This is a genomic window from Hoyosella rhizosphaerae (assembly GCF_014643175.1).
GTDB classification, from domain to species: domain Bacteria; phylum Actinomycetota; class Actinomycetes; order Mycobacteriales; family Mycobacteriaceae; genus Lolliginicoccus; species Lolliginicoccus rhizosphaerae.
The window spans coordinates 1,038,088-1,153,430 of record NZ_BMJH01000001.1; the positions used below are offsets into that span (position 1 = coordinate 1,038,088).

Consider the following 115,343-nt stretch of genomic DNA (forward strand, 5'->3'; position numbering starts at 1 on the left):
TCAAGTCCGAGCAGGAACTGTTGCAAAATTTCCCGATACTCCGGACGACAAGTGCTATCACCAAGAGATGTGATGTCTAGCCGAAAACCACTCAAACCTAGCGAGCGGAACCCAGCGTCCGCCACAGCGATAACCTCGGCATCGAGCGCAGGATCATCAATACCGATCGCCTCGACACCTACCTGCTGCAACTGACGGTACCGACCAGCCTGCGGACGTTCATACCGAAAAAACGGACCCGAGTACCGCAACTTCACGGGGAGTTGCCCCCGGTCGAGGCCGTTCTCGATCACAGAACGCATCACCCCGGCAGTGCCCTCCGGGCGCAACGTGACAGATCGTCCCCCTCGATCCGCGAAGGTGTACATCTCCTTCGACACCACATCGGTCGATTCACCGACGCCCCGAGCAAACAGGCCTGTGTCCTCAAATATTGGAAGTTCAATATGCCCATATCCGGCCAAATCCGCGGCACGCAAAAGTGCGTCGCGGACTGCAACAAACTGGGCCGACTGAGGCGGCACATAGTCAGGGACGCCCTTTGGCGCCGAAAACTTCGTGTTCACGGTGTGGTGTCACACTTTCTCGCGGTAGAGCCGACAGGTAACGGAGACGAGCTGAGGTTGTCAGCGGAGGAACGGATTACTTCTCCGCTCCTGACCAACGGTCGTGACCTCTCCGTGCCCCGGCAAAATCATCGTGTCATCAGCAAGCGGCATGAGTCTATCGACGATTGACTTAATAAGTTGATCCGCATCGCCACCAGGAAGATCGGAACGTCCAATAGATCCGGCGAACAACGTGTCACCGCTGAACACAATGTCACGGTCAGCGTCGTCCGACGCCACTCGGGTGCGCAACGTCACCGAACCCCGAGTGTGTCCAGGAGTGTGATCGATCACGAACTCGATCCCAGCAAGTTCCACAACGTCACCGTCGTTGAGTTCCTTCACCGTGCCTGGTTCGACAAACTCGATCCCCTGAATAAACCCACTCAGAGTCGGGCCGATACCTGACGCGGGGTCAGTCAACATGGGTCGGTCATCGGGATGAATGAATAGCGGAATCCCAAATTCGTCACACAGGGGTTGCGCCGTCCACATGTGGTCGAGGTGACCATGGGTCAACAGCACGGCCACAGGTTCCAACCCGTGCTCACCCAAAAGCTGCTTGACCGCAGGAAGCGCATCTTGACCAGGATCAATAACAACGCATTCTGGCCGATCATCGTGTGCGATCAGGTAACAGTTAGTTTGGAACATCCCAGCGGGGAATCCCATTACACGCACGCGCATACTCCCTAATCCATGCTTCGCCCCGTCACTCCGTGTGGGCAACACAGCATGTGTTGAGCTATCAATTGTCTGTCTTCTCAGGGTATGCGGATAACCTGACAACCGGTAATCGTCGACACAAACACAAGGAGGATCGGCTACGGTGCCGTCCAACCAGCAGCGGCGCGAGGTCGCGAAAAACAAACTTGAGCAACAATTAAAGGCCCGGGCGAAGCAAGACCGGCGACGGAACATCCTGACCATTGTTGGTGCCGTTGTAGCTGCGCTCGTCGTAGCGGCCGCAGCTGTGGGTGTATACAAGCTCACCGCGGGCAGTCAGAACAACGACTCTACGCAGGCATCGAACGACACTAACGACGAATCATTCGACGAAATATTCGACAGTCAGTTCGAAGAACCAGATTTCGCCGCGCTACCAGAAAGCCGGAGCGAACCTCTGCCGCCCACAGTCGACTGTGAATACTTCGACAGTCGGATGCCCGGCGTCCGCGATGTCGACCGGCCCCAGGGCGAAAACGTGCCAACCGAAGGAACCGTCGCTGTCACCATCGACATGAGCGAAGGACCTGTCGAACTGACACTCGACCGGGCGAAATCACCCTGCACGGTCAATAGTTTCGTCAGCCTCGCAGAACAAGGCTACTTCAACGACACTGAATGCCACCGCCTCGTCACAGGCGGAATTTTCGTCTTGCAGTGCGGTGACCCTTCCGCAACCGGCACCGGTGGACCAGGGTACGAGTTCCACGACGAATTCCCGCACGATCAGTTCGATAGCCCGAGGTCTGAAATGACGATCTACCCGCGCGGTACCGTCGCCATGGCAAACGCTGGTGAGAGCACAAATGGAAGCCAGTTCTTCCTCGTGTACGATGATTCTCCGCTTCCTCCTCTATACAACGTATTTGGGGAAATCAGCGACGACGGCCTCAATGTGATTGACGCCATCGCCGAAGGTGGAGCACCAGGAAACGAGGGTGTCCCGAACATCCCAGCGGACATCAAAACGATCACTGTAGGGGGCTAGCGGTTTGCACAGGCAGTTAGATCGACCTCTCCGTCGCGTCGCAATCGTCGCCGCAGTGGGAGCAGCCACACTGCTCCTCACTGGCTGCACCACCGATGAAAACCAAGCAACGCCGGACGCCGATCACACTGCCATTCCCGAAGTAGCGTTGTCAGCCCCCACACGAGCTGACGCAGCCGAGGTCCCGCCCATCGATGTCGCGGGACCTCGGCAAACACCGCTCGCCGATACCGTCTCGTGTGACTACGACCCGAACGGCCACTCAGCCCGCCCGGTCGCCAAACCGCCGACACAATCCGTGCCCGCCACAGGTTCCGTGGACGCCCAGATCGAACTGCGCGGAAGCCAACTCGACGTCATTCTCGATCGCGCAAAGTCGCCATGCGCAGTCAACAGTTTCGTCAGCCTCGCAAACCAGGGTTACTTTGACAGCACGGTGTGCCACGGAATCACTACCCGCGGAATCCACACGTTGCAGTGTGGCGACCCCACAGGAACAGGCACAGGCGGACCTGGGTACTCGTTCAGTGCAGAATTCCCCACCGACCAGCTGAATAACAACACCCTCGAACGCAGCGCCCCGGTCAGCGGCACCACCATCTACCCCCGTGGAACAATCGCGATGGACAACTCCGGGACCGGAACAAACGGCAGCCGCTTCTTCATCGTCTACGCCGACTCCCCCCTCCCGCCCCTCTACACGGTATTAGGTGAAGTCAGCGACGACAGCATGCACAGTGTTGACCTCATTGCCGACGCGGGTACCAACTCGGCCCACAGTGGAGCACCGCGCTACACCGTTCAAATCCTGTCGGTCCGCATCGAACGCTGACCTTCGGCGTCCGCACAGCTGGGATCCCACAGCGGGCATCACACAGCGGGCATCACACAGCTGATGTGATCCGATACACGTCATACACACCTTCGACGTTTCGCACCACATTGAGCACATGCCCGAGATGCTTCGGATCACCCATTTCAAACGTAAACCGACTGATCGCCACACGATCACCTGAGGTCGTCACAGACGCAGACAGAATGTTCACCTTTTCGTCCGCAAGTGCCTTAGTGACATCGGACAACAAGCGGTGCCGGTCGAGCGCTTCAATCTGAATCGCAACAAGGAACATCGAATTCGGTGAAGGCGCCCAGCGAACCTCAATCAGACGCTCAGGCTGCTCCCGAAGCGCGGAAGCATTTGTGCAATCCGTTCGATGCACACTCACCCCACCGCCGCGAGTGACAAAACCCATGATGTCGTCCCCCGGAACCGGAGTGCAACATTTTGCCAGCTTGACCAGAATCCCCGGTGTGCCAGCAACTTCGACACCAACATCATCAGCGGTGCGGCGGCCACTGCGCCGCGGCATCGACGACGGCGTAGCGCGTTCGGCGATTTCTTCCTCGGCGTCCTCGACCCCACCAAGTTGGGCAACGAGTCGTTGCACCACGTGTTGAGCGGAAACGTGGTGCTCCCCCACCGCGGTATACAAAGCGTCAACGTCTTGGTAGCGGAGTTCGCGGGCCGTCGCGGCCATCAAATCCCCGCTCAGGATGCGTTGCAGCGGTAGGCCAGTTCGGCGAACTTCCTTCGCTATGGCATCCTTGCCGGTGTCGAGGGCTTCCTCTCGACGTTCCTTCGCAAACCACTGACGGATCTTGGTTTTAGCACGTGGTGAGACGACGAATTTTTGCCAGTCGCGACTCGGACCTGCGCCCTCATCCTTTGAGGTGAAGATTTCAATAACTTCACCGTTCTCGAGAGTGCGTTCCAACGGCACTAGCCGCCCATTAACGCGCGCTCCGATACATCGGTGCCCAACCTCCGTGTGCACCGCGTAAGCAAAATCCACAGCAGTCGACCCCGTCGGCAACGTCAATACGTCGCCTTTCGGCGTGAACACAAAGATCTCCTTGAGCGCGAGGTCATACCTCAACGATTCGAGGAACTCCCCTGGGTCAGCAGCTTCTCGTTGCCAGTCAAGCAACTGCCGCATCCACGCGATGTCGTCTACTTCAGAACTGTCACCGGCATGCTTGCCTTTAGTTTCCTTGTAGCGCCAATGCGCGGCGATCCCGTACTCAGCGTTTTGGTGCATGTCATGCGTACGAATCTGCACCTCAAGCGGCTTGCCCTCAGGCCCTACGACTGTTGTATGCAACGACTGGTACACGCCATACCGCGGCTGGGCGATGTAATCCTTGAACCGCCCCGCCATGGGTTGCCACAGGGAATGGACAACCCCCACTGCTGCATAGCACTCGCGGACGTGATCACATAAAATTCGCATCCCAACCAGGTCGTGAATCTCGTCAAAGTCTTTTCCTTTGACGATCATTTTTTGGTAAATCGACCAGTAATGTTTGGGCCTGCCCTCCACGGCCGCGTTGAGTTTCGCGGCGTTGAGGGCATTGTCGATCAGCCCACGCACTTTTTCCAGGTAGATGTCACGGGATGGGGCTCGATCGGCCACAAGTCGCACGATCTCGTCGTACCTTTTGGGATGCAGGATCGCGAACGCGAGGTCCTCCAGCTCCCATTTGACTGTGGCCATTCCAAGCCGGTGAGCAAGCGGTGCGATCACTTCTAACGTCTCACGTGCCTTGCTTGCTTGTTTCTCTGGCGGTAAGAAACGCATCGTTCGCATGTTGTGCAGTCGATCCGCCACTTTGATCACCAAGACGCGTGGATCCCGCGCCATGGCGATAATCATCTTGCGGATCGTTTCCGCCTCCGCAGCGGAACCAAGCACCACTTTGTCGAGTTTGGTCACACCGTCCACGAGGTGCGCTACCTCGTCACCAAACTCCTCCCGGAGTTGGTCCAAGGTGTAACCCGTGTCCTCCACTGTGTCGTGCAGAAGGGCCGCGATGAGCGTCGTGGTATCCATACCCAGCTCGGCGAGAATCGTCGCGACGGCCAATGGGTGCGTGATGTAAGGGTCGCCGGATTTCCGGATCTGTTCAGCGTGGCGTTCTTCAGCGACGTCGTACGCCCGCTGCAGCGTCGTCAGAGTCGCTTTTGGGTAAAACTCCCGGTGAATCGACACTAGGGGTTCAAGAACAGCCTTCACCGAAGCTGCTCTTCCTGAAGTCATGCGGCGCGCCAGTCTCGCTCGAACTCTTCGAGAAGCCGACCCTGGCGCGGTGACCATCGACGTCAGTGGCCGCGACTGCGCTTCCCCAGACTCCCGCTGAGGTTCACTCACAGTGGGGCTGGAATCGCGCGAAATTCCCGAATCGTGACTCACACGACCACCTCCCTTGTTCGACAGAAAGTTGAACCTCTATCAGCAACTGTAATCCTCAGCGCACAGTCAACGCCGTCAAGGGGATGTCTTTTACTTTTGTGCGCCCACCCAAGTCGGCTATCTCCAACACCACTGCGGCGGCGACCACCGAGGCACCAGCGGCACTGAGGAGGCCAATAGCTGCCTCCAAGGTGCCTCCTGTGGCGAGAACATCGTCAATCACGAGTACTCTGCGTCCAGCAACAGATAGCCCGGATGCAGGAATCTCAAGGGCAGCTTCGCCATACTCAAGGGAGTAACTCCGCGACAAAACCGGGGGCGGTAGTTTGCCAGCTTTCCGCACTGGCAACATCCCGGTATTCAGATGCATCGCGACCCCTGCACCAAGCAAAAACCCGCGGGAATCAATTCCCGCAACGAGATCCACATCTCGTAGTCCGTCACGCATACCGGCCCTAGCTAGCGCCTCTACTGTGAGGCGTAAGCCGTGGGCATCGGTGAATAGCGGGGACAGGTCAGCGAAGGTCACCCCTCGGCGCGGAAAATCATGCACCGTCCGAGTAAGCGCTTCGACGGTAGCGGCGATATCTAGCGGTTCGTCTCCACTAGCGTTTCTCGCTGTCAATCCCGGACCCACTTGTCCATGTTCCACCCCGCACCAGCACGGGAATTATTGGGAACGACCCCCACGACCGCGCCGCTATGTGCTGTCAGCCGAGGCTGAACAAACAACGGCACTGTCGGAACTTCGTTCCACAGGATTGCTTCTGCCTCAGCAAATCGCTCAAGCCGTGCGTCGGCATTGGAGATCACAGCAAGTTCGGCGACAAGTCCATCGATTCGACCGTTGGAGAAAGCACCGATGTTGAGCCCATTTCGAGAATGCAGAGTGACAAGGTTGGTACCCTCCGAGGCCAATCCGCCGGGTCCTTGCACTCCGCCAATACCGCCGAGCACGATGTCGACATCGTCATTCGCCAGTGCTCGTCGCGGATCGAAGTCGCGTGAACTGACATTCTGGACGACAATTCCGGCGTCTTTGCAGGCTCGCGCGATAAATGACACGGTTTCTTCGCGTCGCTTGTCGGATCCGAGGTATCCGATACGAACGCGCATGTCGGCCGACTCTGTAAACCTGCTCGCTGCTTCAATATCGGGCTGGAGGTAGTTTTCCTGGGCCGGTCCAGCTATAAACGAGTACCCGGAGGAACCTGGTTGTGTTGTCCGTGAACTCGCAACACCACGGCGCGGCGAATCGTCAGCAAAGTAGTCACTGACAACGTCGTCCGCTACGCGAAGCCTCGGGACGCACGCAGTGAAAGCTCGCCGTGCCTCAACATCGTCGAACACCCCAGTGTTATTGAAAACCAACTGTTCGGTGTTCAGCGATTCGACCTGGTGTTCGGTGTAACCCGCGAGATCGAGCCCCGCAACAGAACCCGCTCCTACGTCAATGACCTGGGCTTCACCTCGTGCAACAATGTCGCGAGTATCCATCCCTGGCCACACAACGATGCGAGGGGTGCGAGGCGGATCGCCCCACCAACTGTCGTTTTTGACTAGGAGGAGGCCACCCTCGTCGGTGAAGGAATCAATCTTGTACGGACCTGACGACGGGAAAAGGTCCAAGTCGAGGTCCCCGGGTGTAAGGGTCCACCCGGTGTTCCAGAAGTCCGCAAGTCGCGACAACGCATCAATATCGCCTTCATTGACGGCAGCGACAACATCCGGGACATTCGCCTCACGCCCCGCTACGTGGGACGGCATCACCGTCGTCGCAGAAAAGAGAGACTCCCAGTCGGTAAACGACCGCCCCTCCCGGAATTGGAGTTGGGCTCGCTTTGTTCCGGGTTCGCAGTCAATTCTGTCGATGTCGGCGTAGCCCCAGTCAGTGGCGGTATCAAACAACTGCCTGGGCTCACCAGAATCAGGATCTGGGGCTGTGAAACGGCCGCTGCCCGCCGCCCAAGCGAACACAAGATCATCACAGGTAACTGCGTTTCCGTCGGAGAAAACAGCCGATTCGTTGAGATTGATTTCGTAGCTGTCCGCTTCGCCAGGAACCGGCGATATTGTTCCGAAGTCGCGATCCATAATCGGACTACCGTCAGGACCGATATAACTGAGCCCCGTAAGGACGCGACCGAACACTGACGGCGCGGCACTGTACGCGCCGTCGATTGTGTTGGCGTTGTAGGTGGTGACAGGAACATCCACTGCATAGCCGAGGGTGAACTCGTCGAGCGTGTCAGTGACTCCGCACCCCGCGAGCACGCTGGCCACCGTTGCCATTGAGACAACACCAACCGCTCGCGCAGCTGTGTTTCGGTTCCTGCGCCGAGGCGACTCGAGTCTGGTGCGGGCGTCAGTCATGTGTGGACATCCTTCCCCGATGTATGGCTCAAAAAGGAGTTACCGCCGACGCTTACCGGTAGGGCGTGCACCTGGCGATGGTGCAGTTCCACGTCGTTGTGACGGAACGACACGTCGCTCCGATTCTGCAGGCGATGCTGCGGCAACGCCAGCAGCAGTTGTAACGCCAACTGATGCGGTAGCTACTTCACGCCTGTCGAGGACATTCTGGGTGTGAGTAGCGATCGCTTCCGTGCGTTCCTTAATAGCTACGAGCAGCGGTGTGGCGAAGAAAATGGACGAGTACGTTCCAATTGCGATACCAACCAACTGAACAAGCGCGAGGTCCTTCAAAGTACCAACACCCAACATCCACACCGCCACGATCATCAAGGAGGCGATGGGTAGGACGCTGATCAGTGAGGTGTTAAACGATCGCATGAGTGTTTGGTTCACACCGAGGTTTGCTTGTTCTGCGTACGTTCGGCGCAGCGTATGCGTTACCCCGGTGGTGTTCTCTTGAACTTTGTCGAACACCACCACCGTGTCGTACAGGGAGTAACCAAGAATGGTGAGTAGGCCAATAATTGTGGCCGGGCTGACTTCGAATCCGACGAGGGCGTACACACCTGCCGTGACTGTTAGGTCAAGAATGACTGCGGCGATCGCTGCGAGTGCCATATGCCACTCAAACCGCAACGAAATATAGACACACACCAGTACCAGGAACACGACGAGCGCCAGCACTGCTTTTTGAGTGACCTGGCCGCCCCAAGTCTCACTGACTTTCGCGATACTGATGGCGTTTATGTTGGGTTCGCCCGCTTGATCAACAGGTTGGAAGGCATTGAATAGCGCCCGTTGGACTTCTTGGATTTGCGGCTCGTCGAGGGATTCCGAACGAATCTGGATCGAAGCCGTCGCGCCAGTGCCCACAACTTGCACGACCGTGGGTGAAATACCAAGGGTGTCAGTGAATACTTCTTCAGCTTCAGAGACAGAAACTTGCCCTGCGGGCATTTCTACTCGAGTACCGCCAGCAAAATCAATGCCGAAGGTGAACCCACGAATCCCGATTCCGAGCAGCGAAATGATGATGAGCGCCGCTGCGATGTAGAAGAACATCTTCCGTTTCGCAATGATCTGAAACGATCCGGTGCCTGTGTAAAGTCCGTGGAAGAAGCCATGTTTTGGCATTTGGGCAGGCTCAGTTGTCGTCACATCGGGTCCTGTCATGATTGTGTGCCCTTCACCTGTGAACCATCGGGAGACATCTCCGCTTCCGCGGAAATCTCACCTGTGTTTCCCCGCGGTTGTGCTTCCGCTTTGGCTGCCCTAGCTGCAAGTTCCGCTCGCTCGCGAGCAACTTCCGTGATCGCGCCAAGACCATTCAGCTTGGGGTTCGACAGCCACTTAGATTTGGTCGCCAAGCTCAGCACCGGGTAGGTGAACAGGAAGACGACGAGCAGGTCGAGCACCGTCGTCAAACCGAGCGCGAATGCGAAGCCCTTCACTTGACCCACTGCGAGCAAGTACAAAATTGCGGCGGCGAGGAAGCTGACAGCGTTACCAGTCATGATCGTGCGCCGCGCGCGCTGCCAACCTCGTTCCACAGCGGACCGGAAACTTCGACCTTCGCGCATCTCGTCTTTAATTCGTTCGAAGAACACGATGAACGAGTCAGCGGTCATACCGATACCAATGATGAAACCGGCTATGGCGGCCAGGTCGAGGGTGAAGTTGATGTATCGGCCTAGCAGCACAAGGATGCCGTAGACCAGCATGCCCGCGAACCCTAAGGACAACGCAGCAACGATGCCGAGCAACCGGTAGTACACGAGCGAATATGCCAATACGGCGAGCATACCGATCGCGCCGGCGATGAGACCGGCTTGCAGCGACGCGATACCTAATGTTGCTGAGACCGTTTGAGCCTGTGACGACTCGAACGACAATGGCAGTGCGCCATAACGCAATTGATTAGCGAGATCGCGGGCTTCGTCCTGGGTGAAGTTACCCGAGATTGATGTGGCACTACCAGCAGGAGTTGGGTCTCGAATAACCGGAGCGCTCACGACCGCGGTATCGAGAACAAACGCTGACTGCTGGCCAATGCTTTGCCGAGTGAAGGTTGCCCACGTCTGGCTGGCCTCACCGCGGAACCGGAACGACACTTCCCAACGGGACTGCTGCTGATTGAAGCCGTCACTTACGCTGCCACTGTCAATGTCCTCGCCTTCCAGCAGGACAGGACCGAGCAGGTAAACCATCACGCCATCAGTACTGCACGTGACGAGCGGTCGATCAGGTAGGTCGTTGCCTGCGAGTGGATCAAGGCCTTGGCATGTGTGTTCGGCGATCGCGCGAGCTTGCGTCTCGGGATCGTCACTTTGACGGAATGCGCGAGCTTCTTCGATTAGCTCGGCAGCCTCATCTGGGTCCGATGCGAGTGCACTTGTGGGAGTTTCCTCGGGTTCGAGCAGTTCGCCTGCTTCGTCGAACTCAGCATCGGAGGCGATCTGCGCATCGAGCACCGGACGGACAAACATCCGCGCGGTGGTTCCCAAAGTTCGCGCTTGTGCACCATCCTGGCCGGGAACTGTGATGACGAGGCTGTCACCGTCAACCAACACTTCCGACCCGGCAACGCCAAGACCATCGATACGAGTACCGATGATTTGTTGGGCCTGAGACAGTGCCTCTTCACTTGGCCGCGATCCATCTGGGGTGATAGCCGTCAACACCACGCGGGTGCCGCCTTGCAGGTCCACACCTAGGCGCGGTGTTGTACCCCGGTCGCCTGTGAAAAAAACCAGGGTGTAGCACAGTGCAAAAAGCACAAAGAATGCGCTGAGCACCCGCAGCGGAATTCTCCGCTGACTGGAAGAGGCCACGAAAGTTCTCCTTGACGGTAGTGGCGCTGCGGCCTACTACTAGGTGCTTGTGTTTACTGGCGTCCGGATTCGTTACCGCGCTGGTCAAACCCATCGTTTGGGTCAAACGTGGCTTCGGTGGTCCAGTCCTGCTCAGTTGCTGGCGAGTTTGGGTCTTCGGTGACGATGTCACGAACAGCCATGCGGAGCCAGGTAGCTGCTACCCCTGGTGCGATCTCTAGGTCGATGGTGGTGTCTTGCAAGCCTAGAACAGTGCCGTATAGACCTGACGTGGTCATGATTCGGTCACCGACTTTGAGGGAGTCTTGCAGCGCAGTCTGGCGATCCATTTCTCTCTTCTGCCGCCGAACCGACAGGAAAAGTGGAACGAGCAGAAGCAGGATGAGAAGCGGCAACAACCATTCCATCAGAGTCTAAATCCTCAATTCGAAGTACGCGTGGGCGATCAGCAGCGTTGCGCCAACCAGTACACCAGTGTGCCACTATCCCGGCGCGATGCCGAGTCAAGCGCACGATCAGGTTATGTGGCGCGTCTGTACGGCGCCAATCCTAGCCGTGCTCGAACTCATCGTGACCATCTAGCGACTGTGTGGAGCGTTCGCGCACCGTGATTCCATTCGCCACGGTATCAGCGGGCGGCACTAATCCGAGATGTTGCCACGCGGCAGCCGTTGCGATTCGCCCGCGCGGGGTTCGAGCCAACATCCCTGCTCGAACAAGAAACGGTTCGCACACTTCTTCAACGGTGGCGGGTTCTTCTCCTACGGCGACAGCGAGCGTTGCCGCTCCGACGGGCCCACCGTTGAAGCTTTTCACCAGCGCTTGCAGCACGGCGCGGTCTAGGCGATCGAGCCCTAGGTCGTCGACGTCGTAGACGAGAAGTGCTGCTTGCGCGACGGCAAGCGTGACAACACCGTCCGCACGTACGTCCGCGTAGTCTCGGACTCTGCGGAGCAACCGGTTTGCGATGCGGGGTGTACCGCGGGATCGTCGCGCGATCTCGGTAGCGGCGTCATGGTGGATCTGGACCCCGAGGATGCGTGCCGACCTCATCAGGATGTACTGCAACTCATCTGGTTCGTAAAACTCCATATGCCCGGTGAACCCGAAACGGTCACGCAACGGACCAGTCAACGCTCCTGATCGCGTAGTGGCACCGACGAGGGTGAATGGCGCGACCTCAAGTGGAATTGACGTTGCACCGGGCCCTTTCCCTACGACAACATCGACCCGAAAGTCTTCCATTGCCAGGTACAACATCTCTTCTGCGGGCCGGGAAATGCGATGAATTTCGTCGATGAACAGCACATCGCCTTCGACCAAGTTGCTCAGCATGGCAGCCAGGTCGCCCGCCCGTTCTAGCGCAGGGCCAGAGGTTAGTCGTAGTGACGTGCCCATTTCTGAGGCAATGATCATCGAGAGGCTTGTTTTTCCTAGCCCGGGTGGACCAGAAAGCAAGATGTGATCGGGCGCCGTTCCTCGTTGCTTCGCACCGGTTAGGACCAGTTCGAGTTGCTCCCGCACCTTGGGTTGGCCAACAAAATCGGCCAGGCTCTTAGGCCTTAGGCTTCCTTCGATGTCATGGTCACTGTCGACGATGTCCGCAGTCATGGGCGCGTCAGCCCTGGACGTCTCAGTAATGGGGGTCGCAAACGGTTCGTTCATCGCGATCCACCCAACATTGTGAGCGCTGTCCGCAGCAATTCTGACGATGTCGCGTGCGGTTTCCCTTCGACGGCAACGGCTGTCGCTTCTTCCGCCTGCGTTGAACTAAACCCAAGCCCAACCAACGCTTCGACAACATTCGCCGCTAACGCCTCAGTCCCGTTAACGCTAGGAGGCGAGTCGGTGGCCGCACTGACGGTTGTTGGCGATCCCACTTTGTCACGAAGGTCCACGATCAACCTCTCAGCCACGCGCTTCCCGACGCCCGGGACCTTCATCAGCGCCTTGGTATCTCCCCCACTGAGGGCAGATCTCAATGCATTCGGCTCCAGAACGGCAAGTACCGCCATCGCTAGGCGCGGCCCAACGCCCGTGACTGTCTGCAAGAGGGTGAAAAGTTCGCGCGAGTCGTCATCGGGAAAGCCAAACAGGGTCATCGAGTCTTCACGTACAACCATTGTTGTCAGTAAGACTGACTCGCTGCCTCTGCTGAGCTGGGCGAGCGTACTTGGCGTCGCGTTGATGCGATACCCAACCCCGGCAGCTTCAACCACGGCATGGTCAAGTCCAATTGACAGTACCGGGCCACGTATCGATGCAATCATTTTTTGCGACCTGCTGCTTTCTGGACACCTGCGGGTTCGCTCGCGCGCTTCGCGGCGGCATTCTGAGCCCGACGAATTGCCGCGAGCCGAGTCTTGTACTTTTGCTGCGCGACCTTTGCTGCGGCTTCCGCGTCAGCCATTCGGGCCATCATGGGGGCGCGCCAGCTATGACAAATTGCCAGAGCCAATGCGTCTGCCGCATCCGCTGGACGCGGCGCTTCTTTGAGGTTAAGAATTTTCGTGACCATGGACGTCACTTGCTCCTTGCCTGCGGCACCATCGCCCGTCACAGCAGATTTCACCTGGCTCGGAGTGTGAAAACACACCGGGATTCCGCGCCGCGCCGCCGCGAGTGCAATCACTCCACCAGCCTGCGCAGTACCCATCACGGACCGCACATTCTGTTGCGAAAACACTCGCTCAATAGCGACAACTTCAGGGCGATAGGTGTCCATCCACTGCTCAGCCGCAGTCGCAATTCGCAACAGGCGGGCTGACAATTCCAGGTCCGGCGGGGTTCGCACGACATCGACGGCAACGGAGGTGACCGTGCGCCCAACCCCTGAATCAACGATCCCGAGCCCGCATCGCGTTAGCCCTGGGTCCACACCCATGACTCTCATGAACACCTCCACGCGGTACGAACAACTGTTCGATAGCGTAACGGACCCGCGCCTATCGTGGGAAGACGCACAGCCAGTCGGCGAGTCTCACCGGAACCTATGCCTCAGAAGCTAGGCGTCGAGTTCCGCAATGACCTCATCAGAAATGTCCACGTTGGAATACACGTTCTGAACATCATCACAGTCTTCGAGCGCATCAATAAGCTTGATGACTTTGCGAGCGCCGTCGACATCCACGGCCACGCTCATCGACGGTTGGAAGCTCAGCTCAGCAGAATCGTAGTCAATTTCATTTTCCTGCAATGCGGAGCGGACGGCGACTAGGTCCGAAGGATCTGACACCACTTCAAAGCTCTCGCCGAGGTCATTAACTTCCTCCGCGCCTGCATCGAGCACCGCCATGAGCACATCGTCTTCGCTGCGCCCAGATTTCTCCAGAATCACCACTCCCTTGCGGGAGAACAGGTAAGCCACCGAACCGGGGTCGGCCATATTTCCACCATTGCGACTCATCGCGGTTCGCACTTCACCCGCAGCGCGATTGCGATTGTCGGTCAAACACTCGATCAGCAACGCGACACCATTGGGGCCATACCCCTCGTACATGATCGTCTGCCAGTCAGCGCCGCCGGCTTCCTCGCCGGAACCACGCTTGCGTGCACGTTCAATGTTGTCGTTCGGAACCGACGCCTTTTTTGCCTTTTGGATAGCATCAAAAAGCGTGGGGTTGCCCGCCGGATCACCACCACCGGTGCGTGCCGCAACTTCCACATTCTTCACAAGCTTGGCGAAAAGTTTGCCCCGCTTAGCGTCGATTGCGGCTTTTTTATGCTTGGTGGTGGCCCATTTGGAGTGGCCGCTCATAAGGTTTGGTTCCTTCCGACGTCACCAATCGTTCACTACGAGGCGTTATACAGCGTGGGGAATGTTACCGCGCCTGGCCGTGTTTATTACGCACGCCATCCACAAACAGGCGATGAATACGGTGATCGCCTGTGACCTCAGGGTGGAATGATGTCGCCATCACAGCCCCCTGGCGCACAGCCACAACCCGACCCGTCGCAGGTCCAGTCTCTACCTTCGCGAGCACTTCCACGCCTGCCCCATGCTCTTCAACCCACGGTGCCCGGATGAAAACTGCACGAACAGGTCCATCGTCAATTCCCGCAACAGTCAGGTCTTCCTCAAACGAGTCAACCTGTCGTCCGAACGCATTTCGCCGGACTGAAATATCTAGGGCGCCCAAACTCACCGCATCAGGACGAGTGTTCATCACCGTACGCGCAAGCATGATCATTCCAGCGCACGACCCATAGGCGGGCAGACCATCATCCAACGCCGCCTTCAGCGGAGAAAAAAGATCGAAGGTGGTGAGAAGACGACTCATTGTCGTCGACTCACCCCCAGGAATAACCAATCCATCCACCGAAAGGATCTCCGATACGCGACGTACCCGCACCGGCGAAGCCCCTACAGCTTCAAGCGCATGCATGTGCTCGCGCACGTCACCCTGAAGGGCGAGGACACCTATGACAAGTCGTGATTCCACTCGCGACAGGATAGGCGGAGTTAAACCAGATGTCGAAACAGGATCACTCCTGCGGCAGGCGGGTCAACCCTTCCTGAACAACAGCTGCCACCAAATCGCCGTCTGCGTTGTAGATTCGCCCCTGAGTAAGCGCCCGGCCATGCCCTGCTGAAGGTGACGTCTGATCATAAAGAAGCCACTCGTCAGCACGGAAAGGCCGCATAAACCACATTGCATGGTCCAACGAAGCAAGTTGCACGCGGGACCGTTGCTCAGGGTGCGGCAACAGCGAGGACCCCAAGAGCAACATGTCACTCATGTAGGCCAACGCACACACATGTGATGTCGGGTCATCCGAAATCGAGTCACGGTAGCGCATCCACACCCGCTGCTGCGCCGCAATACCAGGAATGCGCTGGGACTTTTCCAAAGGAACGATTCGCAAATCCCAGTTCGACCATTCTTTGAGCTCCCACCGATCTTTCAGCTCAGGAATAGTCGTTGGATCGGGCAGTTCATCAGCACGAGGAACTGCTGGGATCGCATCCATGTGTTCGATTCCGGGATCGCCCACATGGAACGAAGCCGACATCACGAAGATTGCTTCGCCATTCTGCATCGCCTGTACACGCCGAGTGCAGAACGAGCGCCCTTCGCGAATCCGGTCCACCAAGTACACCGTCGGGATCTTGGGTTTACCGGGGCGCAGGAAGTACGCATGCATCGAATGCACAGTAAATTTCGGCTCAACTGTACGAACCGCGGCAATAAGCGACTGGCATGCCACTTGCCCACCGAAAGTCCGTTGCAAAAGCGTCTCTACCGGCTGGCCTCGGAAAATATCTTTGTCGATCTGCTCGACTTCTAGGACTTCCTCAATGGTGGCCATAACGCCCTCTCATGTTGTATTACCAACCGCGATCTGCCAAGCGGTGCGAAACCGGGATGTCGTCAACATTAATGCCGACCATTGCTTCACCAAGACCACGTGACACTGAGGCCAACATATCCGGGTCGTCGAAGTAAGTGGTCGCTTTAACGATCGCTGCAGCACGCTTGACGGGATCGCCCGACTTGAAGATTCCCGAGCCAACAAAAACGCCCTCGGCACCAAGCTGCATCATCATCGCTGCGTCAGCGGGCGTAGCGATTCCGCCAGCAGTAAACATCACCACGGGAAGCTTCCCTGATGCCGCAACCTCAGCCACAAGCTCATACGGCGCCTGTAGTTCTTTCGCCGCCACAAACAGTTCGTCTTCGCTCAAGGAACTGAGCCGACGGATTGCGCCGCCGATCTCACGCATGTGCGTAGTTGCGTTGGAAACGTCGCCAGTTCCGGCTTCGCCTTTCGAGCGGATCATCGCAGCACCTTCAGTGATGCGTCGAAGTGCTTCCCCAAGGTTTGTGGCGCCACAAACGAACGGCACAGTGAACTTCCACTTATCGATGTGGTTGGCGTAGTCAGCCGGAGTGAGAACCTCAGACTCGTCGATGTAGTCCACGCCGAGACTCTGCAGAATCTGGGCCTCCACGAAGTGACCGATTCGCGCCTTTGCCATGACGGGGATCGACACGGCATCGATGATGCCCTGAATCATGTCCGGGTCACTCATCCGAACCACGCCACCTTGCGCGCGAATGTCCGCAGGTACGCGTTCGAGAGCCATTACGGCGACAGCGCCAGCGTCTTCGGCGATCTTGGCTTGGTCAGGGGTGACAACATCCATAATCACCCCGCCTTTGAGCATCTCCGCCATGCCGCGCTTCACGCGGGCCGTGCCGGTGACGGGCTCAGCGGAGTTTGTGGGAGATGTTGGGGTTGCGGTCACGAAAGTCACTCCTGCATATGGGGCTATCTTGAAGTCGTCGGTTGACTTAACCATCCTAGGAGGTGGCACGCGCAACGGCGAAGTCCCCCTCCTCGCTTCTACGTGATTACCCGCGGAGATGTCGGCACTTGGGCGCCGTTTGCGATCCGGGCGGCTTCGCTGAGCAGGGACGGAAGCTCACGCGGATACACTTGTTCGCCGTCAGCACAAAGTTGTTGGATATCGACCGAGTCGCACCATCGGTACTCACTAACCATCGAAACCTCAAGCTCAGTGAACTGATCTGTCACAGGTTCGAATTCGCGGGTCTTGTAGACATAGAAAAACTCTTCGCTGCGCATTTCTGCGCCGTTGAAGCGGAAATCTTCACGCCGTTTCCACACAGGACCGCGCAGTTCCTTTGCCGTAACTTCCACGCCAGTTTCTTCACGCATTTCCCGCACTGCGGCATCGAGCAACGACTCATCACCTTCGACACCGCCTCCTGGCGTAAACCAGAATGCTGAACCAGGTTCCTGCGGGTCTGTACCGCGCATCAGCAACACTTTGCCGGAATCATCAAGTACGACAATCCGCGCCGACCTGCGCAATTCGCCACCTGATGCACCCAGATCGCCAGAACTTCGCGCAACAGTTTCGCGCAGCAATTCCACTGGTGGATCGTAGTGGCGTTCGACGATCTCGAAATGGTGTGGTGCAGGCGCAGTGCCCGCAAGTTTGAGCAAACGCACGGGCCGACGCCGACGCAACGCCAGTGTGTCGCCCACTGCGTCGTTGTGGAAACGCCGGGCAATGAGCACCCGTGCTTCCGCATCGGCAAGTTCACTAACCAGTTGAGGCGATACATCTGCAAGGCGAATTCGCGACAGCGCCGCCGACAACCGGTTTTCGGCGTCCTCTCGGTGGTCACGATCAGCTCGTTCCGCTCGACCTGCAAGCGATGCGAGTTGTTCCGCCTCCGAACGCATACGAGACGAACCAGCATCATCCTGCGCGATGGATCGAAGCATGAGATCCGCAACAGACCGCGCCACCACTGCTCGCCGCGCCAGTGCCGCATCTAACGCATGCCAGGCCTTGTCATAACGAATATGGAGACGATCCAATCGGCTTGCGGTGCTGAGCACCCATGTCACGCACAGCACCACCACCGCCACTAGGACAGCGGTGAGGACAAGAACCCACAGTGGAAGCACGTTGATCGCTACTCCTTCTTCGTCAACGACCGCCGCCACAACGCAGGCGGTGGAACAACTGTTCCCGACTCGACCATGACTGCCTCATAGACCCTCATGACTTGACGCGATACGACGCTCCAGTCATAGTGCAGTACCGCTACGCTCGCCTCGTTGACAATAGTGGCGCGGTACTCAGTGTCAGTCAGCACACGATCGATGCCACGAGCGAGGTCCTCTCCATCGCCTAGCTCCGTGAGACACCCCGCACGGCCATCACGTAGCACTCGACGGAACGCATCGAGTTCACTAGCCACCACGGGGGTACCCGCTGCCATTGCTTCCACAAGGACAATTCCGAAGCTTTCACCGCCAAGATTCGGGGCGCAGTAGACATCCGCACTGCGCAGCGCTGCGGCTTTCTCTTCGTCGGAGACTTGACCGAGGAACCGAAAATGATGCGCCAGTGGACCAAGCTCAGCGCGCAACGCTTCTTCATCGCCACGGCCAACGACGAGAACTTGCAGGTCTGGATGCTTGTCAACCAAAAATGGGAGCGCCTCTTTCAGGACGGACATGCCCTTACGTGGTTCGTCGTAACGTCCCAGGAATAGCAGTGTCTTGCCTTTGCGCGGATAGTCAGGCAACGGTCGTGCGGTGGCGAAAAACCCAACCCGGACACCGTTGGGAATTTCCACCGCGTCGGACCCTAAAGACTCGATCTGCCAACGACGTGCAAGTTCCGAGACGGCGATCTTTCCGTTGATTTTCTCCAATAGCGGCTTCAGCACCGGCTGCACGGTACTGAGCGTCAACGATTTCGTGGTGGAGGTGTGAAAAGTCGCAACGATCGGGACTTCCGCGATACTGAGAGCCAACATCGACAAACTTGGGGCATTGGGTTCATGCAGGTGCACCACGTCGAATTCATTATCCGTCAGCCACTTTCGCACCCGTTGGTACGTGACAGGCCCAAAACGCAACCGAGCTACGGAGCCGTTATACGGAATCGGCACAGCCTTGCCCGCAGAAACGACGTATGGCGGCAACTCGACATCCTGGGATGCTGGCGCTAGAACACTGACATCGTGCCCCATGTCGATAAAGACGCTCGCCAACTCCACCACATGCGCCTGGACACCACCAGGAACGTCAAAAGAATAGGGACACACCATCCCAATTCTCACGTTGAACCACCCCCGTGCCCCGAATCGGCAACGCCCATCCGTTCGAGCCGACGCTGTGAGAGATCACTCCACCACAACGGTTGAAGCATGTGCCAATCCGCTGGGTAGCGGACAATGTTCAACGAAAAGGCGTCGGCGAGGCTTTGCGTAGCTGCCTCCACACCCGCGCTAACGTCGATTTCTTCGCCAACCCGAAAACCCCACCCGGTTTTGGTGAACCAGCAGTGAGCAGGAAGTAGGGCGGCCCCAGTTTCTGCCGCCAGCTTTGCTGGGCCTGCGGGAAAACTTGTCGTTTCGCCAAAAAAGTCGACCGGAATACCTGACGCCGTAAGATCCCGGTCAGCGACCAAACACACCACGCCGCCTGCGCGCAATCGGTCTTTCAGGATGACGGACGGCGGTTGGTCACCACCGGTTGCCGGAATGATTTCAAACCCCAAGGACTCGCGGTACGAAACAAATCGTTCAAACAAAGATTCTGGTTTGAGCCGTTCAGCGACCGTCGTGAAAGTTCCGTTGTAGTTAACCAACCACACTCCCGCGAGGTCCCAATTTCCAGAGTGCGGCAGGGCAGCAACAACGCCGCGGCCACGGGCCAGAGCCGCATCAAGGTGCTCGCGGCCCTCAACGCAATTATCAATTGATTGGGCAGTCGCGGCTAAGTTCATGGAGGGCAACCGAAACGCTTCGCGCCAGTATCGCGCATATGAACGCATCGACGCCCGCATCAGCACGTCGGGCACCTCGCTGTCGCGTACGCCTAGGACGCGCGCCAGGTTGCGCCGTAACTGCGCGGGGCCACCATCACGCGCCGCGAAATCAGCGCCCACGTTGAACAAGCCGGACGCCACCGGACCCGGCATCGACCGAACCATGCGCCACCCTGCGGCGTAGGTGTATTCAGATAGTTTCTCCGAGATACTCACTGGGTTTCTCCCTCGGACTCACCCTGAGGTGACGATATCGGAATGATTGTGCGCGCACCCGGTGAACTCCTCACCGCAAGCAGTCGCTGAGCAATCGTTATTGCACTACCCACCGCAAGAACCCACATCGCGATATGAATGGCCACCCCGACACCGATACCTGTGAAACCTGCTCCGAGAAGAACAATGACAAGTCGGTCCGAGCGCTCAATCAGCCCGCCGTCCGCCGATAGCCCACTCGCTTCCGCGCGCGCTTTCACGTACGAGATCACTTGCGACGCAACAAGTACAAACAACGTCAAGACGACTAGCACTGTTGAATCAGTGTGAAATGCGGCCCAGAAAGCTAAGGCGCCGAAGATGGCGCCGTCAGCAATGCGGTCACCAGTTGCATCCAGCACTGCGCCAAACGGGGTGCCACCACCGCGAGCCCGCGCCATCGCTCCATCGATAAGGTCGAGGAGCACAAAGGCTGAAATGAGGATGGCTCCCCAAAACAGGTAACCGCGTGGGAAAAGCGCGACCGCGGTAACCACCGTAACGGCCGTGCCAAAAATAGTCACCGCGTCGGGACTAATACCAGCCCGTATGAGGGCGCGCCCGATCGGTGCTGTAACTTTCGAGACCGACGGTCGGCCGAACACACTCAGCATGCTTGCCCTTTTCCACGTTGCTTGTGCGAGTCGTCATCGATGAGCCTATAGGTGATTTCTCAGATGGCACGCCAAAGTAGACGTGCGCAATAGCAAGTCGGGCTACCGCGCAGAAGAATTCACTTCCATGCCTCGGACAACAGTGCCCGCGTTTGGCTTAGCAACTGCGGCAAAACTTTGGTTCCGCCTGTGATGGTGATGAAGTTCGCATCACCAACCCACCGCGGTACTACATGCTGATGAATGTGTGCAGACAGTGAACCACCGGCAGCTGACCCAAGGTTGAGCCCAACATTGAAGCCATGCGGATTTGACACACCCCGGATGGTCGTCAGCGCCGACTGCGTGAACTGAGTGAGTTCCGTTGACTCTTCAGTCGTAAGTTCGGTGAGATCAGCCACATGCCGATACGGCACGACCATCAAGTGACCCGGATTATAGGGAAACAGATTCAGGACTGCGTAGACGCTGTCGCCCCGCGCGACAACCAATCCTTCTTCATCCGTCTTACGCGGGATCGCACACAGCGGACAGCCCTCGTCCTTCGGCGACTGCGAACTGTCCGCTATGTACGCCATGCGGTGCGGCGTCCAGATGCGCTCTAGGTGGTCGCTCTCCCCCACCCCTGTGTCCGCAATGCGTTGCTTATCCGCCGTCAGGTTGTGTCACCACCCCGTACCGACTCCGCGCTTGGCGCAGTGTTTATTCGCTTGCGCACCCACGACGTGATGGTGTCGATCGCGTCGTCGACGGGCACGCTGTTGAGCTGTGTGCCGTCGTAGAAACGGAAGCTCACTGCGTTCGCCTCTACGTCCCGCTCCCCTGCGAGCAGCATAAACGGAACTTTCTGAGTCGTATGATTGCGGATCTTCTTCTGCATACGATCATCGCTGGTGTCCACGTGCGCTCGAATGCCCATTTGTTGCAGTCGCTGCGTCACCGTAAACAGGTGCGCCTCGTGTTTGTCCGCGACGGGGATGCCTACGACCTGTTCTGGAGCCAGCCACGCAGGGAACGCCCCGGCATAGTGTTCCGTGAGAACGCCAAAGAAACGCTCTATCGAACCGAACAGTGCACGGTGAATCATTACGGGACGCTGCCGACTGCCGTCAGGTGCGGTGAAGGTTAGGTCGAACCGCTCCGGCAAGTTGAAGTCAAGCTGGATTGTCGACATCTGCCAGGTTCGGCCTAGCGCATCTTTTGCTTGCACCGAAATCTTCGGGCCATAGAACGCAGCACCCCCTGGGTCTGGGACTAGATGCAACCCTGATGCTTCCGCAACTTCCTGCAAAGTACGGGTTGCTTCATCCCATGCGTCATCGCTACCGACGTACTTTTCTTCGTTTCGTGTTGATAGTTCGAGATAGAAATCGTCGAGACCGTAGTCTTTCAGCAAATCCAACACAAATTTCAAAACATTGGTCAACTCATCGTGCATTTGTTCGCGAGCACAATAAATATGCGCGTCGTCTTGAGTCATTCCGCGGACGCGTGTCAAACCATGCACTACACCGGAGCGTTCATAGCGATACACGGATCCGAATTCGAATAGCCGCAAAGGCAATTCCCGGTAAGACCGATTCCGATGCCGGAAGATCAAGTTGTGCATCGGGCAGTTCATCGGCTTAAGGAAATAGTCCTGACCTGGTTTCCGAATCGTGCCATCTTCATTGTGTTCAGCATCAATGTGCATCGGGGGAAACATGCCGTCGCGGTACCAATCAAGGTGGCCTGACACCTCAAACAGGTCGCCCTTTGTGATGTGCGGGGTGTAGACAAACTCGTAGCCCGCTTCCACATGCCGCTGCCGGGAGTAATCTTCGAGTTCCTTACGCACCACCCCGCCTTTGGGGTGGAACACTGGCAGGCCTGACCCCAGCTCGTTCGGAAAACTAAAGAGGTCTAGCTCGTTTCCGAGCCGCCGATGGTCACGGCGTTCGGCCTCTGCGACGAGTTCGAGATGAGCTTCCAGTGCCTCCTGCGACTCCCAGGCAGTTCCATAGATTCGCTGCAAGTCTTCACGATTTTGGTCACCACGCCAGTAGGCGGCCGACGATCGGGTGAGCCGGAAAGCCGGGATGTGCTTGGTTGTCGGAACATGCGGCCCACGACACAGGTCGCCCCACACCTTGTCACCACTGCGGGGATCAAGGTTGTCGTACATGGTGAGTTCGTTGCCGCCGATTTCCATAATCTCGGGGTCATCGATACCGGACTTGTCGTTGACAAGCTCCAACTTGAATGGCTCAGTACCAAGTTCTTCCCGCACAGCATCAATGTCTTCCACGACCCTGCGGGAGAACCGCTGCGACGACTTGATGATTTTCTTCATCCGCGATTCGAGCTTAGTCAGATCCTCGGGCGTAAACGGCCGCCCTACCTGGAAGTCGTAGTAGAACCCGTCATTAATAGGGGGGCCAATGCCGAGCTTCGCTTCAGGAAACTCAAGTTGGACAGCCTGAGCAAGGACGTGCGCGCACGAATGACGAATCACGTTTCGACCATCATCTGTGTTGGCGGCTACAGCCTCGACCTCAGTGTCGCGATCCGGAGTCCACGCTAGATCCCGCAGTTGGCCGTCAGCGTCGCGAACAACAACGACGCCGTCGATGCCTTTAGTCGGCAGACCTGCGTCGAAAACTGCACGCCCCGCCGTCGTTCCAGCCGGCACTGTGACGCGCGGGCTGAGGACTTGAGAAGCGGACGTGGTCACGACGGAACTCTCCTTGGATTCGAGGGGCAGCGCACAAGTGTGCAGCGTGCTCTTGAGGCACGTGTGTACCTCAAGCGTGTCTACACTACCGCTAGCTACATTAAAACGCCTTGCAGCCATGACCAATGGACACCGAACCACCCGGCGAAGAGCCCCAAGGCCCCCACGAACCACAGAGTGCCGAGGGTGATCGCACCGGTGAGCGCGATTCCTGCCCATCGAACGACACCGTGCTGACGGGAATACCACGCCATGACCATCCGATAGCGCTCCAAAGCCCAACGCAAGATCCGTCGGGCCCATTCGAATTCCGTAGCAAGAATTCCCAGACCAGTGAAGACAATGAGCCAGCCCGGGCCTGGGTAGGGAATTGCGATAATGCCCACAACGAGCACTAATCCGCCCACTAGGCCGACCGCAATACGATAGGACAAGGCGAGCAGCGGATGCCGTCGCAGTTGCGCTCGCACGGCCCGCAAGCGACCGACCACTCCATGGAAAAACCGCCCACGGGGTGAAGCAACGGCATCATGCGCATCAAGTTCGTCTGATGAGAGGTGTTCGCGCACCCCGCCAGCCGATGACCTGTCGACCATCACCGCATACTCCCCGCCTTTAGGAACACGCACTGTAAGGACGCGCGCAGCGACGCCCGAGACGGTCGCGGTCGACAATGCATGAACACATTGTGCCGTGCCAAGCCACGTTTGTGCTAGCTCAGCTCACGTCACAATCACCAACCTTAGAAATGTTTGAGAAAACTCCGCACAATTCGGTCAATGCAACCAAAATGCCTAGCCCCGAAACTACTAATGCGGCACAATAAGTGGTGGCGCACAACAGGCGCCATGATGCAAAACGATCGGAAGGATTCCGAAATGGGTTTCGCTGACAAGTTTAAGAATAAAGCAGAAGAAATTGCGGGCAAGGCCAAGGAAGCAGCTGGCTCCGCAACAGACAACGAGAAGTTGAAGACAGAGGGTCAGGCTGATCAGGCCGAGTCCAAAGTAAAACAAGGCGTTGAGTCAGCCAAAGACAAAGCAAGTGAAGTCAAGGAAAAACTGACCGACAATTAAGTCGCACAAAACTTAGAGTTCACCGCCCCACCTACTTAGGTGGGGCGGTTTTACTTTGTCGAACCAACGACGTGCCGCATATTGCCGAGACGTGGCCCTGGCCTCAACAGGCAGGACGACGAACCAACTACCGAAAAATCGTGACGGTATCCCGTGTAATTACCGACCTGCAGGGTATCCACCACTATGCAATCGCCCGTAGCCGAATACCTTGAGACCATCGTGAACCGGTGCAAATCTGATCGAACCGGTGAAATTAGCCCAGCCAGCGCAAAAAACACCGGAATAGATGCCGATCAACTGGCGCTCGCCATCACAACTGTCGACGGCGCAACATATGCCGTTGGTGACGCCGATGTGCATTTCCCGATCGAGTCCATGGCAAAGCCGCTGACATATGCCCTAGCGATACATGACGCTGGACCCACCGAAGTTCATAAAAAGATCGGCGTGGAACCGTCCGGCGATAATTTCAACGAAATCGCACTTGAGGAGTCAACAGGTAGACCGTTCAACGCCATGATCAATGCAGGCGCAATAGCTGCTCACACCTATGTTGACGGAGATGGGGAGAACGATCGTACTGAACGCATAAGGCAACATTTCAGCAAGTTGGCCGACAAGGCCCTTCAGTTCGCAGACACCGAAGACGACACAACGCATCGCAACTTAGCTATCGGCCACATGCTCAAAGCAGCCGACGTTCTGGAAATTGACCCCCAAGAAGCAGTCCGTGGATACACACGACAATGCGCTGTTTCTGTGTCCACACGTGATCTCGCGATCATCGCATCCGTTTACGCGAACCGAGGCGTTCACCCTTTGACTGGTGAACGCCTGCTCGAACCAGACATTGTGCGTCATGTGCTCAGCGTGATGGCAACCTGCGGGATGTACAACGCTACGGGCGACTGGATCACCTCCGTCGGAATACCCGCAAAAAGTGGAATCTCAGGTGGCATCTTCGGCGTCCTTCCCGGACAACTGGGGATCGCTGTCTACTCACCCCTCGTAGATAGCCGCGGCAACAGCGTTCGTGGCGTGGAACTTTTCGAACACCTATCACGAGACGTGGGTCTGCATTTGATGGAAGCCTCGCCAATTGGACGGTCCGTGTTGCGCAGCGCTGAGGAACGGCACGGCGCGATGCACTTCCAGATGCAGGGCACACTGCTGTTCACGCAAGCCGAACTCATCGCACGCGAAATTGAACGCCGCGAATGTGCTGATCTGCCCGTGATACTAGATTTTGAAGCAACCATCGCCGTGAGTGTGGTGGCGAAGAAAATACTTGCCGAGATGGTGGACCGCCTGAGAAGGCACGATCATGTTCAGACTGTCGTTGTCGATCCGGGCGGGTTTTTCTCTGACGCCTGGGGCTCGGAGTCTCGCACGCCTACCGTGGTCGGGAGCGTTGAGGCCGCCCGTTCCGCGCTCGGCACTTAATTGAATTGCCGACCTGTTAACTATCAGGGGACTTGGCCGGTATCAGGGGACTTGGCTGGTATCAGGGGACTGGGCCGGAGTTGATTAGCTGCCCCGATTTTAGGCATGAAAAGTGGTCCCGGCTGGGATCGAACCAGCGACCTTTCCGGTGTGAACGGAACGCTCTCCCACTGAGCTACGGGACCATAAGGGACGCGCGCTAATGGAAGCGCGACGAGCACGAACATTAGCACGCTGTGACCCCTCAAACAACCTACTTGCAGCGCACTTCTGGTGTGTCCCTCAGCGACGGCACCTCCACGCATGTGAACCAATCGAGGTCGGCGTCGACCGCCAATCGCCACCCAACGGAGGGTGAATTTTCGGCGACACACTGTGTTCGCCGTTGCGATTTGTCACAGCGGCCCGCATCGGCTAATGTTCTCAACCGCACCGGCAAACGGGACTGCAAGGTTCTCGGGAGCAGCGGAGCGTGCGGATGTAGCGCAGTTGGTAGCGCATCACCTTGCCAAGGTGAGGGTCGCGGGTTCGAATCCCGTCATCCGCTCAAGAGGTTGGGCTTGACCCCCCTGCGGTGGAGTGGCCGAGTGGCGAGGCAACGGCCTGCAAAGCCGTGTACACGGGTTCGATTCCCGTCTCCACCTCTTTAGTTAGAGGTTTCCTGCGCGATTAGCTCAGCGGGAGAGCGCTTCCCTGACACGGAAGAGGTCACTGGTTCAATCCCAGTATCGCGCACCATGTTTAACGACCACGCACGAGTTGAACTAGCTTCACTCGTCGACGCATGCGAACTTTCGCGAGTCGCTGCGATCACGTTTCCACTTGCATGCCCTCCACGTCTGCCCAAGAGCGACGTGGAGGCTTTTATCGATTCGTCTCTATCGCGGAGTCAGTTCGAAACCTACATCGCTAGTCATGGGTACCTCGTCTTCGTTCTTCGTGAGTCCTCGAATATCGTTGGGTACTCGCTGCTGCAACTTAGGTGCGCGCCACCTTTGCCTCAGTGTGATGCTGATGAACGAACCTCTGCGGCTCTCAGCAAGTTCTATTTGCTCCCCAATCAACATGGGACCGGTCGAGCAACGGAACTCATGACACACACGCTCACGGCGGCTGCCGTCGCTGACGTCCGCCAAGTCTGGCTCGGAGTGAACCAACTCAATCATCGGGCGCGCTCGTTTTATTTACGGCACCAGTTTGTCCCCATCGGGGCGCGAACATTTCCCGTTGGGGACAGCCTGGAACACGATTTTCTACTGCAACGAACACTGCGCAGCCACAGCGTTAGTGACTAGTGTTTGCCTGCTCCGCAAACCTAGACAACGCCAATAAGCGGGATGTGGCGCGGAGGTATTTCTTGCGGTAGCCGCCCGCAAGCATTTCCTCTGTGAAGATTTCATCGAGCCGTGCGCCTGACACCACGACAGGAATGCTTGCGTCATAAAGCCTGTCCGCCAGAACCACGAACCGCAGCGCCACCGCCTGATCCGTTGCGGGATGAACATCCTGCAGGAACACTGACGTCACCCCGTCAACAAGCTTGCCGTAGCGCGATGGGTGCAGTTTGCCCAAGTGCGCGCACAAGTCATCGAATGAGTCGAGCGTTGCACCTGGGGTTGATTCTGCCCGCTCAGTGAGTTCTGCATCATCAATTGGTGTGGGCGCGGGGGGAAGGTCGCGGTGCCGGTAGTCCGGCCCGTCAACACGAACTGTGTCAAATACGGAGGCAAGTTTGCGAATTTCCCTCAGAAAATCCTGCGCCGCGAAGCGCCCCTCTCCCAATTGCCCCGGAAGAGTGTTCGAGGTTGCCGCGACGGACACACCGCGAGCTGATAGTTCGGCGAGAAGCCGTGACACGAGCATGGTGTCACCTGGATCATCGAGTTCAAACTCATCGATACACAGGACTGAGTGCTGTGAAAGTTCTTCGACAGCCTTCATGAATCCGAGGGCACCAACAACGTGTGTGAGCTCTACGAACGTGCCAAACGCTTTCGGTTCGGGCACTGAATGAAAGATTGACGCAAGGAGGTGAGTCTTGCCGACACCGAATCCGCCGTCGAGATACAGGCCTATTCCGGTGGAGTTCGACTTACGGCCGAACAGGCGCTTCTTACCACCGTTGGCCTTCTTTGTGACATTGCGGGCAAATTCGCGGGCCGAGTCCACTGCGGCTGCCTGGCTTGGTTCGTTTGGGTCCGGGATGTAGGAGTCAAAACTCACCTCGTTGAACATAGCGGGCGGCACCATTTGGGCTACCAGCTGATCAGCGGGGATCACCGGATTTCGGTCAATCAGGCGTGCGGTCATTGCTAAATGGTAACGACGTGGTCAGATTAATATTGTGGCCTACCTAAAATCTGCGACCCAGTTCACACAAACACTGTCTGCCGACGAACTGCGGGAGATCTATTCGTACCCCCACAGTCGTTGGCTACGAGTGAATTTCGTGTCGAGCATCGATGGCGCCGCCACGACTGGTGGGCTTTCGGGCGGATTGTCCGGTAAAGAAGACAAGCGCATATTTGGGATCTTGAGGGGCCTATGCGATGTTGTGCTTGTCGGGGCCGGGACTGTTCGCTCCGAGAATTACGGTGGTGTGCAGGTCTCAAGCGCGTCATCCACGCTGCGCAAAGACCGCGGCCAAAGCCCGATCCCGCCAATTGCCATGGTGTCTGCAAGCGGGAATATTGACCCCACATCTCGAGTGTTCACAGAAACCGAAGTAAATCCGATAGTGCTGACGCGGGAAGATATCGACAGCACGACGCACAGCCGACTGCACGATGCAGGCGCGGACGTTGTTCTACTTCCATCTGGCGGCGCCTCGGGTGTGGACCTCAATGCCGCGCGTCATGCGTTGGCCGATCGAGGACTGACTCGAATCCTGTGTGAAGGCGGCCCGTCCCTGTTTGGCGAACTCCTCGCGATTGATCTCGTCGACGAGCTTTGCCTTACAACTGCACCCTTCCTCACCGCTGGTACGGCCGTGCGAATTGCAAGCCACGCGCATTCCTTGCGGCACAGAATGACACTGGCACATACCCTGGCAGGTGACGACGGTTCAGTGTTCACTCGTTGGGTCCGTGATCGGACGAACGACCAGGCTCAAATAAGTTGAGCGACCACGGCAAGGGAGTTGTAGTGCAACAACGCACCGGCATCGGGCTGGCTTTTGCGACAGCGTGCAGTGTTCTCATTGCGGGCTGTGGTGCGCTCCCCGCAGATCGGCCCGAGTACGCCGTTGACGTCGAGCGTTCAGTTGGCAGCGACGCAGCAACTGATCGCACACCTCCCCCACTATCGCGCCCGAACGCTGACTTCAACTGGGTGGAATGCACCGACCTGACAATCACCACGTACGAGTTGCCGCGGATCGAATCTGACGCCGTGATTGAATGCGCTTCTATCCCAGTACTTGCCGACCCGACTGGGTCGTTTTCAGAACCACTGGTTCTCGGGCTCACTCGGGCGAGGTTCTTGCACACTCCTGAACATGCCGCCCCTCTTGTTTTGACGACCGGCACTACGCAGCCATCGTCCCGGGCTGTCGCTCAACTTGCCATTAACGAATCACCACTGTTGTCGTCACGTCCAGTCGTTGCTGTTGACCGGCGCGGGACGGGGGCGTCTACGCCCGTCAGTTGCTTCACCAGGGCAATGGAGGAGCAACACGTAGATCTGACACGTGGCATAGCTACGGAAGCTGACCGTGCAACTGAAGCAGCTGCAATCGGCCGTGAGTCCACACTTGCCTGCACCGATCAGATCGAACCGATGACGACGATGTTCACCATGGACAACGCTGCGCAAGATCTTGAAATGCTGCGTTCTCGTTGGGATATCGACACACTCGCCATCCTCGGTGTTGGTGAAGGCGCACTGGTCGCTTTGAGGTACGCCAATTCGCATCCCGAGAATGTCTCTCGCCTCGTCATAGACTCCCCGCCCGCGCTGCCTGACACTCCGCCACGAACACCTGGCACAGACGCCCTGGCTAATGCGGCACAACAATCTGAGGGTTTTGAAGCAGCAGTCGCCGCCTTCGACGCTTATTGCAATGCTGCCGAATGCGGGCTTGGGGACAGCGCGGCACAAACGGTTCGCAGTCTCTTGGCAGACGCCCGGGCTGGACTACTTGGGCTTGTCACACCCGGCGCTATCGTGACAACAATCAGCGGCATTTTGAGCGATGCGAGTGAGCCTTCAGATCAACGCATGGCAACACTCGCGGACGTTCTTTCGGCCACCCAGAATCGTGACTACGCACCCCTACTTCAACTGAGTTACTCACTTCACAGAATTACGAGCAACGATGGACAGTTCATTGGGCGTTGCAGCGACCTCTCCACTAGGTCCACCATCGAAGCCGTACGCAACGTAGCTGAGCAATGGCGGATCGACTACCCCACAGTGGGTGATGAACTACTCGTCCGTTCGCTGCTGTGCTCCGCATGGCCCAACATCGAGGTTCCAGAGACCGATGGCGACATCACCTCACCGACGATGCTGATCGAAGGCACACGCGACCCGCTGATGGGATCGGGAACCATCCGCGAACTTCGCGGACCTCTACTCGCCACAGGTGCGACCGTCGCAAATGTGACCTGGCAGGGAATAGGCCACGGCGCCACACTTCATTCGCATTGCGCGAGCCAAAGAGCTGCGGATTTCGTCACAGATGGAGAGGCTTCTGCAGCGACAACATGTCCGGAATGAGGCAAGCGCGGGTGTCATGCAGCGAACCCCACCCGACGTGGGGTAGTTTACCTGCGTGTTTCCTTCACAGTTGAAGACCCGAACTCCACTGACGACGCCCGACATCATCAAGATGGTCATGTGGCCGTTCGCGGTGCTGACAGTGGTTCATCGAACCATCATTTTGGCGTTCAACGGCGCTGTCACTAACGATTTCCTGCCGATCTACACAGCGGCGGTGAATTTCCTCAACAAGCAGGACGTTTACCTCGACAACTTCAACTGGACACACCCGCACTACCTGTACCCGCCAAGTGGGACTCTCATGATCTCACCGCTTGGTTTCTTGGACTATGACGTTGCTCGCAGGCTGTACATCATTCTCAACGTGCTGGCTGTGCTGATCGCTGCCTACTACCTGCTGAAACTGTTCGGCTATGGCTTGAGTTCGGTGGCGGCACCGATCGTTGTTTTTGCTATGTTCAGCACGGAGACGGTGTCGAACACGCTGATCTACACCAACATGAACGGTCTCATCCTGCTGGCGCAGGTGCTGTTTATGAAGTTCCTTCTGGAAAGGCGCCTCTGGTGGGCTGGCGTGCCGATGGGTTTGACGATTGCCATCAAACCCATCCTGTTGCCGCTTTTGGTTTTCCCATTTCTCAAGAAGCAGTGGCAGCCCTTTGTCGCCTCGATCGGTATTCCAATAATGTTGATGGCCATTGCGTGGCCGTTGTCGAAAGATCCCGGCCGATACATACGAGAAACCGTCCCGTATCTCGCTGAGTCTCGCGACTACTTCAACAGTGCGATCTCAGGAAATGCCGTCTATTACGGCCTGCCTGATTGGTTGGTGCTCGGTCTTCGCGGCGGGTTCGCAGTGATTGTGCTGATCTCGCTGTGGTTGCTGTTCCGGTACTACCGCCACGATGAACTGTTCTTCCTGTGCACAGCGTCCGGCGTGATTATGACCGCGCAGTTCTTGCTGGGCTCACTTGGTCAGATGTACTACTCGATGTTGCTGTTCCCGTTGCTGATGACTGTGGTGATGAAGCACTCGGTGTTGCGAAACTGGCCAGCCTGGCTCGCCGTGTATGGGTTCATGACGTTCGACATGTGGTTCTCAGTGCCGTGGCGTCAGTTCGGTGAGGCGGCTCAGTTCCTTCGCACGACATTCGGCTGGAGTCTGCTGCTGATCGTGGTATTCACGGTTTTGGTGAATAGGTGGCTTGATGCTCGCAAAGCGGGCACCCTGCATCTCGGTATTGATCCGCCTTACATTCGCGACGATGTCGAACATAAAGGCGTACCTGAGAAGTACCGGTTCCCAGAAGGCCGACCAGAGCAAAACTCCCTGGCGGCGCAAATCGACAAAACCTATTAGCGTTAAGGCATGAGTTCTGAAGAGTTGCCCGCCCCCGAGATCAAGTTGACCGACGCTCAGTGGCGGGAGCGTCTGACCCCGATGGAATTTGCTGTATTGCGCGAAGCCGGTACGGAGCGCCCCTTTACAGGCGAGTACACCGACACCACCAGCGAAGGTATCTACGAGTGCCGGGCATGTGGCACGGAGTTGTTCCGCAGTAGCGAAAAGTTCTCGTCACACTGTGGGTGGCCCTCATTTTTTGATCCGGCAAACTCCGACGCAGTCATTCTTCGCACCGACTCGAGCCTAGGAATGCGCCGCGTCGAGGTGCTGTGTCGTACCTGCCATAGCCATCTCGGCCACGTTTTCGAGGGCGAAGGCTACCCCACACCCACCGACCAGCGTTACTGCATCAACTCTATTTGCCTGCGGCTAAAGCCAGCGCAATAACCTTCTGCAAAAGCAGCGTGAGCCGGTCGGTGGGTGCACACGCGAGCCCTACGGAAGTGCGGCTACAAGCGCATCTGATGCGACGCGTGGCCCGGTGTAGAACGGAATTTCTTCGCGAACGTGGAGTCGCGCTTCCGTAGCGCGGAGATCACGCATGAGGTCAACAATGCGGTGCAGTTCAGGCGCTTCGAACGCGAGAATCCACTCGTAGTCACCGAGCGCAAACGAACTGACAGTATTTGCGCGTACGTCGGGGTATCCGCGGGCGGCTTTGCCGTGATCCGCGAGCATGGTGCGTCGCTCACCGTCCGGCAAGAGGTACCACTCATACGAGCGCACAAAGGGATACACGCAGATGTAAGCGCCGGGTTCTTCGCCTGCGATGAATGCTGGGATGTGGCTCTTGTTGAATTCGGCGGGACGGTGCAACGCCGCAACGCTCCACACCGCGTCGCTCGCACGACCAAGAACGGTGGTGCGCCGGAAATCCTGGTAGGCCGCCTGCAACGCCTCAATGTTGTCGGCGTGCGTCCAGATCATGTAATCGGCATCGGCCCGCAACCCGGAAACGTCATACAGCCCGCGTACGACGACGCCCTTATCTTCGAGGCTTGCAAGAAACTCATCAAGGTTCTTGGATACCGCGGATCGGTCTTCGTCTAGCAGCCCAGGATGGACGCGAAACACCGAGAACATAAGGTATTGGATTTTGTCATTGAGTTCTTTGTAGTCAAGGCGTGCCATGCCGTTTATCCTGCCATGTCTGAAAGCACCTTGGTGACCGCCGCATTAGCTGTGGCAACACACGCTGGCACCCCAACTCCATGCAAGTAACCGCCAGCAACGGCTAGACCTCGGAGTTCATTTATGGACTGTTCGATTGTCTCGACTCGCGCGGTGTGACCGGGCTCGTATTGGGGTAGCCCAGCATTCCACCGCTGGACGTGAACGGCTCGCGGTGTTTTGTCGATTCCGGTGACGGCAGCGAGGTCACGTCTGGCTAAATCCACAACGGTGTTGTCAGGCTGAGCAACGACACTTGTCTGGGGGTCGTCACCAAAGCGCCCAAGTGATACCCGCACAAGGTTGCGGTGAGCTTGGTGTGGCCACTTTCTGCTGGTGAACGTGAATGCCTTCGCGGTGAGCGCTTCCCCCGTGGCGACTAGCACCCCGGAGTGTGGAGGAATTTCTGCGTCGGCGGGAAGCGAAAAAGTGACAAGTGCTGCGCTTGCGTGCTGGATGGATGCGGCGGCCTGGGAAGCGTCAGGTGCAACCTCGCCAACGATGTCACCGAGCGCATGCGCCGGCGTGGTGATGATCACTGCATCAAACTCACCGAACGTATCGCAATGCCAGCCAGTCGTCGTCTTCCTTAGTGCGGTGATCCGCTTCTCCAAGAAAATGTCTGCTGCGGATTTGAGCACGAGCGCATCGATCAGAGTGCGGTAGCCATTTCGGAACGCTGCAAACACCGGACCTGGAGGTCCCGGCACAATCGCCGCGCGGAGCGCCTCAGTGAGGCTTGTGGCTCCGCCGTCAAGTGCGCGTGCTAGTTCCGGTATGGCAGCGCGCACCCCGATGTGTCGAGTGTCTCCCCCGTAGACGCCGGAAAGTAGCGGATCAACTGACCTGCGGACCACTTCAACCCCAAAACGGTCACCGACGAGATCCGCCAGGCTCACATCAGTGCCTGGCTCCCAGGCGAACGGCCTGGTCGGTTCGTCTTCGACACGTTTCATCGCAGCCGGAGACAAGAGATTGGTGAATCCATTACTGCGCAGCGGTATGCCCATAAAGGCCCCGGCAGGCATGTCGTGCAGTGAACTCTCTGACCAGATCGCCGGGCGGAGTGTTCCTGGTTGCACGAGCTCGCCCACGAGACCGAGTTCGTCAGCCAGCTCCACAACTTCGGGGCGTCGCCTAACGAACGCTTCGGCACCGAATTCGACGGGTCCTTCCGTGTCGATGTGCCCGGTATGCAACTTACCGCCAACTCTGTCGCTTGCTTCAGCAACTACAACGTCGGCGTTGTGTTTGTGAAGTTGGTAGGCGGCAGCAAGTCCAGTGACGCCGCCGCCTACCACCAGCACACGCGGTGACATCAGAGTGTGTGGATGAGCTCGACGACCCGGGTGATAACCGTTGGGTCAGTTTCCGGCAGCACACCGTGACCTAGGTTGAAAATGTGCCCAGTCGCGCCTGCCGCAATTGCTGCGTCACCCTCACGGGCGATCCGGCGAACTTCACGTTCGATGGTGGCCCAGTCCGAGAAAAGAATCGCCGGATCCAGGTTTCCTTGGACGACCTTGCCTGGTCCGATTCGTCGGACGGCCTCGTCGAGCGGAATGCGGAAGTCGACGCCCATAACGTCGGGGCCCGCATCGTTCATGGCACTGAGAAGCTCACCAGTACCGAGCCCGAAGTGGATACGCGGAACTCCAGCAGCCGCTACTTCGTCAAAGATCCGAGTGGAATGAGGTAGGACATACTTCGTATATTCGGCCAGCGACAGCGCACCCGCCCACGAATCGAAGAGTTGCACCGCATCGACACCGGCGTTGATTTGAGTTCGCAAGAACGTGATCGCGATGTCTGTGAGTTTTCCTAGCAACGCGTTCCACACGTCGGGTTGACTATGCATGAGCGCTTTGGTGAACGCATGACTCCGACTTGGGCCACCTTCAACAAGGTAGGAAGCCAAAGTGAATGGGGCGCCCGCAAACCCAATGAGGGGGGTCGTGCCGAGTTCGCTGACAAGAAGCTTGATTGCGTCAGCGACAGCACCAACTTCGTCTTCTTCAAGGCGTGGCAGTGCGGCGACGTCTGCCGCCGATCGAACAGGGTTCGCAACAACGGGCCCACGTCCAGCCACGATATCGAGATCTACTCCGGCAGCTTTGAGGGGAACGACGATATCTGAGAAGAGGATTGCAGCGTCGACCTTGTGGCGCCGAACTGGTTGCATGGTGATTTCACACACCAATTCGGGCCGGAAGCACGATTCGAGCATTCCAATGTCTGCGCGTATGTCGCGGTACTCGGGCAACGATCGCCCGGCCTGCCGCATAAACCACACAGGGCGGTGCGTCGGGTACTCGCCGCGACCTGGTCCGCCGGTGGCAGCGATGAGAAAAGGGGCGTCTGGGAGTACGCGCCGCACGGCGTAACCGTGCGCGCGGTTCGATGAGTCGCTCATGGTGTCTCTATCCTCCCATGCCTCGCTCACTAGTTCTGCATAGCAAATGAGTTATGCGGGACGAAATTACGTCCGATTTTTCACAACAGCACAGAATTATTTCATACCGGTACATGACGGCGCGCCTCCGCAAGGCTCAATGCCCACACCACTACCGTCCGAAATGTGACGACGCCAGGGCACCACACCGAACCTGAACCTTTTCGCGCAGCAGTGGAATCCATGTCCGCCGCAACCGTGCGGCCAGAAATCAAACTTGGACCGATTCGCCCACCTCAGCGACTCGCACCATTTAGCTACGCTCTCGGCGCAGAGATAAAACACCCTGCCAGCGACGCCATTAAAGAATATTCAGACGGCGACGCCTTTGGGCGGCTCATTCTCCTCTACGACCCACAAGGCGACGAAGCATGGCAAGGTACTTTGCGCTTGGTGTCCTACATTCAGGCCGACGTCGATGCCGCACTAGCTGAAGATCCTCTCCTTCCCGAAGTTGCGTGGAGTTGGCTACAAGACGCACTCAATGCACGTGCAGCTGAATACACCGCTCTCGGTGGCACCATCACCGCCACCACTTCAGTCCGCTACGGCGACATAGCCGGCCCACCGAAAGCGCACCAGCTTGAGATGCGAGCCTCGTGGACATCGAACTCGCCAAATCTCTCCGCTCACGTAGAAGCATTTTGCGAAGTACTTGAGTACGCGGCAGGCCTGCCACCGATCGGCGTGACGTCCATCGGCGGCCGATTCTCCAATCCAGAGTAGAACGTGCACCACAACAGTGCTTTATGTCCGACGCTGCGCGGCATCACGTACGCTAGCCGTCTATGAACGACACCCCAGCACCACCCGCCACGTCGGCGCCAGAGCCGCTATTGGCGCCTAGGGATGGCCTGCCAGCGCTCGTTGACACCCCAGAAAAACTCGCAGACGCCATCGACAGCCTCGCCGCCGGACGAGGCCCCTTAGCCGTTGATGCTGAGCGAGCATCGTCATACCGTTACTCTGCGCGGGCATACCTGCTGCAATTCCGTCGCGAACAATCCGGAACCGTGCTGATCGACCCGATAGCTGTCGGTAGCAGCCTAGCCCCACTCGCGGACGTCATTAATCCCCTCGAATGGGTACTCCACGCTGCCGATCAGGATTTGCCAGGTTTGGCTGAACTCGGTTTGGAGCCAGCGTCACTCTTCGACACTGAACTAGCTAGCAGGCTCGCCGGGTTTGAACGCGTTGGCCTCGCCGCTGTGACTGAACAACTGCTGGGCTTGAGCTTGGCAAAAGGACACGGAAGTGCAGACTGGTCACGCCGCCCGCTGCCCTCAGCATGGTTGAACTACGCGGCGCTCGACGTCGAAGTCCTGCTAGACCTACGCGACCTGCTTGCCGATGAACTCTCCACACAGGACAAACTCCAGTGGGCGCAAGAAGAGTTCGAGTACGTACGGACGCGGACCCTGCCGCCGCCGTCCCCCGAGCGATGGCGGCGCACCACAAATATCCATACAGTCTCAGGCCGACGCGGGCTCGCAATAGTGCGCGAACTGTACGCCACCCGAAATCACATAGCTGAGTCCGTCGACCTCGCCCCGAAACGCCTCCTCCCCGATACTGCACTCGTCGCGGCTGCGGAACACAAGCCGCGCACAGTCGAGCAGTTGCGTGCGATTCCCGGCTTCGGTGGAGGGCGTCAACGGCGCCACTCCCCAACCTGGCTTGCTGCCATCGAGCGCGCCTTCAGCATCAACGAGGCGGATCTGCCAGCGAAGCGACCACCATCAGACAACGGTGGACGTCCCGGCGTGCCACGGCCCCGCCCGGGAACCGACGCCGCCCAGCGACTATCCGATATAAGGGCAGAACTCACCGTCATCAGCGACGAGCTTTCAATTCCTGTCGAAAACCTTGTTCCAGCGGACGCCACCCGCCGAATTGCGCACGAGCCACCACTTCCTGTCACTGAATCAACAGTCTCAGAGGCGTTGATTGCCAGCGAGGTGCGCCCATGGCAAGTGTCACTTGTCTCCAAACCAATTGAAAAAGCATTGCTCGCCAATTCGGGCACACCGGACGAAGATTAGGCAGATCATAGTGAGCATGAAACCACTGACACGTTCGCTAGCAGTTATGTGCGTCACCGTTGCTATGTCTGCGCCTCTAGCGGCGTGCGCGAACGGAATCCTTGGAAACCGCGGTGGCGACACGACCTGCGGCGACTTCCTCACGCAGGATGAGTCAGCGCAGCGAGACACCATCCGCACCTATCTGCAGGAAAAGGGCGACGATCCGGTTAATTTGCAGATCGACACCACTCGGATTGTTGTACTGGGATTCTGCCGCACGATTGCTCGCGACGGTGACCCGATCCGACGTATCGAGGGAAACAACTAGTCGCGAGATGCAGTGGCCGATGTTCCCCGTGCGGGGAGCGGCCCGGTTAGTTCTGTGAGAGCCTCACCGCCGGCAACCCAGCCTGTGATGTGACGGGCAACGTCCTGCGCGGTGAGTCCTAGCTCGCTGAGGATTTCGCCGCGCGACGCGTGGTCAAGGAAGTGCTGCGGGATGCCCAAGCATCGCAAGCGAACATCAACCCCCGCCGACTGCAGCGCCATCGCAATTGCTGAGCCCACACCACCGTGCACGCCAGAATCTTCCAACGACACAACCAACGAATGCTCAGCCGCCAATTTCACAACACTGTCCGCAACTGGCAATACCCAGCGCGGGTCTATCACCGTGACATGGATTCCTTGTTTGCGCAGAAGCTGTACGGTGTCCACGGCCACTTCAGCGAAGGAACCCACTGCGACGAGTAATACGTCTGCTCTCTCGGTGGGCCGGTGCAAAATGTCCACACCATCGCTCAAGCGCTCAACCGCGCCAATCGGGACACACACGGAGCCCTTCGGGAAACGCAAGGCGGTCGGGCCATCGTGAGTATTCAGAGCCTCGGCAAGTTCCTCCCGAAGAGTCGCGGCATCGCGCGGCGCTGCCACCCTGATTCCCGGGATAATCCCCAACACTGAAATGTCCCACATGCCGTTGTGGCTGGCCCCGTCGGAACCGGTCACCCCGGCACGGTCGAGCACCATCGTCACGGGCAGTTTCAGCAGAGCGACGTCCATCAAAAGTTGATCGAACGCTCGGTTCAAGAACGTGGAGTAAACGGCGACGACTGGATGCAAGCCACCCAATGCCAGACCGGCAGCAGACGTCACAGCATGCTGCTCGGCAATACCAACATCAAACATTCGGTCCGGGTACCGCTTCCCGAACTCGGCTAAACCAGTCGGTCCAGGCATTGCGGCCGTGATCGCCACAATCTCTTCACGTTCGCGCGCAATGTCGATCAGTTCAGCGGCAAATACGGATGTCCAATCGACTGTCGGTTTGCTCTTCGACAGCCCTGTGAGCGGATCAATAATGCCAGTGGCATGCATCTGATCCGCCTCATGAGTCTCCGCCGGCCGATACCCGCGCCCCTTGCTGGTGACTGCGTGGACAATGACGGGCCCACCGAAATCCTTGGCGAGTTTCAACGCCGATTCCATTGCGTGCAAATCGTGGCCGTCAACTGGGCCCAAGTACTTGATTCCAAGGTCCGAAAACATCGCCTGCGGGGCAACAGCGTCCTTAATTCCAGCCTTCATGCCGTGAATCATGGCGTACGCGGTGTCGCCGACAAGAGGGATGCCTTTAATGGCTTTGCGGCCGTTTTCCAGCACCTTCTCGTAGCCCCAGTGCAACCTCAGTGCGGAAAGGTGCTCGGCCAAGCCGCCAATTGTGGGCGCATAGGACCGACCATTGTCGTTCACCACAATGACGAGCGGACGATGCACCTGGGCCGCGATATTGTTCAACGCTTCCCAGCACATACCTCCCGTGAGCGCGCCATCACCGACGACAGCAACTACATGGCGCGAATGCTGACCAGACAACTCGAACGCCTTCGACAGGCCATCTGCGTAGGACAGCGACGCCGACGCATGGGACGACTCCACCCAGTCATGTTCACTCTCGCTCCGGGACGGATATCCCGACAACCCACCGCGCTTCCTCAGCGTGTCGAATTGGTCCGCACGACCAGTGACGATCTTGTGCACATACGCCTGATGTCCAGTGTCGAAAAGGATCGCGTCATGCGGCGAATCGAAAACACGATGCAACGCGAGGGTCAATTCGACGACACCCAAGTTCGGCCCAAGGTGGCCACCAGATGCAGCCACTTTGCGCACAAGGAAACTGCGGATCTCCACCGCCAACGAGGCCAACTGCTCGGGAGAGAGGTCCCGCAAGTCACTGGGTGTACGAACACGATCGAGAAGCCCCAACGAGACACTCCATTCGTTTTTCGGCTCGGCCATCACGCGCCGCGGATGCAACCAGTCTACGGATTAACGTCAGCGCCACCATCTCGATGGTGAAGATTGGCGCGTCACCGCTGAAAAATGCCGACGCATTCCACATGGTGTGTGAGAGGAAACGCATCGAACACACGAAGATCAGCAAGACGGTAGCCGTTTTCTGCATACAGTGCGACATCGCGGGCAAATGCTGCAGGATCGCACCCAATATGAATGACCTGACGCGGCGCCGCCTCAGCGATTGAACTGACAACAGCTCGCCCTGCGCCTGACCGCGGTGGGTCAAGCACTACCACCGCAGGGTTAGGTCGTAGCTCCCCGAACGCACGCTCGGTGGGCAACCCGTGAAACGAAATTTGGCCGAACTCCGCAACGGCGGCTGTTCCGTCCGCAACGGATTGTGCGGATGCCTCCACAGCGTCGACGTGCCCGTTCGCTCCGACAGCGGCTGCCAGTTCAGCCGCGAACACCCCAGCGCCGCTGTAGAGATCCCACGCGGTCTCCCCCGGTGCTAATTCAGCCCACTCTGCAATGACCGACGAATACGTAGTCGGTGCATTCCGATGCGCTTGCCAAAACCCCGTCGCCGAAACGTCCCAGGTGCGTCCGCGCACAACCTCCTGCGCTCGACCACTTCCCTCGATTGTTTTCTCCGCAGTGCGACGCGCCGATTGCGCACGGTGGGATGCGGCCTTCTGCCGCGCAGTTCCACGCCGCGCTACCTTGTGCTGAATCTGCTCAGAAATATGGCGTTCACCTGTACTGTCCACCGCGATGTGCAACTCACTGCCCGGTGTCCAACGCCGCTCCGCGATTCCATCAGTGAGGCCATCAACGGGCTGCGGGCACGATAGGTCCACAATGACATCGTTGCTTCGGTAGCGTCGCATTCCGGCCCTACCGTCACGGTCAACGGCAAACCTGGCACGCGTGCGCCACTGCGTGGGCCCTCCGTCGAGAAGTTCCACTTCCACGTCGCGATCAAGATGCGCTATCCGCCGGAACTGGCCCGAAACCACATCTGCTTTCCACTGGCGTTGCGCTGCCGCTGTCATGTGTGACAGATCGCAGCATCCAGCACCATTCGGCTGACTGCTCACGCAACACATCGGCGAAATACGCTCCGCTGACGGAGAAACAACTTCAATGACGTTCGCAAAACAGAACGCGCCACCGCGATCCTCGGCGACCCTCACGCGCACCTGTTCACCGGAGATCCCGTGGCGCACAAAAACCACGCGCCCCTCGTGTCGCCCCACGCAGAAACCACCATGTGCAGGGTCGCCAAGCGTAAGGGAAAATTCCTGACCCACCCAATTTGTCATGGCTTTTCCTGCGTATCTGAAGCATCAGTTTCGGGCTCCGCCGCAGCGACCGCATCAAGCAGCTTGTCAGCCTTACGGACGGCGTACACCGTCACGAGGAAGGCCATCGCGGCAAGTGGCCACCCCATTGCCAGGCGAGCAAACGCCAACCAGCCAGTCTGATCAGCATCATAAAGGTGAGTCTGAACAAAGTATCGTGCCGCGAACACCAAAACCCACACACCGGTAGCTAGGTCGTACCAATGCAGGGCGGATTTGTTTCGGCGCCAACCATTGCCTCGTTCGCTCAGGAAACCCCAAATAATTCCAACCAGGGGCCATCGCACGAGCATTGAGATCAGGAATACAGACCCGTAGGCCAGGCTCGTGTAGATCCCGAACAGGAAGAAACCACGCGCCTCCCCAGTTCGATGCGCAATATAGGCGGCGATACCTACGCCGATGAAACCTGAAATTGCCGGTTGGACCGGGTCCTTACGAAACATGCGCCACGCCAACACCGCAGCGGCCGACCCGAGAGCAATCCAAATTGCTGTCGACAAACCAACCAGAGTGTTTGCGATAACAAACACAAGAATGGGTACGGTCGACTGAACAAGACCACTTACTCCGCCGAGTTGTTCAATTCTCGACTGCCGCTGCTGCTCGATCACCCTACGAGGGTGCCACACATCGGCCGTCAAACCCACCTCACAGCCCGGCGGCGATGGACGTTGGGAGGCCCGTCAGCCGTGCGTGTCGCAGCGCTTCTGCCCGGAACGGGATCACGTGCCGATTTTGTGCGTCGCGCTTTCGAGCCCGCACTCAAACCCGCGGAGGTGTCCCTGTGCGCCATCGAACCTGACCCGCGGGACCTTATTGGTTCCTCATTGCACGCACTCGACCAGGCTGCCGAACGTCACGGACCACTGATTGTCGGCGGGATTTCACTCGGTGCGGCCGTTGGCGCATTGTGGGCGTCGCGGAATCCACATCTCACAACAGGAGTGGTAGCGGCATTGCCCGCATGGACGGGAAACTCGCACGGCGCGCCCGCAGCACTGAGCGCCACAATCACCGCCGAAGAGCTTTCACGCGTCGGCCTTGATGGCACGATCACCGCAATGAAGGCATCGACCCCAGGGTGGCTTGCCGACGAACTCGAACAATCGTGGCGACAACTGTGGCCCCATCTACCCGGAGCGCTCCTTGCTGCCGCGTCATTCGACAAACTTACCGCTGAGGTTCTCCGCACCATCGGTACACCCGTCGGCATCGCAGCGGCAATCGACGACCCAATCCATCCCATTGCAGTCGCCCACAGTTGGGCGCACAGGCTGCCAAACTCTCTGGTGGAAACATTAACGCTGGCGCAAATCGGAGATAATCCAGCCGTATTAGGTGACACCGCAATACGCGCGCTGTCCAGGCTCGACCCTCGGTGGGCCAACAACAGTTGACGTTGACCCTAGACCGGCAGTTACTGCTGAATCGGCGGCTGGGGTGGGTTTTGCTGAGGCGGGTCTTGTTGGGGTGGGTCTTGTTGCACGTCACCCGATTGCGCAGCCTTTCGCGCAGCCGCTGCCTGCTGCTGCTGTTGCATCGCAATCAACTGCTCGTGAAGCGCCTTCGGCAACGTAATCGGCAAGGGAGTGCGAACCGGCAACGGCGAATCGCCACGGTCAACAATGGTTCCGCGCAACACGTCGCGCGCCATCACACTGAGTTCACCATCGTGCGAGGCCTTACCCGCAGGTCCAGCAGCCACCAACCGAATCATCCAACGTGGACCATCGACACCGATGAAGCGAATATCAGCCTTGTCTGTCGACGCCAAGACCTCGGCACCCCAGGGGCCCTCTTCGGTGGTAACGGTGGCGCCATCAGTCTGAAGTGACTTGGCAAGTTCCCCACTGACCGTCAGCCATTGGCCCGACGACTTCGGGGCAGCGTACGCAGATACCGTGATCCGCCCGTGCGGAGTAGCCACATGCACGCCCTGCACGGCACCGCCCTGCCCCATCTCAACCTGCACCTGACCACTTGGTGGCATCGGGATCGAAACTGACCCCAAATTCAAACGCTTGTTATCGCCCGTGGGAATTTCTTCCTCAGCTGCATCAAACGGCCCGTGCGACCGGTCGGACTGACGGTCAACGATCTGATCCGGTTGCTGGTCCAGTGCCTCCGCCGGTACAGCTTCGTCTGATTTTTTGCTTCGGCGCAGTAATCCCACGTAATTCCCTTCCTACGACCATTTCGGCAAGACCAACCCGGCACAACCAACGCGGCACAACTCAAGTGCCGTCAGCAGCCTACGGTTCAACGACAAGTTTCGCGTGCCCACCGCTGGACCCATACCCGCCGTCGCCACGACTGGTGTCATTTAACGACTCTACTTCCACAAACGACACGAGTTCGACCTTCTGAACTACGAGTTGAGCGATGCGGTCGCCCCGCTGAATGTGAATCGGGTCCCTAGGGTCGAGGTTTATCAAACACACCTTGATCTCGCCGCGATATCCGGCGTCTACCGTCCCCGGTGTATTCACGATGGACAGTCCCGTTCGAGCGGCGAGACCTGAGCGAGGATGAATCAGCCCGACTGTGCCAATAGGCAAAGCAACAGCGATGCCCGTACCAACGAGCACTCTCTCACCTGGTGGGATCTCTACGTCGACCGTCGAATACAAGTCAGCACCCGCGTCACCGGGGTGGGCGCGCACTGGTACGGGTAACCCCTTATCAAGGCGCCGCAAAAGGATCTCGAAATTGCCGCCTTGCGATGATGAAAATTCTGTGTCCACGCCCGGCGAGACTACCCTCAAAGACGTGTCAGATCATGATCCAAACGCAGCGAGGGGCAAAGTGGCGGTCGAAAACAGCGCTACCGGCGTGTTGTATTCAGAAAAGCTATGGGTGCCGTGGTGGTGGTGGCCGCTCGGACTCTTCGCCTCATCGATGGTGGCCCTACAGTTCGCAATTGGTATACGAACCCTTCCCACGTGGTTGCCATTTCTGCTGCTCGCACCAATCCCACTGTGGGTGCTCTGGCACTTGTCGCGAACACAAATTTCCGTGACACAGGACGGCAATGATCCCGGCACCTTTCATGCTGGTGATGCTCACTTACCCATCAACGTCATTGCCCGCGTCGCCGCGATCCCAGCAACCGCCAAACAAGCAGCAATGGGTCGCCAATTAGATCCCGCAGCATTTGTTCAACATCGGACGTGGATTAATACCCTCATCCTCGTTGTGCTGGACGACCCTGACGACCCAACACCGTATTGGCTGGTTAGTACCCGCACCCCCGACAAACTCGTCGGAGTGCTCAACGACGTAACCAACCGAAAATAGGCAGCGCCGGGTGCGGATTGGCACCCCCCGTACCCGGGCTTATGCCACCTAGATGCAGTCCTGGCAGATCTGCTCACCGTTCTCAGTACTCGCCAAGCGACTCCGGTGAAACACCAAGAAACACTGAGTACACGTAAACTCATCTGCCTGTTTTGGCACTACTCGGACCGAAAGCTCTTCGCCCGATAGATCGGCGCCCGGCAGTTCGAACGATTCCGCTGTATCAGAATCGTCGATATCCACCACGGCTGACTGGGCCTCACCACGGCGCGACGTGAGCTCATCCAGCGAGCCCTCGGACAGTTCGTCCGCGTCGCTGCGCCTCGGCGCGTCGTAATCTGTCGGCATTCCTTCATCCCCTATCCACTTGCGCTGTTGCCAGACGCTGATGCCCGCACCATGTGTAACGCGGGACAATGACCACGCATTTCCGATGCGGCCGTCCACGTTCACGTTGCTGTTGTGAACGGGCACAGAGTACGTGTGTGGGTGGGTAACGTACCAGTCGGACGTTTTGTGCCCGAAACGGTAAATTCCCATACGTGATGTGCGCCTCATCACTTGTGCTACGTGAGAAGTGTTGGCCGCCAGACAATAGCCGAATAACGCGACCTTTGCCTCACATTTGCGCCACGCAGGTGAAATGAAATGTCGGCGATGCCGCTCATCCACCACTCGGGAGACGACTCACCAGGGGTTTGCCGCACATCGGATGCCAGGTTATGGCTACACTCGCCACGATACCCAGCGGTGCCGGTACCCCCGTCGGCTGCGGAAAGGAAACGAAGCAGCGTGGTCTCGTTGATCACTGAAGGACATGCCACGGATCCGCACGGCAAGCCGTACAAGCGCCGTCGCCCGATCCCCGCGGTTCTACTCATTTCGGCCCTCCTCGTGTTCGCCAGCGTGGTGTGGATCCAAGCTTTCAGCATCGAGAAGGCGCCAGTGAGCGCCATCGAGTGCCCAGATCCGCCACCTGGTGATGTCGCGTTTGGGGAAAGGTTTTCGCGAGTTGAGCTAGCGAAGGTTCCTCCCGCACCCCTACGTCTAACTCAGGTGCGTGTGTTCAACGCCAACGGTGAAGTCGGGCAAGCGTCCGCAGTGGCTGCTCAAATCAGCGAACTCGGCTACGAATCAGCGGCCGATGTGCAGGCAGGAAATGATCCGATCTACACGGATCAGAACCTGCAATGCCACGGACAAATCCGGTTTGGCCCCGAGGGACGCGCGGCAGCGAGCGCGCTGTGGTTGGCCGCCCCATGCGTCGAGTTGATCGAAGATGACCGCCAAGACAATGTTGTCGATCTTGCCCTGGGTACGTACTTCCGCAATATCTCACCCACTCCCGAGGGCGAATCAGCAATCCAATTGCTGCGAAGCACCACCGGAGACGGGCCCAGCAAAGACCTTATTGACGAGGCACGCGCCGCGAGGTGCTGAGGCACCTCAAACCGGAGGCACCTCAAACCGGAGTTTTAAAGCTGACGCAAGGCACCAAGTTTGTCGAGGGCGTCAGCAAACTCTTGCGCCACTCCTGGCGCAGCTGCGTACGTGATATCGCCATCATCGCCCGACGATGTCGGAGACGGAACAGTGACGCTGGCGCCCGCCTCACTTGCAATGAGGGCCGCCGCCGCCCAATCCCAAGGGTGAAGTCCATGCTCGAAATACGCATCAACACGGCCAGCGGCGAGCAGACATAAGTCAAGTGATGCGGCGCCGATCCGGCGAATATCGCGGATACGTGGCAGCAGGCTCGCGACGAGCTGTCCTTGATGCTCGCGCCGGGCGGCCCCGTAACCGAACCCAGTTGCCACGAGAGCGTGCGACATGGCTGTTTCGGCACTGCAACGCAAGGTGGTCACTTCTCCCTCGCTGTCGCGCATATAGGCGCCCGCACCAAGCGCTGCGGAATACAGAACTCCGGTTGGAACGTCAACGACCGCTCCCGCGACGGACACACCGTCACGTTGGGCAGCAATCGACACCGCGTAAGCGCCGATACCGTACATAAAATTGACTGTTCCATCGATCGGGTCAACAACCCACCTGATACCGCTGGTTTCGGAATCGCCGCCGCCTTCTTCGCCGAGAATTCGGTCGCTCGGCCGAAGCTCGGCTAGCCGCTGCCGGATTAGTTCCTCGGATTCGGAATCGACAATGGTGACAGGGTCGGTTGGTGTCGATTTTGATGACACTGCGCCGTCCTGCGCCAAGTTGCCGCTAAAAACTTCTCGTCTGCGGCGCCGAACTAGGTCGGCTGCGTCGAGGGCAATACGTTCAGCGACGGCGCGCAGTGATTCGGCTGTGTCATCGACATGAAGCGATAGATTGTGCGGCACTGATTCATCGCAGCACACTAGGGCCCTCTTCGCCACCGCTGCGCACCGCCTTCACATGGGTAATGGCGTGCCCACCACCGTTGTTCCCCTCATCTGTAATGTGGTTTTGATCAGCGTGGCGGCGATGCCGCCGAGACAAGGGAGTGAGCGAATGGTCTCGTCATCGAACAGTTCGAGACTGGGCTTCGGCGTCGATGTAGGCGGCAGTGGAGTCAAAGGTGCACTTGTTGACCTCGATACGGGCACCCTCGCTTCGGAACGTCACCGGATAAGTACTCCACAGCCCGCCACCCCGGACGCGGTCGCTGCGACGGTCGCTGAAGTGGTCGCGCACTTTGATTGGACCGGACCGATCGGTGTAGCGCTTCCAGCGGTGGTCAAGCGAGGCATCACCTTCAGTGCAGCGAATATTCATGAAACCTGGATTGGCTTGGACGCTCAGGCTGTGCTTTCCGCACACCTTGGAACGTCGAACCTTGTTCTTCTTAATGATGCTGACGCAGCGGGGCTAGCGGAGCTGACTTATGGAGGTGGCGACGCAAGTGATGGTTTGGTGATGCTGCTCACCTTTGGCACCGGGATTGGCTCGGCGATGCTTTACAACGGAGTTTTGGTTCCCAACTCCGAACTTGGCCATCTGGAAGTCCACGGAATAAAGGCTGAACATCGCGCAGCGGCGTCCGTTCGGGAAAAGAACGATTTGAGTTGGTCGGACTGGGCTGACGAAGTAACAACAGTCCTGAACACTTTTGAAGCGCTGTTTTCACCAGATCTGTTTATCGCCGGAGGTGGCGTAAGCAAAAAGGCTGACAAGTGGATTCCGCTGCTGAAGAACAACACTCCGGTGGTCCCCGCGAAGCTTCGCAATACCGCTGGAATTGTCGGAAGTGCCCTCGCTGCGCAGAAAATTTCCCACAAATAACGGTGGTGAAGGGGAATCGGTGACCAGTACAGCTGATGTAATCGTTACAATGGAACACGCCTTGCTATCGCAGGCCGATCTACATGGACTTTTCGCCAGCAGATTCCAAGACTGAATCGACTGGCTCTGTGCCGCACGACGAAGTCACGAAAGGGCGTACGTGGCATCTACTGAAACTCCGAGTTCTACCGGGTCAGAGGCCGATTCGGGGGCGACAGCTGTGTCTGCCCCGAAGCGGACTGCGGCCCGGAAAGCACCGGCAAAGAAGGCACCTGCAAAGGCTGTCAAGCGGGTTGCCGCGACGAAGGTTGCAACCGGAAGCACAGCTGACGAAGCGATACTCGCAGCAAATGCTTCCGCAGACCTTGCGGGCGACAACGGTGATGCTGACACTTCCGGAGGTGCTTCCGAACCACCAACCAAGGCAACACGCCGAGCGCCCCGAAAAACAGTGAAGAAGGCGCCTGCGAAAGCGTTGACCGCTGACGAAGGCGCCGACGAAGGGGCAGCGCCGACGAAAACCGCGGCTGCGCGCAAAGCACCCGCTAAAAAATCTGCTCCACGTAAGGCAACGGCTAAGAAGGCTGCGGCGGCTACTACTGCGGACACCAGCAACTCCGCCGAGGCTTCGGACGACGATGCAGTCGACATTGATCCATCCGAAGACATGCTTGACGCTCCGGACCTTGTTGACGATGGTCCTGAAGTAGCACCCAAAGCAGCAGGCGCGAAGCGCACCCGGGCTTCTTCGAAAGAAGAAAAAGAGTCTGACTCCGACTTCGTGTGGGATGAAGAGGAATCCGAGGCACTTCGCCAAGCACGCAAGGACGCTGAACTCACGGCCTCGGCTGACTCTGTTCGTGCTTACCTCAAGCAAATCGGCAAGGTTGCACTGCTGAATGCCGAGGAAGAAGTCGAACTCGCAAAACGAATCGAAGCAGGGCTCTACGCTGCGGAGAAGATGCGACGGTTCGCGGCCGCTGGTGAGAAAGTCACAGCGCCGATGCGCCAGAACTTCAACTGGGTGGTGCGCGACGGCAACCGCGCCAAGAATCATCTTCTAGAAGCAAACTTGCGGCTTGTGGTGTCCTTGGCCAAGCGTTACACGGGCCGCGGCATGGCATTCTTGGACCTCATCCAGGAAGGCAACCTCGGGCTCATTCGCGCGGTCGAAAAATTTGACTACACCAAGGGTTACAAATTCTCGACGTATGCGACCTGGTGGATCAGGCAGGCGATTACGCGTGCCATGGCAGATCAGGCCCGCACCATCCGTATTCCGGTGCACATGGTGGAAGTGATCAACAAGCTTGGTCGAATCCAGCGTGAGTTGCTGCAGGATCTTGGGCGAGAACCAACGCCTGAAGAACTTGCCAAGGAAATGGATATCTCGCCCGAGAAGGTGCTGGAAATCCAGCAGTACGCGCGCGAGCCAATTTCGTTGGACCAGACCATCGGCGATGAAGGCGATAGCCAACTCGGCGACTTCATCGAAGATAGTGAAGCCGTTGTAGCGGTTGACGCTGTCAGCTTCACGCTTCTGCAGGACCAACTGCAATCAGTGTTGGAGACGCTATCCGAGCGTGAAGCCGGTGTCGTGCGACTTCGGTTTGGTTTGACGGACGGGCAGCCACGTACGCTAGATGAAATTGGTCAAGTGTATGGCGTGACGCGCGAACGTATCCGCCAGATCGAATCGAAGACAATGTCTAAGCTTCGGCACCCCAGCCGCAGCCAGGTGCTTCGCGACTATCTGGATTAGAATTCGCTTCTTGTGAGGGGCTCCTATGCAGCTGCATAGGAGCCCCTCGCTATGTCCCGCTATGTCGTACGTCACACTGAGACCAACAGTTGGAACATTTAGGTCCAGTTATTCGTATATCACTATGTAAGGGATCGACCGTAAAGACAGCACCACTGCCAACCACAAGTTCGGCAGTGTATGTCTAAGCGATCGTGTCCCGCTGTCTAGGAGCCTTAGGGCACCGGAATGGAGGAGAAATGACCGCAACAGCTACCACCGTCCGGCTAACCGCTTCCGACCGTTGCGATCGTTGCGGAGCCCGGGCGCGTGTGCGCGCCACGCTTCCGTCCGGTGGCGAATTGTTGTTCTGCCAGCACCATGCGAACCAGTTCGAAGATGGTCTCGCCAAAGCTGCCGCTAATGTCGACGCAGCTGCAGAGGTGTAACACGCTCGGAATTTAACGGCTCTACTGAAAGCAGCTACCAGTTGCGGAGCATCGCGATGCGATCCCGCAACTGTTCTGCTGTTGCAGCAGCTGTCGCCGGACCGCCGCACTCCCGACGCAATTCTCCGTGGATAGTGCCGTGGCCTTTGCCGGTCCGGTGGTGATGCATTGCCACAAGCTTGTTGAGCTCTCTACGCAAATTCGAAAGCTGCTGGGTCGTCGTTTCCGTCTGCGGGGGTTTCGCTGGCGGTGGAACCAAACTTTGTGCCGTCGGCTGTTCTTTGATTTGGTCGGCCTGGCGTTGCCGCAGAAGTGCACGCATCTGGTCGGCATCAAGAAGACCTGGCAGACCGAGATAGTCAGCCTCAGCGTCACTGCCTGAAAAAGTTGCGGTACCGAACGATGACCCGTCGTAAATAACCTGGTCTAGTTCAGCCTCGGCGCCGAGTGAAGTAAACGCCCGCTCTTTATCGCCGGCTTCGTCTTTTTGCTTGTTGGCATCGGCAAGCAGCTCGTCGTCGAACCCGTCCTTGTCGCGATGCGGTTTACCCAGCACATGGTCGCGTTGCGCCTCAAGTTTCGAGGCAAGATCAAGTAGAACCGGCACCGACGGTAGAAAAACGCTCGCCGTCTCGCCTGGGATCCGCAACCGAACGAATCGACCAATTGCCTGTGCGAAGTACAGAGGCGTCGACGCGCTAGTGGCGTACACACCTACAGCCAACCGAGGTACGTCGACCCCCTCAGAAACCATGCGGACAGCGACCATCCACGTGTCCGTGCTCGCACTAAACTCTGCGATTCGCTGTGAGGAACCAGGATCATCTGACAAGACAAGCACGGGCTTTTCGCCGGTGATTTTCTCGAGTGCAGCAGCGTACGCACGGGCCGCAGTCTGGTCCGAAGCGATGACCAAACCTCCAGCATCCACAATGCCCGCAGCGCGCAATTGCCCGAGCCGCGTGTGCGCAGCTGTCAGCACGGAAGGGATCCATTCACCATTGGGGTCTAACGCTGTCCGCCATGCGCGGGCAGTTTGCTCCGCGTTGAGAGGCTGACCCAGCCGCGCAGTGAACTCCTCCCCTGCGCTGGTCCGCCAACGCGCCTCACCTGAGTAGGCAAGGAACACCACAGGGCGCACAACGCCGTCTGCGAGAGCCTCTGAGTACCCATACGCATGGTCTGACTTCGACCGCTTCAGCCCACCGGGTTCTGGCTCGTATGTCACAAACGGGATCGGGCTATCGTCGCTGCGAAACGGTGTACCAGTTAGCGCGAGTCTGCGAGTGGCGTCAGAGAACGCTTCACGCATCGCGTCTCCCCAACTTTTCGCATCGCCAGCGTGGTGAATCTCGTCCAGGATGACGAGAGTTCTGCGATTCTCAGTCCGAACGCGGTGCTTGTAGGGATGAGCGGCAACTTGCGCGTACGTCACCGCAACACCGTGAAAATCGCTCGAGGTCTGTCCCGTGGTGTTCGAGAACTTCGAGTCAATCGCGATGCCTAGACGTGCCGCCGATTCCGCCCACTGGTGCTTCAGATGCTCAGTCGGAGCGACGATCGTTATCTGGTCAACGGTGCGGTCCTTCAGCAATTCCACCGCTACCCGCAGAGCGAACGTCGTCTTGCCTGCACCTGGGGTCGCCACCGCGAGGAAATCGCGAGGCTTGGTAGCCAAGTATTTCGTTAGCGCACGACGCTGCCAGACACGAAGTTGCCCGGAAGCTCCATTTGGTGTCGATTGCACCTCAGTCTTCACCGCTTGGGCCTGCACACACACTCCTCGTTGCACAACACGTTTACTTCCCGGCGAACGATACTCACCGAAGCACAACAGTACGCACTCCGCGGCAATAAGTCGGACCGCAAAACCCAGCACCGTCGCAGTCCGCAACCATTCCCCCGCCGACGCGACCATTATTTCATCTGCCGACAGGACGACCGTGCCAGGACACGGTACCGTGAGCCTTCAGTCACTTGCTGTCGCGCGAGATATCGCGCCACCCACAGAGGGGCAATACCAAGTCCGGCTATGAACTCACACGTTCCGCTCCACCGCCGCGCCTTTCAACCGGTGCGCACTGCCGCTCAGATTGTCTGGCGAACAGTATCCAAAGCGTGGGAAGATTCGATTCTCTCCCTCGCCGCCACCGCCGCATTCTGGCAGGTACTCTCCCTGCCGCCGCTCCTCTTGGGAATGCTCGGCGCGGTCGGATATGTGGGCGATTGGTTCGGACCTGACACAGTCGACATCATCGAAAGCAGACTGATCAGCTTCAGTGGCCAAGTTTTCACGGAAAACGTCGTCGACCAGATCATTCAACCGATGGTCAGCGACGTGCTGGCACAGGGTCGCCTGCAGTTAGTCTCCGTGGGTTTTCTCATTTCACTGTGGGCAGGCTCGGCCGCCATAGCGGCTTTTGTTGACGGCATCGTTAAAGCGCACGACCAAAGCGACCATCGTCACCCTGTGTGGCAGAGGTTCTTTGCCCTGTTCCTGTACGTCGGTTTCTTGGTGCTTGCCGTCTTCACTTTGCCACTCGTTGCACTGGGGCCCACGCTCATCATGGAACTCATCCCTGACTTCTGGAACGGCGTAGCCAGCGACCTTGTGCGCCTACTGTATTACCCAGCGGTGGGCTTGTTACTCATCTTCGGTCTAACGCTGCTGTACAAGGTCGCGCTGCCCAAAACCTTGCCGTGGCGTCGCCTAATGTACGGCGCAATCGTCGCAGGATTGGTGTTTTACGGCGCAAGCGCTGGCCTACGTATATACCTGTCGACAGTGACACGGACGGGTTACACGTACGGCGCCCTGGCTACACCCATCGCGTTTCTGCTTTTCGCATTCTTCCTCGGGTTCGCCATCGTGATTGGTGCGGAATTCAACGCCACTATCCAGCAACACTGGCCCGCCCGCGCTACTCGGCTAGAACAAATGAAGTCGTGGCTCGGGCAGCAAGTAAAGGACACTGGCGAGCAAGCCGAGGACAAACCCGTTGCCACACAACTGTTCCACCTAGCGACACGAAAGATCCGCGTAGCCACCAACCGCACGAAGGACGGCACAGTTCAACAGGTCGAACTAGACAGCCCAGCGGATCACGATGAACCTGATGGCGACCAGCAGTCTTGCCCAGTCGACGCGCCACACGGCCACAGTGTTGACCGAGGCGATGAACCTCAGGATCGCATGCGTTCGTAAATTCGCTTGCAGTCCGGGCACACTGGCGACCCAGGCTTAGCCGAACGCGTCACAGGAAAAACCTCACCGCACAGCGCAACGACATAACTGCCTGTCACCGCACTTTCGGTGATTTTCTCCTTCTTCACATAGTGGAAAAACTTCGGGGTGTCGTCGTCTGTTGTGTCTGCTGGCCGGGTATCCGGGCGTTCCTTGATCTCAGTACTCACATATCAATAATGCCGCATCATTCCCCGACTCTGAAAGTGAGTCGCGGCCCCGTCACGAAAATATGGATTTAGCTACACTGGAGTAGTTCCTACTGAGGAGTAGCTTGCCAGCCCGCCTACCGGAAGTGTGGTCCACATGTCGAAAAATTCGCATTCGTCGGACGGCGGATTCTTTACCGGAGATGAGGCAGCAGCCCGTGCGTACGGGGTGGCACCAAAAGCTTTCCTCATTACCGGAGCACCTGAATCGTTCGAGCAGCAACAACGTGCCCGCATCCGCAAGTACAGCATTCTCATGTCGATACGCATTCCAGCACTCATCCTCGCGGCCCTTGCATACATGGCAACGGACAACGGATTGATAGCACTAGCCATCATCGCTATTTCGATTCCGCTGCCGTGGATTGCCGTACTCATCGCAAACGACCGACCCCCACGTCAAAAGGGTGAAATGAGCGAATACCTCGCTCGCCGGGAGGCTCGCGCACAGCAAAGGGCGTTGCAGGAAAAAAATCATGAAACCATAGATGGGTGACTCTGCCTGTTCAGCAAAACCGTGCCGTCGACATGACACTCGCACGTTCCGCTCCCCTGCTCCGAACCGCGTTTGAACGCCACGAATACAACTCAGACACCCTAGTTACGGTTCTTGGACCGGCGGGGCTTGCTGCCCTTGACCGTGGTGAGCCTGCTCCAATTCGTCGGGCATGCCGAAATGCTGGCCACCTCGGTACGCTCATTTCACTGTTCATCCTCGGCGACCCAGTTCCTGTCGCCGAAGCTGCTGAAGCGCTCGCACCACTAAGCGTCGACGGCGCGACAGAATCTGGTTACATCCGAGTCGACGGAGACGAAGTCACCGCACTGTGGGATATACGGCCGCTCGACACCGGAAACGGAACGCGCTGGATGATCTCCGACCATGACGGTTCACTCCGCCCCCGAACCGTGCGACCAGACCACGTTCTCGGCGTCGGTGCCGCATCTTTGTCCCTGCTGCGGGCCACACCCACTGAGCCCGTCCAGACAGTTCTCGACATAGGAACCGGGTGCGGAGTCCAAGCGCTACACGCCGCAACCTACGCTCAGGACGTCACAGCAACAGATATCAGCGAGCGATCTCTCATGGTGACCGCAGCGGCATCAGCGTTGAACGACATCCCCATCGATTTGCTCCACGGTTCGTGGTTTGAACCAGTTAGCGGACGGACGTTCGATCAAATCGTTGCTAACCCGCCATTCGTCGTGAGCGGGCCATCAGTCGAACTCACCTACCGCGACTCAGGGCTTGAACTAGACGGCGCCAGCGAAATAATGGTCCGAGAAAGCCTCGAACACCTCAACCCCGGCGGCACCGCAATATTGCTGGCTTCATGGATTCACCAGAGTGGCCACGACTGGAGATCACGCGTCGCGTCCTGGCTGCCCGACCACGGTGTAGACGCATGGTTTGTTCAGCGCGACATCGCCGACCTCGAACTGTACGTATCGACGTGGCTGCGCGACGCCGACGTCGACCTCCGAACCGCGGCAGGCCAGGCACGACAAGAACAATGGCGAGAAGCCTTGCATGATCAAAACGTCGACGCCATCGGTTTTGGTTTCGTCTACTTGCGACACACCAATAGCCCATCCGACATTCTCTGCGAAGACCTCACACAAGCGTTCGAGGACCCACTCGGGGATGAAGCATTGGCCTACTTCCAGCGAGTCGCATGGCTACGTGACCACGACGTACTTAACGCCACCTACCAGCTCAACCCTGCCGTGGTGCTGGAAAAGGTACTCACCCCAGGAAGCGAAGGATGGCAACCGTACGTCACCCGCATCCACCGGGGAGACGGCCCACGCTGGCAGCACGAAATCGACGACCTAGGAGCCATGGTTCTCGCAGGCGTGCGCCCCGACGGACTACCCCTTAACGAACTTCTCGAACTCGCCGCCGCCGCGGTGGGTGAAGACAGCAAAGCCATCGTCGAACACGGAGTGCAGCTAGCCCAAGGGCTCATCCGCCACGGCATCCTCATCCCCAGCGACGTGCTTGGTGATCTCGCTACCGAGACACCAGGAACTAGCCCCGCATGATCGCCGTTGTTTCCAGAGTCCTGTCAGCCCGAGTGCACGTAGGTGGAGTCGTCAAAGGGGAAATCGCCGAACCTGGGCTCCTGGTCCTCCTCGGTGTCGCGCACGACGATACTCATGAAGCAGAATCGGCAATGGCACGCAAAATCGCCGAGCTGCGACTACTCCGCGAAGATTCAAGCGTCACCGACCTCAACGCACCTGTGCTTCTCGTCAGCCAGTTCACCCTGCTTGGCAACACAAAGAAGGGGCGGCGGCCATCATGGTCTGCCGCCGCACAACCAGCCGAAGCTGAAATGCGGTACGAGAACGTCATCACAGCGCTTCGTGAGCGAGGAATTACTGTCGAAACAGGCATCTTCGGTGCGGATATGCAGGTTGAATCCATCAACGATGGCCCCTTCACCGTGCTGGTGCACACCTAAAGCGCTTGAAACCAGACAAAGTTCGCCATCGAGGCGAAAATTTTGTTCCACAATGTTGCTTTCTCAGCAACTTCTCAGCACCGTTCCGCCGTTACCGCAGGTCAAAGTCATTGCAGGCGAGGAACCTCGGGAACTATTTTGCCCCCTCCTAGCGTTAACACTAAGAAGAACGACCAATGAGGAGGCACGCAATGACCAGCCCCGCGACCACTCGCCGCAGGACCGGAGCAGCAGACCGCAAAGCCGAGCTCGACGCACAGAGCCCAGCTGCCGACCTGGTTCGGGTATACCTCAATGGTATCGGAAGAACCGCACTCCTGACGGCCGCTGACGAGGTCGAACTCGCCAAGCGCATCGAAGCTGGTCTCTACGCAACGCACATCCTGGGAACGCGCCCACGACTGACACCTGCGAAGAAACGCGACCTCGCCTTCATCGTCCGCGATGGCCAAAAGGCCCGCAGTCATCTCCTTGAGGCAAACCTCCGACTAGTTGTGTCTCTAGCAAAGCGCTACACCGGGCGCGGAATGCCACTTCTTGACCTCATCCAAGAAGGCAACCTCGGCCTAATCAGAGCTATGGAGAAGTTTGACTACGCCAAGGGATTCAAATTCTCCACCTACGCCACCTGGTGGATCCGGCAAGCAATCACTCGTGGCATGGCAGACCAAAGCCGCACCATCAGGCTGCCAGTTCATCTCGTGGAGCAGGTAAACAAGCTAGCTCGCATCAAGCGTGAACTGCACCAGCAGCTCGGGCGTGAAGCATCGGAAGCTGAACTAGCTGAGGAATCAGGGATCCCCCAACACAAAATCCAGGACCTCCTAGACCACAGCCGCGACCCCGTCAGCCTCGACATGCCCGTCGGAGCCGATGAGGAAGCTCCTCTTGGTGACTTCATCGAAGACGCAGACGCCACCGATGCGGAATCGTCCGTCATCGCCATCCTTCTGCACAGTGACATCCGCACAGTGCTTTCGACGCTCGATGACCGCGAACGCAACGTCATCTTGCTTCGCTACGGACTTGACGATGGGCAGCCTCGAACCCTCGACCAGATTGGTAAGCAGTTCGGACTGTCCCGCGAACGCGTGCGGCAGATCGAACGCGAAGTCATGACCAAACTGCGGCACGGTGATCGCGCCGAAAAATTGCGCGGTTACACCTCGTAGTTGCAGAACACGTCCTGACTTGCCGCACCAACCACGCGCACCGATTGTTCGGTGCGCGTTTTGGTTTCCCCGTTGGGTCCCCGGGGGGCTCGGCGGTTTGCCGGGGGCCTGGGCCCGTTCTGCCGGGGGCTGGCCCCATTCTGAAATCCATCTGCAAAAGTACGTTTTACCCCGAAAAAATGGCGAGTTTCACACCGATTCGCAGTCAGATTTCCGTAGGCGCCAACACGGAAACTGCTGTGCCCCTGTCAGCGCAGTCGGCGAGGCCCCACCGAGTTATCGAACGGCACCATATTTTCCGGTCCGACCCGTATTTGCGCACCCAGAATTGCGGCCCCTTCGGGAGACGCCAAAACGGGGTGTATTGAAAGTTCGCGAATGTTGGGCAGTTCCACGGACATCACGGACAACCGCCGTATGACGTCGATCAGTGCGTCTTTGTCGACCGGCTCAGTTCCCCGGTATCCGTCGAGCAATGGTGCAGCTTTGGGGGAATGGATAAGCGCGTGGGCCGCATCCTCGGTTAACGGTGGAACTTGGTAGGCACGGTCCCCTACCAGTTCCGATATCACCCCGGCGATTCCGAAGGTGAGCAACGTGCCGAAAGATGGATCATCTTGAAGCCCGAGAGTGCATCCGATTCCTTTAGGCGCCATTTTTTGCACGCGAACCCGTGACTCGCCCGCAATGCGCGTTATTTCGCTGTAGGCGACGCGGACAGACTCTTCTCGAGTTAAATCGAGTCGCACACCAAGGAGGTCTGTGCGGTATTGCCATCGTTGCCCCAGCGCTTTCACCACTACTGGGTATTCGAGTTGTCGCGCCGCTTCGGCCGCCTCATCTGCGGTGTCGACGTCTTTATAGTCGACAATGTTGAGGCCATAGCAACTAAACAGTGTTCGGACCTGGTCATCGGAAAGCCACGCACCGCTGTTGTCGCGTGAGAGCGGATCAATCAGTGCCCGCGCCTTGTCGGTGTCGATACCCTCGGGCCTAATCACTTTGGATTGTGGTGCGTTGCGCCACCGGGCATATCGCCATGCGCGCGACAGCGCGGCGACGGCGCGTTCGGGCCCTGGGTAGGACGGTATGGATCCACGCACTGGGGCGCCAGTTTCGTCGCGGATCGCTAATTCGTCGGGGATTCCCTCAGTGCCGAGGAATGTAGTGATGATTGGTTTCGAGGCACCCCGCGATGCTTCCCGCAGCGCCTCTGCGTACGGTGCCGTGGGTAGCGCAACGGGCGGGACGAATACGACAATGACTGCATCGACGTCCTCGGACGCCAATGCAGATGCGATTGCGCTGGCCACTTCTGCGGGCTCAGCGTGGGGTCCGACATCGATAGGTTCAGTTGCGTGTAGTCCTTCGCCACGCGCAGCGTCAATCGTCAGTACTCCGAGTGCGGTGGAGTTCCCCACTACGGCAACTCGGGGGCCCGTCGGCAACGGTTGGTAGCCAAAGAGTAGTGCGCAGTCGAATAGGTCAGAGATGCTGTTAACTTGCACTACACCGGTTTGTTCAAAGAGTGCTGCCACGCTCGCTTCATCGAGTGAAACACCCGTCGCTTCCAGTGCGAACGGAGCGGCGTGACGCCCACTCTTCACCGCGACTATTGGTTTGGTCCGCGCTACTCGACGGGCAATCCGCGAGAACTTGCGAGGGTTACCGAAACTTTCTAGGTAGAGCAGTACAACATCGGTGTCGGGATCTGTGTCCCAGTATTGGAGTAGGTCGTTGCCTGATACGTCGGCACGGTTTCCTGCGGAGACAAAGGTTGAGAGTCCTAGTTGGCGTCGTCGAGCAGTGTCGAGGATCGCGATGCCCAGCGCACCTGATTGGCAGAAGAATCCGATGCGCCCGCGGGGCGGTAGCACCGGCACCAACGAAGCATTCAATCTGACGTCGGGGTTGGTGTTGACGACTCCCAGCGCGTTCGGCCCGACGAGTCGCATGCCGTGGGCCCTGGCAGATTGGACGAGGCGCCGTTCTGCGGAGATGCCGTCGCGGCCCACTTCGCTGAACCCTGCGGATACGACGACGAGAGCTTTCACCCTTTTGGCGAGGCAGTCGTCGAGAACTTCATCGATGACCCCGGCGGGGACTGCAGCGACCGCGAGGTCGACTTCGTCTGGGATGTCGCGGACCGTGGGGTACGCGCGCACACCGTGCACGGACGTGCGTTCGGGGTTGACGGGATAAACAGGCCCGCTAAATCCTGCGGTGAGGAGGTTGTGGAGGATGACGCCGCCGACTTTTTTCATGTCGGACGAAGCACCGATCACGGCTATCGATTTTGGGGTGAGCACATTGCCCACGCTTCGCGCTTCAGACATGCGCTCACGTGAGTCACGCACCGTGAGGTGAGCTTCAGTGGGGTCGATGTTGAATTCGAGGTGTGCAACGCTGCCGTCGTAGCTGCGCGACACCTCATACCCCGCATCTCGGAATACGGAGATCATCCCGCGGTTCTCCGATAGCACTTCGGCTTCGAATCGGGTGAATCCGTTTTGGGCGGCGGCTGCTGCGAGGTATTCCAGCAGGATGGAACCGAAGCCTCGTCCTTGGTGCTCGTCCGCGATGACAAATGCAACCTCGGCCGATGTTCCGTCGCCACCGTATTTGATGCGTTCGTACAATCCGACGCCGACGATGTCGTTGCCGAGCAGAAGTACGAAGGACTCCCGGTATTTGTGGTCGACGTTGGTGAAATGTTTGACGTCGCGTTCCGGCATCCTCGGGTATGGCCCGAAGTACCGCAAGTAGCGTGTGCGTTCCGATAGGGATGAGTGAAAACGCACTAGTCGTTCGGCGTCGTCCGGTGCGATGGGGCGCAGATGCACTACTCCGCCATCGGAGGCGAGCACATCGGCCTCCCATTTTGCGGGGTAACGATGCACAGGTTCGGTGGGTACGGTGTCGCCTGAATTTGCGGTGTCGTCTGGATCGCTGCGGGGGGTATCAGTCACGGGGATCATCCGGGTCTAGGCCGAGAAGGGGAAATACTGAGCGACGGGTTTCTAAGATGGCACTGTCAACGCGGGCGAGGTCACGTTCGAGGCTCGGAGGGCCGGTGACGGTACCCACCACCGAACCCGACCACGGGGTGTATTCACCAGTTCCGCCATCGCCCATCAGTTCTGGTGGGTGCTCTTCACCTGTGCGGCGTTGGGCGAGTTCTCGCCATTCGGTGGGCATGGGTGTGGAGAAGTCGATGTTGGTGCCCACCACAGCTGCGATGAGGTGAGTCCACGCGCGAGGTACGACGCGGGTTATGGAATATCCGCCTCCGCCGGTGACTAGCCATCGTCCTTCACACACTTCATCGGCTAGGTCGCGCATTGCGAGGAACGCTGCGTTTTGCCCTTCGACGGTCAGTTTGAGGTCGGCTAGCGGGTCGTCGGCGTGGGTGTCGACTCCGCATTGGCTGACGATTACGTCGGGCTTGAACGCATGGATCGCCCCTGGGACTACGGCGTGAAAGGCGCGTAACCATTGAGCGTCGGTGGTTCCTGGAAGTAGCGGAAGGTTTACTGCCGTTCCTTCTGCTTTGCCACGGCCGAGTTCGGCTGCCCATCCGGTCCCGGGCCATATGGTGGCGGGGTGCTGGTGCAGCGATACCGTCATGACGCGGGGGTCGTCAAAGAAAATTTCCTGGACTCCGTCACCGTGGTGAACGTCAACGTCGATGTAGGCGATGCGTTTGTACCCGTTGTTGAGTAACCAGTCGATGGCGATGGCGCAGTCGTTGTAGATGCAGAATCCGGCTGCACTGTTTGGCATTGCGTGGTGCATCCCACCTGCGAGGGAGAGCGCTCGGGTGGCCTGCCCGCTTTGTATTAGCTTCGCCGCCGTAAGCGTGCCGCCGGTGATGGTGGCTCCTGCATGGTGCATGTCGGCGAAGATGGGGGTGTCTTCAGTGCCGAGTCCGTGTGCGCGTGCAATCAGTTGACCAGCGGGCGTTGCGGCATCGGTTGGGTTCGAGACACGTTTGACGGCACTCACATATTCGGGTGTGTGAACTCGTGTGATGTCGTGGTCTGCGCAGATTTCTGGTGTGATCCACGCAGATTCGGATAGGACTCCGAGGGTCTGAGCGAGCGCCATAGTTAGTTCTAGGCGAACCGGGTTCATAGGGTGTGACTCGCTGAGCCGGTACCTGAGGAAGTCAGGTGTCCAGATGACGGCGGAGTCGGAAGATTGGCTCGATTGACCCATGGTTACCTACGCTAGTACCCACAGTGACAACATGCGGGATTTCGCTGTGCGCGATAGTTGTTGATGTTGACGCTCCGATGATTGAGTGGACTCCCCACGAACTGCGCTGTAAAGGTAAACTCGCGGTCGACAGAGGGGTGTGAGTGTGAGAGAACTTGTTGACACAACGGAGATGTATCTTCGCACTGTCTACGAACTTGAAGAAGAAGGCGTGGTGCCGTTGCGTGCCCGCATCGCCGAACGGTTAGAGCAAAGCGGACCTACCGTGAGCCAAACAGTGGCTCGAATGGAACGTGACGGGTTGATTTCCGTCGCTGGTGATCGTCATCTTGAACTCACCCCAGAAGGTCGCGAACTTGCGATTGCGGTCATGCGTAAGCATCGATTGGCGGAACGCTTGCTTGTTGATGTGATCGGGCTTGATTGGGAGAATGTGCACGTCGAGGCGTGTCGCTGGGAGCACGTCATGAGCGAGGACGTGGAGCGTCGGCTTGTAACTGTGCTGAATAACCCCACGACTTCGCCGTACGGTAACCCAATTCCTGGGCTCGACAAGTTGGGGATGACAATCGATCTCCCGCCTGAGCCAAGCCTGGTACGCCTGTCGGACATCCCTAAGGGTACGCCGGCGAATGTTGTCGTTCGTCGACTTGCGGAACACGTTCAGGTTGATGTGGAGCTGATTTCGCGTCTGCGTGACGCAGGTGTTGTGCCGAATGCGCGGATCACTGCGGAAATTCGTGGTGGCAGCGTCATGATCACCACACCGGGTCATGACGGTCTAGACATTCCGGAAGAGATGGCTCACGCAATTCAGGTGGAGAAACTCTGAGTTATGCGTCTCTTAGTCACCGGGGGTGCCGGCTACGTCGGTAGTGTCTGTTCTGCTGTGCTTCTGGAGCAAGGCCACGATTTAGTGGTTGTCGATGACCTTTCTACTGGGAACAGGGACGCAGTTCCAGAATCTGCCACTTTCGTTGAAGGCGATTTGGCGGACTGTGCCGTCGACGTTTTGTCTGCTGGGGTTGGTGGGCAAGCGTTCGACGGCGTGGTGCATTGTGCGGCACGGTCGCTTGTTGGTGAATCGGTTGTCGATCCCGCCGAATATTGGCACGGGAATGTGGTGACATCGTTGCGCCTTCTGGATGCGATGCGCGCCACTGGCACGCGGCGGTTAGTTTTTTCGTCGACAGCTGCTACTTATGGTGAGCCTGACGTTGTCCCCATTGTTGAGGATGCACCAACACGTCCGACGAACCCGTACGGTGCCACGAAGCTAGCAATTGATCACGCGATCACGTCCTACGCCAACGCCTACGGTATTGGCGCAACGAGCCTGCGATACTTCAACGTCGCCGGGGCGTATGGAGGTGTCGGTGAGAATCGGATCGTCGAAACACATTTAATTCCATTGGTTTTGCAGGTTGCGATGGGTTATCGAGAGCACATTTCGGTGTTTGGGACTGATTGGCAGACCCGCGACGGTACTGCTGTGAGGGACTACATCCACGTGCGGGACCTTGCTGAGGCCCATGTATTGGCTTTGGAATCCTCGGTGGAGGGAAAGCATCGAATATTTAATCTTGGCAGCGGTGAGGGATTCACTGTTCGTGAGGTAATCGATGCGTGCCGCCGGGTTACTGGGCGGGATATTCCGGTTGTTGATGCGCCGCGGCGGGCGGGCGATCCTGCGGTGTTGATCGCGTCGAGTGATCGTGCGATCAGTGAGCTTGGGTGGAAGCCGAAGCTCACTGAACTAGACACTATTGTCGCGGACGCGTGGGAGTTCACGCGTCAGCTTGGGGATCGGTCACACGCAGCCCGGACGTAGGGTTTACGGGCCTTCCAACGCTGCATGGTGCATTTCGGTCGCGGGTGGCAACGTCACGCCTAGGTTTTCGGCAAGTTCCCATCCTATTGCTGCGATGCCAGCTACTTGGTGTGGCGGCATACCTGCGCGGAGCGCCTGATCGAGCATCGTGGACATACGGTGATCAGGGTCTATTTCCAGGGCGATATCGAGCGCTACACCTGCGCGTGGTCCGTCGCCTCGAATGTAGGCAGAGAACGCCGCAAGAGTCGCGGCTTCCACACGCGGTGCGCCGTCAACTAGCTGGGTGAGCGTTGTCCACACAGCGTCGGCCGCGGACGCGTGCTCGGTGAGTGACAGCGCAAACAGGCAGTCGCGCACGGATTTGTGTTCAATCGCCTGGGCTACCGTGATGACCTCCGCGTCATCGAGTTCGCGTGACTGTGTTGGCTCACCATTCGCGTGGTCCTGCGATGCACCGATATGCCCGACGGCTGTTAGAACCGAGATTAGGCGCGACGAATCACTGCTTGCGCTGCTGCCCTGGCGCATAGCGTCGGCGATTCGCCTCTTACGTTTCGAGTCGCGGCTCTCGAAGGACTGTTCGATATCGGACCTTTTATCGTAGATGGTTCTACCGGCAACGACGGTAAGTGCTGCGGCCTCAGAGCTTCCAGGGTCCGAGATTGTTCCGCTGTCGTGGACTGGGAAGATGCGTTCCCACGATTCGCCGTCAGCAATGGTCGTGCAGTGAAAAGCGCCCGTGATGGTAATTCCTCGCGCCTTGGTGGTTTCGCCAATTGCGACCAGGAGCGCTTCCCGATCACGCGGATCATTCCTGGAGTCGATGGCGATGAGGACGAGTTCATCAACTTCATTGTTGACGCAGAAGCGTGCGAAGCTACGTCCGAGTTCACGAGTTGCTTGCCGGTGATGTGAATACGTGCTTGGTTGCTGCTGATTCTGGTCGGTGTACGGGATGTCACCTCGGATGAATCCCCGCATTTCGGTGCCATACGCTCCCCCGAGGCACACTCCGACGACAGAGTCTTCCGGGTAGAACCCGATCATGGCGGGCAATGCGGCGATGAGGTCACCTGGTTCAGTGAGTCGCAGGGTGGAGCGGTGCGGGACAGGTGGGTACGGGACTGCCGAGGATGCTGGGAACGTCATGAGAAGTAGCGTGCCCTGCCATGTGGGCGAGCGATAGTGCCCGCCCACATGTGTGGACAACACCGTCCCATGTGGACAAGTCCAACATTGGCGACTGAACTTGTCGCATGGTTGTGGTAGTGGTGCACGACCTTCGGTGCAAGCTTGCCGCTATTGCAGTGGAAACTCGACAGTGTCGGCGTATGCCTCAGTTAGTCGATCCAGCGTGTTGTAGAACAGCATGTTGGCGAGGGTGCCGTCAGGCCGATCGTCAAACCTATTGGCGCTCAGGGCGACAATACGAATGTCACCGATTTGGGCGACGAGGGCAAGGACATGGTGTGGCCCGCTAACATTTGGTGCGTTGATCGCGCGTTCGAATGCGAGCGAATCACCAGCTGGTACATGGGGTTGCGGGAGAAGAACAGTGTCTAATTCGACCACCCCACCGTTCGCTGTGACGACTGTGGCGAATCGACAATCCTGAATTGCTGCCTCGACATCGGCCAATGATTCGGATGTGCGCATCACGGCGATACTGACATCCGAGACACCATCCGTTGTTTGGGCAGTACGAACGACAACGCCGTCAGGTTTAACGTCGTCGGGCATTGCTCCCATGACGCACGAACCGGTGCTGTCCAAGCTCGTTGGCGGGACTCCCTGCGCACGCATTATCGCAGCGGCAGCGGCACCGTTGCGGTAATCACGGACGACGTGGGAGTTTGGAAATTCTGACCGTGGCACCATTAATGCCCACAGGTCTGCCATGTCTGGCGAAAGTGAGTCGTCAGTACTGCTGGACTGATCTATATGGACAAGGTTAATGGCCGTGACCCCATCAGCCGTAACATCAGCAGCCGTAACATCATTGATGGGCGAAACACTGATGGTGTTCGATGCCGCGATTCCAGCGGACGTACCGATAGCTAGTGCCGCCAACGCACTACACGTTGCTACGCCAAGTGCTGATCGGCGCAGATAATTCTTGCCTGATCCGTTGCCACTCATTTTATTGTTCTCCCCTGTGTTGCTCCCCGTCAGCCAAGCGCTACGCTCAACCCGTTTGTGTGGGTCGCCTGAGTCGCCTCATGCCGCGTCATCACCAGCTAAAAATTTACAGCTGAACGAGCGCGAAAGAAGGCGAAAAAGGTTGAAGTGCAGCACTTTTGAGGCTGAAGCCTACAAGATCAGTATACGGGCACGAACCGGCCTGATTCGCCCGAAATCGACCTCAAAATCTGTGCGATGAAACAAAAAGCCGGTGCCGTGCGTTATGAGACACAGGACTCGCTTGTAACGTGTTCATACGCCAAGTGGCGATGCTTCATGAACACCCCGAGGCGAGAATGGACGTAGCACGCCTGATACGCCATACTTTTCGTTTCGCCGACGACATCGCAACAGTGACATCGCAAGAGTGACGCACCATCACCGGAGAGGGGACCTTGCACAATGGACGACCAGTCCCGAATTTACGAACTCGAGTTCCCAAGTCCACGTATCGATACCGCAGAAGGTTCTGCGCTGGTCCTCATCCATGGCTTGGAGGGCTTTGCGGACGCAGGCAACGCTGTTCGTATCGCCACCACGCATTTGCGGGAAAGCCTCGAAACCGAACTCATTGCATCGTTTTCTATTGACGAACTGATTGACTACCGGTCACGGCGACCCACCATGACGTTTACATCGGATCACTTCTCGTCGTACACCGCCCCAGAGCTCAGTTTGTACGCTGTGAAGGACTTGCAAGGGACGCCGTTCCTCCTGCTGTGCGGACTCGAACCTGACTTCAAGTGGGAGAAATTCACCGGTGCCATTCGGGCTCTCGCTGAGCAGTTTGGTGTTTCCCAAAGTGTTGGCCTGTCAGCGATTCCAATGGCGACACCCCACACGCGCCCACTCGGCATCATTGGGCATGCCAGTGACCCGAGCAAAGTACGTCACAACCAACGGCTTGGTACTGAGGTGCAGGTTCCCGGAAGTGCTTCCGCTTTACTAGAGTTCCGCATGGGCCAGTACGGTTTTGACGCGCGCGGATTCTCGGTGCACGTTCCGCATTACCTCGCGCAGTCTCCGTACCCCGCAGCGGCGGTTCGTCTGCTCCGCAATGTTTCGGAAATCACCGGAATTGACGTACCGCTCAGTGCGTTGGAGAAAGCTGCCGACGAAATCGATCTGCAGGTCGCGGAGCAACTCGAGTCAAACGAAGAGGCTGCGGCAGTGGTTCGCGCTTTGGAAAACCAGTTCGACCTTGCATCGGAGAACGACACAAAACCGTCGTTGCTTGCCGCTGGCGACGAAATTCCGTCTGGCGATGAGCTCGGTGCTGAGTTTGAGCGATTCCTAGCCGAACAGGCGTTCACTGACAGTGGGGAAAACCCGCCGTACGAGGACAATTCGACCGACGAATCGGACAATGTGTGATTCAACTAGCGCATTGTGCGTTTAGCCGTCACAGTTGGTAACTGTGAGCGACGAAATTCGTACGGGCACTATGGTCCGTGATGTTTACTCCCGAACGGAAATGAATGTCAAAGAACCTGCGCGGATTTTCGCGCAGGTTGCTGCGGCGCACCATCCTGGCGCAGCGGTTGAAGAATCGTTGTCCATTACTTGTAACGGCGAACCACTCAGCGCTGTGGAGGTAGACAGCCCTCATCGCGGTCGACTTCATAGCCTGTCGTCGCCTGTCGGACATGTCGTCATTGAATACAGCGCCACTCTGACAGGTCTGGCAGACCCCATTGAAGTTGATGCCATCGATGAGGCCCTGTACTTGCGTCCCAGTCGGTACGCAGAATCAGACGAGTTGCTAGCGACGGCGTACGCAGAGTTTTCTGGCTCTAAGGACCCAGCGGAAATCTTCGACGCGGTTACCTCCTGGGTGTCGTCGCACCTTTCATATGTGCCGGGCAGTAGCGGACCGTCAGATGGTGCCGGGCATACCCTGCTGCATCGCCAAGGTGTGTGTCGTGACTACGCGCACCTCACTACCGCGTTCTTACGCGCCCTGGATGTCCCAGCTCGTGTTGTAGGTGTATACGCTCCAGGAATATCCCCCATGGATTTCCATGCAGTATGCGAGGCCTTTATCAATGGAGAATGGTTGATTGCCGATACGTCGAGGCTTGGACCACGTCAATCGATGGTTCGAATGGTGACGGGTAGGGATGCTGCCGATATTGCGTTTCTCTCGACCTATAGCGGTTATGTGGAGTTGATTTCGACCAAAATTCAGGCGACTGTTCGGGGGCAGTTGCCATTCGATGACCATTCCACTCAGGTGCGCCTGCGCTAGTTTTTCGTAGCGGTTTCAATGCGTGTACATCTCTACGAAATGTAGTTGGAACACTTTGTTACACACATTTAGGTTTTGCGGTTAGGTGATGGGATAGCGTTAACCACAACCCCGTCGGCTTCAACTTCTCACGCAGAGTCCGTTCCGGTGTGGGCTCGACTTGGAGGAGGATACGTGAATACACCATCACCTCACACATGGCGGCCAGCGTTACGTGCAGTACCCAACGCTGAACCGGAAGTGTCCTACCGCATTATTCATGGTTATCGACGTGCCTTCCGCATCTCGGGCAGCGGTCCAGCCCTTCTATTACTCCACGGTATTGGCGACAACTCGTCCACATGGTCTGAGGTGATCCCACACCTGGCGAAGTCATTTACTGTCATCGCGCCAGACCTGTTAGGCCATGGACTGTCGGATAAGCCGCGGGCTGACTATTCGATCGCCGCGTTCGCCAATGGAATTCGCGACTTACTCAGTGTCCTCGACATCGACTCGGTGACTCTAGTTGGCCACTCACTCGGTGGCGGCGTCGCAATGCAATTCACATACCAGTACCCCCAACTAGTCGACAGGCTCATCTTGGTCGGTTCTGGCGGGATTACTCGTGAAGTCAATTTTCTACTGAGGGCCGCAACGCTCCCAGGCGTGACCAAGTTCGCCCGGGCCTTTCAGGTGCCTGGTGTTGTGCCAGCGCTGCGTACCGTTGGTAAGTTCGCTCGCCCGCTCACACATCACGTTCACGACGCCGAAGATTTACTGCGAATATTGTCCGATCTGCCAGTGCCTGGAAATCGTGAAGCCTTCTTACGGACTTTGCGGGCGGTAGTTGATTGGCGCGGCCAGATAGTTACCGGCCTTGACCGCTGCTATCTAGCTGAGGCTATGCCCGTACACATCGTGTGGGGTGAACACGATTCTGTGATTCCTGTTTCTCACGCGCACCTCGCCCACGCCGCAATGCCGAACTCAAGGCTCACAGTATTCCGTAATTCGGCCCATTTTCCGTTCCACGACGATCCGCATAGGTTTGTTGCATTGGTCGAAGAGTTCGTGGCATCAACGTCCGCCCACGTCTTTGACCAAGCGCGATGGCGCCGCTTGCTCTATGAAGGAATGAGTGATCGAGCACTCACAGGCAGTGATTGGACTAGATCCGCGGTACTGGACGCGATGGGCAGTGCAGAACGCAGCGCCACCTGAGCTTCCTTCCATACGAAGTTTGACGGTAGGAACAGATAGCCTGTAGCGGTGCTGAATCCTGACGAGATCCCCGATGTGCCCGAAGTAATTTATGACGCCTTTGAGGCTTGGGCAAGTGATCGTGGCGTTTCGATGTACCCGGCTCAGGAGGAAGCGCTACTAGAGATCGTTGCTGGTTCGAACGTCATTTTGGCGACACCAACTGGTTCAGGAAAGTCACTCGTTGCAACAGCCGCGCACTTCACAGCGCTAGTTCAAGGCAAACGCACCTTCTACACTGCGCCAATCAAGGCCTTGGTGAGTGAGAAGTTTTTCGCGCTCTGCGAGATCTTTGGCGCTGACAAGGTTGGGATGATGACCGGTGACGCCGCGGTGAATCCGTCAGCTCCCATCATCTGTGCGACGGCAGAAATTCTCGCGAATCTCGCGTTGCGGGAAGGCGCAGCCACTGATGTAGGCCAGGTCGTCATGGACGAGTTCCATTTCTACTCCGAACCAGACCGCGGGTGGGCATGGCAAGTGCCGCTCATCGAACTCCCCCACACACAATTTTTGCTGATGTCCGCCACCCTAGGTGATGTGCGGTTCTTCCAGGAGGACCTGACTCGACGCACCGGGCGCCCGACTGCTCACATCACCGGCGCTGAACGACCAGTGCCCCTGGTGTTTTCCTACGCGATGACGCCAATTCACGAGACCATTGAAGAGTTGGTCAGCACCCATCAAGCTCCCGTGTACGTCGTGCACTTCACACAGGCGTCTGCTTTGGAACGTGCGCAATCATTGACCAGCGCGCAGGTGGCGACAAAGGAAGAACGAGCCCTGATCACCGAAGCAATATCTGGGTTTCGGTTTACCACCAGTTTCGGCAAGGTGTTAGCCCGGCTGATCAAGCACGGTATTGGGGTTCACCATGCCGGCATGTTGCCGAAATACCGAAGGCTCGTCGAAAAGCTCGCCCAGGACGGATTGCTCAAGGTGATCTGTGGAACCGACACTTTGGGTGTCGGCATCAATGTGCCTATCCGAACGGTGCTGTTCACAGGGTTGACGAAATATGACGGCTCACGCAATCGCATACTCAAGGTTCGTGAGTTTCATCAGATCGCAGGCCGGGCCGGACGAGCGGGGTTCGACACCACAGGGTCCGTGGTGGTGCAAGCACCCGACCATGAAATCGAGAATGCTCGCGCTCTTGCCAAGGCTGGGGACGACCCCAAAAAACGCCGAAAAGTGCAACGCAAGAAAGCTCCGGAGGGTTCCGTCAACTGGACCTCGCAAACATTCGAGAAACTCATGTCGTCAGATCCTGAACCACTGATTAGCCGTTTCAGGGTTACCAATTCTTTGCTCCTCAATGTCATTTCGCGTCCCGGGAACTGCTTCAATTCCATGCGCCATTTGCTTGAGGACAACCATGAGGCCCGACCTGCGCAGCGCAAGCACATCCGCCAGGCCATCGCGCTGTACCGGGGACTGCTCAACGCACACATTGTCGAGCGCTTCGATGAACCTGATGAGGACGGCCGCTGGGCTCGTTTAACTGTTGACCTTCAACGCGACTTCGCTCTCAACCAACCGTTGTCGCCGTTTGCGCTTGCCGCACTGGAACTGCTTGACCGGGATTCCCCCTCGTACGCGCTGGACGCTGTGTCTGTCATCGAGGCCACGCTAGACGACCCACGCCCAGTTCTTATGGCGCAGCAACATGCGGCCCGGGGGGAAGCCATCGGCGAGATGAAAGCCGATGGCATTGAATACGAAGAACGCATGGAACTGATCGAGGACATCACCTGGCCGAAGCCTCTCGAAGAGCTCCTCAATGCGGCATATGAGACCTATCGAGTCGGCCACCCTTGGGTGTCGGAGTTTTCACTCTCGCCTAAGGCAGTAATCAGGGACATGGTTGAGAAGGGTATGACGTTCGCTGATCTGATTAGCGCATACGGGCTCAACCGCTCTGAAGGAGTGGTACTTCGGTATCTCGCGGACGCCTACCGTGCACTTAAACAGACCGTGCCCAATGAAGCTCGTGACGATGAACTTGAAGATCTGATTGAGTGGCTTGGCGAACTCATTCGGCAGGTCGATTCCAGCCTGATCGACGAATGGGAACAACTCGTTAATCCCAATGTTGACGAGATCGCACAGCGGGCATTCTTTGACGACTCCGCCAGACCTCTCACTGGCAACCCGCGGGCATTTAGGCGCATGGTGCGTAACGCGATGTTCCGCCGGGTGGAACTTGTGTCAAGGCGCCGCTGGGCGGAACTTGCCACGATCAGTGACATCGAAGCCGAAGAATGGGCTGAGATGATGCAACCGTTCTTCGACGAGTATGGCGAACTTGATGCAGGCCCAGACGCGCGGGGGCCGTCATTATTCCGTGTGTCTGAACAGGCCGACAAGTGGGAAGTTCGGCAGATCCTGCATGACCCCGACGGCGACCACGGTTGGGCGTTCACGGCAACGATCGACTTGCCTGAAAGTGACGCCACAGGTGAGATTGTGGTCGAGGACTTCGAGATCGTCGACGGATAGGAAAAAGGATGAGCCACGATGATCTAGGCAAAGATTCAGGTCCCCACTACTCAGCGCGTCGGCGGCTGCGCGAATCCCAGTTCCCCGACGCCTACACCACAGGTGATATACCACCCCCACCGGCGCAACTCGACCGGCCTCTGAGCTCGGTTTACCCGCTCCCGTCCGGGCCCCGCTACCGCAAACACATCATCGTCTTTTTGCTAGTCTTTGCCGCTGCGTTCCTCATCCCGATGGTGCTCTTGCTGATCTAGGCGCCTCGGTGCGGGGGCCACGTCGAGGCGGTACTGGATGAGCCGGGAACTGTTCGCCACCACCGCCACCGAAGAAGCATTGTGCAAAATCGCCGCCAACACCGGAGAAAGAGCACCCACCGCACTCATGAGCAATCCGGCAGCGTTCACAGTTATGGACATTCCATAGTTTTGTCGGATCACATCTACTGTGTGCGCGCCAAGTTCGCGCAGATCCTGCAACCGGCGCAAGTCGTCGGTGGCCAGTGCAATGTCAGCGGTTTCCACGGCAACGTCAGTTCCCGAGATGCCCATCGCGATACCGATGTTGGCACCAGCAAGGGCAGGTGCATCGTTTGTACCGTCACCCACCATAGCGACGGTGTGGCCCGCACGCTGAAGCGATTCAATCAAGTCCAGCTTCTCATCGGGTAGCACTTCCGCCTTCCACTCGGTGATGCCGAGTTCCTGCGCAACTGCTGCCGCTGTTTCGGGGTGATCACCGGTGAGCATGATGAACCGCGATACACCTGAGGCGCGCAATACCTCGAGTACGCCAGGTGCCTCAGGTCGAACTTCGTCGCGCAAACTCACCAAACCCACGAGTTCACCATCAACCGACAGCAACAGTGGTGTTTCGGACTTTCGGCGGAGCTTGGCGACCCAGTCGGCTGCTTCGCCGCTGACGTCAACCCCTTCGGATTCCAGCAATGCGGGGCTGCCCAGCAACAGTGTGCGACCATCAGCCCACGTGCGCATACCTAAGCCCACAAGAACTTCGCACTGCTCGTGCGGTGGAATCAGTATTCGTCGTTCCTCCGTCGAACGAATGACCGCTTGCGCTAGAGGATGGCGTGAGTGAATTTCTGAGCTCGCCGCGTACGCAAGCACAGAACTCGGATCCCATTCGGGATGAAAACTCACCATGTTGGTTACGACAGGTCGGCCGACGGTGAGAGTTCCGGTCTTGTCGAAGACCATCACATCCACCCGGCCTGCAAGCTCAAGGTGCGAACCGCCCTTGATGAGGATGCCTCGGCGCGCACCATTCCCGATCGCGGCGCTGATCGCAGTGGGTGTCGACAGACCTACAGCACACGGGCAAGCGATAAGTAGCATCGTCATCGCACGCCGGACGTCGCGAGTCAACAGTAGGGTCGCGCCTGCGAGGAAGAATGATGCGGGAACAAAGCGTCGAGAGAAGTTTTCTCCAACAGTCTGGATGGGTGCGCGGTCCGATTGGGCTTGCTCAACACGACTGATGATGCGCCCAATCGCGGTGTCTTTGCCGACGGCCTGCGCCTCGACGACGATCTTGCCGCGCATCAATACTGACCCCGCGTGAACTTTTTCGCCCGCGGTGACAGTAACTGGCAACGGCTCGCCGGTGATGGCGGACTGGTCGATAATGCCGTCGCCGTCAACAATGACCCCGTCGACGGGAAGCGCGACATGCTCGTGGATGACTACGTAATCACCGACGCGCACAGTGTCGATGTCGACCTTGACTTCCGAACCGTCGGCGGTTCGCAAGAATACGGTGTCTTGTGCACCGCTCAGCAGATCTGAGATGGCCCGACGTGTGCGCCTTAGTGTGAGTTCTTGCAGGTACTCGCCGATGTTGAGCAACCATAGGACGGTCAGGGCAACGACGTTTTCGCGCAGCAATAGCGACGCAACTGTGGCTGCGGATACCAAGGTGTCTGTGCCACCGACCTTTGATTTGGTCAGGGAACGCACAGCACCCTTCAAGAAGGGGTAGCCCGTAATGATGGTGACGCCCGTGGCGAACAGCCGACTGGTCGGCCCGAGTACTGGTGGGCGCCGCAGAACGTACCGTCTGAATCCGAGTAGGAACAGCGCACTGCCACCGATCACCATGCGAGCGAGGTCACCGGTACTCACTTCCGCTGAGTACGGCTCCCTTGATGGCACGGCGGCGCGACTTACCTCGTCGATTGACGTGATGACCTGAACGATGTCGAGGGGTTCTACGCGGTTGGTCGAGTACCACACGACCACTGACCCCGTTTTGGGGTAGGCATGGACCGCACGGACGCCGTGGACCACTTCGACTGCGTTTTCGATTGCGACAGCCCGGGCGGGGCTGCGAACCATCCACGGGACGCGGACGCGTAGGCGGCCGGCGGCGATGGAGATTACTTCGACACCGTCGGCGGGGCCGACAATCATCTCACCGTCGGCGGGGCCGACAATCATCTCACCGTCGGCGGGGCCGGGGGTGACTTCGGTGGCTTCTAGGGGCGTCACAGTGAATCAGTGCGCGTGGCCGTGTCCAACGGACTGGCTTGGCGGTGGTGCGTCTTCTCCATTGCGTTCCCGTGCTTCGGCAACGATGTCCGCAGTTGCGAGCCGCACAGCTTCAGCGCCTTCTTCTGCTTTACGCACACCTTTGAGCCCAGCCGCAGTCATTGTTACTGCTATTTCCCGGGCAGGGGCCTTCTTCAGCGCCCACACCACACCGTTGTATGCGGCTACTCCCACGGTTCCGGTAACCACAGTTCCTAAAGCTTTACCTAGTAGAGCACCGTGAATCACAGTGGCTCCTCCCTGTCGGATCCGACTTCGTCGAGAGACACAACGCGGCGCTATGTCTTCCTACTTCTGATTCTGCCCCATATGGTCTCCACTTGGGGGTGGCGCCGAAACTCTGTTTAGCTCATGTGCGGGGTGAACCCCTATTGTGGATGGTGGCATGAATCAATCCTCCCCTACGTCGCAGACTGAGTTGCGTGCTGCGATCAAGCAACTCACACTGCGTGACGCGCATCGTTTTGGGCAGCGTTTGCGACGCGCCCGCAATGAAGCTGACATTAACAAGATCGCCCGCGGTGTTCAGGCGGCAATGGCTACCGTCGAACGCAGACGACAGGCTGTTCCCACGATCACTTACCCCGCCTCGCTGCCCGTGTCGGAGCGTCGCACTGATATTGCTGATGCGATTCGCACCAACCAAGTTGTCATCGTTGCTGGAGAAACTGGTTCTGGTAAGACAACGCAGCTGCCTAAGATCTGTATGGAGTTGGGCCGGGGAATCCTGGGCACCATCGGGCACACTCAGCCACGTCGACTTGCAGCGAGAACGGTTGCTGAACGGATAGCTGACGAACTTCAGTGTGAACTTGGCTCCACCGTGGGTTACACAGTTCGTTTCACCGATCAAGTTTCGGACTCGACATTGGTGAAGTTGATGACGGACGGGATCCTTCTCAACGAGATTCAACGTGACCGGATGTTGCGCCGTTACGACACCATCATCATCGACGAGGCACATGAGCGCAGCCTCAACATTGACTTCATCCTTGGTTACCTCAAGCAACTTCTCCCTCGGCGACCTGATCTCAAAGTCATCATCACCTCAGCCACTATTGACCCGCAGCGTTTCGCGGAGCACTTCTCTCATAACGGCGTTCCTGCTCCCATCGTGGAGGTGTCTGGACGCACGTTCCCGGTGGAGATGCGGTACCGCCCGCTGGTCGAGGAGCTTCCCAATGGCGCGCATGCAAAAGATGATTTCGACGACGAAGTGTACGTCGTCGAACGTGATCCAATTGAGGCCATCAGCGATGCGGTGGAGGAACTTGTAGCTGAAGGTCCGGGCGACATTCTGGTTTTCCTGTCCGGTGAACGCGAGATCCGAGATACCGCTGATGCGTTGGACGAACGCAAGTTCCCCAACACTGAAGTGGTGCCGCTATATGCGCGTTTGTCGCAGGCTGAGCAACATAAAGTGTTTGCACCACACCGCGGCCGTCGGATCGTGTTAGCAACGAACGTCGCAGAAACCTCGCTGACTGTGCCAGGGATCCGGTACGTCATCGACCCCGGATTTGCACGCATTTCGCGTTACTCACTGCGTACTAAGGTGCAACGTCTACCGATTGAGCCAATATCGCAGGCTTCCGCTCGACAACGGTCAGGGCGATGCGGTCGTGTCGCAGACGGCATTTGCATTCGGTTGTATTCCGAGCAAGACTTCGATTCCCGCCCTGTGTTCACGGATCCAGAAATTCAGCGGACCAATCTTGCTGCTGTGGTGTTGCACATGGCTGCACTCGGTTTGGGTGATGTCGGGGCGTTCCCCTTTATCGACCCGCCGGACGAACGCAACATCAAAGACGGCGTTCGCTTGCTGCAGGAAATCGGCGCGATCGCCGCTGCTTCTACCCCACCGAGCGCGCCTGCTCGCAACCAGTCCCGAAGGCAAAGCGATCAGGGGCCGCAACTCACCGATGTGGGCCGACAGCTTGCGCAACTTCCGGTGGATCCGCGCATGGGCCGGATGCTCGTCGAGGCGCATAATCAGGGCTGCCTCAACGAGGTGCTCACGATTGTCGCGGGCCTATCCATCCAAGATGTTCGCGAACGCCCCTCAGAACACCAACAGCACGCAGACGAGTTGCATCGACGGTTCACTGAGTCGAAATCTGACTTCCTCGCTTACTTGGAGTTATGGGAGTACATCCGCACAAAACGCCATGAATTGTCCTCTAGTCAGTTCCGAAAGCTGTGCAGGGCAGAGTTTCTTCACTGGCAACGTATCCGCGAATGGCAGGACCTGCGTGGGCAGTTAAATCAGATTTGCAGCGGGTTGGGTTGGATGCTCAACAGTTCACCGGCGAGTCCAGATACGGTGCACCAGGCGCTTCTATCTGGCCTGTTGTCGCACATCGGGATTCGCGAGGCCGACACGCGTGAATTCGTTGGGGCACGGAACGCTAAGTTTGCTGTCTTCCCGGGTTCGGTATTGGCGAAAAAACCACCGCAGTTCGTGATGGCCTCAGAGTTAGTAGAGACGTCGCGGCTGTGGGCTCGAACGGTCGCCAAGATCGAACCGGAGTGGGCTGAAAAGCTCGCTGGGGACCTGGTCAAGCGAACGTATTCTGAGCCGCACTGGTCGACGAAGCAGGGTGCGGTCCTCGCGTATGAGCGGGTCACGTTGTTTGGTGTGCCACTTGCAGCGCAACGTCGGGTGAATTACGGGCGCATCGATGTTGAGACTGCACGCGAACTGTTCATTCGCCATGCTTTGGTTCAGGGTGAGTGGGAGTTTCGGCATGAATTCTTTCACCACAACAGGAAGCTTCTCGATGACATCGAAGATCTTGAGCACCGTGCCCGCCGACGCGGAATAGTTGTCGACGACGAAACCCTGTTCGACTTCTATGACGCTCGCGTTCCCGATGACGTCGTGTCGGTTCGACATTTCGATTCGTGGTGGAAGAAGAAGCAAACTTCGGACCCTGAACTGTTGTTTTTCACATCAGATACAGTTGTCAATCCTGATGCGGATGCTGTTCGCGCCCGTGATTTCCCCGATGCCTGGAAGCAGGGCGAACTTCTTCTTCCCCTGTCGTATCATTTCGAACCCGGCCACCCTGACGACGGTGTGACAGTGATGATTCCCGTTGCGCAACTAGAGCGAGTGCGTTCGGTTGGCTTCGAATGGTTGGTTCCTGGCCTGCGCGACGAGCTAGCGGCGGCGATGGTGAAAACCTTGCCTAAGCCCCTGCGACGGTCAGTGGTGCCCGCGCCGGAGTTCGGGTCTGCAGCGTTGTCGGTGCTGAAACCCCGCTCGGAACCTTTGACGGTGGCGTTCGCGCGTGAGCTTTCCCGTTTAGGTGGCGTCAGGATTACCCCGACGGATTTCGATATCGGTACGCTGCCCCTTCATCTGCGGATGACCTTCGCTGCGGTTGATGCACGTGGCGGGATATTGAAGCGGTCTAAGGATCTTGAGTCGCTCCGGGAATCGTTATCGCATGTGGTGTCTAAGGTGGTCGCGACTGCAAGCGCAGGTATGCAGCGTCCCCCGGCTTGGGAATGGACACCCGACACTTTGGGAACTTTGACGCCCGTGGTGGAACATCGAGTTGGTGGACAGGTTGTGCGTGGGTATCCATCGTTGGTTTTGACCAACGGTGGTGTGGCCGTGCAGGTTGTGGCTACCCGTGCAGTGCAGCAAGAAGCTATGCAGGTGGGCGTGCGGGCGTTGATTGCTCGTGCAGCTGGGCCAATTCCCAAGTCTATTTTTCAAGGTTTGTCGACGACGCAGCGGTTGGCTCTGAATTCGCCATTGGTTGGCGGAGCGGTAGCGCTCGCTGAGGATTGCCGTAACGCTGCTATCGATGCGCTTGTCGTTGAACATGGTGGGGTGGTTTTTGATCCGGTGGCTTTTGCGGCGCTGTCCTCGAAAGTCCGGGCTGGGCTCATGGGGCGAACACGCTTGGTGTTGTCTCACGTCGTACCGGTCTTGACGGCTTTGCAGGAGTTGCTTGTGGTCCTGGATTCTGCCGGTGTAGATCCGGTTACGGCCTCGGCTGTCGAGGATGTTCGGAATCAGATCAACAACCTGGTGTTTCCCGGTTTTGTCACGGCCTCTGGGTTGGCGAATGTGACGCATATGCCTCGCTATATTTCGGCCGCGCAGCGTCGAATTGAGGCTTTGCCAGGTAGCAGTGCGCGTGAGCTCCGTGGCATGGCCGTTCTTGATCGAGTTTTTTCGGCTTTGAGCCGAGCAGTGGAGAGTCTGCCGACACCAGATCGAACGAGTCAGGCTGTCGACAGGGTTCATTGGATGATCGAAGAGTTGCGCGTGAGTTTGTTCGCGCAAGCTTTGGGTACCGCGGGACCAATTTCTGAACAGCGAGTCGCGACTGCGATCAAGGATCTCGCAGCGCGGCGCTAGTTTTGGCGGGCTAGTTTTTCGCTGGGCTAGTTTTTCGCAGGCGCAGGTTTCGTTTCTCCGGCACGCTGCTGACGCATGTGTTCGATTTCCTTTTCGAAATCGTCTGCGGAGGAGAACGAGCGGTACACGGATGCGAAACGTAGGTAGGCAACTTCGTCTAGGTCACGAAGTGGGCCCAGGATGGCGAGACCAATATCGTGGCTCGGTATTTCCGCAACCCCTGTTGCACGCACTGCGTCTTCTACTTGCTGCGATAAGAGGTGCAGGTCATCGTCGGTGACGTCGCGGCCTTGACACGCGGAGCGCACTCCACGAATGACCTTCTCGCGGCTGAAAGGCTCAGTAACGCCACTCCGCTTGAGTACCGCGAGGACCGCGGTTTCCACAGTTGTGAAGCGGCGACCACAGTCGGTGCAGGCGCGACGTCGGCGAATGGCTTGCCCTTCGTCCGCTTCGCGCGAGTCAACCACGCGCGAGTTGGTGGACTTACAGAAAGGGCAGCGCATCATCACTCCTTCGCGTTCGTACGTTCGACCTTTAGCGGTAGCAGCAACGTGACAAAAGGGACGGACCCTCTTGTCGTCGAGCACGCTCCTCGGCTTCGACGTACAGCGCGCTGTTGGCGGTTCTAAGTACCAACTGCGCGTCTGCGCCCGGGTGTAGGCGAGGTAGACGAAGTCCGTCGACCGTGTGGTCGCTTGATGTTGAACGTATGCGTCTAATCGCCCTGCCGCAAGTACGGTCGAACTGGACACTCGTTCTGCAGTGTAACCGGGAGAGTTCTCGCGGGATGCGGAGACGCTTCCCTGCTCGTTTTCCATCATCATTTTGCTTCTTCACTAGCGGATCAAGTGGTACTGGGTTAGCGGCAGTCGCGAAGGCATAGGACGGGTGTCATCAACGGCTGACCGGGTTGCACTAACGAGTTGGTCAACCCATTAAGTTCTCGAAGCGATGCGACTACGACATCGACGGGTGCAGTCGGCGCCACTCTGGTTGCCACATCCGAAAGCGATTCACCCGAACGGACGTACACCACTCCCGCTGCGCTGTTCACCGAAGTGGTAACCGGCGCCGCAAATAATCCCCACATCGGTACAGCGGCCATCAAGGCAACGACGACGGCGAACATTAGCTTGAGTACCCGGTCGTCACCTGTTGTTCGGGCTGCTGAACTGCATGAAGTTGGCCTAGAGGTGGCACAGCGAGACCTGACAAGGCCTGGGTGGCTACTTCGACTGTCGCACCGGTAGCGCGTAGTTCCCGGTGCTGGGCGATCAACGCTGCGACGACGCACGCCCGGGGTCGGGCATACGCGGCCTGGCATGTGTGTCGGCTGCGAGGTCTCATGAGGCCGAGACCGGAAACGGTACGGATTCCGCGGAGGCCGACTGATATCGCCGACGATTCTCCGGCCTGCATCACCGCGGTGACGCGGGTAGTCCACCCATGACTGCTGCGGCTTGGCTAGCGAAGTGTTCATGACACCCTCCGTGAGTATCTCGAGCTCAGTCTGACCTACTGTTCGACGAATCATTCGAACATCTGTTTGATTCGCTCAACAGTTCGATTTCTACCACGGCACTCCGACAAGTTTGCGTCGAATGACGATTCTGATTCGAACACCTGTTTGAATTTTGGTGTCAGGCTCGATAGAGTCACAGTGGGACATACCTGTCACACCAGGAGGAATCCGTCACATGAGCCCCCGCCCGATCGTTTCGCCTGTGGTCTCGAACGATGACCAGAATCAGAGCGAACTACCTCAAGACGCACTGCCCGCGCTTACTGACCGTCAGCGAACTGTGCTTGACGTCATTCAATCGTCGTTGGACGAACGGGGCTATCCGCCTAGCGTGCGCGAAATCGGAGAGGCCGTGGGCCTGACGTCAACATCTTCGGTAACCCATCAGCTTCGGGTACTTGAGAAGAAGGGGTATCTGCGTCGGGACCCGAATCGTCCCCGGGCGGTGGATATTCGAAGCCCGGAGAATGCAGAGCGCGCGCTCGACGCGGGGAATCGGGAGCGACAGTCACAGGCAATTCAGCGGAGCGGCGAATCCGCACCGGCGGTGTTGATACCAATGGTGGGGCGCATCGCAGCGGGCGGGCCAATCTTGGCTGAACAATCGATCGAAGACATTTTTCCCCTGCCCCAGGAGATTGTTGGCCACGGCTCGCACTTCTTACTTAGGGTCGTTGGTGAGTCCATGATTGATGCCGCAATCTGCGATGGGGACTGGGTCGTAATTAGGCAGCAGAACGACGCCGTCAATGGCGACATTGTTGCTGCGATGATTGACGGCGATGCCACTGTGAAGACATTCAAACGAATCCAGGGGAAAGTCTGGCTCCTTCCCCACAATCCGCACTTTGAACCCATCCCGGGTGACGATGCAACAGTGCTGGGCAAAGTCGTTTCTGTCATTCGAAAACTGTGACGCCTATGCCGCGTTCGCACCCAGAACAGCACGCCCTGGTACTTAGCGACGGAACCGTTTCCACAGCACCGTAGTTGCCCCTGCCAAAACTATCGCTAGGACAATGCCTGTCGATATCGCCGCAGCGATAAACATTCGGTCCGACAGTAGGCCGTCGTTCTCCTCGGTGGCACTTGCCGACGTTTCGCCAGATCCGCCTATGCCGCCCCCGGATGACGCAGGCGGCAGCAACCGTTCCGGTACTGAGTGTCCCCGCTCTTGCAGGGTGTTCCAGACAAATGATTCGACGTCCCGAATGATGTTTATCGGCGGCAAAGGTTCGTCACCGTCGGGTGGCCGGTTGGGGTCACCTGTGATGGCGAAACCTAATTCCGATGCGGTGAGAAGATCACCCGATTCGGTGAAAGCTATTGCCTCACCCTGCGGCTCATTCGGTATCGGGATCCGTACAGGTTCAGAGTTCAAGGCGCGTAAAAGATCGCCGTCGGCATTGGCGTAGAAATACACATCGGTATACGTGCGAATCGCCGCGATGGTGCCGTCACTGTTCACGGCCCCGCCGGTAGCTAATGTCGACCCCACAACTTCGATGGGGCCGCCGGGTGTACCGGTGATGGGGAACGCCACATCACCGTGGTGCTCAAGTGCAGTTGGGCCGGGTGATGCCAAAGCGTCAACGTTTTTCCGACCGACTGGGGTGAAAACCTCTCCCAGCCCAAACCATTTCGACACGATAATCGGCATCCCAAAGCGATCGATGAGGAGGGTTTCCGAATCTCGAGGTCGGTTGTCCTGAAATTCGAGTCGGTGCAGTGCAGTACTGCCCGTTTCTGGATCAAGACTGATCAGCGCCACTGTCTGCCTAAGGCGACGGTTGTCCCCAACATCCGCGATCCACAGTTTCCCGTCATGCGCTGATAAGTCTTCGGGATCAAACGGATTTAAGGTGTCGCGGATCCACTGCGTCACGGTGCAGTCGCCGTCGAGCACTCCCGCCATTTCAGCCACAGCCACCTCGCTGCCCCCGTCCGGAATGGCGTACACAGTCCCGTCAACCACAATGAGGCCAGATAGCTCTTCCAGTCCGCGATCATCAGGAAAGCACAGAGGCTCAGGTACAGGCCCCACTGGTTGCGCTGGTTCCAATGTTTCGCTCGCTGGTTGGGCAAACGCAGCCGGGACGCCCCCTAGTAGGAAGGCGCAACATGTGAGGACTGTAGCCGAACGAACCATGCGCGCGCCAGTCCCCATCGTGTTGTTGCAATCCATCTCGCCTACAGTGCGTATTCGCTCAGCGCGGCGGCTAGTGCAGGTGGAACGTGCGCTCTGATGCGGGTTCCGTTCTGCTCGTGTGTCTCCTGTTCCACAGTGCCTTCTGCGTGGATGCGGGACACGAGTTCGCCCCTCGCATACGGCACTTCTACCAGCACGTCCACGTCCTTGCGGACTAGCTCTTCCACGAGCCGTTTCTTCAGTGCCGGTATCCCAGCGCCCGTATGCGCTGACACATACACCGCGTCAGGAAGTGCAGATCGCAGCTTGGCTAGTGATAGCGGATCAGCTGCATCAATCTTGTTGATCACCAACAGTTCTGGCGGTGCGACAGCATCTTGTTCGCGGATCACGTCGTTGATGACGTGCCGCACGGCATCAATTTGTCCCAGTGGGAACTCGTCCGAGCCGTCAACAACATGGAGCAGGATGTCGGCGTCGACCACTTCTTCCAACGTGGACCGAAATGCTTCGACCAATTGAGTGGGAAGGTGACGAACAAACCCAACAGTGTCAGTCAGCACGACTTCGCGTCCGTCGTCGAGTGTTGCCCGACGCGTCGTGGGGTCGAGCGTTGCGAACAAAGCGTCTTGGACCAGGACACCAGCGTCTGTCAGCGTGTTCAGCAGACTCGACTTACCTGCGTTGGTGTATCCCACAATCGCAATCGAGGGAACTTGGTTCCGCTGTCGACGAGCTCGCTTCGTGTCGCGCGAACTCTTCATCGCAACGATTTCCCGCTTCAGTTTCGCCATACGTTCGCGAATTCGTCGGCGGTCTGTTTCGATTTTTGTTTCACCTGGACCACGCAAGCCCACGCCGCCATTGCTGCCTGCGCGACCACCGGCCTGCCGGGACAGCGCTTCACCCCAACCGCGGAGTCTCGGCAACATGTACTCCATTTGGGCAAGCGACACTTGAGCTTTGCCCTCGCGGGATGTGGCGTGTTGGGCAAAGATATCGAGGATCAGCGCCGTTCGGTCAATCACCTTGACTTTGACAACACGTTCAAGCGCTGTCAGCTGAGCTGGCGTCAATTCGCCGTCGCAAATTACGGTGTCGGCACCGGTGCTGATGACGATTTCACGCAGTTCAGCGGCCTTACCGGAACCGAGATATGTAGCGGCATCAGGTTTATCGCGGCGTTGGATCAGCCCTTCGAGGACAACTGATCCGGCCGTTTCGGCGAGGGCTGCAAGTTCGCGCAGGCTCGCTTCTGCATGCGCGGCGCTACCTGAAGTCCAGATACCTGCGAGGACTACCTGCTCTAGTCGTAGCTGCCGGTACTCAACCTCTGTGACGTCTGCGAGTTCTGTCGAAAGTCCACGAACGCGACGCAGCGATGTGCGCTCTTCTAGCTGGAGCTCACCTGTCGATGGATCAGCTGATAATGGAGTTACCCGGCTTCGCGCTGAGGCTTTGTCGCTTGAAATTTCGCTGTCGCTTGAAATTTCGCTGTCGCTTGAATTTCCGTTATCGCCAGAAAACTCAGTGCCGTCAGAAAACTCAGTGCCGCCAGAAAGTTCGATGTCACTGTTGGACATGATTGCATCGTCGTCGTTCGAGAAAGTATTCACTGATTGCCGCAAAAGCGCGGTCACCCCTTATCTACTGATGTGTTGCTTTCGATGATACGGGGCATTCACGCCTACGGCGATCAATTATTTTCCCACCACAGCCGATTAAGTTCGCCACTGCCGACCAACACGGACGGGCCACGCAAGAAGGAGCCTGTTGAATCAAGGGTCACAGCGACAGAACCGCCAGGCACATGCACAACAACAGTCCCTTCGGTTTGACCTACGTCGGCGAGTGCCGCTGCAGCGGCAGCGACCGTTCCTGTTCCGCAAGATCTTGTTTCACCGACGCCTCGTTCATGAACACGCATGTGCACTGCGCCATCCAGCAGTGGAGTGACGATTTCGATGTTCACCCCGGTCGGGAAAAAGTCGGCGTCGTATTGCGGGCCGCTGATATCAAGCGCACGCAATTCGTCTACCGACAATTCAGGAACGACACAGGCCAGGTGTGGATTGCCCACATCGATGCCAATTCCAGAAAACTTACGGTGGTCGATTTCGGCAACACTGTTCCCTAGGGTGCGCACGGGGCCCATGGAAACGGTGACCTCACCCTTAGCCGCGTCGGCGCTGTGCACAATGACGGGACGAGCGCCCGCCCTACTGCCCACCGTAAATTCAGCGCTGGTTTCGAGGCCCGATGCACACAGGTAGTGAGCAAATACCCGCACTCCGTTGCCGCACATCTCAGCGATGGAACCGTCGGCGTTGCGGTAGTCCATGAACCAATCTGTGGCAGCAACACCGTCTGGTGCACTTTCGAGCACGCCCGCTTCGATGAGAGCCGATGTTCGAGCGACTCGCAGCACACCATCAGCACCGATCCCTTGCTGCCGGTCACACAAAGCAGTAACGAGTGATTCCGTGAGTGATAGCTGCGCCTCGGTGTCGGGAAGGATCACAAAGTCGTTCTGCGTGCCGTGACCCTTACTGAAGGGGATGCCGCCGCTCAATGGTGCTGCCATAACAATCGAGGATACGGCGTCCCCGATGTAAGTGGAGAAGTCGTGTCGACGTCATCAAGATCACGTTCAGGTAACAGGTCGGCAACAGACCGGGTTTACGCGTAACACTCACATTGGGAGGTTAGATGTGACGTATACGACAGCCGTTGCGGTCGGGCAACGCGGGTCGTCACCCTGACCCTGAACATACAAGGAGAACTACACAATGCGAGTTCGCACCTACCGTGCAAGCGCAGCAGTATTGGCCTGTGCAGCATTGTTGCTGAGCGCATGTAACGACACGACTGACTCGACGAGCGCCGCGCTCGAAAACTCAGCGACGCCAACAGAAAACGTTATCGCGCCCGATGCAGATGACACAGCTGCAGATGACGCAGACAGCCCGGCTGCACCCGACACCGAAAAGACAGCGCCAGCAAGTACAGCGCCACAAAGTAACCCATCGAAAACCGCCCCCACCGCGGCGACAAAACCTGCGTCCGCGACACCAGCTAGCACCGAGCAGCAACGCGGCGGATACTTCTCCATCCAAGCTCACACACCAACTTTTGATCCCGTCCCAGGCGTCACCTTCGCTGTCAAAGAAACATGCCCGCGGGATCTGCCCAACGGCGACAGCTCCAATCCAGCAGAGTTGGGGCGAGGCACCACCGGCGCTGACGGCACTGTGAGCATCCCCGTTCCTGTCGGGTGTTTTGCCGTCACGCTCGAAAGCCATCCCGCCGAGTTCACGCCTGAGCCATACGGACTTGCGCACGGAGTTGTCACTGCCCCCGACGACGTTGCCTTGATCCGTATCGCGTTCCGCCACACAGAAGAGCGGACAACAGGAACAGCAAGGTTCACCGTCGTGTCGGACGTCAATGGAGCACCGCGCCCAGACACCGCTGTCACTCTCGCGCCATGCGGCAGCACCGCCGCGCACACCACTACAGGGTTTTCTGATGCAAACGGCGCTGTCTCAATTGACCTTCCTGCCGGCTGCTGGAACGTGACAGGTGTTGCCGAACCGCACTCTGCGGACCAGCTCGTCAACCCAGCTGTGTTCAACATCAGCACAGGTGAAGTTCACATCGAGAAGCTCACAGTGAAATCATTCTCGACGCCGTAAGACCTTATGAGTGTGTGGCAGAAAACAGCAGAACTAGCGTTTCTGCCACACATACCGGACGTCGTTCACCTTCGCGCTCCACCGTCACTTTCACTACGGCTTGATGCCCGCCGCGGTGGGGCCGCACGGATTCAAGAACGGCAGATGCCCGCACACGAGCCCCAACTGGCAGTGGTGCCGGAAAACGGACGTTGTTCACTCCGTAATTCACCGCCATTGCCAGCCCATCAACTCGGTAAACCGAACGCATGAGCAGTGGCAGCAGCGCCAACGTGAGGTACCCGTGCGCGATGGTGGTGCCAAACGGCCCCTGTGCGGCCCGTTCTGGGTCAGTGTGAATCCATTGCTGATCCCCCGTGGCCTCGGCGAACTGATTCACTTGCTCTTGGGTGACGCGGTGCCACTCGCCTACGCCGAGCGACTCCCCTGCTGCTTTCGTGAGCGCGTCGATGGACTCAAATATCCGCATTGGTCAGTCCCGGGGTCCACCAGCAACGTAAATGACCTGACCCGAAACGAATCCAGCCCCCTCGCTCACGAGGAATGATGCAGTGTGAGCAATGTCGTCAGGCACACCCACGCGTCCTACTGGGATTTGTGCGGCACTTGCCTTCTTGAACTCTTCGAATTCCATGCCCACGCGCTCCGCCGTAGCAGCAGTCATCTCCGTCGCAATGAAGCCGGGCGCGATGGCGTTGGCGGTGACACCGAACCGTCCTAGCTCAAGCGCCAACGTCTTTGTGAAGCCCTGCATTCCAGCCTTGGCGGCCGAATAGTTAGCTTGCCCACGGTTGCCGAGCGCAGATGTGCTCGACAAGTTGACGATCCGCCCAAAATTGGCGTCGACCATGAATTTCTGCACAGCTTTCGTCATAAGGAACGCCCCTCGCAGGTGGACATCCATGACCAGGTCCCAGTCGTCGGTCGTCATTTTGAACAGCAAATTGTCCCGAATGATGCCAGCGTTGTTGACCAACACGGTTGGGGCGCCAAGCCGCTCGGAAACAACCTCCACGGCGTTTCCTACCGATTCTTCATCAGCCACATTCGCAGCTACCGCGATGGCGCGTCCGCCGTCACGTTCGATCGCGGCGACCGTCTCAGCGGATCGGGACTCGTCGAGATCGAGAACTGCAACGGATAGCCCATCACGCCCCAAACGCTGCGCAACGGCCGCACCGATTCCGCGCGCTGCGCCGGTGACAATCGCAACCCGTGCACTGTCTGCCGTGATGTCTGCCATTAGATCTTCTCCCTGTGCCAGTTAAGTGTTGTGCCCACCGTAATTGATCACGGTGGAACACAGGACGATTTAGTTCAGCCGACCTACCCGCCACACAGCGCCGACTGCTGCTATGCCGCCGAGCAGGATCAGAAGCATGGCCTCAGTGAGTTGGAAGCGCCAAAACTGGGAGTCCTCGTGGTAGCGGACTTCAAATCGGTCGGCGCCAAGCTCACGCAAACATTGCGCTTCTTCCGCTTCACGAATCCGCTGAATGGCATCCATTTCGTCGTAATACACATCGAGTCGCTCGTTAAATTCTGCTTCGCTCTCACCAGGAACGGGCTCCACAGGACTCTGATAGCTTGTTGCAGGAACACAGGCATCCCGAGGAATGTTCATGTCGTCACCTTCAGCGTTGACGAATAAGCGCTCCAGCGTCCAATCGTTGTAAGTACGGGAGTAGGAAAAGTAGCCCACGCTTTGCCCTCCGCCAGATACCCCCTCCTCCACCGTCTGGACATCAACGCTGGGCGGTGCATAGTTCGGGCGCAACATAGTGGCGATGAGGACACCAGCGCCAAGCACAACGATCGCGGTTACCGAGATGGCCGCCAATGGGTGCCGAATTATGAGTGCGATCGTCGCACCAACCAACAGCGCGCACAGTGTGGCCAATCCAGCTATGAGCGGTGTGTTAGCGAAATACTCGATGCTGAATCGTCCCGCCCATTCAAAACGTGTCGTGGATCGTAACCAGATGACGAGTTGCCCGTAGATAGCCATGGCCAGTGCGATTGGCACGAACACAGTCACGACGATCGCGGTGTACCACTCGCGTCGTGCCACTTCTTGGGTGAAAGCCAGTGTGTGCAATCCCTTGTCGAGATCGCGGGCTACCACACCCGCTCCGACGATCATGGCCAGCAGGACCGGTAGGAGAACCGAGCCGTGAGCTCCCAAATTGAGCACCCCGGTGGCGTTGCTCCAGACGCTCGGGGCTGCTCCTGTCCTATCTGTCCAGGTAAATTCATGGATGAGACGGGCAATTCCCATCGCCGTGACAGCTACAGCCAGGGTAATGAACACGGTGAAGACCAGGGCGCGGTGGTGACGCCAGGTAGCCGCGTAAATGCGAGCACGATGTGAATTCATAAGTCTTGTCCTTATCCTTCAAAGTCTGGCTGCAGGTCAGAGGCGGGAAATGCGCAGTCGCGCGGGTATCAGCAACGCCAGTCCGGCTAGCAGGTAGAGCATCGATTCGCGGAACTGAACGGTCCAAAAATGTTCGTCTGGGTGGTAGTAGACGGTGACTTGGTGAGCCCCGTTTTCCTCCAGGCATGAGACGAGTTCATCGGAACTGGTGACGAATCTTTGCCTGTCCACCTCGATGCTTTGGCTTCCATAGCTGCGAGGGCATAGGACGGCCTGATCCCCGATGGGGTCGCCGTTGAAGTCTTCGATTGCGCGCCGAAACTCCCAGTCGCGGTATCGTGCAAACGACTCGGGGCTGTCATCGATGCCCGTCCCAGTCCAGAGGGTATGCAGTGCTTCGGCGCGAGTTTCCGGCGGCGTCAGCTCACTGCGGAAACCCCCAACGATCATTCCGCCTAATATCACCGCAACGAGCGCAGCTGGTACCGCATATGTGCTTTTTAGAAACAGGCCAAGCACGGCGCCTACCATCATGGATGCGAACATCATCGCCGCGGTCACTGGCCCCCACAACACATAAATGTCGTAGGAGAAGCGCCCTGGGACGCCCGCAAATTCTGGTGTTCGTGTCGTCGCGTACGCTGCGCCGAGCAGTCCCGCGGCAATGCTCAGAGGCAACACCACCACGAGGACTCGGCTGCTCATCCACGACCAACGTGAGGACGACTGGGTGAACGCCAAAATGTGTGTTTCAGTATCCCGTGGTCGCGCCGTCAACGTCGCTCCAACGAGGGCGCCGAACAGGAAAACCAAACCGGACAAGAGCGCTGAGGTTATTCCCATGTACGACCCGGCAATGCACGCAATTTCGGTGCATCGATCGACGTCGTACCTCGGCATTGGCGTCGGTCCCGGAGTGTCGGCGCTGTAACTTCGGAGGACTTGATTACTTGCCAGGGCGCCGACTGCGAGCGCCGCGAATGCCACGCCGGTGAGGACAACAAGTGTTCGATACTGCCGCCAAGTTGTTTTGATCATCGTGGCACGTCCTCGGTGCGCAGGTAGCCAAGCACGACGTCATCAAGCGTCACAGGGGCCACAGCCCAATCACTAGTGGCGATGTGGGGTGCGGGACCTCGGAAGAGGTGGGTGCGCATGTGGGATGAGCCTCGTGTTTCGACCAAGGTCGCTGAACCGACAACGGTGTGTGGATCACCTTGTCCTGTCAGCACGAAGTGGTCGTGGAGGACGTCCTCGATGGGACCTTGCAGATGCACTGACCCTGTGCCCAAGAGGATCATTTCGTCAGCGAGGTCACTGATTTCGCTGAGGACATGAGAGGACAGCAACACTGTTGTGCCTCGTTCGGCTACGTCCGCCATCAAAATCTGTGCGACGGTACGGCGTGCGAGCGGATCGAGATCGGCCATCGGCTCGTCAAGCATGAGGAATTGCGGCTTACGGCCTAGTACGAGGGCGATGGCGACGATCGTGCGTTGTCCCGGCGAGAGGTTTTTGATCTTGGTTCCGAGGGACAATTTGGTGCTAGTCGCGATCTCAGTGGCGTAGTCGTTGTCCCAGCTGGTGTTTGTTTCAGCTCCGAACTTGAGCATCTCGGCCACGGTGAAGGATCGGTAGAGCGGTTTATGCTGCGCCAAATAGGACACACCATGTGGAATGTTGCGCTGTGACGGTGTTTGACCGAGAACAGTGACAGATCCGCCGTCCGGCCGCGTGAGCCCTGCAGCGACGGACATGAGGGTGGATTTCCCCGCACCGTTGGCGCCGATCAGTCCGGTGATGGTGCCGACGTTGACGTGAGTTGTGCACCCGGTTAGGGCAGCATTTTTGCCAAATGTCTTGTCGACGTTGTTGAACGACAATGCGTGTTCTGTGGTCATCAGAAGTCTCCTTGGGCATTTGTGTTGTGCCGAAAGTAGGTGTCGAGTTCGTCGGCAACGAGTGCATCGAGGTCGTCTCGCTCGAGTCCGGCGTTGTGGCCTGAGCGAATCCACTGGTGCAGTTGTTCGCGGAGGCTGTCGGTTTCGGCCATTCCCGGTTTCGCCAGCGACGTGGTGACGAAGGTGCCGAGGCCCGCTCGCGGTTCAACGAGGCCTTCGGTTTCGAGTTCTCGGTAGGCCTTCAAGACGGTGTTGGGGTTGATCGCGAGTTCTGCGACAACCTCTTTTGCGGTGGGTAGTTTTTCTCCGACAGCGAGGTGGCCGAGCCGGAGTGCACGTTTGGTTTGGGTAACTAGTTGGACATAGGCGGGGATGCCCGATGCCTTGTCAATTCGGTACAGGATCATGTTCCTACCTTATTTAACTAATGTATTAGCACTTTGATGTTTACACGACGCTCATGCGCTGTCAACTGGGAGTAACCGGGCTCACTAGCCCAGCTCTACAAGCAATGCTTAAAGGCCGCTAACGTCAGGCCTAGCGGCCAAAAATCCTTATAACAGCATCAGCGGGTGCCGAATCTGCACCATCGACCCAATGAATCCTCGAATCACGGCGAAACCACGACCGCTGCCGCCGCACATACCGGCGCGTCCCCTGCTCCGTCAGTTCCTGCGCCCTCGCAACGTCATATTCACCGTCGATCGAAGCAATGGTTTGCGCGTAGCCAATCGCCCGCGAAGCCGTCACTCCCTCACGTAACCCCTGACCCAATAGGGTTTTTACTTCGTCGACAAGGCCGGACTGAAACATCACCTCGGTGCGCTTCGCAATGCGCGCATCCAACTCTTCGGTGTTGCGATCCACCCCCACAAGCAGTGCATCCCACCGGGGTTCGCCGATCTTCGGAGCCGACGCAGCAAACGGCTGCCCAGTTAATTCAATGACCTCAAGTGCCCGCACGGTTCGGCGAGGATCGGACGACAAAATTGTTTGTGCGGCTTCGGGATCAACACGGGCAAGTTCAGCGTGCAGCGCCTCCACGCCGATTTCCTGCAGCCGCGCCTCCCACTTGGCACGCACGGCAGGGTCGGTAGCGGGAAACTTCCAATCATCGACAAGAGCTTGGATGTATAACATCGATCCGCCGACGATAATCGGGGTGACACCCCGCGCGAGCAAGTTTTCAACGTCAGCGGTAGCTGCGGTTTTGTAGTTGGCGACGGTGGCAATCTCGGTCACGTCAAGAGTGTCGATCTGGTGGTGCGGGATACCCCGGCGCTCATCAACCGGAAGCTTCGCCGTCCCGATGTCCATCCCGCGATACTGCTGCATCGCATCGATGTTGATTACTTCGCCACCAAGCCGTTCCGCTAGGTCAAGACCTAGATCCGATTTACCGGATGCTGTTGGTCCTAGAACTACAACTGGCCGAATCACGGGGTCCACACTCCCGTGTGGTAGCCAACACCGTACGGAGCAGAATCAAACCTGTGTTCTACAGTGGGCGACTCCCCCACCAACCCGGCGAGTAGATTCCACACCGGTCGCGCCGAAACGCCTAGTTCGGCGCACTCCTCCACGTCCAAACCTGCCAAAAAGGCACTGTCTCCAGCGTCCAACGCTGTCGCCAGATTCTTCTCAAACAGCGGAGCGCGATCATGAAAAGCACCAGGGGCCTTGTATGTCACCCGACAAGAACCATCAGCTATCAGCAACACCGCAATAGGTTCGGCACTTTTGTCGCACTGTTCCCGCAGGCGTCGACCCATTTCGACTGCGCCTTCTGGGCTAGTCCCAGCACTTATTAACTCCGGGTGAATTTCCACATGCGGTGCTGCACGGCTCCGCAACCAACCGGCAATCAACATTGCTAGCGGCCACTCTGGATCAACCTCGCTGATGACATCCGGGCGCAAAGCGACGCGCACGTCACGCCCGTACGCAGCGAATGTTCCTGCCTTCACACCACTTGCCGGGTAGGTACCTTCACCAACCAAGATCCATGAATCCGCGACAGCCGCCAGAGCTGACGCGACACCAATAGCGGCGGCACGAAGATCATCAGTCTCACGCGCCGCCGCCCCACACAGTTCAGGGACTAGCAGCGGCGGACTAGGGACAAAGCCAGCGGCAACAAACACAGATACACGCTACCGACGGACACTCGGCCGTGCGAAATCACTACCATCACATACGGCTCGCCAAACCCCGTCTCACGCGAAGTGATGGCTTCCAACGCCGCAACACTGTTGAATGGAAGAGGCGCCAAAGATGACAGTTGGCACAAGTTCGCAGTTTCACCGCGCTAATGCCCGGTGGACACGGCAGCCGTGACGCGCGGCAGAGATGAGGAACCATGACCGAGAGCACCCACCCCAAGCCAGGCGCACCCGTCAACAGTGCAGGTCACGAACACGCAGCACCGAGCATTAAGGCCTTGCCTTCCCAGTTCGGCCGGATCGATGAAGATGGTTCAGTGTGGCTGATTACCGCCGACGGAGAACGCCAAATTGGTTCATGGCACGCAGGTGACCGGGACGAAGGCCTTGCACACTTCGCGCGGAGATTTGATGACTTTGTCACCGAGGTTGAACTGCTTGAGGCGCGACTTGCCACCGGAGCTAGCGAACCCAAAAAGACGAAGAGCGCTGCTCAGCATCTGATCGAGGCGCTCCCCACCGCAACAGTTATTGGTGACGTCGCTGCGGTGGAAAAGCGGCTGCACGCCATCATGTCCGGCGCAGATAAAGCTGCGGAAAAGGCGCAACACAAGCGCGAAGAACACCGGGCCAAACTGATTGAACGCAAAGAAGAACTATGCGTGGAGGCAGAAGATCTCGCCGCGAATGCAACCCAGTGGAAATCCGCTGGTGATCGCCTACGGGAAATGTTCGACGAATGGAAAGCGATCCGCGGTATAGACCGCAAGACTGACGACGCGTTGTGGAAACGATTCTCTAAGGCGCGTGACGCGTTTAACCGCCGCCGAGGCGCCCACTTTGCCGAACTTGATCGGGAACGAGTCTCCGCTAAGACACGTAAAGAAGAACTCGCTGACAAGGCCGAGAGTCTGGCGACGTCTACTGACTGGGGCGCTACTGCCGCGGCGTTCCGAGACCTGATGAAGGAATGGAAAGCTGCTGGTCGCGCGCCACGTGAGGCAGACGATGCCTTGTGGAAACGCTTTAAGTCTGCTCAGGACTCATTCTTTGCGGCACGCAATGCTGCGGCGTCGGAACGCGACGCCGAGTTCGAAGAGAACGCCACAGTCAAGGAAGATCTGCTCAAGGCTGCCGAGTCGTTGGACCCGTCCAAGGATCTCGATGCTGCCCGAGCGGGCCTGCGCACGCTCCAGGAAAAGTGGGAATCCGCTGGCCGTGTCCCACGCGAGCGCATGCACGACCTCGAGTCCCGGTTCAAAGCAATTGAGAGCCGCATTCGGGAGGCTGTGGATTCGCAGTGGCGCCGTTCAGACCCAGAGGCAGAAGCGCGCGCAGCCCAGTTCCGCGAGCGAGTACAACAGTTCGAGGAGCAGGCTGAGAAGGCTGAAGCTGCAGGACGGAAGAAAGACGCAGAGAAGGCCCGAGCTTCAGCTCAGCAGTGGCGTGAATGGGCCGATGCTGCGGAAAACGCAGTGAGCTCGCGCTGAGCTAGACAAGCTCTGACATAGGCAAACGCTGAGATACGAAACAGTGCCCCGGGGATTTCCCTGGGGCACTGTTTCGTAGGGCACTGTTTCGGTTAAGTCGTTATTGGACAGGCTTCGCAGTGGTTTCGGGGCTTCTCGTTAGCGCCACACCAAACCACGTGAGGAATAACGCAACCAAGCACACCAACCCCAGCACGAGACCGATTCCAGGACCGGACGTCACTGTCGCTTCAGCGATAGGGGGTGTTTGACGGGACCAGATCGCCAGCATTCCGAGCACGGACCCAACAAACGAACCACCCGCTGCAACGAGTGACGCAATCCACCGGCGCCGCACGAGTCCAAGGATCGAAAATCCAACACCGAAGACCATCGCAAACCACACGAACAGCTGCGACATGATCTTGATCGACTCTTCCTGGGCCGCCGCAGAATTTGTGAGCACCTGCCATCCGTTAACTGAACCGGTGTGAGGCAACGCAAACGTGCCGAGAAGAAGCAGCACAAATACTGCTGCGACGAGGGCGCGTATACCTGGATCAATTTCTCCTGCGAGCCGCCGACGCTCCGGGTCTACGTCCGAGCGGAACGACTCTGAGGGATCAGGAACACGTGGTGTTGATGTGGTCATTATCAGCAGCATCCTGTTGTCTGTGTTGGCTGTGGCACGGGTGGTGCACCGAGTCGCGGCATCCCCAAACCGACTCCGATTGGTGTCGTGTCGATAGGCCCGGTCTTGAGGGTGAGACCTTGAGCGACCGCGTCACCGGCAGCTGTTCGACGGTGCGACAAAACTTCACCATCAGCGACCAGGTGGTGCGGTGCCGCTGAGGTAATGACGGTCGTGACAATGTCGCCTGGGCGAATACTCTGATCAATGTCACCCACCGGGCGGAAGTGGACAAGTCGACCGTCCCGCGCGCGTCCGCTCATACGTTGAGTGGCTGCGTCTTTGCGGCCCTCGCCCTTGGCGACAAGAACTTCCGCCTCGGTACCGATGAGATTGCGATTTTCGTCGAGGCTGACCTGTTCCTGCAACTCGATGAGGCGTTCGTAGCGTTCCTGCACCACAGCCTTCGGAATTTGGTTCTCCATCTCCGCTGCTGGTGTGCCTGGCCGCTTGGAGTACTGGAACGTGTAGGCACTGGCGAAACGCGCTTTGCGCACGACGTCCAAGGTGTGCTCAAAGTCTTCGTCAGTTTCTCCTGGGAACCCCACGATGATGTCTGTGGTGATTGCTGCATGCGGCATCGCAGCACGCACACGGTCGATGATCCCGAGGAACCGTTCCTTGCGGTATGACCGCCTCATAGCCCGCAGAACCGAGTCTGAACCCGACTGCAACGGCATATGCAATTGTGGACACACATTGGGCGTTTCCGCCATCGCTGCGATCACGTCGTCGGTGAATTCTGCTGGATGCGGGGAAGTAAATCGCACCCGCTCAAGGCCCTCAATGTCACCGCATGCGCGAAGGAGGTCTGCAAAAGCGCCGCGATCACGTGCAATGGACGGATCCGCGAACGAACGTCCATACGAGTTGACGTTCTGCCCCAGCAATGTCACTTCGAGGACGCCCTCAGATACCAGTGCATTAACCTCGGCAAGGATGTCACCCGGACGGCGATCTACTTCCTTACCGCGAAGCGCAGGAACGATGCAGAATGTGCACGTGTTGTTGCAGCCAACAGAGATCGATACCCAACCTGAATACGCTGAATCACGTTTGGCTGGCAAAGCCGACGGAAATGCCTCCAGCGCCTCAATGATTTCGACCTGCGCCTCGGCGTTGTGCCGAGCACGCTCAAGTAATGCGGGCAGCGCACCGAGGTTGTGGGTACCGAAAACCACATCAACCCAGGGCGCCTTCTTCACCACAACATCACGGTCTTTTTGGGCCAAACAGCCACCCACCGCAATCTGCATGTCAGGGTTGACGTCTTTCCACGGACGAAGACGCCCCAAGTTGCCATAAAGCTTGTTGTCGGCGTTTTCGCGCACAGCACACGTGTTAAACACCACTAGGTCCGGCGCATCCTCGTCCGGCGCCGCGACATACCCGGACTCTTCGAGCAGCCCTGACAGGCGCTCAGAATCGTGCACGTTCATCTGACACCCGTAGGTGCGAATCTGATAAGTACGCGTCGGTGAGGCGGCACGCGAAGCACCGCCGTCAGCGACAGCAGCAACGGAAACGTCTAAGTCCACTGTTCCAGGGTACGGACGAGGTCAAACTAAACCCAATCCCACCGGCATCCCACGACTACCCCACCAACGCACCTTTTTGGTGTGTGTCATTGGGTTGTTACCTGAATTTGTCCGTACTGCACCAAATTTTGTTGAACACTAGACCTGGAATGCCCAGTGCTTCTTTGAAGCCACACGCAACGAGAGGGTGCAATCTCCCTATGACCACCACACACTTTGGGCGCACGATAGGTGCCCGCAGTCGGGTTGCTGCGGCCACCATTGCAGTCGCTTCACTGGCTCTCGCTGGTTGCTCAGTCGGCGACGGAAACGACCTCACGCTCGCAACCGGCTCCACCGGCGGAACTTACTTCCCGCTCGGCGGCGAAATCGCCAGCGTGTGGAGCAACAACATTGATGACATCAGCGTCACCGCCACCGTTGGTGGTGCCTCCGTAGAAAACCTTCGCGCACTCGACCAGGGCGAAGTGCAGCTCATCATGTCCGTCAATGCCACCGCCGCCGATGCAGTGACGAGCTCCGGAGACTTCGCTGACAACCCATTGGCAGACCCCGCAGACATACGGGCGCTGGGCAACATCTACCCCGAGATTTTGCAGATTGTCACCACTCGCGACTCAGGTATCTCCTCCATTGAGGACTTGCGCGGGAAACGCGTTGAAATGGGGCCCCTTGGCAGCGCGACGAGCGCACTCGCCGCGCAAGTTCTCGAGGCCTACGGAATTAACCCCGCCACAGATCTCGATGCCACCCTCGACAGCGGTTTTGGCGACGCGGCGACAAACCTCGGTGACGGGGTGGTCGATGCCGCATTTGGCATTCTCGCAGCGCCCACAGGCAGCATCGAACAACTCGCCACCACCAACGATGTGGTCTTGCTCGACATCCAAGGCGCGGCCCTTGATCGCCTACTTGCGGAAAACCCACTACTGTCGCCACATCAGATCCCGGGCGGAACATACCGTGGCGTTGACAACACCAACCGCACTGTCACAGCGTGGGCAACTCTCTACGCCAAGGCTGATCTCGACGACGAACTGGCATACGAGCTTGTACGAGTGATGTACGAAAACGCACGGAGTGTTCAGCACTCGGCAGCGCGCGACATGCTCCTCAACACCGCAGTAGACGGCCTCGGACCAGTCGAAGTCCACCCAGGTGCAGTTCGCTTCTACGAAGAACAGGGCATTAGCGTTCGGTGATAACCAAGCCCACACGTAGGCGGGACTCTCGAACGAATCGAGGGTCCCGCTTATGCGCTGTTTCGGCATGCTTCGTTGTCACCATCGCAACAGCCGCCTGTTCAGTAGGCAGTGACTTAATGAAGTTTGAGGTCTATCAACCGTCGACTGACACTGTTCTCTACTCCACCCCTATTGCCCCTGGCGACCCAATCGAAATGGAACATATTCATTCCGTTCACAAGCAACCCGTGTGGGAAGTTTTTTCTGTAAACGACAGCGCTGAGCTGACGATGAGAGAAATGGTGTTCAATCGAAATGGCGCAAATCTTCCGTCGGGCCCCGAAACAATAAACGGCGTGACGACAACTTTTCTCCACGAAGACGGTCAGTTTCGAGTTCTACACCACGACCGACCGCTTGGCACTATTCCATTGATCGTGGGGAGCGAAGCCGTCAACCACACCTTGACCACCGCCAATGGCGACACAGTTCGCCTGCTTGATCTGACTCGCCCCGGCGACCGAGTGGATCTTCGCGTGTCGAAGGGTCACTAACTCGGCCGCACGCTTTACGTATTCCGCTGCCGATGACAGGCAATGCCGAGGAAGGCAACGATGATGAAAGGCAACGATGACCAGCAATCATTCGGAGAACACGAGCCGTCGCCCGGGTTCGCCTTCGACTCAGCCTGTTGTGCAGCCTCTTCTGGACAAAAACCTGAAGGCGCTGAAGGAAGACATTGCGGAGTTAGAAGAACATGACGCTCTCGGCAGTGACGTCAATACCCGAGTAGATTCGCGCAAGGTATGGCGGTGGGTAGTTTTTTTCGTCGCATTGGCGTTTGCAGTCTTTCATGTCTTGACTTCGCCCATGTTTGAGGGCTCATTGCCTGCACGCCAGCAGGGCCCATTCCATGTGTCACTCGCGCTGTGTCTCATCTTTTTGCTGTATCCAGTCAAGGAACAGAAAACGCAGAAGCAAAAATACTTCGGTTGGTTCCTCACCATCGCGGGATTGCTGACGCTCGCCGCACTGTTCCTGCAGGACATTGCTGGTCTCCACGTCGTCCTACCCGCACTCGGTGTCCTCGTGCTGGTTCAAGCCGCACGTTACGTACCTATATCCGTGTGGGGAATCCCGCTTGGTGACGTCATATTGTCCGGCCTCAGTGTTTACGTTGGGTATTACGTTTTCTCCAACTACGCAACAATCAGTCGTACGGCTGGCATTCTTGATCCAACCAATATTGCGGTTGGCACAGCAGGCCTTCTTTTAGTTCTGGTAGCAGCCCAGCGCGTCCTCGGCAGTGCGTTGGTAATCCTAGCGAGTCTCATGCTGGCATACGCCTACTACGGACCTGTTCTTCCGAGCTTTCTTCGCCACGGAGGCATCAGCATTGATCGCATTGTCAATACTTCGTTTTTCACTGATGAAGCAATTTTTGGAACGCCTGTTCGTGTGTCAGCGACAATCATCTTTCTATTTTTGATCTTTGCTGCGATCTTGCAACGCACGGGAATGGAGCGATTTTTCACCGATGTCGCACTTGGAACCACAGGTTGGTCCACGGGTGGCACCGCCAAGGTGGGTGTAGCAACCAGTGCTTTTTCGGGAACAATTACTGGTTCGTCTGTCGCCAATACCGTCAGCAATGGTGCGTTCACGATTCCCATGATGAAAAAGTCGGGCTATAAGGCCAACTATGCGGGCGCTGTGGAGGCGGCGTCGTCGACCGGTGGTCAGATTGCGCCACCGATCATGGGTGCTGGCGCTTTCATCATGATGGAAATTACCGGTATACCGTATGCCGACATCCTTAAGGCTGCGATCATTCCGGCCATTCTCTTCTTCGTCGCACAGTTTGTGGTTATTCATTTTGATTCAAAGAAGATGAGCATCGGCGGCATCCCGAAATCGTTGTTGCCTAGTGTTCGACAGATCATGGGCGCGAAAGGCTACTTGCTGATTCCGATCGTTGCGATCTTCATTTTGTTGTCGCTCGGATTCAGCCCTGCGTTCGCGGCTATGTCGTCCATCGGTATCGCGATTGGGATTAATATTCTGGTCCAACTTCTCGCCCCTGTTGTTTTTGCGGCGTCACCTTCGGCAGGGCCTTTGCCCGCTCCTCCGCCACCTGTGTCGAGCCGTTTGGTGGGGAGTGCTCAGTTGTTGGGCTGGACGACTGTGGTTGGTGCTGTTTCTTGGTTGCTGTATGTGGCGTTGGCCGCGGTGGCGCCTGGGTTGTCCCAGTTGAATCGGATGACCATCGCTGCGCTTGCGTTGGGTGTCGTTGTGGCGATAGCGACTCAGGTGGTGACTCGTCGTAAGGGTTTCAGTTCTGACGAGGATCCAGCTGATTCGTTCGCGCTTGTTGTGCAGCGCACTTGGCAGATGGTGGTCCCTTTTGTGCTGGTGTTTGCTGTGTTGTGGTTGGTGAAGTTTGTCGTCGAGTTGGCGTTGCCTGACATTGGTCGGGCGTGGTCGGTTGTTGTGTTGTCGTTTGCGTATGCGGCTGTGACTGCGCCGTTGGTGGCGTTGTTTGGTCGGTGGCGGAGTGAATCGCCAGACAAGTTGTCGATGGCGAGCCTGGTGGATGGTCTTGTTGGTGCTACGCGTATTGCGTTGCCGATTGTGGTGGCGTGTGCGGCTGCTGGGATCTTGGCCGGAATGATCACGCTGACGGGCTTGGGTCATAAGCTCGCGGATGGGTTGATTGGCCTTGGTGGCGGGTATTTGATTCCGGTGCTCGCGTTGTCAATGTTGGCGTGTCTGATCTTGGGTATTGGTTTGCCAACGACCGCGAATTATGTGGTGACAGCGACTTTGGCTGCGCCTGCCATCGTGATTTTGTTGCAGGGTGATTTGCCGCAGGCGACGGTGGCGATGGTTCTGTCGGCCCACTTGTTTGTGTATTACTTCGGTGTGATGGCGGACATCACTCCACCTGTGTGTTTGGCGGCTTATGCGGCGTGTGGGGTGTCGGGTGGCGATCCGATCCGGACGGGCGGTAATGCTGTTCGCATCGCCATTTCTGGGTTTGTTGTTCCGTTCTTCTTTGTGATCAGCCCTGAGTTGTTGTTGCAGGAAGTCAATTGGGTTGAGGGCACGCAGGCTGCGGTGTCGTCAATTGCTGGGGTGTTTTTCCTTGGTATCGCCGTTGTTGGTTACTTCCAGGCCCGGATTTCTGTGGCGGAGCGACTTGGGTTGGCTGCGGCTGGTTTGCTGCTTGTGCATTTCGGTGTGATGTCTGATGTTGCTGGCCTCAGTTTGGGCCTGGCCTTGACAATGGTGCATATTCGCTTAAGCAGGGCGCAGCAAAGCAACTCGGCTGCTCTGGCGTGATACGCCGTTCAGAAGCCGCTGTTTGAGTATCAGTGTTTTTCGGTATCGGAGCTATTCAGTATCGAATGACTCTGGTTCGAAGGTGTCTATTTCGATCGGTTGTGGCGCTTCAGCGCGGATTGCGTCGGCGACGATTCCGTAGGACAGTCCCGGCGGGTATCCGCGTCGCGCAAGCATTCCGACTAGTTTGCGAACGGCTCGTTGTCGTTCGTTTGGGTCGGACCAATCAACTTTTGTGAGGCTGCGAAGGCGTTTTGTGACGAGTTCGTGCGCTTTGTTGCGTTCGTCTTCGTCACTAATGGTGGAGAGGGCGTCACGTACGTCGTTTTCGCCGACGCCTTTTCGTTTCAGTTCCTGCGCGAGAACGGCGCGCCCTTTGCCTGAGTACTGGTGGCGTGATCGGGCGAAGGTGTGCGCAAAATCGTTGTCGTCGATGAGGTGAACTTTGGTGAGCCGGTCGAGTACCGACTCACCGATGTCCTCGGGTATTCCTTTGCGCCGCATTTTTTCGGCGAGTTCGGCCCGTGTGTGTGCTCGTGCCCCTAACCAACGAAGGCAGAATTGTTTCGCCCGAGCCGCCCATTCTTCCGGCGTCTTGCTTTCGGCTGGTTGTTCGACCTGCGGCTCGGGGTTCTGCGTATCGGGGTTCTGATTGTGTCGGGACATCAGAATTCGGCGGGCGCGGCCTCAGCTTCGTCGCTTAGTACGGCGCCGATGCCCAGCTTTTCGAGGACTTTCTTTTCGATTTCGTTGCCCACATCGGGGTTTTCGAGCAAGTATTTGCGTGCGTTTTCTTTGCCCTGGCCAAGCTGGCTTCCTTCGTATGTGAACCAGGAGCCAGATTTGCGGACGAAGCCGTGCGTCACACCCATGTCAATCAGCGAGCCCTCACGGCTGATGCCGGTGCCATAGATGATGTCGAATTCGGCTTGCTTGAACGGCGGAGATACCTTGTTCTTCACAACCTTGACGCGGGTGCGGTTACCTACTGCGTCGGCTCCGTCTTTCAAAGTTTCGATCCGTCGAACGTCTAGCCGAACTGAGGCATAAAACTTGAGTGCCTTACCACCAGTTGTCGTTTCGGGCGAGCCGAACATGACGCCGATCTTTTCGCGCAACTGGTTGATGAAGATCGCTGTTGTGCCAGTGCCGCTGATAGCTGATGTCATCTTCCGCAGGGCTTGACTCATCAATCGGGCCTGCAGACCTACGTGACTGTCGCCCATTTCGCCTTCGATTTCGGCGCGTGGGACAAGCGCTGCCACTGAGTCGACAACAAGAATGTCGATGGCCCCGGACCTAATAAGCATGTCCGCGATTTCTAGGGCCTGCTCCCCCGTGTCGGGCTGGGATATGAGCAGTGCGTCAGTATCAACCCCGAGCGCACGCGCATAGTCGGGATCAAGCGCATGCTCGGCGTCGATGAACGCTGCGATACCTCCCGCTTTCTGCGCGTTGGCTACAGCGTGCAGGGCAACCGTGGTTTTACCGGAAGATTCCGGACCGTAGATTTCAACAATGCGACCACGTGGCAACCCGCCAATGCCGAGGGCAACATCAAGCGCAATCGACCCTGTCGGAATCACAGCAATCGGTTGACGCGGCTCATCCCCCAGTCGCATCACAGAGCCCTTGCCGAACGACTTATCAATCTGGGCTAGCGCGAGTTCGAGTGCCTTCTCGCGGTCATATGCGGGTGCCATGTCAGTAATCTCCTTCTCACGCGGTGAAGCCTTCAGCCCCAAGCGCGAACGTGTATTGCCCAACTCATGGCTACAGTACGACTGGACTCTGACATTTTTGTGTTCCCTCGCCTGTGCCTGTGGATAGTGCCTCACAACAAATCGGTTGTGGACAACCAAAGTGCGACAACAAACACTATACCGAACATATGTTCGATTACTAGTTCTTTGCCGGTTCGGCGTCGAGTTTGACGTCAGAAGTTTCAGAATCACCATTTGTCTCGCGGAACATCAAAATCTGAGCACAGAGCCCACCACACATCACGCAACCCAACGCCCTTTTCGACAGCCCGCTCAGCAGTAATCCCGCCCAAAGACGCAAGAACATGGTCGCGCAACACTGTTGGGGCCATGGCAGGCCCGAATACGGACTGGATGTTGTTGTGAAACTCAGTTAACCGCACGCGACCACGGTAGTCGCGATACACGACAGGCGCACGCACTGCGACAGATCGGCCACTCTCTGGCTGGAAAAACTACTGCGCGCTAGCCCTACAGACGCTGACAGGGTCCTCGACTCGATGTGCGCTTTCAGCAGCTGCGCGCGCAGCCGCCCGGTACTTCGGATCACCCAGTACGGTATCGATTGCTTGTCGCACTCGTGCGCCGTCAATCGAGCCATCTGGCCGCGGTCGTACAACCTCCCCGACGCCTAGCCTACGTACACGCGCGGCAAGCTCGGTTTGATCGCCGCCTCCCGGAATCACCACAAGAGGCACAGCTGCCAAAAGTGCCCGCACAACCGTGCCATGACCGCCCCCGCATACCAACACATCCGAATGCGTTAATGCCACGTCTTGGTTGCCCGCGCCCGCACTCACCCACTCAGGCAATGATGGCGGCTGGGCGCCCAACAAGGTTGCCAGCACACGATATTGCGTATCACCGGGCGTTAAGGCTTCGACAACTGATTCAACGACGCCTTGTGCCCCGCCGTGACCAGCCGTTGACGGAGACACCATCACCACCGGACCCTCGCCCTGTGGAACACGCAATTCCTGCGATGTCGGTTCCCACACCAGAGGCCCCACCAGGTGCGCTGTGCTCGGCCAATCCGGTCGGTCAACCTCAAGTGCAGGAACGGTCGCAATCAGACGTGCACGTGGTCCACTGTCCTGTTCGGGCAAACCAATCGTTGCCCGAACACGTGCTCGCTGCGCTGCACCCCTCCGTCGATCTCGTGCCACCAAAGCGCGTAATACAGTGTCACGGGCCCTACCCGTGAGGCCGGTGCCCGGCGCCAGACCGCTCCCTAGTGGCGGGAGGCCTCGCGACGGCAGATACAGCGGATGCGGTGACAACTCAACCCAAGGAATACCTAAGCGTTCCGCAGTCAGTCCACCTGCCACCGTAATCACGTCCGACACCACGAGGTCCGGCATGGCCTGGTTAAGTTCGCGAAGCATAGCGGTGGACATGGTGGCCGCGCGTTCGTGGATGCGCCGCCCAAGGTCCGAGTCGTCTGCACCAAATGGGAGGTCGAGGCCTAGCAACTCGCGCGCATCAAGGCCGAAACTTGCTGCGTGGTCGAGCCATCGTCGTCCGGTGTAGAGGATCGCGTCGTCGCCCGCTAACTGAATCTTCCGGCACAACGCCATCGCGGGGAAGACGTGGCCTGGATCAGGTCCAGCAACAACTGCGAACCGCATAGTGTCCTTTCAGACAGTTAAAACCGATACTGATCGGGGTTTGTCGAGTTCGTGGAGTTTTTGCCACCACTGACAGCTTTGTAGATGAAGTATGCAGCAGCGCCAATCAACGTGAGCGTCAACAAAGTTGAAATCGTGTTGACGAGCGCGCCGAATAGCGAACCCACGATCATGAGCCCGATCCAGATAACGACGACCGCGCCAATAACCTTAAGTACCATGATGGTCCTTTCTCGCCTGTTCGCACGGATGCTTTCTCCGATGCCTGTGTAGTTCAAGCGTGACAGGGTTTGGAGTCAAAGTCAGCGCCCTGGCGGCAAGATCCGGGAAAGATCAGGGATCGCCCCGATGGCATGGATCAGTAGGTTTCGCGAGGGCGGTTTTTATCCTTAGGTTGCGCGGGGCGGGGCTCTATCGAGGCCTCGTGGTGCCGCCCGATCGGATCTGACCACGGCGCACGTGTTGGCGGCGCAGGCGTCGGGTGCAAAGCTTCTGCGGAACCTACCGAGGGTGGTGCGTCGGTCCACACCGTGTGCAGTTCCCTCAGTCCGTAGGTAAGGCCCTCCAACCGGTCGACTGCATCACGAAGTTGCGCGCGATGATTGTCGACCTGTTCCAGTGGTCCCGCAGGTTGTGGGCCGAATGCGGCTTGCGTCATAACGGTGGCTGTTTCGGCGAGTTTTTGGACTTCAGCTACGCCGCTATTGATGCGGTCAACCAGCGCTTCAATTGGACCTGAGAGGTCTTGGCGATGGACGTGCGATGAGGAACCACGCAGTGACCGCTGGGCGTGTTCCATCTCGACGATATCGCGGGCGGCGCTTTCGAGCGCATCAGCGGCGGCTGTGCTGACAACGGATATTTCTTCGATCTCGTCGTGAGGCACAACGTGGGACCTGGAGAGCACGGTGAGCAATCGGTACAAGCTTTGCTCGACGTCGCCTAAGCGCAGAAGTGGGTCGTATGCAGCTGACGTATATCCGGGGTGGAACCGCCGCTGAGGGCGAATTGGTGGCAGCGGTTCGGCCTTGTATTTCCGGAAGCGTTGCCAGGCCATGACGGCTGGCACGGCACACAAAGCCGTGATGCCGCCGCCTGTGATGACTGTCCAGTCAGGTGCGGAGGAGATGGCAAGTGCTACAGTGCCGCCCCCTGCCACACCCGACGTTGTTCCAAATCGAACAGACCGCCGCTTTGCTTTCCGTGTCTTGCGGATGTGCTTTTCGCGCGGATCGCTTAAGCGGGTAATCGCGTCAGTGACCCTGCCATGTAAGTCTCGGAAGAAGTGCCCACTTCCGGTTGGTTTACGACTCACCGCCAGTCACCGTCACGATGCGGGGTCATCCCGCTGCGTTGGGCTCTGCTTGTCCCGGCGCAGCTTGCCCCGGTTTGTCGGCGGCTACCTGCGGGGCACCTTCCGTTGCTGGAGCTGCGCCACCAGCAATTTGGTTGCCCTTCATGGAGGCACGAATTTGTTCAAGGCGGCTGTGCCCAGCCATCTGGACCGATGCTTGCTGCACCTCCATCATGCGGCCCTGGACCGAGCCCTTGTGCAACTCTGTCGTGCCGAGCGCATTGGCGTAACGTCGTTCGATCTTGTCGCGCACAGCGTCAAGGTTTGGAGTATTACCAGGGGCGGAAAGCTCAGACATGGAGCGGAGCGAGTTGCCAACCTGCTCTTGCATTTTTGCTTGTTCGAGTTGGCTGAGCAGTTTGGTCCGCTCGGCTAGCTTCTGCTGCAGCATCAGTGCGTTCTGTTCGACTGCCTGCTTGGCCTGTTTGGCCGCGTCTACTGATTGGTCGTGCAAAGCTTTAAGATCTTCGATGTTGGATTCAGCAGTGACAAGCTGCGCCGCAAATGCTTCGGCTGCATTTTCGTACTGCTGAGCGCGCTGTGCATCGCCCTGAGCGGCTGCCTGCTCAGACATTTGCAGTGCTTGGCGAGTGCTCGCCTGAAGTTTTTCCACTTCAGCGATCTGCCGGTTCAAACGCATTTCCAACTGGCGTTGGTTTCCAATAACTGCTGCCGCCTGCTGGGACAATGCTTGGTGCTGGCGCTGCGCGTCCTCAATAGCTTGTTGTATTTGGACTTTGGGGTCGGCATTTTCGTCGATGGAAGCATTCATTTTTGCTTTCATGTAGAGCCACCATTTAGTAAATGGGTTTGCCATTTCCCCAACCTCCGTCGATTTCGTTTCACCCTCAGCCGCGATCTTACCCGCGGTCGTACACGCTAGCCGAATAGTCACGCGGGCACGCAACAGATGCGGGATCCAGGGGTGCTTTGTTGAATCTAGCGTGCCGCTCCGACATGCGCATCCGGGATGTCCCCGACATTTCACTGACTAAGCAGCGACAAGCTCTCCCGTTGGACTGACGACCACGTTTTCTGATTGTGGTTGCGCAATCACCACACGCGCAGCGCCGTCCGAGCTTTGGGTCGTTGCCGCATTGTTGTCCACTGCAGTCGGCCCGCGACCATGAACATCAGGCGAAACCCCGGCGAGCAACGCGCTTACATCGAAGAGCACATCAGCTAGTTCGACATCAAGGGCATCACAAATAGACGCCAACAACTCGCTGGATGCTTCCTTACGCCCGCGTTCAACCTCAGAAAGGTATCCAAGACTCACTCTGGCCATACTCGACACCTCACGTAGTGTCCTGCTCTGGGACATGCGGACGCGCCGCAGGCTGTCACCGAGCGCTTCGCGTAGCAGCAGCGCCATGTCGCTCCTCCATCCGTCTCACTTCCATTCACTGGGAACACACCCACATTGGTGGGCATTATTCCCCGCGTCTGAGCGGGTTGTCTCTTGCGATCAACGTACGAAAGCAACAAGAGGTTCCCAAACCACGACTCTAGACGCGCAGTCTGTCAAGTTCTGTCACAAGTCCCTTAAATGCTGCAGTGACGGACGCCAAACGAATGGCCCACCGATCACCAGTAAGGCTGAGCTTTAAAACTCGACCTGTGGTCGGACCTTCAATTCCTACGAAAACCGTTCCTGCTGGGTGTCCTTCTTGCTCGTCAGGACCCGCAACTCCGGTAAACGATACTCCCCAGTCCGCACCGAGTAGTCGTCGCGCTGATGCTGCGAGGTGGCCAGCCGTAATTTCTGAAACTGCTCCATGCACACGCAAGCTCTCCGCTGGAACGTCACCCAGCGTTGCTTTGACGTCGGTGGCATACACCACAATTCCACCGCGAAGCACCGCACTTGCGCCGGGAACTCCCCCGACCGCGGCGGACGCGAGCCCCGCAGTAAGCGATTCCGCAAACGCCACCGTGCTGCCCTGTTGGAGCAGTGCATCAACGAGTCCGAAGGCTCCGGATTCCGCAGTTAGGAAGTCATTCGTCATACTTGCGATGCTCGTGACCTGCCGTCTCGGCGAAGACGCAACGCCTGAATGACGTAATCCACGCCCGTGACCACAGTGACAATGACTGCCGCGGCCATGAGAGTGATGCTGATTGGATCAACCCAGCCTGGCAGCGGGAAAATGAAGAACGACAACGCCACAATCTGGATGACTGTCTTGAGCTTGCCGCCGCGACTTGCCGGCATCACTCCGTGTCGAATCACCCAGAACCGCAGAAGCGTAATTCCTAGTTCACGGAATAGCACAATCGCAGTGATCCACCAACTGAGCTCACCAAGGATTGACAGACCAATAAATGCGCCGCCCATTAACGCCTTGTCTGCGATGGGGTCGGCAATCTTCCCAAAATCGGTAATGAGTCCATGCTTGCGCGCTAGATGGCCGTCGTATCGGTCTGTCACAGCTGCGAGCACGAAAAGTAGCCCAGCTACGATCCGCCACAAGGTGGATTGTCCGCCGTCGACGAATAGAGCCACCAAGAAGACGGGGACAATCAGAATCCTTACCACCGTCAGCACATTGGCTACATTCAGCACCGGAACTGGCGCCTGCGAGGCACCTACTTGCTCGGGTCTTCCGGAATCGTCTTTATTCGCCACCTGAACAGACTATCTGGCTCAGTTGCGGTTAGTCTTGCCGACATGACAAATCACGGCGGTGAACCTCGCGATGACAGGCAGCGCACCTCATTCTTGGTGCGCCGTGCCCGCACCGTCGACGTGCCCCAAATCAAACGCCTGATCGACGTTTATGCGCCGAAGATCCTCCTCGAAAAGAACCTCGTCACGCTGTATGAATCAGTTCAGGAGTTCTGGGTCGCTGAACACGACGGGCGCATGGTTGCGTGCGGAGCTCTGCACGTCTTGTGGTCGGACCTCGGTGAAGTACGCACCGTCGCTGTCGATCCCACATTTAAGGGGTCAGGTGCTGGTTACGCCGTGGTATCGCAACTTATCGAGACTGCACGCGAACTTGGTTTGCGGAGAGTTTTCGTTTTGACGTTTGAAGTTGAGTTCTTTTCGCGGCTCAAGTTCGAAGTCATTAGCGGCACTCCGGTTTCGTCCGAGGTATTCACCGAGATGCGCCGCTCGTATGACACCGGTGTGGCAGAGTTCCTCGACCTCAGCTACGTCAAACCGAACACCTTGGGAAATACACGGATGCTGTTGACCTTGACTCCTCGGGAGGAGACCTCGTGAAAATGTTCGCTGTGCACTACACATACCGCGCGGACGAAGCGGCTGCCCGCGATGAACACAGGCCCGCTCATCGTGATTGGCTCCGATCACTCGTGGAAGAGGATGTCGTGGTGTCGGCTGGGGCGTTCGCTGACGGTAGCGGCGCGCTGATCCTGCTCAACGCGACCGCTATACCGTCTGTGGAGGCGGCGCACAAGGTTCTGGCGGACGATCCATTTGCCCACGCACATCTCGCACACGACGTTTCAGTCAGAGAATGGTCACCAGTGATGGGCGAGCTCAGCAGCTAGACTTCCACTTTCTCATGCCGAGTCTTGATCAAGCTGGTGACGGTCACTACCGCTAGCACCGTCACAATGAAGATCATCGACACCCCTGTCGAGACTTCCGGCACGGCTACGTGCTCACCACCGTTGATGAACGGCAATTCGTTCTCATGCAGCGCGTGCAGGATGAGCTTCACACCGATGAAGCCGAGGATGATCGACAACCCATGGGATAGGTACACGAGCCGCTCCAGCAGCCCACCGATAAGGAAGAACAGCTGTCGCAAGCCCAAGAGGGCAAACGCGTTGGCGGTGAAGACGATAAACGGCTCACGCGTTAGTCCGTAGATGGCGGGGATGGAGTCGAGCGCAAACAGTAGGTCGGTAAAACCGATAACCACAAGTGCTAGCGCCAGTGGTGTTAACACGCGTTTGCCGTTGATTTTGGTGACAAGTTTGTCGCCATCGTACGTCTCCGTTGTGGGGAGAACCCGCTTGGCGAGCTGCATGATCTTTGATTCACGCTCTTCGGCAGCATCATGATTTCCAGCCATAGCGTCTTTAATCAGCTTGTAGGCCGTGAAGAGCAGAAACAGCCCGAAGAGGTAGAACACCCAGCTGAAGGTATTGATGGCTGCGGCGCCTGCTCCGATGAAGATCCCGCGCATAACCAACGCCATCGCAATACCGATGAGCAGCACTTTTTGCTGATACTCGCGGGGGATTGCGAAGGTCGACATGATGATGACGAAAATGAACAGGTTGTCGACGGAGAGCGCTTTTTCAGTAATGAAACCGGCAAAATATTCGCCGCCGAATTGGCCGCCATACGCCCACATGATGACGAAGCCGAAAATTATCGCCAGCCCAATGTAGAACGCGGACCACAGTCCCGATTCCTTCAGCGTTGGTGCGTGAGGTGTTTTCACATGGGCGTAAAAGTCGAAAACAAACAGCCCGATGATGAAGGCAATCGTAAGCGCCCACACCCATAGAGAAACATTCATTAATTTGACCTCCGGTTCACAGAACTGAACTCCGGAGGTCTCTCCCGCTAGCTCTCTGAGCTAACCGATGGCACCGGACTGTCAACCAGTCGTGATGACGACACCATCGCTATCGGGATACTCCCCTTCGGTGACTCTCATTAAACCATCCCCGAGGCCAGAAAGCGCCTCGGGGATGACATACGACACAGAGCAAATATCCCGCGATTCTTATCCGCCCGATTCACCGTTGGTGATTCCGGCAAGCACAGAATCAAGCTCTTCGGGCTTCACCAACACCTCGCGGGCCTTACTGCCTTCGCTCGGGCCAACGATGCCACGATTCTCCATCAGGTCCATCAAGCGTCCAGCTTTAGCGAATCCGACGCGTAGTTTGCGTTGCAACATTGACGTGGACCCGAACTGGCTGCTGACAACGAGTTCAATCGCCTGAAGCAAGTGATCAAGGTCGTCACCGATGTCGGAATCGATGTCCTTCTTGTCGCCAGGCTTAGTCGCTGTGACACCCTCCTGGTAATCAGGATCGGCCTGCGTCTTGGCGAACTCAACAATCCGGCTGATTTCCTCGTCCGTAACAAATGCGCCCTGTAGTCGCGTGGGCTTACCGGACCCCATCGGGACAAACAACGCGTCACCCATACCGATGAGCTTCTCCGCGCCCGGCTGATCGAGAATGACTCGTGAGTCCGTCAGCGACGATGTCGCGAACGCCAGCCTTGATGGCACGTTGGTCTTAATAAGCCCCGTTACGACATCCACCGACGGACGCTGCGTTGCGAGCACGAGGTGAATACCCGCCGCACGCGCCTTCTGGGTAATGCGCACGATGGCGTCTTCCACATCGCGAGGAGCGGTCATCATCAAGTCTGCCAGCTCGTCCACGATCGCGAGAATGTAAGGGTACGGCTTGTACACCCGTTCGCTGCCGGGAGGAGTCTTGATCTCACCTGACTTGACCTTCGTGTTGAAGTCATCAACGTGGCGGACCTTGCATGCCTGCATGTCCTGGTATCGCTGCTCCATCTCATCGACCAGCCATGCCAACGCTGACGCAGCCTTCTTGGGTTGCGTAATGATGGGCGTAATCAGGTGGGGAATACCCTCATACGGCGTGAGCTCGACCATCTTCGGGTCAATGAGGATCATGCGAACCTCATCCGGTGTGGCGCGTGCAAGCAACGACACCAGCATCGAGTTCACAAAACTTGACTTACCGGACCCAGTCGAACCGGCAACCAATAAGTGCGGCATCTTCGACAGGTTCGCGGACACAAACTCGCCTTCGATGTCTTTGCCCAAGCCGATGACCAGTGGGTGATGATCCGTTCGCGTCGACGGCGCTGCGAGAACGTCGGCGAGGCGCACCATTTCGCGGTCCGTGTTCGGCACCTCGATACCGACGGCGGACTTGCCTGGAATCGGTGCGAGCAATCGCACATTGTCTGTGGCGACGGCGTACGCGATGTTTCGCGTCAACTGGGTGATCTTTTCAACCTTCACACCAGGCCCAAGTTCCACTTCGTAGCGGGTCACTGTGGGGCCTCTGGTGTAACCGGTCACCGCGGCATCGATCTTGAACTGCTCAAGCACGCCGGTGATCGCATCGATCATCGCATCGTTTGCGGGACCACCAAGCTTCGGTGGGTCGCCCTTAACAAGCAGTTTGCCTGGGGGAAGTTTGTAGTTGCCTTCTGGCTTGCGATCAACAATCTTCGCCGGTGCTTTTCCTCGCCCAGAATCCTTCGGCACACTGACGTCTGACTGACCTGCTGCATCCTTCTTCGTGGGGATCGGCAACCGCAGTTGCAGTCGGCGGTGCTTCTTCTCGCCGACAGGTGGATCAATGGCCGCCGCCGGAGACGCGTGTGCTGTGGGCTTAGGCGAAACGGGCTCTGGCGGAACGTCGTCAAAAGCCGGTTCCACAGGATGCTCAGACTTGTCCCCTGCAGGTTTGTCCAGCTTTTGGGCACCTGCTGCTTGTCTGCGTGCAGCGGGCCTACGCAGTTTCTCGACGGGCGGCGCGGCTTCAATATCAACGACGTCGAACTCTGGTTCGTCGTGGCGCAGAAGCTTGTTTTTGATGCGCGCTGCAAGTTCAGGGATCTCACGAATAGTTGTGCCGGTTAGTAGAAGTACACCAAAAATTAGGGCCATGACCAGCAGCGGAGTTGCAAGCCAAATCGTGAGCCCCTCAGTCAGAGGTCCGCCCGCGACAAAGCCGAAGAAACCACCAGCTTGCCGTCGCAACTCCAGAGTTTCAGGCAGGCCAGAAAGCACGTGCCACAAACCTAAAGTTCCGGCGCCAAGCATGAGCGAACCGAGAACCAAACGTGGTCGAACCTCTGGGTGCGGCTCAGTGCGCATCAGAGTGACACCCACCAGCAAGAGAATGAGTGGCACCAGGGCCGTTGGCGAGCCAAACATGGTGCGTGCACCGATGTTCACCCACTCCCCCACTGGTCCACCCGACTCAAACCACACGCTCACGGCCAATACAAGACCGACAGCGATAAGCCCGAGACCAGCACCGTCGCGGCGGTGCGGGTGTTCAATGTCATGTGCCTTACCCACAGTGCGAGCCGTAGCACCCACCGCCCGAGCTGTTACTGACCATGTCGATCCGATCCCTCTGCCGATTGCACGAGCTGCTGACGGATTGTTCTTTTTCCGCGCGGTTGTCCTGGGGCGACGTTGCGCACCCGATGTCGATTTCCGCGCAGGCGCACGACGCGATTGCGTTCCGTTTCGGGACGAGCGCGCTGTCGTAGAACGCGTTGATGTGGACCGCGTTGAAGACGCGCGCGTACCGGCAGAGGAGCTGCGGGCAGGGCTACGTGATGAGCGCGATCCGGTTCCGCTCGCAGCGGGCTGCGCACGGGCGGAGCGTGTCTGAGTCCTGGCTGGCATGGGTGTCAGGTTAGTCGCAAACACCCCACTAGGACCATACGCAACAGAGGTTACAACCAAGTCGTAATCGTTTGTGTGGCTCACATCACCCGACAAAACGACACGTTTGGACCCCAGAAAAAACGACCCCTGCCCAGCGAGCAACCCGCGTGCCCAGCGAATTCACAACACGTTCTCCGATGTGCCCGTTCAGTTTTCAAGCAACCAAGACGACACCCCGGCAAGGCTGAGAAGTGCGCCACAAGCGCACTCCCCCAACACCCGTGTCGGGCGAAATTCTCACCTTCTGGCCGTTGGCGACAATTCAGTTCGCATAGCCGGAGAACCGATGGCACTCGTCGGGTTAAGTCGACAATGATCGACCACGTGAGCACATATTCACAAAGTTGGTGGGTTCCACACTCCGAGTTCGCGAGCTACACGGAGGCAGACGTGGTCTCGGCCTGGTGCCGCGATTACCTGCACCCCCACTGGTAGTCCTTCGCTGTTCAGCCCCAACGGTACTTGCGTTGCGGGGAGGCCAAGAATGTTGAAGACAGTGGTGTTCGCGATCGCCCACGGTCGACGGTAGGTGCCAAAATGCTGTGGAGCGACCCTGGGGTACGGCGGGTACAGCACAACCCCATCCCCAATCGTTTCGGCAATATGCTCGGCCTCCCGGTGCGCTGCACTTACTAAACGGCGCACACTATTAGTGCGCATCCGTCGTGCTGGTGCAGATTCAGCGAGGTTCAGCACAGCGACAGGCGCACTCGCAATGAGATGCGCTAGTCGGCGCTCCCGCATCGCCGGTAACCCCACAATTTCGGCCAGCGTCGCCGCAAAGTCCATCTCACCGGCGATAGTGGCTGCCGCGAAACCCATCGCGCGGCGCATTCGTGGCAGCTCTAGTTCAGAAACATTGGCTCCGGCACGCTCCAACTGCTCCGCGGCACGGACCCGCGCCTTCTCTATGTCAGGGCTCGACGTAACAGCTGAAGAATTCACCGCCACATAGACATTGAGACCGCTAATCGACACGTCGTCGGGGTCACCAAGCTGCAGATCACTCATACCGGGGTGCGAATCGTGAGGACCGGCAATGACCTTAAGTGCCGCGTAAAGGTCTTCTGCATGGTGCGCGATGGGCCCGAGCTGAAGCGCATCGCGTATCCCTGCCGTCATCGGAAAATGTCCAGTGTTCGGCACCAGGCCAGCGGTGGGAAGATGTGCGAAAACTCCGTTGAACATGGCCGGGATGCGGAGCGAGCCGCCCAGATCGGACCCTAAAGCAAAAGACGCGCCGCCAATTGACACGGCAATCCCGTCACCGCCCGACGAGCCACCCGCTGTACGCCGGGGATCGTAGGGATTACGGGCAATTCCGTATAAGGGATTGTGGGTTTCAACCCAATACAGCGGCCCCGCAGAGTTTGTTCCTGCGATGATGATGGCGCCCGCTTCTTTGATCCGCGCGACGATGGGTGCGTCAACTTCGGAGCGAAGTGTCCTTCTGTGGTAAAAACCGCCAGCTTGAGGCATTCCTGCCACAGCGATCAGCTCTTTCACCGTGATAGGCACACCGAGCAACGGTGGCAGATCGGCCGTTGAACCCGAACTTATCCGGGCATCCACTGCATCGGCCTCCACGCGGGCATCATCAAATCGCGGCTTAGCAACCCCGCCGAGGCTGCGGCCGCGCTTCAACTGATCGATATGGGACTCCACCGCGTCACGGGCACTGATCTGCCCATCCTTGATCGCGGCAGCCAGTGCTACGCCCGAGATTCGAGTGGGGTCAACCATGCTAATGAAACTACGCACCACTCATCACGAAGACACGTGTTTCCCACCGGACGGCGATTCCAGGCGCCCCAGAAGCGTTGGTTAGCACGCAGAGTGCCGCCGCAGCTGATCACGTACATGAATAGCGCCTTTGTGCGATTCCGCAACGTGACCATGACAAACCAGCACTAACTCGTTACCGGTCGAAGTGCTCGGCGTCCGCCCCAATAACCAACTTCGCTGTCCTCGGCAGCTTCCCCACAATCGAATGACCATTACGTTTACTCGTCAAATAACTCGCCGGCTTATGATCCTGACCCTGACTTGCCGCACCCGCCCCCATGGCACCCATCGGGGCGACACCACCCATCATCGAACGCCCACCACCGGTGGCGACACCGGCTTTCGTCGAGACTGGCTGGCCCGAACTCGGCGCGGCCACACTACCCGGTGTGCGGTGCGAACTCCCACCGCCCGGTGCCAGCGCAGTACCCGAAGAACTGCGTGAACCACCACCCGATCCCGCGGCGACAGGACCCGCAACGCCAGGGCGAGACCCACCTAATGGACCACCCGAACCCAACACCCCACCCGCCGGTGCCCCTGTGCCTGGCACCCCGGCACCCGGTGCCCCAGATCCTGATGTCCCGGCACCTGGTGTGAGTCGTGCCGAATCAGCACCGGAGGCAATACCC

110 protein-coding genes and 4 tRNA genes (1 of these 114 running past the window's edge) are annotated in these 115,343 nt (G+C 57.9%); 43 read left to right on the forward strand and 71 right to left on the reverse strand.

All coding sequences use genetic code 11. The features are described from left to right. Nucleotides 1–566, reverse strand: the beginning of a protein-coding gene (gene hisS / locus IEW73_RS04820; protein ID WP_188671179.1) for a histidine--tRNA ligase. Its footprint begins 697 nt before the window's first position; the window shows 566 of its 1,263 coding nt (coding positions 1–566); the start codon lies at nucleotides 564–566; its stop codon lies beyond the left edge, outside the window. Between the two features lie 60 nt (nucleotides 567–626). Beyond that, a complete protein-coding gene (locus IEW73_RS04825) occupies nucleotides 627–1,289 on the reverse strand; it encodes an MBL fold metallo-hydrolase (protein ID WP_188672921.1) in 663 nt (220 codons plus the stop codon). A 148-nt stretch (nucleotides 1,290–1,437) separates the two neighbouring features. On the opposite strand from IEW73_RS04825, the gene IEW73_RS04830 reads away from it, so the two are divergent. Continuing rightward, on the forward strand, nucleotides 1,438–2,322 hold the full coding sequence (locus tag IEW73_RS04830; protein ID WP_188671181.1) for a peptidylprolyl isomerase: 885 nt from the start codon (nucleotides 1,438–1,440) through the stop codon (nucleotides 2,320–2,322). A 55-nt stretch (nucleotides 2,323–2,377) separates the two neighbouring features. Then, nucleotides 2,378–3,154, forward strand: a complete 777-nt coding sequence (locus IEW73_RS04835) for a peptidylprolyl isomerase (RefSeq protein WP_188671183.1) — start codon at nucleotides 2,378–2,380, stop codon at nucleotides 3,152–3,154. Between the two features lie 52 nt (nucleotides 3,155–3,206). On the opposite strand, the gene IEW73_RS04840 is transcribed toward IEW73_RS04835, so the two are convergent. The 20 genes from IEW73_RS04840 to IEW73_RS04935 all read right to left on the reverse strand — a co-directional run bounded on the left by IEW73_RS04840 (nucleotide 3,207) and on the right by IEW73_RS04935 (nucleotide 24,397). After that, nucleotides 3,207–5,477 (reverse strand): RelA/SpoT family protein, encoded by a 2,271-nt coding sequence (locus IEW73_RS04840; protein ID WP_188672924.1) that lies wholly within the window; start codon nucleotides 5,475–5,477, stop codon nucleotides 3,207–3,209. A 151-nt stretch (nucleotides 5,478–5,628) separates the two neighbouring features. Further along, a complete protein-coding gene (locus IEW73_RS04845; RefSeq protein WP_188671185.1) occupies nucleotides 5,629–6,198 on the reverse strand; it encodes an adenine phosphoribosyltransferase in 570 nt (189 codons plus the stop codon). Further along, nucleotides 6,195–7,946 (reverse strand): ABC transporter substrate-binding protein, encoded by a 1,752-nt coding sequence (locus IEW73_RS04850; RefSeq protein WP_188671187.1) that lies wholly within the window; start codon nucleotides 7,944–7,946, stop codon nucleotides 6,195–6,197. Before IEW73_RS04850 ends, IEW73_RS04845 begins: the two co-directional genes overlap by 4 nt. A 39-nt stretch (nucleotides 7,947–7,985) precedes the next feature. Next, the gene (gene secF, locus IEW73_RS04855; protein ID WP_188671188.1) at nucleotides 7,986–9,161 is read right to left on the reverse strand and encodes a protein translocase subunit SecF; all 1,176 of its coding nucleotides are present in this window, start codon (nucleotides 9,159–9,161) and stop codon (nucleotides 7,986–7,988) included. Beyond that, nucleotides 9,158–10,819, reverse strand: coding sequence for a protein translocase subunit SecD (gene secD, locus IEW73_RS04860; protein ID WP_229675761.1), 1,662 nt, complete (start codon nucleotides 10,817–10,819; stop codon nucleotides 9,158–9,160). Before secD ends, secF begins: the two co-directional genes overlap by 4 nt. Nucleotides 10,820–10,872: 53 nt before the next feature. Beyond that, nucleotides 10,873–11,226, reverse strand: coding sequence for a preprotein translocase subunit YajC (yajC, locus tag IEW73_RS04865; RefSeq protein WP_188671190.1), 354 nt, complete (start codon nucleotides 11,224–11,226; stop codon nucleotides 10,873–10,875). A gap of 142 nt (nucleotides 11,227–11,368) precedes the next feature. Next, nucleotides 11,369–12,430, reverse strand: a complete 1,062-nt coding sequence (ruvB, locus tag IEW73_RS04870) for a Holliday junction branch migration DNA helicase RuvB (protein WP_372433607.1) — start codon at nucleotides 12,428–12,430, stop codon at nucleotides 11,369–11,371. Between the two features lie 50 nt (nucleotides 12,431–12,480). Continuing rightward, nucleotides 12,481–13,089, reverse strand: a complete 609-nt coding sequence (gene ruvA, locus IEW73_RS04875) for a Holliday junction branch migration protein RuvA (protein WP_188671195.1) — start codon at nucleotides 13,087–13,089, stop codon at nucleotides 12,481–12,483. Beyond that, on the reverse strand, nucleotides 13,086–13,712 hold the full coding sequence (gene ruvC / locus IEW73_RS04880; RefSeq protein WP_188671197.1) for a crossover junction endodeoxyribonuclease RuvC: 627 nt from the start codon (nucleotides 13,710–13,712) through the stop codon (nucleotides 13,086–13,088). Before ruvC ends, ruvA begins: the two co-directional genes overlap by 4 nt. Before the next feature lie 111 nt (nucleotides 13,713–13,823). After that, nucleotides 13,824–14,576, reverse strand: coding sequence for a YebC/PmpR family DNA-binding transcriptional regulator (locus IEW73_RS04885; RefSeq protein WP_188671199.1), 753 nt, complete (start codon nucleotides 14,574–14,576; stop codon nucleotides 13,824–13,826). Between the two features lie 64 nt (nucleotides 14,577–14,640). Next, a complete protein-coding gene (pdxT, locus tag IEW73_RS04890; protein ID WP_188671201.1) occupies nucleotides 14,641–15,261 on the reverse strand; it encodes a pyridoxal 5'-phosphate synthase glutaminase subunit PdxT in 621 nt (206 codons plus the stop codon). 43 nt (nucleotides 15,262–15,304) lie between these two features. Beyond that, a complete protein-coding gene (locus IEW73_RS04895) occupies nucleotides 15,305–16,129 on the reverse strand; it encodes an acyl-CoA thioesterase (RefSeq protein WP_188671203.1) in 825 nt (274 codons plus the stop codon). A 19-nt stretch (nucleotides 16,130–16,148) separates the two neighbouring features. Continuing rightward, the gene (pdxS, locus tag IEW73_RS04900; protein ID WP_188671205.1) at nucleotides 16,149–17,069 is read right to left on the reverse strand and encodes a pyridoxal 5'-phosphate synthase lyase subunit PdxS; all 921 of its coding nucleotides are present in this window, start codon (nucleotides 17,067–17,069) and stop codon (nucleotides 16,149–16,151) included. 98 nt (nucleotides 17,070–17,167) lie between these two features. After that, complete coding sequence (locus IEW73_RS04905) at nucleotides 17,168–18,304, reverse strand: NUDIX hydrolase (protein WP_229675763.1); 1,137 nt, start codon at nucleotides 18,302–18,304, stop codon at nucleotides 17,168–17,170. Further along, complete coding sequence (locus IEW73_RS04910) at nucleotides 18,274–19,431, reverse strand: glycosyltransferase family 4 protein (RefSeq protein WP_188671207.1); 1,158 nt, start codon at nucleotides 19,429–19,431, stop codon at nucleotides 18,274–18,276. Before IEW73_RS04910 ends, IEW73_RS04905 begins: the two co-directional genes overlap by 31 nt. Continuing rightward, entirely contained in the window at nucleotides 19,428–20,357 is a 930-nt protein-coding gene (locus tag IEW73_RS04915) for a phosphatidylinositol mannoside acyltransferase (RefSeq protein WP_188671210.1), read from the reverse strand. The genes IEW73_RS04910 and IEW73_RS04915 overlap by 4 nt, the downstream gene beginning before the upstream one ends. Beyond that, a complete protein-coding gene (gene pgsA / locus IEW73_RS04920; protein ID WP_188671212.1) occupies nucleotides 20,354–21,010 on the reverse strand; it encodes a phosphatidylinositol phosphate synthase in 657 nt (218 codons plus the stop codon). Before pgsA (IEW73_RS04920) ends, IEW73_RS04915 begins: the two co-directional genes overlap by 4 nt. 119 nt (nucleotides 21,011–21,129) lie before the next feature. Next, nucleotides 21,130–21,669: an HIT family protein gene (locus IEW73_RS04925; protein ID WP_229675847.1), complete on the reverse strand. Its 540-nt coding sequence runs from the start codon at nucleotides 21,667–21,669 to the stop codon at nucleotides 21,130–21,132. Further along, on the reverse strand, nucleotides 21,666–23,723 hold the full coding sequence (gene thrS / locus IEW73_RS04930; protein ID WP_188671214.1) for a threonine--tRNA ligase: 2,058 nt from the start codon (nucleotides 23,721–23,723) through the stop codon (nucleotides 21,666–21,668). The genes IEW73_RS04925 and thrS overlap by 4 nt, the downstream gene beginning before the upstream one ends. A 95-nt stretch (nucleotides 23,724–23,818) precedes the next feature. Then, nucleotides 23,819–24,397, reverse strand: coding sequence for a TIGR02611 family protein (locus tag IEW73_RS04935; protein WP_229675764.1), 579 nt, complete (start codon nucleotides 24,395–24,397; stop codon nucleotides 23,819–23,821). A 204-nt stretch (nucleotides 24,398–24,601) separates the two neighbouring features. Between IEW73_RS04935 and IEW73_RS04940 the strand changes: the two genes are divergently transcribed. After that, nucleotides 24,602–24,799 carry a CsbD family protein gene (locus IEW73_RS04940; protein WP_188671216.1) on the forward strand — a complete coding sequence of 66 codons (198 nt, stop codon included), beginning with the start codon at nucleotides 24,602–24,604 and terminating at the stop codon, nucleotides 24,797–24,799. 186 nt (nucleotides 24,800–24,985) lie between these two features. Beyond that, nucleotides 24,986–26,245: a glutaminase A gene (gene glsA / locus IEW73_RS04945; RefSeq protein WP_188671218.1), complete on the forward strand. Its 1,260-nt coding sequence runs from the start codon at nucleotides 24,986–24,988 to the stop codon at nucleotides 26,243–26,245. A gap of 113 nt (nucleotides 26,246–26,358) precedes the next feature. Here glsA and IEW73_RS04950 read toward each other — a convergent pair. Continuing rightward, nucleotides 26,359–26,430 (reverse strand) — tRNA-Val (locus tag IEW73_RS04950). Between the two features lie 289 nt (nucleotides 26,431–26,719). On the opposite strand from IEW73_RS04950, the gene IEW73_RS04955 reads away from it, so the two are divergent. From IEW73_RS04955 to IEW73_RS04970, 4 genes are all read left to right on the forward strand, one after another. Beyond that, nucleotides 26,720–26,792 (forward strand) — tRNA-Gly (locus IEW73_RS04955). 26 nt (nucleotides 26,793–26,818) lie between these two features. Further along, nucleotides 26,819–26,889 (forward strand) — tRNA-Cys (locus IEW73_RS04960). Between the two features lie 19 nt (nucleotides 26,890–26,908). After that, a tRNA-Val gene (locus tag IEW73_RS04965) sits at nucleotides 26,909–26,983 on the forward strand. Continuing rightward, the gene (locus IEW73_RS04970; RefSeq protein WP_188671220.1) at nucleotides 26,983–27,540 is read left to right on the forward strand and encodes a GNAT family N-acetyltransferase; all 558 of its coding nucleotides are present in this window, start codon (nucleotides 26,983–26,985) and stop codon (nucleotides 27,538–27,540) included. The genes IEW73_RS04965 and IEW73_RS04970 overlap by 1 nt, the downstream gene beginning before the upstream one ends. On the opposite strand, the gene zapE is transcribed toward IEW73_RS04970, so the two are convergent. After that, nucleotides 27,530–28,555: a cell division protein ZapE gene (gene zapE, locus IEW73_RS04975; RefSeq protein ID WP_188671223.1), complete on the reverse strand. Its 1,026-nt coding sequence runs from the start codon at nucleotides 28,553–28,555 to the stop codon at nucleotides 27,530–27,532. The two genes, IEW73_RS04970 and zapE, sit on opposite strands and share 11 nt — an antisense overlap. A gap of 34 nt (nucleotides 28,556–28,589) precedes the next feature. On the opposite strand from zapE, the gene IEW73_RS04980 reads away from it, so the two are divergent. The 4 genes from IEW73_RS04980 to msrB are packed head-to-tail and all read left to right on the forward strand — an operon-like array spanning nucleotide 28,590 to nucleotide 32,759. After that, a complete protein-coding gene (locus tag IEW73_RS04980) occupies nucleotides 28,590–29,366 on the forward strand; it encodes a pyrimidine reductase family protein (protein ID WP_188671225.1) in 777 nt (258 codons plus the stop codon). Between the two features lie 23 nt (nucleotides 29,367–29,389). Then, nucleotides 29,390–30,964 carry an alpha/beta fold hydrolase gene (locus tag IEW73_RS04985; protein ID WP_188671227.1) on the forward strand — a complete coding sequence of 525 codons (1,575 nt, stop codon included), beginning with the start codon at nucleotides 29,390–29,392 and terminating at the stop codon, nucleotides 30,962–30,964. Between the two features lie 55 nt (nucleotides 30,965–31,019). Beyond that, a complete protein-coding gene (locus IEW73_RS04990; RefSeq protein ID WP_188671229.1) occupies nucleotides 31,020–32,327 on the forward strand; it encodes a glycosyltransferase family 87 protein in 1,308 nt (435 codons plus the stop codon). Nucleotides 32,328–32,336: 9 nt separating this feature from the next. After that, entirely contained in the window at nucleotides 32,337–32,759 is a 423-nt protein-coding gene (msrB, locus tag IEW73_RS04995; protein ID WP_188671231.1) for a peptide-methionine (R)-S-oxide reductase MsrB, read from the forward strand. A gap of 48 nt (nucleotides 32,760–32,807) precedes the next feature. Here msrB and hemQ read toward each other — a convergent pair whose 3' ends face one another. From hemQ to hemE, 3 genes are read right to left on the reverse strand one after another with little or no spacing between them, the layout of a single operon-like run. Further along, nucleotides 32,808–33,503 (reverse strand): hydrogen peroxide-dependent heme synthase, encoded by a 696-nt coding sequence (hemQ, locus tag IEW73_RS05000; RefSeq protein WP_188671233.1) that lies wholly within the window; start codon nucleotides 33,501–33,503, stop codon nucleotides 32,808–32,810. Nucleotides 33,504–33,508: 5 nt separating this feature from the next. Continuing rightward, the gene (locus IEW73_RS05005) at nucleotides 33,509–34,861 is read right to left on the reverse strand and encodes a protoporphyrinogen oxidase (protein WP_188671235.1); all 1,353 of its coding nucleotides are present in this window, start codon (nucleotides 34,859–34,861) and stop codon (nucleotides 33,509–33,511) included. After that, nucleotides 34,861–35,955, reverse strand: a complete 1,095-nt coding sequence (gene hemE / locus IEW73_RS05010) for a uroporphyrinogen decarboxylase (RefSeq protein WP_188671237.1) — start codon at nucleotides 35,953–35,955, stop codon at nucleotides 34,861–34,863. Before hemE ends, IEW73_RS05005 begins: the two co-directional genes overlap by 1 nt. A 165-nt stretch (nucleotides 35,956–36,120) precedes the next feature. On the opposite strand from hemE, the gene IEW73_RS05015 reads away from it, so the two are divergent. The 3 genes from IEW73_RS05015 to IEW73_RS05025 all read left to right on the forward strand — a co-directional run bounded on the left by IEW73_RS05015 (nucleotide 36,121) and on the right by IEW73_RS05025 (nucleotide 38,346). After that, nucleotides 36,121–36,720 carry a DUF3000 domain-containing protein gene (locus IEW73_RS05015; RefSeq protein ID WP_188671239.1) on the forward strand — a complete coding sequence of 200 codons (600 nt, stop codon included), beginning with the start codon at nucleotides 36,121–36,123 and terminating at the stop codon, nucleotides 36,718–36,720. Between the two features lie 62 nt (nucleotides 36,721–36,782). Further along, nucleotides 36,783–38,036, forward strand: coding sequence for an HRDC domain-containing protein (locus IEW73_RS05020; RefSeq protein ID WP_188671241.1), 1,254 nt, complete (start codon nucleotides 36,783–36,785; stop codon nucleotides 38,034–38,036). Nucleotides 38,037–38,052: 16 nt separating this feature from the next. Continuing rightward, nucleotides 38,053–38,346 carry a hypothetical protein gene (locus IEW73_RS05025; protein WP_188671243.1) on the forward strand — a complete coding sequence of 98 codons (294 nt, stop codon included), beginning with the start codon at nucleotides 38,053–38,055 and terminating at the stop codon, nucleotides 38,344–38,346. Here the strand turns inward: IEW73_RS05025 and dxs are convergent. The 3 genes from dxs to IEW73_RS05040 form a co-directional block, all read right to left on the reverse strand. After that, nucleotides 38,343–40,286 (reverse strand): 1-deoxy-D-xylulose-5-phosphate synthase, encoded by a 1,944-nt coding sequence (gene dxs / locus IEW73_RS05030; protein ID WP_188672939.1) that lies wholly within the window; start codon nucleotides 40,284–40,286, stop codon nucleotides 38,343–38,345. The genes IEW73_RS05025 and dxs overlap by 4 nt on opposite strands. 104 nt (nucleotides 40,287–40,390) lie before the next feature. After that, nucleotides 40,391–41,644, reverse strand: coding sequence for a class I SAM-dependent RNA methyltransferase (locus IEW73_RS05035; protein ID WP_188671245.1), 1,254 nt, complete (start codon nucleotides 41,642–41,644; stop codon nucleotides 40,391–40,393). Then, nucleotides 41,641–42,297, reverse strand: coding sequence for a DUF3159 domain-containing protein (locus IEW73_RS05040; protein WP_188671247.1), 657 nt, complete (start codon nucleotides 42,295–42,297; stop codon nucleotides 41,641–41,643). The genes IEW73_RS05035 and IEW73_RS05040 overlap by 4 nt, the downstream gene beginning before the upstream one ends. Nucleotides 42,298–42,357: 60 nt before the next feature. Between IEW73_RS05040 and IEW73_RS05045 the strand changes: the two genes are divergently transcribed. Further along, complete coding sequence (locus tag IEW73_RS05045; protein WP_188672942.1) at nucleotides 42,358–43,083, forward strand: alpha/beta fold hydrolase; 726 nt, start codon at nucleotides 42,358–42,360, stop codon at nucleotides 43,081–43,083. A gap of 20 nt (nucleotides 43,084–43,103) precedes the next feature. On the opposite strand, the gene IEW73_RS05050 is transcribed toward IEW73_RS05045, so the two are convergent. Together IEW73_RS05050 and dut are read right to left on the reverse strand one after the other, a co-directional pair. After that, nucleotides 43,104–43,859, reverse strand: coding sequence for a DUF3710 domain-containing protein (locus IEW73_RS05050; protein ID WP_188671249.1), 756 nt, complete (start codon nucleotides 43,857–43,859; stop codon nucleotides 43,104–43,106). 79 nt (nucleotides 43,860–43,938) lie between these two features. Continuing rightward, nucleotides 43,939–44,430, reverse strand: a complete 492-nt coding sequence (gene dut, locus IEW73_RS05055) for a dUTP diphosphatase (protein ID WP_188671251.1) — start codon at nucleotides 44,428–44,430, stop codon at nucleotides 43,939–43,941. Between the two features lie 88 nt (nucleotides 44,431–44,518). On the opposite strand from dut, the gene IEW73_RS05060 reads away from it, so the two are divergent. Next, nucleotides 44,519–44,983, forward strand: a complete 465-nt coding sequence (locus IEW73_RS05060; protein ID WP_188672945.1) for a DUF3093 domain-containing protein — start codon at nucleotides 44,519–44,521, stop codon at nucleotides 44,981–44,983. Between the two features lie 48 nt (nucleotides 44,984–45,031). Here IEW73_RS05060 and IEW73_RS05065 read toward each other — a convergent pair whose 3' ends face one another. Next, nucleotides 45,032–45,331 (reverse strand): DUF4193 domain-containing protein, encoded by a 300-nt coding sequence (locus IEW73_RS05065; protein WP_188672948.1) that lies wholly within the window; start codon nucleotides 45,329–45,331, stop codon nucleotides 45,032–45,034. A 444-nt stretch (nucleotides 45,332–45,775) separates the two neighbouring features. On the opposite strand from IEW73_RS05065, the gene cei reads away from it, so the two are divergent. Continuing rightward, on the forward strand, nucleotides 45,776–46,423 hold the full coding sequence (gene cei / locus IEW73_RS05070; protein WP_188671254.1) for an envelope integrity protein Cei: 648 nt from the start codon (nucleotides 45,776–45,778) through the stop codon (nucleotides 46,421–46,423). 35 nt (nucleotides 46,424–46,458) lie between these two features. On the opposite strand, the gene IEW73_RS05075 is transcribed toward cei, so the two are convergent. After that, nucleotides 46,459–47,325, reverse strand: coding sequence for an inositol monophosphatase family protein (locus IEW73_RS05075; protein ID WP_229675765.1), 867 nt, complete (start codon nucleotides 47,323–47,325; stop codon nucleotides 46,459–46,461). Between the two features lie 151 nt (nucleotides 47,326–47,476). Here IEW73_RS05075 and ppgK point away from each other — a divergent pair, with 151 nt between their 5' ends. The 3 genes from ppgK to IEW73_RS05090 all read left to right on the forward strand — a co-directional run bounded on the left by ppgK (nucleotide 47,477) and on the right by IEW73_RS05090 (nucleotide 50,437). Further along, a complete protein-coding gene (gene ppgK, locus IEW73_RS05080; protein ID WP_206050411.1) occupies nucleotides 47,477–48,247 on the forward strand; it encodes a polyphosphate--glucose phosphotransferase in 771 nt (256 codons plus the stop codon). A 160-nt stretch (nucleotides 48,248–48,407) separates the two neighbouring features. Then, nucleotides 48,408–50,009, forward strand: coding sequence for an RNA polymerase sigma factor (locus IEW73_RS05085; protein ID WP_188671256.1), 1,602 nt, complete (start codon nucleotides 48,408–48,410; stop codon nucleotides 50,007–50,009). 239 nt (nucleotides 50,010–50,248) lie between these two features. Then, nucleotides 50,249–50,437 (forward strand): DUF7455 domain-containing protein, encoded by a 189-nt coding sequence (locus IEW73_RS05090; RefSeq protein ID WP_188671258.1) that lies wholly within the window; start codon nucleotides 50,249–50,251, stop codon nucleotides 50,435–50,437. Between the two features lie 34 nt (nucleotides 50,438–50,471). On the opposite strand, the gene IEW73_RS05095 is transcribed toward IEW73_RS05090, so the two are convergent. Beyond that, nucleotides 50,472–52,196: a DEAD/DEAH box helicase gene (locus tag IEW73_RS05095; protein WP_372433606.1), complete on the reverse strand. Its 1,725-nt coding sequence runs from the start codon at nucleotides 52,194–52,196 to the stop codon at nucleotides 50,472–50,474. A gap of 273 nt (nucleotides 52,197–52,469) precedes the next feature. Between IEW73_RS05095 and IEW73_RS05100 the strand changes: the two genes are divergently transcribed. Then, complete coding sequence (locus IEW73_RS05100; RefSeq protein ID WP_188671262.1) at nucleotides 52,470–53,642, forward strand: YihY/virulence factor BrkB family protein; 1,173 nt, start codon at nucleotides 52,470–52,472, stop codon at nucleotides 53,640–53,642. Here the strand turns inward: IEW73_RS05100 and IEW73_RS05105 are convergent. Then, nucleotides 53,621–53,851, reverse strand: a complete 231-nt coding sequence (locus IEW73_RS05105; RefSeq protein WP_188671264.1) for a DUF3039 domain-containing protein — start codon at nucleotides 53,849–53,851, stop codon at nucleotides 53,621–53,623. The genes IEW73_RS05100 and IEW73_RS05105 overlap by 22 nt on opposite strands. Nucleotides 53,852–53,987: 136 nt before the next feature. On the opposite strand from IEW73_RS05105, the gene IEW73_RS05110 reads away from it, so the two are divergent. The 4 genes from IEW73_RS05110 to IEW73_RS05125 all read left to right on the forward strand — a co-directional run bounded on the left by IEW73_RS05110 (nucleotide 53,988) and on the right by IEW73_RS05125 (nucleotide 57,530). Continuing rightward, nucleotides 53,988–54,386 carry a DUF3099 domain-containing protein gene (locus tag IEW73_RS05110; protein WP_188671265.1) on the forward strand — a complete coding sequence of 133 codons (399 nt, stop codon included), beginning with the start codon at nucleotides 53,988–53,990 and terminating at the stop codon, nucleotides 54,384–54,386. Between the two features lie 32 nt (nucleotides 54,387–54,418). Then, nucleotides 54,419–55,936, forward strand: coding sequence for a N5-glutamine methyltransferase family protein (locus tag IEW73_RS05115; protein WP_188672956.1), 1,518 nt, complete (start codon nucleotides 54,419–54,421; stop codon nucleotides 55,934–55,936). Beyond that, nucleotides 55,933–56,358: a D-aminoacyl-tRNA deacylase gene (dtd, locus tag IEW73_RS05120; RefSeq protein WP_188671268.1), complete on the forward strand. Its 426-nt coding sequence runs from the start codon at nucleotides 55,933–55,935 to the stop codon at nucleotides 56,356–56,358. Before IEW73_RS05115 ends, dtd begins: the two co-directional genes overlap by 4 nt. 191 nt (nucleotides 56,359–56,549) lie before the next feature. Next, nucleotides 56,550–57,530, forward strand: coding sequence for a sigma-70 family RNA polymerase sigma factor (locus tag IEW73_RS05125; protein WP_188671270.1), 981 nt, complete (start codon nucleotides 56,550–56,552; stop codon nucleotides 57,528–57,530). 248 nt (nucleotides 57,531–57,778) lie between these two features. On the opposite strand, the gene IEW73_RS05130 is transcribed toward IEW73_RS05125, so the two are convergent. Together IEW73_RS05130 and IEW73_RS05135 are read right to left on the reverse strand one after the other, a co-directional pair. After that, entirely contained in the window at nucleotides 57,779–60,499 is a 2,721-nt protein-coding gene (locus tag IEW73_RS05130) for a bifunctional acetate--CoA ligase family protein/GNAT family N-acetyltransferase (RefSeq protein WP_373286498.1), read from the reverse strand. Further along, nucleotides 60,492–61,748: an acetoin utilization protein AcuC gene (locus IEW73_RS05135; RefSeq protein ID WP_188671274.1), complete on the reverse strand. Its 1,257-nt coding sequence runs from the start codon at nucleotides 61,746–61,748 to the stop codon at nucleotides 60,492–60,494. Before IEW73_RS05135 ends, IEW73_RS05130 begins: the two co-directional genes overlap by 8 nt. 145 nt (nucleotides 61,749–61,893) lie before the next feature. Between IEW73_RS05135 and IEW73_RS05140 the strand changes: the two genes are divergently transcribed. Together IEW73_RS05140 and galE are read left to right on the forward strand one after the other, a co-directional pair. Next, nucleotides 61,894–62,580 (forward strand): iron-dependent transcriptional repressor DtxR, encoded by a 687-nt coding sequence (locus IEW73_RS05140; protein ID WP_188671276.1) that lies wholly within the window; start codon nucleotides 61,894–61,896, stop codon nucleotides 62,578–62,580. A 3-nt stretch (nucleotides 62,581–62,583) separates the two neighbouring features. Beyond that, the gene (galE, locus tag IEW73_RS05145; protein ID WP_188671278.1) at nucleotides 62,584–63,579 is read left to right on the forward strand and encodes a UDP-glucose 4-epimerase GalE; all 996 of its coding nucleotides are present in this window, start codon (nucleotides 62,584–62,586) and stop codon (nucleotides 63,577–63,579) included. Nucleotides 63,580–63,582: 3 nt separating this feature from the next. On the opposite strand, the gene IEW73_RS05150 is transcribed toward galE, so the two are convergent. Next, nucleotides 63,583–64,731: a DUF4192 domain-containing protein gene (locus tag IEW73_RS05150; protein ID WP_188671280.1), complete on the reverse strand. Its 1,149-nt coding sequence runs from the start codon at nucleotides 64,729–64,731 to the stop codon at nucleotides 63,583–63,585. Between the two features lie 150 nt (nucleotides 64,732–64,881). Continuing rightward, nucleotides 64,882–65,721, reverse strand: a complete 840-nt coding sequence (locus tag IEW73_RS05155; RefSeq protein ID WP_188671281.1) for a hypothetical protein — start codon at nucleotides 65,719–65,721, stop codon at nucleotides 64,882–64,884. Nucleotides 65,722–66,165: 444 nt separating this feature from the next. Between IEW73_RS05155 and IEW73_RS05160 the strand changes: the two genes are divergently transcribed. The 5 genes from IEW73_RS05160 to IEW73_RS05180 all read left to right on the forward strand — a co-directional run bounded on the left by IEW73_RS05160 (nucleotide 66,166) and on the right by IEW73_RS05180 (nucleotide 72,009). Next, nucleotides 66,166–67,137 (forward strand): PAC2 family protein, encoded by a 972-nt coding sequence (locus IEW73_RS05160; RefSeq protein ID WP_188671283.1) that lies wholly within the window; start codon nucleotides 66,166–66,168, stop codon nucleotides 67,135–67,137. A 43-nt stretch (nucleotides 67,138–67,180) separates the two neighbouring features. Then, a complete protein-coding gene (locus IEW73_RS05165; RefSeq protein WP_229675767.1) occupies nucleotides 67,181–68,011 on the forward strand; it encodes a transglutaminase-like domain-containing protein in 831 nt (276 codons plus the stop codon). A 174-nt stretch (nucleotides 68,012–68,185) separates the two neighbouring features. Then, nucleotides 68,186–69,214, forward strand: coding sequence for an alpha/beta fold hydrolase (locus IEW73_RS05170; RefSeq protein ID WP_229675769.1), 1,029 nt, complete (start codon nucleotides 68,186–68,188; stop codon nucleotides 69,212–69,214). Nucleotides 69,215–69,262: 48 nt separating this feature from the next. Further along, nucleotides 69,263–71,755 carry a DEAD/DEAH box helicase gene (locus IEW73_RS05175; RefSeq protein WP_188671285.1) on the forward strand — a complete coding sequence of 831 codons (2,493 nt, stop codon included), beginning with the start codon at nucleotides 69,263–69,265 and terminating at the stop codon, nucleotides 71,753–71,755. An 8-nt stretch (nucleotides 71,756–71,763) separates the two neighbouring features. Then, on the forward strand, nucleotides 71,764–72,009 hold the full coding sequence (locus IEW73_RS05180) for a hypothetical protein (RefSeq protein WP_188671287.1): 246 nt from the start codon (nucleotides 71,764–71,766) through the stop codon (nucleotides 72,007–72,009). On the opposite strand, the gene IEW73_RS05185 is transcribed toward IEW73_RS05180, so the two are convergent. Next, nucleotides 71,959–74,181: a heavy metal translocating P-type ATPase gene (locus IEW73_RS05185; RefSeq protein ID WP_188672964.1), complete on the reverse strand. Its 2,223-nt coding sequence runs from the start codon at nucleotides 74,179–74,181 to the stop codon at nucleotides 71,959–71,961. The genes IEW73_RS05180 and IEW73_RS05185 overlap by 51 nt on opposite strands. 84 nt (nucleotides 74,182–74,265) lie before the next feature. Beyond that, entirely contained in the window at nucleotides 74,266–74,547 is a 282-nt protein-coding gene (locus IEW73_RS05190; RefSeq protein ID WP_188671289.1) for a DUF1490 family protein, read from the reverse strand. Nucleotides 74,548–74,704: 157 nt separating this feature from the next. Between IEW73_RS05190 and hrpA the strand changes: the two genes are divergently transcribed. Continuing rightward, nucleotides 74,705–78,697, forward strand: a complete 3,993-nt coding sequence (gene hrpA, locus IEW73_RS05195) for an ATP-dependent RNA helicase HrpA (protein WP_188671291.1) — start codon at nucleotides 74,705–74,707, stop codon at nucleotides 78,695–78,697. A gap of 26 nt (nucleotides 78,698–78,723) precedes the next feature. Here the strand turns inward: hrpA and nrdR are convergent, their stop codons facing one another. From nrdR to IEW73_RS05210, 3 genes are all read right to left on the reverse strand, one after another. Further along, nucleotides 78,724–79,203 carry a transcriptional regulator NrdR gene (nrdR, locus tag IEW73_RS05200; RefSeq protein ID WP_188672967.1) on the reverse strand — a complete coding sequence of 160 codons (480 nt, stop codon included), beginning with the start codon at nucleotides 79,201–79,203 and terminating at the stop codon, nucleotides 78,724–78,726. A 356-nt stretch (nucleotides 79,204–79,559) separates the two neighbouring features. Continuing rightward, a complete protein-coding gene (locus tag IEW73_RS05205) occupies nucleotides 79,560–79,829 on the reverse strand; it encodes a LysM peptidoglycan-binding domain-containing protein (protein ID WP_188671293.1) in 270 nt (89 codons plus the stop codon). Continuing rightward, nucleotides 79,829–80,122: a hypothetical protein gene (locus IEW73_RS05210; RefSeq protein WP_188671296.1), complete on the reverse strand. Its 294-nt coding sequence runs from the start codon at nucleotides 80,120–80,122 to the stop codon at nucleotides 79,829–79,831. The genes IEW73_RS05205 and IEW73_RS05210 overlap by 1 nt, the downstream gene beginning before the upstream one ends. A 275-nt stretch (nucleotides 80,123–80,397) precedes the next feature. Here IEW73_RS05210 and lexA point away from each other — a divergent pair, with 275 nt between their 5' ends. Next, a complete protein-coding gene (gene lexA / locus IEW73_RS05215; protein WP_188671298.1) occupies nucleotides 80,398–81,138 on the forward strand; it encodes a transcriptional repressor LexA in 741 nt (246 codons plus the stop codon). 42 nt (nucleotides 81,139–81,180) lie between these two features. Here the strand turns inward: lexA and IEW73_RS05220 are convergent, their stop codons facing one another. The 3 genes from IEW73_RS05220 to dapF all read right to left on the reverse strand — a co-directional run bounded on the left by IEW73_RS05220 (nucleotide 81,181) and on the right by dapF (nucleotide 84,931). Beyond that, a complete protein-coding gene (locus IEW73_RS05220; protein ID WP_188671299.1) occupies nucleotides 81,181–82,407 on the reverse strand; it encodes a hypothetical protein in 1,227 nt (408 codons plus the stop codon). A 5-nt stretch (nucleotides 82,408–82,412) separates the two neighbouring features. Then, nucleotides 82,413–83,954, reverse strand: coding sequence for a GTPase HflX (gene hflX / locus IEW73_RS05225; protein ID WP_188671301.1), 1,542 nt, complete (start codon nucleotides 83,952–83,954; stop codon nucleotides 82,413–82,415). Between the two features lie 113 nt (nucleotides 83,955–84,067). Then, nucleotides 84,068–84,931 (reverse strand): diaminopimelate epimerase, encoded by an 864-nt coding sequence (dapF, locus tag IEW73_RS05230; protein WP_188672970.1) that lies wholly within the window; start codon nucleotides 84,929–84,931, stop codon nucleotides 84,068–84,070. 229 nt (nucleotides 84,932–85,160) lie between these two features. Between dapF and IEW73_RS05235 the strand changes: the two genes are divergently transcribed. Beyond that, nucleotides 85,161–86,066 carry a collagen binding domain-containing protein gene (locus tag IEW73_RS05235; protein WP_188671303.1) on the forward strand — a complete coding sequence of 302 codons (906 nt, stop codon included), beginning with the start codon at nucleotides 85,161–85,163 and terminating at the stop codon, nucleotides 86,064–86,066. A 4-nt stretch (nucleotides 86,067–86,070) separates the two neighbouring features. Here IEW73_RS05235 and IEW73_RS05240 read toward each other — a convergent pair whose 3' ends face one another. The 8 genes from IEW73_RS05240 to IEW73_RS05275 all read right to left on the reverse strand — a co-directional run bounded on the left by IEW73_RS05240 (nucleotide 86,071) and on the right by IEW73_RS05275 (nucleotide 92,488). Then, nucleotides 86,071–86,535 (reverse strand): MaoC family dehydratase, encoded by a 465-nt coding sequence (locus IEW73_RS05240; protein WP_188671305.1) that lies wholly within the window; start codon nucleotides 86,533–86,535, stop codon nucleotides 86,071–86,073. Nucleotides 86,536–86,538: 3 nt separating this feature from the next. Beyond that, the gene (fabG, locus tag IEW73_RS05245; protein WP_188671307.1) at nucleotides 86,539–87,309 is read right to left on the reverse strand and encodes a 3-oxoacyl-ACP reductase FabG; all 771 of its coding nucleotides are present in this window, start codon (nucleotides 87,307–87,309) and stop codon (nucleotides 86,539–86,541) included. A 69-nt stretch (nucleotides 87,310–87,378) separates the two neighbouring features. Then, a complete protein-coding gene (locus tag IEW73_RS05250; protein ID WP_188671308.1) occupies nucleotides 87,379–88,443 on the reverse strand; it encodes an ABC-2 membrane transporter-related protein in 1,065 nt (354 codons plus the stop codon). Between the two features lie 36 nt (nucleotides 88,444–88,479). Further along, entirely contained in the window at nucleotides 88,480–89,481 is a 1,002-nt protein-coding gene (locus IEW73_RS05255) for an ABC-2 membrane transporter-related protein (protein WP_188671310.1), read from the reverse strand. Continuing rightward, entirely contained in the window at nucleotides 89,478–90,344 is an 867-nt protein-coding gene (locus IEW73_RS05260) for an ABC transporter ATP-binding protein (RefSeq protein WP_229675770.1), read from the reverse strand. The genes IEW73_RS05255 and IEW73_RS05260 overlap by 4 nt, the downstream gene beginning before the upstream one ends. Then, nucleotides 90,344–90,751, reverse strand: a complete 408-nt coding sequence (locus tag IEW73_RS05265; protein ID WP_188671312.1) for a GntR family transcriptional regulator — start codon at nucleotides 90,749–90,751, stop codon at nucleotides 90,344–90,346. Before IEW73_RS05265 ends, IEW73_RS05260 begins: the two co-directional genes overlap by 1 nt. A 130-nt stretch (nucleotides 90,752–90,881) precedes the next feature. Next, complete coding sequence (miaA, locus tag IEW73_RS05270; protein WP_188671313.1) at nucleotides 90,882–91,784, reverse strand: tRNA (adenosine(37)-N6)-dimethylallyltransferase MiaA; 903 nt, start codon at nucleotides 91,782–91,784, stop codon at nucleotides 90,882–90,884. Continuing rightward, nucleotides 91,781–92,488, reverse strand: coding sequence for a class III extradiol ring-cleavage dioxygenase family protein (locus IEW73_RS05275; protein ID WP_188671315.1), 708 nt, complete (start codon nucleotides 92,486–92,488; stop codon nucleotides 91,781–91,783). The genes miaA and IEW73_RS05275 overlap by 4 nt, the downstream gene beginning before the upstream one ends. 215 nt (nucleotides 92,489–92,703) lie before the next feature. Between IEW73_RS05275 and IEW73_RS05280 the strand changes: the two genes are divergently transcribed. Further along, the gene (locus IEW73_RS05280; protein ID WP_188671317.1) at nucleotides 92,704–93,996 is read left to right on the forward strand and encodes a DUF349 domain-containing protein; all 1,293 of its coding nucleotides are present in this window, start codon (nucleotides 92,704–92,706) and stop codon (nucleotides 93,994–93,996) included. 100 nt (nucleotides 93,997–94,096) lie between these two features. Here IEW73_RS05280 and IEW73_RS05285 read toward each other — a convergent pair whose 3' ends face one another. Together IEW73_RS05285 and miaB are read right to left on the reverse strand one after the other, a co-directional pair. Beyond that, nucleotides 94,097–94,627 carry an Rv2732c family membrane protein gene (locus IEW73_RS05285; protein ID WP_188671319.1) on the reverse strand — a complete coding sequence of 177 codons (531 nt, stop codon included), beginning with the start codon at nucleotides 94,625–94,627 and terminating at the stop codon, nucleotides 94,097–94,099. 2 nt (nucleotides 94,628–94,629) lie between these two features. Then, nucleotides 94,630–96,204 carry a tRNA (N6-isopentenyl adenosine(37)-C2)-methylthiotransferase MiaB gene (gene miaB / locus IEW73_RS05290; protein ID WP_188671321.1) on the reverse strand — a complete coding sequence of 525 codons (1,575 nt, stop codon included), beginning with the start codon at nucleotides 96,202–96,204 and terminating at the stop codon, nucleotides 94,630–94,632. Between the two features lie 200 nt (nucleotides 96,205–96,404). Here miaB and IEW73_RS05295 point away from each other — a divergent pair, with 200 nt between their 5' ends. From IEW73_RS05295 to IEW73_RS05305, 3 genes are all read left to right on the forward strand, one after another. Beyond that, on the forward strand, nucleotides 96,405–97,406 hold the full coding sequence (locus IEW73_RS05295) for a TAXI family TRAP transporter solute-binding subunit (RefSeq protein ID WP_188671323.1): 1,002 nt from the start codon (nucleotides 96,405–96,407) through the stop codon (nucleotides 97,404–97,406). A 119-nt stretch (nucleotides 97,407–97,525) separates the two neighbouring features. After that, complete coding sequence (locus IEW73_RS05300) at nucleotides 97,526–97,942, forward strand: DUF1850 domain-containing protein (RefSeq protein WP_188671325.1); 417 nt, start codon at nucleotides 97,526–97,528, stop codon at nucleotides 97,940–97,942. A gap of 76 nt (nucleotides 97,943–98,018) precedes the next feature. Next, the gene (locus IEW73_RS05305) at nucleotides 98,019–100,730 is read left to right on the forward strand and encodes a TRAP transporter permease (RefSeq protein ID WP_188671327.1); all 2,712 of its coding nucleotides are present in this window, start codon (nucleotides 98,019–98,021) and stop codon (nucleotides 100,728–100,730) included. Nucleotides 100,731–100,781: 51 nt separating this feature from the next. On the opposite strand, the gene IEW73_RS05310 is transcribed toward IEW73_RS05305, so the two are convergent. The 10 genes from IEW73_RS05310 to pgsA (IEW73_RS05355) form a co-directional block, all read right to left on the reverse strand. Next, nucleotides 100,782–101,396, reverse strand: coding sequence for a regulatory protein RecX (locus tag IEW73_RS05310; RefSeq protein WP_188671329.1), 615 nt, complete (start codon nucleotides 101,394–101,396; stop codon nucleotides 100,782–100,784). Then, complete coding sequence (recA, locus tag IEW73_RS05315) at nucleotides 101,396–102,433, reverse strand: recombinase RecA (RefSeq protein WP_229675772.1); 1,038 nt, start codon at nucleotides 102,431–102,433, stop codon at nucleotides 101,396–101,398. The genes IEW73_RS05310 and recA overlap by 1 nt, the downstream gene beginning before the upstream one ends. 248 nt (nucleotides 102,434–102,681) lie before the next feature. Further along, the gene (locus IEW73_RS05320; protein ID WP_188671331.1) at nucleotides 102,682–102,876 is read right to left on the reverse strand and encodes a DUF3046 domain-containing protein; all 195 of its coding nucleotides are present in this window, start codon (nucleotides 102,874–102,876) and stop codon (nucleotides 102,682–102,684) included. A gap of 72 nt (nucleotides 102,877–102,948) precedes the next feature. Then, complete coding sequence (locus tag IEW73_RS05325) at nucleotides 102,949–104,121, reverse strand: glycosyltransferase (RefSeq protein WP_188671333.1); 1,173 nt, start codon at nucleotides 104,119–104,121, stop codon at nucleotides 102,949–102,951. Between the two features lie 17 nt (nucleotides 104,122–104,138). Continuing rightward, complete coding sequence (locus tag IEW73_RS05330) at nucleotides 104,139–104,342, reverse strand: hypothetical protein (RefSeq protein WP_188671335.1); 204 nt, start codon at nucleotides 104,340–104,342, stop codon at nucleotides 104,139–104,141. 137 nt (nucleotides 104,343–104,479) lie between these two features. Next, nucleotides 104,480–105,436, reverse strand: coding sequence for a phage shock envelope stress response protein PspM (pspM, locus tag IEW73_RS05335; RefSeq protein ID WP_188671337.1), 957 nt, complete (start codon nucleotides 105,434–105,436; stop codon nucleotides 104,480–104,482). 25 nt (nucleotides 105,437–105,461) lie between these two features. Continuing rightward, the gene (locus IEW73_RS05340; RefSeq protein WP_188671338.1) at nucleotides 105,462–106,292 is read right to left on the reverse strand and encodes a PspA/IM30 family protein; all 831 of its coding nucleotides are present in this window, start codon (nucleotides 106,290–106,292) and stop codon (nucleotides 105,462–105,464) included. A gap of 174 nt (nucleotides 106,293–106,466) precedes the next feature. Next, nucleotides 106,467–106,850 carry a helix-turn-helix domain-containing protein gene (locus IEW73_RS05345; RefSeq protein ID WP_188671340.1) on the reverse strand — a complete coding sequence of 128 codons (384 nt, stop codon included), beginning with the start codon at nucleotides 106,848–106,850 and terminating at the stop codon, nucleotides 106,467–106,469. 133 nt (nucleotides 106,851–106,983) lie between these two features. Continuing rightward, nucleotides 106,984–107,484 carry a CinA family protein gene (locus IEW73_RS05350; protein WP_188671342.1) on the reverse strand — a complete coding sequence of 167 codons (501 nt, stop codon included), beginning with the start codon at nucleotides 107,482–107,484 and terminating at the stop codon, nucleotides 106,984–106,986. Beyond that, nucleotides 107,481–108,104 (reverse strand): CDP-diacylglycerol--glycerol-3-phosphate 3-phosphatidyltransferase, encoded by a 624-nt coding sequence (gene pgsA, locus IEW73_RS05355; RefSeq protein ID WP_188671344.1) that lies wholly within the window; start codon nucleotides 108,102–108,104, stop codon nucleotides 107,481–107,483. The genes IEW73_RS05350 and pgsA (IEW73_RS05355) overlap by 4 nt, the downstream gene beginning before the upstream one ends. 42 nt (nucleotides 108,105–108,146) lie before the next feature. Between pgsA (IEW73_RS05355) and IEW73_RS05360 the strand changes: the two genes are divergently transcribed. Further along, nucleotides 108,147–108,704 (forward strand): amino-acid N-acetyltransferase, encoded by a 558-nt coding sequence (locus IEW73_RS05360; protein ID WP_188671346.1) that lies wholly within the window; start codon nucleotides 108,147–108,149, stop codon nucleotides 108,702–108,704. Beyond that, nucleotides 108,701–108,994 carry a YciI family protein gene (locus tag IEW73_RS05365; protein WP_188671349.1) on the forward strand — a complete coding sequence of 98 codons (294 nt, stop codon included), beginning with the start codon at nucleotides 108,701–108,703 and terminating at the stop codon, nucleotides 108,992–108,994. The genes IEW73_RS05360 and IEW73_RS05365 overlap by 4 nt, the downstream gene beginning before the upstream one ends. Here IEW73_RS05365 and IEW73_RS05370 read toward each other — a convergent pair. Beyond that, on the reverse strand, nucleotides 108,991–109,977 hold the full coding sequence (locus IEW73_RS05370) for a TerC/Alx family metal homeostasis membrane protein (RefSeq protein WP_188671351.1): 987 nt from the start codon (nucleotides 109,975–109,977) through the stop codon (nucleotides 108,991–108,993). The genes IEW73_RS05365 and IEW73_RS05370 overlap by 4 nt on opposite strands. Before the next feature lie 210 nt (nucleotides 109,978–110,187). Next, nucleotides 110,188–112,614, reverse strand: coding sequence for an FtsK/SpoIIIE family DNA translocase (locus tag IEW73_RS05375; protein ID WP_373286501.1), 2,427 nt, complete (start codon nucleotides 112,612–112,614; stop codon nucleotides 110,188–110,190). On the opposite strand from IEW73_RS05375, the gene IEW73_RS16705 reads away from it, so the two are divergent. Further along, the gene (locus IEW73_RS16705; protein WP_372433615.1) at nucleotides 112,550–112,870 is read left to right on the forward strand and encodes a hypothetical protein; all 321 of its coding nucleotides are present in this window, start codon (nucleotides 112,550–112,552) and stop codon (nucleotides 112,868–112,870) included. The genes IEW73_RS05375 and IEW73_RS16705 overlap by 65 nt on opposite strands. A gap of 392 nt (nucleotides 112,871–113,262) precedes the next feature. On the opposite strand, the gene IEW73_RS05380 is transcribed toward IEW73_RS16705, so the two are convergent. Beyond that, nucleotides 113,263–114,669, reverse strand: a complete 1,407-nt coding sequence (locus IEW73_RS05380) for an amidase (protein ID WP_188671355.1) — start codon at nucleotides 114,667–114,669, stop codon at nucleotides 113,263–113,265. Between the last annotated feature and the right edge of the window lie 674 nt (nucleotides 114,670–115,343).

Excerpts from the sequence above, each read along its gene's own strand:
- IEW73_RS04840 (WP_188672924.1), bottom strand. The coding sequence starts at position 5,477 with ATGGTCACCGCGCCAGGGTCGGCTTCTCGAAGAGTTCGAGCGAGACTG.
- IEW73_RS04850 (WP_188671187.1), bottom strand. The coding sequence starts at position 7,946 with ATGACTGACGCCCGCACCAGACTCGAGTCGCCTCGGCGCAGGAACCGA.
- secF (WP_188671188.1), bottom strand. The coding sequence starts at position 9,161 with ATGACAGGACCCGATGTGACGACAACTGAGCCTGCCCAAATGCCAAAA.
- yajC (WP_188671190.1), bottom strand. The coding sequence starts at position 11,226 with ATGGAATGGTTGTTGCCGCTTCTCATCCTGCTTCTGCTCGTTCCACTT.
- ruvB (WP_372433607.1), bottom strand. The coding sequence starts at position 12,430 with ATGACTGCGGACATCGTCGACAGTGACCATGACATCGAAGGAAGCCTA.
- ruvA (WP_188671195.1), bottom strand. The coding sequence starts at position 13,089 with ATGATTGCATCGATACGTGGCCCGGTACTGTCAATTGGACTTGACCAT.
- ruvC (WP_188671197.1), bottom strand. The coding sequence starts at position 13,712 with ATGAGAGTCATGGGTGTGGACCCAGGGCTAACGCGATGCGGGCTCGGG.
- IEW73_RS04885 (WP_188671199.1), bottom strand. The coding sequence starts at position 14,576 with ATGAGCGGCCACTCCAAATGGGCCACCACCAAGCATAAAAAAGCCGCA.
- IEW73_RS04895 (WP_188671203.1), bottom strand. The coding sequence starts at position 16,129 with ATGGCCACCATTGAGGAAGTCCTAGAAGTCGAGCAGATCGACAAAGAT.
- pgsA (WP_188671212.1), bottom strand. The coding sequence starts at position 21,010 with ATGCTGAGTGTGTTCGGCCGACCGTCGGTCTCGAAAGTTACAGCACCG.
- IEW73_RS04940 (WP_188671216.1), top strand. The coding sequence starts at position 24,602 with ATGGGTTTCGCTGACAAGTTTAAGAATAAAGCAGAAGAAATTGCGGGC.
- glsA (WP_188671218.1), top strand. The coding sequence starts at position 24,986 with ATGCAATCGCCCGTAGCCGAATACCTTGAGACCATCGTGAACCGGTGC.
- IEW73_RS04970 (WP_188671220.1), top strand. The coding sequence starts at position 26,983 with ATGTTTAACGACCACGCACGAGTTGAACTAGCTTCACTCGTCGACGCA.
- zapE (WP_188671223.1), bottom strand. The coding sequence starts at position 28,555 with ATGACCGCACGCCTGATTGACCGAAATCCGGTGATCCCCGCTGATCAG.
- msrB (WP_188671231.1), top strand. The coding sequence starts at position 32,337 with ATGAGTTCTGAAGAGTTGCCCGCCCCCGAGATCAAGTTGACCGACGCT.
- hemQ (WP_188671233.1), bottom strand. The coding sequence starts at position 33,503 with ATGGCACGCCTTGACTACAAAGAACTCAATGACAAAATCCAATACCTT.
- IEW73_RS05005 (WP_188671235.1), bottom strand. The coding sequence starts at position 34,861 with ATGTCACCGCGTGTGCTGGTGGTAGGCGGCGGCGTCACTGGACTTGCT.
- hemE (WP_188671237.1), bottom strand. The coding sequence starts at position 35,955 with ATGAGCGACTCATCGAACCGCGCGCACGGTTACGCCGTGCGGCGCGTA.
- IEW73_RS05020 (WP_188671241.1), top strand. The coding sequence starts at position 36,783 with ATGAACGACACCCCAGCACCACCCGCCACGTCGGCGCCAGAGCCGCTA.
- IEW73_RS05025 (WP_188671243.1), top strand. The coding sequence starts at position 38,053 with ATGAAACCACTGACACGTTCGCTAGCAGTTATGTGCGTCACCGTTGCT.
- IEW73_RS05035 (WP_188671245.1), bottom strand. The coding sequence starts at position 41,644 with ATGACAAATTGGGTGGGTCAGGAATTTTCCCTTACGCTTGGCGACCCT.
- IEW73_RS05065 (WP_188672948.1), bottom strand. The coding sequence starts at position 45,331 with ATGCCGACAGATTACGACGCGCCGAGGCGCAGCGACGCGGACGAACTG.
- ppgK (WP_206050411.1), top strand. The coding sequence starts at position 47,477 with ATGGTCTCGTCATCGAACAGTTCGAGACTGGGCTTCGGCGTCGATGTA.
- IEW73_RS05090 (WP_188671258.1), top strand. The coding sequence starts at position 50,249 with ATGACCGCAACAGCTACCACCGTCCGGCTAACCGCTTCCGACCGTTGC.
- IEW73_RS05100 (WP_188671262.1), top strand. The coding sequence starts at position 52,470 with ATGAACTCACACGTTCCGCTCCACCGCCGCGCCTTTCAACCGGTGCGC.
- IEW73_RS05110 (WP_188671265.1), top strand. The coding sequence starts at position 53,988 with ATGTCGAAAAATTCGCATTCGTCGGACGGCGGATTCTTTACCGGAGAT.
- IEW73_RS05115 (WP_188672956.1), top strand. The coding sequence starts at position 54,419 with ATGACACTCGCACGTTCCGCTCCCCTGCTCCGAACCGCGTTTGAACGC.
- dtd (WP_188671268.1), top strand. The coding sequence starts at position 55,933 with ATGATCGCCGTTGTTTCCAGAGTCCTGTCAGCCCGAGTGCACGTAGGT.
- IEW73_RS05125 (WP_188671270.1), top strand. The coding sequence starts at position 56,550 with ATGACCAGCCCCGCGACCACTCGCCGCAGGACCGGAGCAGCAGACCGC.
- IEW73_RS05135 (WP_188671274.1), bottom strand. The coding sequence starts at position 61,748 with ATGGGTCAATCGAGCCAATCTTCCGACTCCGCCGTCATCTGGACACCT.
- galE (WP_188671278.1), top strand. The coding sequence starts at position 62,584 with ATGCGTCTCTTAGTCACCGGGGGTGCCGGCTACGTCGGTAGTGTCTGT.
- IEW73_RS05150 (WP_188671280.1), bottom strand. The coding sequence starts at position 64,731 with ATGACGTTCCCAGCATCCTCGGCAGTCCCGTACCCACCTGTCCCGCAC.
- IEW73_RS05155 (WP_188671281.1), bottom strand. The coding sequence starts at position 65,721 with ATGAGTGGCAACGGATCAGGCAAGAATTATCTGCGCCGATCAGCACTT.
- IEW73_RS05160 (WP_188671283.1), top strand. The coding sequence starts at position 66,166 with ATGGACGACCAGTCCCGAATTTACGAACTCGAGTTCCCAAGTCCACGT.
- IEW73_RS05180 (WP_188671287.1), top strand. The coding sequence starts at position 71,764 with ATGAGCCACGATGATCTAGGCAAAGATTCAGGTCCCCACTACTCAGCG.
- IEW73_RS05185 (WP_188672964.1), bottom strand. The coding sequence starts at position 74,181 with ATGATTGTCGGCCCCGCCGACGGTGTCGAAGTAATCTCCATCGCCGCC.
- hrpA (WP_188671291.1), top strand. The coding sequence starts at position 74,705 with ATGAATCAATCCTCCCCTACGTCGCAGACTGAGTTGCGTGCTGCGATC.
- nrdR (WP_188672967.1), bottom strand. The coding sequence starts at position 79,203 with ATGCGCTGCCCTTTCTGTAAGTCCACCAACTCGCGCGTGGTTGACTCG.
- IEW73_RS05205 (WP_188671293.1), bottom strand. The coding sequence starts at position 79,829 with ATGTTCGCCGTCGTCGTTGCCTTGATGGCCGCTGTACCGATGTGGGGA.
- lexA (WP_188671298.1), top strand. The coding sequence starts at position 80,398 with ATGAGCCCCCGCCCGATCGTTTCGCCTGTGGTCTCGAACGATGACCAG.
- IEW73_RS05220 (WP_188671299.1), bottom strand. The coding sequence starts at position 82,407 with ATGGATTGCAACAACACGATGGGGACTGGCGCGCGCATGGTTCGTTCG.
- hflX (WP_188671301.1), bottom strand. The coding sequence starts at position 83,954 with ATGTCCAACAGTGACATCGAACTTTCTGGCGGCACTGAGTTTTCTGAC.
- IEW73_RS05235 (WP_188671303.1), top strand. The coding sequence starts at position 85,161 with ATGCGAGTTCGCACCTACCGTGCAAGCGCAGCAGTATTGGCCTGTGCA.
- IEW73_RS05240 (WP_188671305.1), bottom strand. The coding sequence starts at position 86,535 with ATGCGGATATTTGAGTCCATCGACGCGCTCACGAAAGCAGCAGGGGAG.
- fabG (WP_188671307.1), bottom strand. The coding sequence starts at position 87,309 with ATGGCAGACATCACGGCAGACAGTGCACGGGTTGCGATTGTCACCGGC.
- IEW73_RS05250 (WP_188671308.1), bottom strand. The coding sequence starts at position 88,443 with ATGAATTCACATCGTGCTCGCATTTACGCGGCTACCTGGCGTCACCAC.
- IEW73_RS05255 (WP_188671310.1), bottom strand. The coding sequence starts at position 89,481 with ATGATCAAAACAACTTGGCGGCAGTATCGAACACTTGTTGTCCTCACC.
- IEW73_RS05260 (WP_229675770.1), bottom strand. The coding sequence starts at position 90,344 with ATGACCACAGAACACGCATTGTCGTTCAACAACGTCGACAAGACATTT.
- IEW73_RS05265 (WP_188671312.1), bottom strand. The coding sequence starts at position 90,751 with ATGATCCTGTACCGAATTGACAAGGCATCGGGCATCCCCGCCTATGTC.
- IEW73_RS05280 (WP_188671317.1), top strand. The coding sequence starts at position 92,704 with ATGACCGAGAGCACCCACCCCAAGCCAGGCGCACCCGTCAACAGTGCA.
- IEW73_RS05285 (WP_188671319.1), bottom strand. The coding sequence starts at position 94,627 with ATGACCACATCAACACCACGTGTTCCTGATCCCTCAGAGTCGTTCCGC.
- IEW73_RS05295 (WP_188671323.1), top strand. The coding sequence starts at position 96,405 with ATGACCACCACACACTTTGGGCGCACGATAGGTGCCCGCAGTCGGGTT.
- IEW73_RS05300 (WP_188671325.1), top strand. The coding sequence starts at position 97,526 with ATGAAGTTTGAGGTCTATCAACCGTCGACTGACACTGTTCTCTACTCC.
- IEW73_RS05305 (WP_188671327.1), top strand. The coding sequence starts at position 98,019 with ATGACCAGCAATCATTCGGAGAACACGAGCCGTCGCCCGGGTTCGCCT.
- IEW73_RS05310 (WP_188671329.1), bottom strand. The coding sequence starts at position 101,396 with ATGTCCCGACACAATCAGAACCCCGATACGCAGAACCCCGAGCCGCAG.
- recA (WP_229675772.1), bottom strand. The coding sequence starts at position 102,433 with ATGGCACCCGCATATGACCGCGAGAAGGCACTCGAACTCGCGCTAGCC.
- IEW73_RS05325 (WP_188671333.1), bottom strand. The coding sequence starts at position 104,121 with ATGCGGTTCGCAGTTGTTGCTGGACCTGATCCAGGCCACGTCTTCCCC.
- IEW73_RS05330 (WP_188671335.1), bottom strand. The coding sequence starts at position 104,342 with ATGGTACTTAAGGTTATTGGCGCGGTCGTCGTTATCTGGATCGGGCTC.
- IEW73_RS05340 (WP_188671338.1), bottom strand. The coding sequence starts at position 106,292 with ATGGCAAACCCATTTACTAAATGGTGGCTCTACATGAAAGCAAAAATG.
- IEW73_RS05345 (WP_188671340.1), bottom strand. The coding sequence starts at position 106,850 with ATGGCGCTGCTGCTACGCGAAGCGCTCGGTGACAGCCTGCGGCGCGTC.
- IEW73_RS05350 (WP_188671342.1), bottom strand. The coding sequence starts at position 107,484 with ATGACGAATGACTTCCTAACTGCGGAATCCGGAGCCTTCGGACTCGTT.
- IEW73_RS05360 (WP_188671346.1), top strand. The coding sequence starts at position 108,147 with ATGACAAATCACGGCGGTGAACCTCGCGATGACAGGCAGCGCACCTCA.
- IEW73_RS05370 (WP_188671351.1), bottom strand. The coding sequence starts at position 109,977 with ATGAATGTTTCTCTATGGGTGTGGGCGCTTACGATTGCCTTCATCATC.
- IEW73_RS05380 (WP_188671355.1), bottom strand. The coding sequence starts at position 114,669 with ATGGTTGACCCCACTCGAATCTCGGGCGTAGCACTGGCTGCCGCGATC.